At 67.3% G+C, this 107,217-nt stretch carries 113 protein-coding genes (2 of these 113 only partly in view); 62 read left to right on the plus strand and 51 right to left on the minus strand.

The window, feature by feature from the left end; translation table 11 throughout:
• Nucleotides 1-422 carry the final stretch of a glycerol-3-phosphate dehydrogenase/oxidase gene (locus ACM1PE_RS13125; RefSeq protein WP_419343503.1) on the plus strand. Its footprint begins 1,177 nt before the window's first position, so the window shows 422 of its 1,599 coding nt (coding positions 1,178-1,599); the start codon falls outside the window, past its left edge; it ends in the stop codon at nt 420-422.
• A 49-nt stretch (nt 423-471) separates the two neighbouring features.
• On the opposite strand, the gene ACM1PE_RS13130 is transcribed toward ACM1PE_RS13125, so the two are convergent.
• The 3 genes from ACM1PE_RS13130 to ACM1PE_RS13140 all read right to left on the minus strand — a co-directional run bounded on the left by ACM1PE_RS13130 (nt 472) and on the right by ACM1PE_RS13140 (nt 2,964).
• Complete coding sequence (locus ACM1PE_RS13130; RefSeq protein ID WP_059380037.1) at nt 472-1,071, minus strand: HD-GYP domain-containing protein; 600 nt, start codon at nt 1,069-1,071, stop codon at nt 472-474.
• 166 nt (nt 1,072-1,237) lie between these two features.
• Nucleotides 1,238-1,918 carry a type 1 glutamine amidotransferase domain-containing protein gene (locus tag ACM1PE_RS13135; protein WP_059380036.1) on the minus strand — a complete coding sequence of 227 codons (681 nt, stop codon included), beginning with the start codon at nt 1,916-1,918 and terminating at the stop codon, nt 1,238-1,240.
• Nucleotides 1,915-2,964 carry an NADP-dependent oxidoreductase gene (locus ACM1PE_RS13140; protein ID WP_419343504.1) on the minus strand — a complete coding sequence of 350 codons (1,050 nt, stop codon included), beginning with the start codon at nt 2,962-2,964 and terminating at the stop codon, nt 1,915-1,917. The genes ACM1PE_RS13135 and ACM1PE_RS13140 overlap by 4 nt, the downstream gene beginning before the upstream one ends.
• Before the next feature lie 165 nt (nt 2,965-3,129).
• Here ACM1PE_RS13140 and ACM1PE_RS13145 point away from each other — a divergent pair, with 165 nt between their 5' ends.
• The 11 genes from ACM1PE_RS13145 to ACM1PE_RS13195 all read left to right on the plus strand — a co-directional run bounded on the left by ACM1PE_RS13145 (nt 3,130) and on the right by ACM1PE_RS13195 (nt 13,214).
• Nucleotides 3,130-3,846 (plus strand): TetR/AcrR family transcriptional regulator, encoded by a 717-nt coding sequence (locus tag ACM1PE_RS13145; RefSeq protein ID WP_419343505.1) that lies wholly within the window; start codon nt 3,130-3,132, stop codon nt 3,844-3,846.
• Between the two features lie 2 nt (nt 3,847-3,848).
• A complete protein-coding gene (locus ACM1PE_RS13150) occupies nt 3,849-4,817 on the plus strand; it encodes an HlyD family secretion protein (RefSeq protein ID WP_059380034.1) in 969 nt (322 codons plus the stop codon).
• Complete coding sequence (locus tag ACM1PE_RS13155; protein ID WP_118932074.1) at nt 4,814-5,779, plus strand: ABC transporter ATP-binding protein; 966 nt, start codon at nt 4,814-4,816, stop codon at nt 5,777-5,779. The genes ACM1PE_RS13150 and ACM1PE_RS13155 overlap by 4 nt, the downstream gene beginning before the upstream one ends.
• Nucleotides 5,776-6,921 carry an ABC transporter permease gene (locus ACM1PE_RS13160; protein ID WP_059380032.1) on the plus strand — a complete coding sequence of 382 codons (1,146 nt, stop codon included), beginning with the start codon at nt 5,776-5,778 and terminating at the stop codon, nt 6,919-6,921. Before ACM1PE_RS13155 ends, ACM1PE_RS13160 begins: the two co-directional genes overlap by 4 nt.
• A 6-nt stretch (nt 6,922-6,927) precedes the next feature.
• Nucleotides 6,928-8,409, plus strand: a complete 1,482-nt coding sequence (locus ACM1PE_RS13165) for an efflux transporter outer membrane subunit (protein WP_419343507.1) — start codon at nt 6,928-6,930, stop codon at nt 8,407-8,409.
• Nucleotides 8,410-8,540: 131 nt separating this feature from the next.
• Complete coding sequence (locus tag ACM1PE_RS13170; protein ID WP_419343509.1) at nt 8,541-9,263, plus strand: DNA-binding response regulator; 723 nt, start codon at nt 8,541-8,543, stop codon at nt 9,261-9,263.
• Nucleotides 9,264-9,381: 118 nt separating this feature from the next.
• A complete protein-coding gene (locus ACM1PE_RS13175; RefSeq protein ID WP_059380030.1) occupies nt 9,382-9,864 on the plus strand; it encodes a YbaK/prolyl-tRNA synthetase associated domain-containing protein in 483 nt (160 codons plus the stop codon).
• Nucleotides 9,865-9,889: 25 nt separating this feature from the next.
• Nucleotides 9,890-10,636, plus strand: coding sequence for a hypothetical protein (locus ACM1PE_RS13180; protein WP_419343510.1), 747 nt, complete (start codon nt 9,890-9,892; stop codon nt 10,634-10,636).
• Nucleotides 10,637-10,698: 62 nt separating this feature from the next.
• Complete coding sequence (locus ACM1PE_RS13185; protein WP_419343511.1) at nt 10,699-11,868, plus strand: FUSC family protein; 1,170 nt, start codon at nt 10,699-10,701, stop codon at nt 11,866-11,868.
• Between the two features lie 3 nt (nt 11,869-11,871).
• A complete protein-coding gene (locus tag ACM1PE_RS13190; protein ID WP_419343512.1) occupies nt 11,872-12,660 on the plus strand; it encodes an NRDE family protein in 789 nt (262 codons plus the stop codon).
• Between the two features lie 119 nt (nt 12,661-12,779).
• A complete protein-coding gene (locus ACM1PE_RS13195; RefSeq protein WP_059380027.1) occupies nt 12,780-13,214 on the plus strand; it encodes a carboxypeptidase-like regulatory domain-containing protein in 435 nt (144 codons plus the stop codon).
• A 6-nt stretch (nt 13,215-13,220) separates the two neighbouring features.
• On the opposite strand, the gene ACM1PE_RS13200 is transcribed toward ACM1PE_RS13195, so the two are convergent.
• Both ACM1PE_RS13200 and ACM1PE_RS13205 read right to left on the minus strand, forming a co-directional pair.
• Nucleotides 13,221-14,198, minus strand: coding sequence for a glycerophosphodiester phosphodiesterase family protein (locus ACM1PE_RS13200; protein WP_419343513.1), 978 nt, complete (start codon nt 14,196-14,198; stop codon nt 13,221-13,223).
• An 11-nt stretch (nt 14,199-14,209) separates the two neighbouring features.
• Entirely contained in the window at nt 14,210-14,584 is a 375-nt protein-coding gene (locus ACM1PE_RS13205; RefSeq protein WP_054453844.1) for an MAPEG family protein, read from the minus strand.
• Between the two features lie 195 nt (nt 14,585-14,779).
• Between ACM1PE_RS13205 and ACM1PE_RS13210 the strand changes: the two genes are divergently transcribed.
• Nucleotides 14,780-15,583: a CPBP family intramembrane glutamic endopeptidase gene (locus tag ACM1PE_RS13210; RefSeq protein ID WP_419343837.1), complete on the plus strand. Its 804-nt coding sequence runs from the start codon at nt 14,780-14,782 to the stop codon at nt 15,581-15,583.
• A 16-nt stretch (nt 15,584-15,599) separates the two neighbouring features.
• Here the strand turns inward: ACM1PE_RS13210 and ACM1PE_RS13215 are convergent, their stop codons facing one another.
• The 4 genes from ACM1PE_RS13215 to ACM1PE_RS13230 all read right to left on the minus strand — a co-directional run bounded on the left by ACM1PE_RS13215 (nt 15,600) and on the right by ACM1PE_RS13230 (nt 19,662).
• A complete protein-coding gene (locus ACM1PE_RS13215; RefSeq protein WP_059380023.1) occupies nt 15,600-16,652 on the minus strand; it encodes an alkene reductase in 1,053 nt (350 codons plus the stop codon).
• Nucleotides 16,653-16,701: 49 nt separating this feature from the next.
• Nucleotides 16,702-17,049, minus strand: a complete 348-nt coding sequence (locus tag ACM1PE_RS13220) for an ArsR/SmtB family transcription factor (protein WP_059380022.1) — start codon at nt 17,047-17,049, stop codon at nt 16,702-16,704.
• A 163-nt stretch (nt 17,050-17,212) separates the two neighbouring features.
• Nucleotides 17,213-18,622, minus strand: coding sequence for an amidase family protein (locus ACM1PE_RS13225; protein ID WP_419343515.1), 1,410 nt, complete (start codon nt 18,620-18,622; stop codon nt 17,213-17,215).
• Between the two features lie 53 nt (nt 18,623-18,675).
• Nucleotides 18,676-19,662 (minus strand): Bug family tripartite tricarboxylate transporter substrate binding protein, encoded by a 987-nt coding sequence (locus ACM1PE_RS13230; RefSeq protein WP_059380020.1) that lies wholly within the window; start codon nt 19,660-19,662, stop codon nt 18,676-18,678.
• A 127-nt stretch (nt 19,663-19,789) separates the two neighbouring features.
• Between ACM1PE_RS13230 and ACM1PE_RS13235 the strand changes: the two genes are divergently transcribed.
• Complete coding sequence (locus ACM1PE_RS13235) at nt 19,790-20,758, plus strand: LysR substrate-binding domain-containing protein (protein WP_419343517.1); 969 nt, start codon at nt 19,790-19,792, stop codon at nt 20,756-20,758.
• On the opposite strand, the gene arfB is transcribed toward ACM1PE_RS13235, so the two are convergent.
• A complete protein-coding gene (gene arfB / locus ACM1PE_RS13240) occupies nt 20,724-21,140 on the minus strand; it encodes an alternative ribosome rescue aminoacyl-tRNA hydrolase ArfB (RefSeq protein WP_059380019.1) in 417 nt (138 codons plus the stop codon). The two genes, ACM1PE_RS13235 and arfB, sit on opposite strands and share 35 nt — an antisense overlap.
• 93 nt (nt 21,141-21,233) lie before the next feature.
• Between arfB and queE the strand changes: the two genes are divergently transcribed.
• The 7 genes from queE to ACM1PE_RS13275 all read left to right on the plus strand — a co-directional run bounded on the left by queE (nt 21,234) and on the right by ACM1PE_RS13275 (nt 27,649).
• A complete protein-coding gene (gene queE / locus ACM1PE_RS13245) occupies nt 21,234-21,866 on the plus strand; it encodes a 7-carboxy-7-deazaguanine synthase (protein ID WP_059380018.1) in 633 nt (210 codons plus the stop codon).
• 28 nt (nt 21,867-21,894) lie between these two features.
• The gene (queD, locus tag ACM1PE_RS13250) at nt 21,895-22,338 is read left to right on the plus strand and encodes a 6-carboxytetrahydropterin synthase QueD (protein WP_013394146.1); all 444 of its coding nucleotides are present in this window, start codon (nt 21,895-21,897) and stop codon (nt 22,336-22,338) included.
• Between the two features lie 186 nt (nt 22,339-22,524).
• Nucleotides 22,525-23,001 carry a MarR family winged helix-turn-helix transcriptional regulator gene (locus ACM1PE_RS13255; protein ID WP_059380017.1) on the plus strand — a complete coding sequence of 159 codons (477 nt, stop codon included), beginning with the start codon at nt 22,525-22,527 and terminating at the stop codon, nt 22,999-23,001.
• A complete protein-coding gene (locus tag ACM1PE_RS13260; protein WP_059380016.1) occupies nt 22,998-25,049 on the plus strand; it encodes an FUSC family protein in 2,052 nt (683 codons plus the stop codon). The genes ACM1PE_RS13255 and ACM1PE_RS13260 overlap by 4 nt, the downstream gene beginning before the upstream one ends.
• Nucleotides 25,046-25,258 (plus strand): DUF1656 domain-containing protein, encoded by a 213-nt coding sequence (locus tag ACM1PE_RS13265; protein ID WP_419343521.1) that lies wholly within the window; start codon nt 25,046-25,048, stop codon nt 25,256-25,258. Before ACM1PE_RS13260 ends, ACM1PE_RS13265 begins: the two co-directional genes overlap by 4 nt.
• A 2-nt stretch (nt 25,259-25,260) precedes the next feature.
• Nucleotides 25,261-26,175, plus strand: coding sequence for an efflux RND transporter periplasmic adaptor subunit (locus ACM1PE_RS13270; RefSeq protein ID WP_419343523.1), 915 nt, complete (start codon nt 25,261-25,263; stop codon nt 26,173-26,175).
• Between the two features lie 52 nt (nt 26,176-26,227).
• Nucleotides 26,228-27,649 (plus strand): efflux transporter outer membrane subunit, encoded by a 1,422-nt coding sequence (locus tag ACM1PE_RS13275; RefSeq protein ID WP_059380014.1) that lies wholly within the window; start codon nt 26,228-26,230, stop codon nt 27,647-27,649.
• Here ACM1PE_RS13275 and ypfH read toward each other — a convergent pair whose 3' ends face one another.
• On the minus strand, nt 27,650-28,354 hold the full coding sequence (gene ypfH, locus ACM1PE_RS13280) for an esterase (RefSeq protein ID WP_118932087.1): 705 nt from the start codon (nt 28,352-28,354) through the stop codon (nt 27,650-27,652).
• A 185-nt stretch (nt 28,355-28,539) separates the two neighbouring features.
• Between ypfH and ACM1PE_RS13285 the strand changes: the two genes are divergently transcribed.
• The 4 genes from ACM1PE_RS13285 to ACM1PE_RS13300 all read left to right on the plus strand — a co-directional run bounded on the left by ACM1PE_RS13285 (nt 28,540) and on the right by ACM1PE_RS13300 (nt 35,626).
• Entirely contained in the window at nt 28,540-30,075 is a 1,536-nt protein-coding gene (locus ACM1PE_RS13285; protein ID WP_118932088.1) for an amino acid permease, read from the plus strand.
• A 216-nt stretch (nt 30,076-30,291) separates the two neighbouring features.
• Nucleotides 30,292-30,996: a translesion DNA synthesis-associated protein ImuA gene (gene imuA, locus ACM1PE_RS13290; RefSeq protein WP_059380011.1), complete on the plus strand. Its 705-nt coding sequence runs from the start codon at nt 30,292-30,294 to the stop codon at nt 30,994-30,996.
• Nucleotides 30,926-32,395, plus strand: coding sequence for a DNA polymerase Y family protein (locus tag ACM1PE_RS13295; protein ID WP_419343525.1), 1,470 nt, complete (start codon nt 30,926-30,928; stop codon nt 32,393-32,395). The genes imuA and ACM1PE_RS13295 overlap by 71 nt, the downstream gene beginning before the upstream one ends.
• A 6-nt stretch (nt 32,396-32,401) precedes the next feature.
• On the plus strand, nt 32,402-35,626 hold the full coding sequence (locus ACM1PE_RS13300) for an error-prone DNA polymerase (protein WP_419343527.1): 3,225 nt from the start codon (nt 32,402-32,404) through the stop codon (nt 35,624-35,626).
• A gap of 16 nt (nt 35,627-35,642) precedes the next feature.
• Here ACM1PE_RS13300 and ACM1PE_RS13305 read toward each other — a convergent pair whose 3' ends face one another.
• Nucleotides 35,643-36,929 carry an SGNH/GDSL hydrolase family protein gene (locus ACM1PE_RS13305; RefSeq protein ID WP_419343529.1) on the minus strand — a complete coding sequence of 429 codons (1,287 nt, stop codon included), beginning with the start codon at nt 36,927-36,929 and terminating at the stop codon, nt 35,643-35,645.
• Nucleotides 36,930-37,030: 101 nt separating this feature from the next.
• Between ACM1PE_RS13305 and ACM1PE_RS13310 the strand changes: the two genes are divergently transcribed.
• Nucleotides 37,031-37,936 carry a LysR family transcriptional regulator gene (locus ACM1PE_RS13310; RefSeq protein ID WP_280016684.1) on the plus strand — a complete coding sequence of 302 codons (906 nt, stop codon included), beginning with the start codon at nt 37,031-37,033 and terminating at the stop codon, nt 37,934-37,936.
• On the opposite strand, the gene ACM1PE_RS13315 is transcribed toward ACM1PE_RS13310, so the two are convergent.
• The 6 genes from ACM1PE_RS13315 to ACM1PE_RS13340 form a co-directional block, all read right to left on the minus strand.
• Complete coding sequence (locus ACM1PE_RS13315) at nt 37,933-39,081, minus strand: YgeY family selenium metabolism-linked hydrolase (RefSeq protein ID WP_419343531.1); 1,149 nt, start codon at nt 39,079-39,081, stop codon at nt 37,933-37,935. The two genes, ACM1PE_RS13310 and ACM1PE_RS13315, sit on opposite strands and share 4 nt — an antisense overlap.
• Before the next feature lie 51 nt (nt 39,082-39,132).
• Nucleotides 39,133-40,464 carry an MFS transporter gene (locus ACM1PE_RS13320; RefSeq protein ID WP_088140813.1) on the minus strand — a complete coding sequence of 444 codons (1,332 nt, stop codon included), beginning with the start codon at nt 40,462-40,464 and terminating at the stop codon, nt 39,133-39,135.
• Between the two features lie 147 nt (nt 40,465-40,611).
• Entirely contained in the window at nt 40,612-41,565 is a 954-nt protein-coding gene (locus ACM1PE_RS13325; protein WP_059380387.1) for an N-carbamoyl-D-amino-acid hydrolase, read from the minus strand.
• A gap of 18 nt (nt 41,566-41,583) precedes the next feature.
• Nucleotides 41,584-42,840, minus strand: coding sequence for a M20 family metallo-hydrolase (locus ACM1PE_RS13330; RefSeq protein WP_419343534.1), 1,257 nt, complete (start codon nt 42,838-42,840; stop codon nt 41,584-41,586).
• Nucleotides 42,837-44,084: a diaminopropionate ammonia-lyase gene (locus ACM1PE_RS13335; protein ID WP_419343536.1), complete on the minus strand. Its 1,248-nt coding sequence runs from the start codon at nt 44,082-44,084 to the stop codon at nt 42,837-42,839. The genes ACM1PE_RS13330 and ACM1PE_RS13335 overlap by 4 nt, the downstream gene beginning before the upstream one ends.
• Before the next feature lie 19 nt (nt 44,085-44,103).
• A complete protein-coding gene (locus tag ACM1PE_RS13340; protein ID WP_082400960.1) occupies nt 44,104-44,952 on the minus strand; it encodes a MurR/RpiR family transcriptional regulator in 849 nt (282 codons plus the stop codon).
• 188 nt (nt 44,953-45,140) lie between these two features.
• Here ACM1PE_RS13340 and ACM1PE_RS13345 point away from each other — a divergent pair, with 188 nt between their 5' ends.
• Nucleotides 45,141-45,527, plus strand: coding sequence for an I78 family peptidase inhibitor (locus ACM1PE_RS13345; protein WP_059380390.1), 387 nt, complete (start codon nt 45,141-45,143; stop codon nt 45,525-45,527).
• 62 nt (nt 45,528-45,589) lie between these two features.
• Here the strand turns inward: ACM1PE_RS13345 and ACM1PE_RS13350 are convergent, their stop codons facing one another.
• Entirely contained in the window at nt 45,590-46,378 is a 789-nt protein-coding gene (locus ACM1PE_RS13350; protein WP_419343539.1) for a phytanoyl-CoA dioxygenase family protein, read from the minus strand.
• 61 nt (nt 46,379-46,439) lie between these two features.
• Between ACM1PE_RS13350 and ACM1PE_RS13355 the strand changes: the two genes are divergently transcribed.
• The gene (locus ACM1PE_RS13355) at nt 46,440-46,730 is read left to right on the plus strand and encodes a hypothetical protein (RefSeq protein WP_419343541.1); all 291 of its coding nucleotides are present in this window, start codon (nt 46,440-46,442) and stop codon (nt 46,728-46,730) included.
• Between the two features lie 164 nt (nt 46,731-46,894).
• Here ACM1PE_RS13355 and cysS read toward each other — a convergent pair whose 3' ends face one another.
• Together cysS and ACM1PE_RS13365 are read right to left on the minus strand one after the other, a co-directional pair.
• Nucleotides 46,895-48,298, minus strand: coding sequence for a cysteine--tRNA ligase (cysS, locus tag ACM1PE_RS13360; RefSeq protein WP_419343838.1), 1,404 nt, complete (start codon nt 48,296-48,298; stop codon nt 46,895-46,897).
• Nucleotides 48,299-48,664: 366 nt separating this feature from the next.
• Nucleotides 48,665-49,867: a GGDEF domain-containing protein gene (locus ACM1PE_RS13365; RefSeq protein ID WP_419343543.1), complete on the minus strand. Its 1,203-nt coding sequence runs from the start codon at nt 49,865-49,867 to the stop codon at nt 48,665-48,667.
• 169 nt (nt 49,868-50,036) lie between these two features.
• On the opposite strand from ACM1PE_RS13365, the gene ACM1PE_RS13370 reads away from it, so the two are divergent.
• Nucleotides 50,037-51,092 carry an RNA methyltransferase gene (locus ACM1PE_RS13370; RefSeq protein WP_306637298.1) on the plus strand — a complete coding sequence of 352 codons (1,056 nt, stop codon included), beginning with the start codon at nt 50,037-50,039 and terminating at the stop codon, nt 51,090-51,092.
• A gap of 72 nt (nt 51,093-51,164) precedes the next feature.
• Here the strand turns inward: ACM1PE_RS13370 and ACM1PE_RS13375 are convergent, their stop codons facing one another.
• The 7 genes from ACM1PE_RS13375 to ACM1PE_RS13405 all read right to left on the minus strand — a co-directional run bounded on the left by ACM1PE_RS13375 (nt 51,165) and on the right by ACM1PE_RS13405 (nt 55,108).
• Nucleotides 51,165-51,938, minus strand: a complete 774-nt coding sequence (locus tag ACM1PE_RS13375; protein WP_306637297.1) for a M15 family metallopeptidase — start codon at nt 51,936-51,938, stop codon at nt 51,165-51,167.
• Between the two features lie 65 nt (nt 51,939-52,003).
• Nucleotides 52,004-52,183, minus strand: a complete 180-nt coding sequence (locus tag ACM1PE_RS13380; protein ID WP_251879848.1) for a hypothetical protein — start codon at nt 52,181-52,183, stop codon at nt 52,004-52,006.
• Nucleotides 52,167-52,550: a cytochrome c gene (locus ACM1PE_RS13385; RefSeq protein WP_306637296.1), complete on the minus strand. Its 384-nt coding sequence runs from the start codon at nt 52,548-52,550 to the stop codon at nt 52,167-52,169. Before ACM1PE_RS13385 ends, ACM1PE_RS13380 begins: the two co-directional genes overlap by 17 nt.
• A 179-nt stretch (nt 52,551-52,729) precedes the next feature.
• The gene (locus ACM1PE_RS13390) at nt 52,730-53,569 is read right to left on the minus strand and encodes a hypothetical protein (protein WP_059380397.1); all 840 of its coding nucleotides are present in this window, start codon (nt 53,567-53,569) and stop codon (nt 52,730-52,732) included.
• Nucleotides 53,570-53,629: 60 nt separating this feature from the next.
• Nucleotides 53,630-54,241, minus strand: coding sequence for an LON peptidase substrate-binding domain-containing protein (locus ACM1PE_RS13395; protein ID WP_419343544.1), 612 nt, complete (start codon nt 54,239-54,241; stop codon nt 53,630-53,632).
• A 9-nt stretch (nt 54,242-54,250) separates the two neighbouring features.
• Nucleotides 54,251-54,658, minus strand: coding sequence for a carboxymuconolactone decarboxylase family protein (locus ACM1PE_RS13400; RefSeq protein ID WP_059380399.1), 408 nt, complete (start codon nt 54,656-54,658; stop codon nt 54,251-54,253).
• 105 nt (nt 54,659-54,763) lie between these two features.
• Entirely contained in the window at nt 54,764-55,108 is a 345-nt protein-coding gene (locus ACM1PE_RS13405) for a GFA family protein (RefSeq protein WP_419343545.1), read from the minus strand.
• 89 nt (nt 55,109-55,197) lie between these two features.
• Between ACM1PE_RS13405 and ACM1PE_RS13410 the strand changes: the two genes are divergently transcribed.
• Both ACM1PE_RS13410 and ACM1PE_RS13415 read left to right on the plus strand, forming a co-directional pair.
• Nucleotides 55,198-55,626: a VOC family protein gene (locus ACM1PE_RS13410; RefSeq protein ID WP_059380401.1), complete on the plus strand. Its 429-nt coding sequence runs from the start codon at nt 55,198-55,200 to the stop codon at nt 55,624-55,626.
• A 54-nt stretch (nt 55,627-55,680) separates the two neighbouring features.
• Nucleotides 55,681-57,120 (plus strand): MFS transporter, encoded by a 1,440-nt coding sequence (locus ACM1PE_RS13415; protein WP_419343546.1) that lies wholly within the window; start codon nt 55,681-55,683, stop codon nt 57,118-57,120.
• Between the two features lie 51 nt (nt 57,121-57,171).
• On the opposite strand, the gene ACM1PE_RS13420 is transcribed toward ACM1PE_RS13415, so the two are convergent.
• Entirely contained in the window at nt 57,172-58,362 is a 1,191-nt protein-coding gene (locus ACM1PE_RS13420) for a M20 aminoacylase family protein (RefSeq protein ID WP_419343547.1), read from the minus strand.
• 57 nt (nt 58,363-58,419) lie between these two features.
• Nucleotides 58,420-59,478, minus strand: a complete 1,059-nt coding sequence (locus tag ACM1PE_RS13425; RefSeq protein ID WP_419343548.1) for a Bug family tripartite tricarboxylate transporter substrate binding protein — start codon at nt 59,476-59,478, stop codon at nt 58,420-58,422.
• Nucleotides 59,479-59,619: 141 nt separating this feature from the next.
• Here ACM1PE_RS13425 and ACM1PE_RS13430 point away from each other — a divergent pair, with 141 nt between their 5' ends.
• Nucleotides 59,620-60,333 (plus strand): GntR family transcriptional regulator, encoded by a 714-nt coding sequence (locus ACM1PE_RS13430; RefSeq protein ID WP_419343549.1) that lies wholly within the window; start codon nt 59,620-59,622, stop codon nt 60,331-60,333.
• A gap of 26 nt (nt 60,334-60,359) precedes the next feature.
• Here the strand turns inward: ACM1PE_RS13430 and ACM1PE_RS13435 are convergent, their stop codons facing one another.
• Complete coding sequence (locus ACM1PE_RS13435) at nt 60,360-61,193, minus strand: IclR family transcriptional regulator (protein WP_419343551.1); 834 nt, start codon at nt 61,191-61,193, stop codon at nt 60,360-60,362.
• Between the two features lie 192 nt (nt 61,194-61,385).
• Here ACM1PE_RS13435 and ACM1PE_RS13440 point away from each other — a divergent pair, with 192 nt between their 5' ends.
• Both ACM1PE_RS13440 and ACM1PE_RS13445 read left to right on the plus strand, forming a co-directional pair.
• Entirely contained in the window at nt 61,386-63,023 is a 1,638-nt protein-coding gene (locus ACM1PE_RS13440) for a GMC family oxidoreductase (protein WP_419343553.1), read from the plus strand.
• Between the two features lie 86 nt (nt 63,024-63,109).
• On the plus strand, nt 63,110-64,450 hold the full coding sequence (locus tag ACM1PE_RS13445; RefSeq protein ID WP_059380578.1) for an MFS transporter: 1,341 nt from the start codon (nt 63,110-63,112) through the stop codon (nt 64,448-64,450).
• A 56-nt stretch (nt 64,451-64,506) separates the two neighbouring features.
• Here the strand turns inward: ACM1PE_RS13445 and ACM1PE_RS13450 are convergent, their stop codons facing one another.
• The 3 genes from ACM1PE_RS13450 to ACM1PE_RS13460 all read right to left on the minus strand — a co-directional run bounded on the left by ACM1PE_RS13450 (nt 64,507) and on the right by ACM1PE_RS13460 (nt 68,198).
• Entirely contained in the window at nt 64,507-65,517 is a 1,011-nt protein-coding gene (locus ACM1PE_RS13450) for an aldo/keto reductase (RefSeq protein WP_059380577.1), read from the minus strand.
• 407 nt (nt 65,518-65,924) lie between these two features.
• Complete coding sequence (locus tag ACM1PE_RS13455; RefSeq protein ID WP_419343556.1) at nt 65,925-66,977, minus strand: serine hydrolase domain-containing protein; 1,053 nt, start codon at nt 66,975-66,977, stop codon at nt 65,925-65,927.
• Nucleotides 66,978-67,001: 24 nt separating this feature from the next.
• A complete protein-coding gene (locus ACM1PE_RS13460; protein ID WP_059380104.1) occupies nt 67,002-68,198 on the minus strand; it encodes an aminotransferase class V-fold PLP-dependent enzyme in 1,197 nt (398 codons plus the stop codon).
• A gap of 222 nt (nt 68,199-68,420) precedes the next feature.
• Between ACM1PE_RS13460 and ACM1PE_RS13465 the strand changes: the two genes are divergently transcribed.
• The 7 genes from ACM1PE_RS13465 (at nt 68,421) to ACM1PE_RS13495 (ending at nt 76,047) form a co-directional block, all read left to right on the plus strand.
• Nucleotides 68,421-69,155 carry a GntR family transcriptional regulator gene (locus ACM1PE_RS13465; protein ID WP_373429148.1) on the plus strand — a complete coding sequence of 245 codons (735 nt, stop codon included), beginning with the start codon at nt 68,421-68,423 and terminating at the stop codon, nt 69,153-69,155.
• Between the two features lie 76 nt (nt 69,156-69,231).
• The gene (locus ACM1PE_RS13470) at nt 69,232-70,803 is read left to right on the plus strand and encodes an ABC transporter substrate-binding protein (protein ID WP_059380105.1); all 1,572 of its coding nucleotides are present in this window, start codon (nt 69,232-69,234) and stop codon (nt 70,801-70,803) included.
• A 65-nt stretch (nt 70,804-70,868) separates the two neighbouring features.
• Nucleotides 70,869-71,786, plus strand: coding sequence for an ABC transporter permease (locus tag ACM1PE_RS13475; protein ID WP_054456461.1), 918 nt, complete (start codon nt 70,869-70,871; stop codon nt 71,784-71,786).
• 1 nt (nt 71,787) lies between these two features.
• The gene (locus ACM1PE_RS13480; RefSeq protein ID WP_419343558.1) at nt 71,788-72,696 is read left to right on the plus strand and encodes an ABC transporter permease; all 909 of its coding nucleotides are present in this window, start codon (nt 71,788-71,790) and stop codon (nt 72,694-72,696) included.
• 2 nt (nt 72,697-72,698) lie between these two features.
• Nucleotides 72,699-73,688: an ABC transporter ATP-binding protein gene (locus ACM1PE_RS13485; RefSeq protein ID WP_419343560.1), complete on the plus strand. Its 990-nt coding sequence runs from the start codon at nt 72,699-72,701 to the stop codon at nt 73,686-73,688.
• Nucleotides 73,685-74,656 (plus strand): ABC transporter ATP-binding protein, encoded by a 972-nt coding sequence (locus ACM1PE_RS13490; protein WP_419343561.1) that lies wholly within the window; start codon nt 73,685-73,687, stop codon nt 74,654-74,656. Before ACM1PE_RS13485 ends, ACM1PE_RS13490 begins: the two co-directional genes overlap by 4 nt.
• On the plus strand, nt 74,653-76,047 hold the full coding sequence (locus ACM1PE_RS13495; protein WP_118933933.1) for a M20 family metallopeptidase: 1,395 nt from the start codon (nt 74,653-74,655) through the stop codon (nt 76,045-76,047). The genes ACM1PE_RS13490 and ACM1PE_RS13495 overlap by 4 nt, the downstream gene beginning before the upstream one ends.
• A gap of 47 nt (nt 76,048-76,094) precedes the next feature.
• On the opposite strand, the gene ACM1PE_RS13500 is transcribed toward ACM1PE_RS13495, so the two are convergent.
• On the minus strand, nt 76,095-76,991 hold the full coding sequence (locus ACM1PE_RS13500) for a LysR family transcriptional regulator (protein ID WP_419343562.1): 897 nt from the start codon (nt 76,989-76,991) through the stop codon (nt 76,095-76,097).
• 112 nt (nt 76,992-77,103) lie between these two features.
• Here ACM1PE_RS13500 and ACM1PE_RS13505 point away from each other — a divergent pair, with 112 nt between their 5' ends.
• On the plus strand, nt 77,104-77,499 hold the full coding sequence (locus ACM1PE_RS13505) for a hypothetical protein (protein ID WP_118933935.1): 396 nt from the start codon (nt 77,104-77,106) through the stop codon (nt 77,497-77,499).
• A 70-nt stretch (nt 77,500-77,569) separates the two neighbouring features.
• Here ACM1PE_RS13505 and ACM1PE_RS13510 read toward each other — a convergent pair whose 3' ends face one another.
• Nucleotides 77,570-78,115, minus strand: coding sequence for a TetR/AcrR family transcriptional regulator (locus ACM1PE_RS13510; protein ID WP_251879824.1), 546 nt, complete (start codon nt 78,113-78,115; stop codon nt 77,570-77,572).
• 152 nt (nt 78,116-78,267) lie between these two features.
• On the opposite strand from ACM1PE_RS13510, the gene ACM1PE_RS13515 reads away from it, so the two are divergent.
• From ACM1PE_RS13515 to ACM1PE_RS13525, 3 genes are all read left to right on the plus strand, one after another.
• Nucleotides 78,268-78,726: a hypothetical protein gene (locus ACM1PE_RS13515; protein WP_059380112.1), complete on the plus strand. Its 459-nt coding sequence runs from the start codon at nt 78,268-78,270 to the stop codon at nt 78,724-78,726.
• 119 nt (nt 78,727-78,845) lie between these two features.
• Nucleotides 78,846-79,421 (plus strand): hypothetical protein, encoded by a 576-nt coding sequence (locus ACM1PE_RS13520; RefSeq protein WP_059380113.1) that lies wholly within the window; start codon nt 78,846-78,848, stop codon nt 79,419-79,421.
• Between the two features lie 129 nt (nt 79,422-79,550).
• Nucleotides 79,551-80,528: a tripartite tricarboxylate transporter substrate binding protein gene (locus ACM1PE_RS13525; protein ID WP_059380114.1), complete on the plus strand. Its 978-nt coding sequence runs from the start codon at nt 79,551-79,553 to the stop codon at nt 80,526-80,528.
• A gap of 28 nt (nt 80,529-80,556) precedes the next feature.
• Here ACM1PE_RS13525 and ACM1PE_RS13530 read toward each other — a convergent pair whose 3' ends face one another.
• The 3 genes from ACM1PE_RS13530 to ACM1PE_RS13540 all read right to left on the minus strand — a co-directional run bounded on the left by ACM1PE_RS13530 (nt 80,557) and on the right by ACM1PE_RS13540 (nt 81,752).
• Nucleotides 80,557-80,874: a hypothetical protein gene (locus tag ACM1PE_RS13530; RefSeq protein WP_059380115.1), complete on the minus strand. Its 318-nt coding sequence runs from the start codon at nt 80,872-80,874 to the stop codon at nt 80,557-80,559.
• Nucleotides 80,864-81,382 (minus strand): DUF523 domain-containing protein, encoded by a 519-nt coding sequence (locus tag ACM1PE_RS13535; protein WP_419343564.1) that lies wholly within the window; start codon nt 81,380-81,382, stop codon nt 80,864-80,866. The genes ACM1PE_RS13530 and ACM1PE_RS13535 overlap by 11 nt, the downstream gene beginning before the upstream one ends.
• Before the next feature lie 103 nt (nt 81,383-81,485).
• Nucleotides 81,486-81,752: a hypothetical protein gene (locus ACM1PE_RS13540; protein ID WP_419343566.1), complete on the minus strand. Its 267-nt coding sequence runs from the start codon at nt 81,750-81,752 to the stop codon at nt 81,486-81,488.
• Nucleotides 81,753-81,849: 97 nt separating this feature from the next.
• Between ACM1PE_RS13540 and ACM1PE_RS13545 the strand changes: the two genes are divergently transcribed.
• A complete protein-coding gene (locus ACM1PE_RS13545; protein WP_419343567.1) occupies nt 81,850-82,644 on the plus strand; it encodes an AraC family transcriptional regulator in 795 nt (264 codons plus the stop codon).
• A 26-nt stretch (nt 82,645-82,670) separates the two neighbouring features.
• On the opposite strand, the gene ACM1PE_RS13550 is transcribed toward ACM1PE_RS13545, so the two are convergent.
• Complete coding sequence (locus tag ACM1PE_RS13550) at nt 82,671-84,413, minus strand: NYN domain-containing protein (protein WP_419343568.1); 1,743 nt, start codon at nt 84,411-84,413, stop codon at nt 82,671-82,673.
• Nucleotides 84,414-84,514: 101 nt separating this feature from the next.
• Between ACM1PE_RS13550 and ACM1PE_RS13555 the strand changes: the two genes are divergently transcribed.
• The 3 genes from ACM1PE_RS13555 (at nt 84,515) to ACM1PE_RS13565 (ending at nt 87,158) form a co-directional block, all read left to right on the plus strand.
• Nucleotides 84,515-85,084: a GNAT family N-acetyltransferase gene (locus ACM1PE_RS13555; RefSeq protein WP_419343569.1), complete on the plus strand. Its 570-nt coding sequence runs from the start codon at nt 84,515-84,517 to the stop codon at nt 85,082-85,084.
• A gap of 221 nt (nt 85,085-85,305) precedes the next feature.
• Nucleotides 85,306-86,196, plus strand: coding sequence for a motility protein A (locus ACM1PE_RS13560; RefSeq protein ID WP_059380121.1), 891 nt, complete (start codon nt 85,306-85,308; stop codon nt 86,194-86,196).
• Nucleotides 86,193-87,158: an OmpA/MotB family protein gene (locus tag ACM1PE_RS13565; protein ID WP_419343571.1), complete on the plus strand. Its 966-nt coding sequence runs from the start codon at nt 86,193-86,195 to the stop codon at nt 87,156-87,158. The genes ACM1PE_RS13560 and ACM1PE_RS13565 overlap by 4 nt, the downstream gene beginning before the upstream one ends.
• Before the next feature lie 46 nt (nt 87,159-87,204).
• Here ACM1PE_RS13565 and ACM1PE_RS13570 read toward each other — a convergent pair whose 3' ends face one another.
• Nucleotides 87,205-87,657 (minus strand): Lrp/AsnC family transcriptional regulator, encoded by a 453-nt coding sequence (locus tag ACM1PE_RS13570; protein ID WP_059380123.1) that lies wholly within the window; start codon nt 87,655-87,657, stop codon nt 87,205-87,207.
• 100 nt (nt 87,658-87,757) lie between these two features.
• Between ACM1PE_RS13570 and ACM1PE_RS13575 the strand changes: the two genes are divergently transcribed.
• A complete protein-coding gene (locus tag ACM1PE_RS13575) occupies nt 87,758-88,390 on the plus strand; it encodes a LysE family translocator (protein WP_306637270.1) in 633 nt (210 codons plus the stop codon).
• 17 nt (nt 88,391-88,407) lie between these two features.
• Here ACM1PE_RS13575 and ACM1PE_RS13580 read toward each other — a convergent pair whose 3' ends face one another.
• Complete coding sequence (locus ACM1PE_RS13580; RefSeq protein ID WP_059380124.1) at nt 88,408-90,144, minus strand: SulP family inorganic anion transporter; 1,737 nt, start codon at nt 90,142-90,144, stop codon at nt 88,408-88,410.
• A gap of 158 nt (nt 90,145-90,302) precedes the next feature.
• On the opposite strand from ACM1PE_RS13580, the gene ACM1PE_RS13585 reads away from it, so the two are divergent.
• Nucleotides 90,303-90,731, plus strand: a complete 429-nt coding sequence (locus tag ACM1PE_RS13585; RefSeq protein WP_059380125.1) for an SgcJ/EcaC family oxidoreductase — start codon at nt 90,303-90,305, stop codon at nt 90,729-90,731.
• 115 nt (nt 90,732-90,846) lie between these two features.
• Nucleotides 90,847-91,200, plus strand: coding sequence for a YciI family protein (locus tag ACM1PE_RS13590; RefSeq protein WP_059380126.1), 354 nt, complete (start codon nt 90,847-90,849; stop codon nt 91,198-91,200).
• A 49-nt stretch (nt 91,201-91,249) separates the two neighbouring features.
• On the opposite strand, the gene ACM1PE_RS13595 is transcribed toward ACM1PE_RS13590, so the two are convergent.
• Complete coding sequence (locus tag ACM1PE_RS13595) at nt 91,250-91,402, minus strand: hypothetical protein (RefSeq protein WP_165867926.1); 153 nt, start codon at nt 91,400-91,402, stop codon at nt 91,250-91,252.
• A gap of 202 nt (nt 91,403-91,604) precedes the next feature.
• Here ACM1PE_RS13595 and ACM1PE_RS13600 point away from each other — a divergent pair, with 202 nt between their 5' ends.
• From ACM1PE_RS13600 to ACM1PE_RS13625, 6 genes are all read left to right on the plus strand, one after another.
• Nucleotides 91,605-92,015 (plus strand): YciI family protein, encoded by a 411-nt coding sequence (locus ACM1PE_RS13600; RefSeq protein WP_059380127.1) that lies wholly within the window; start codon nt 91,605-91,607, stop codon nt 92,013-92,015.
• 37 nt (nt 92,016-92,052) lie between these two features.
• Complete coding sequence (locus ACM1PE_RS13605; protein WP_059380128.1) at nt 92,053-92,592, plus strand: SRPBCC family protein; 540 nt, start codon at nt 92,053-92,055, stop codon at nt 92,590-92,592.
• Between the two features lie 18 nt (nt 92,593-92,610).
• A complete protein-coding gene (locus ACM1PE_RS13610) occupies nt 92,611-93,018 on the plus strand; it encodes a VOC family protein (protein WP_059380129.1) in 408 nt (135 codons plus the stop codon).
• Nucleotides 93,015-94,292 (plus strand): RNA polymerase sigma factor, encoded by a 1,278-nt coding sequence (locus ACM1PE_RS13615; protein WP_059380130.1) that lies wholly within the window; start codon nt 93,015-93,017, stop codon nt 94,290-94,292. The genes ACM1PE_RS13610 and ACM1PE_RS13615 overlap by 4 nt, the downstream gene beginning before the upstream one ends.
• A 50-nt stretch (nt 94,293-94,342) precedes the next feature.
• On the plus strand, nt 94,343-95,212 hold the full coding sequence (locus ACM1PE_RS13620; protein WP_419343573.1) for an AraC family ligand binding domain-containing protein: 870 nt from the start codon (nt 94,343-94,345) through the stop codon (nt 95,210-95,212).
• A gap of 82 nt (nt 95,213-95,294) precedes the next feature.
• Nucleotides 95,295-96,254, plus strand: coding sequence for a DMT family transporter (locus ACM1PE_RS13625; protein WP_059380131.1), 960 nt, complete (start codon nt 95,295-95,297; stop codon nt 96,252-96,254).
• A gap of 11 nt (nt 96,255-96,265) precedes the next feature.
• On the opposite strand, the gene ACM1PE_RS13630 is transcribed toward ACM1PE_RS13625, so the two are convergent.
• The gene (locus ACM1PE_RS13630) at nt 96,266-96,940 is read right to left on the minus strand and encodes an HAD family hydrolase (RefSeq protein WP_059380132.1); all 675 of its coding nucleotides are present in this window, start codon (nt 96,938-96,940) and stop codon (nt 96,266-96,268) included.
• Nucleotides 96,941-97,010: 70 nt separating this feature from the next.
• Nucleotides 97,011-98,189, minus strand: coding sequence for an MFS transporter (locus ACM1PE_RS13635; RefSeq protein WP_059380133.1), 1,179 nt, complete (start codon nt 98,187-98,189; stop codon nt 97,011-97,013).
• Between the two features lie 107 nt (nt 98,190-98,296).
• Here ACM1PE_RS13635 and ACM1PE_RS13640 point away from each other — a divergent pair, with 107 nt between their 5' ends.
• A complete protein-coding gene (locus tag ACM1PE_RS13640; RefSeq protein WP_419343575.1) occupies nt 98,297-99,235 on the plus strand; it encodes a LysR family transcriptional regulator in 939 nt (312 codons plus the stop codon).
• On the opposite strand, the gene ACM1PE_RS13645 is transcribed toward ACM1PE_RS13640, so the two are convergent.
• Entirely contained in the window at nt 99,202-99,993 is a 792-nt protein-coding gene (locus tag ACM1PE_RS13645) for a DUF169 domain-containing protein (protein ID WP_059380135.1), read from the minus strand. The two genes, ACM1PE_RS13640 and ACM1PE_RS13645, sit on opposite strands and share 34 nt — an antisense overlap.
• Nucleotides 99,994-100,168: 175 nt before the next feature.
• Here ACM1PE_RS13645 and ACM1PE_RS13650 point away from each other — a divergent pair, with 175 nt between their 5' ends.
• The gene (locus ACM1PE_RS13650; RefSeq protein ID WP_054456432.1) at nt 100,169-100,918 is read left to right on the plus strand and encodes an SDR family oxidoreductase; all 750 of its coding nucleotides are present in this window, start codon (nt 100,169-100,171) and stop codon (nt 100,916-100,918) included.
• A gap of 48 nt (nt 100,919-100,966) precedes the next feature.
• Here ACM1PE_RS13650 and ACM1PE_RS13655 read toward each other — a convergent pair whose 3' ends face one another.
• Both ACM1PE_RS13655 and ACM1PE_RS13660 read right to left on the minus strand, forming a co-directional pair.
• Complete coding sequence (locus ACM1PE_RS13655) at nt 100,967-101,746, minus strand: DNA alkylation repair protein (RefSeq protein ID WP_419343578.1); 780 nt, start codon at nt 101,744-101,746, stop codon at nt 100,967-100,969.
• A complete protein-coding gene (locus ACM1PE_RS13660; protein WP_419343579.1) occupies nt 101,743-102,273 on the minus strand; it encodes a MarR family winged helix-turn-helix transcriptional regulator in 531 nt (176 codons plus the stop codon). The genes ACM1PE_RS13655 and ACM1PE_RS13660 overlap by 4 nt, the downstream gene beginning before the upstream one ends.
• A 126-nt stretch (nt 102,274-102,399) precedes the next feature.
• Between ACM1PE_RS13660 and ACM1PE_RS13665 the strand changes: the two genes are divergently transcribed.
• Entirely contained in the window at nt 102,400-102,915 is a 516-nt protein-coding gene (locus tag ACM1PE_RS13665) for a GNAT family N-acetyltransferase (RefSeq protein WP_059380138.1), read from the plus strand.
• Nucleotides 102,916-102,954: 39 nt separating this feature from the next.
• A complete protein-coding gene (locus ACM1PE_RS13670) occupies nt 102,955-103,413 on the plus strand; it encodes a bleomycin resistance protein (RefSeq protein WP_059380139.1) in 459 nt (152 codons plus the stop codon).
• Between the two features lie 43 nt (nt 103,414-103,456).
• Here ACM1PE_RS13670 and ACM1PE_RS13675 read toward each other — a convergent pair whose 3' ends face one another.
• The 3 genes from ACM1PE_RS13675 to ACM1PE_RS13685 all read right to left on the minus strand — a co-directional run.
• Entirely contained in the window at nt 103,457-105,439 is a 1,983-nt protein-coding gene (locus ACM1PE_RS13675) for a TRAP transporter large permease (protein ID WP_419343581.1), read from the minus strand.
• Entirely contained in the window at nt 105,436-106,059 is a 624-nt protein-coding gene (locus ACM1PE_RS13680) for a TRAP transporter small permease subunit (RefSeq protein ID WP_059380141.1), read from the minus strand. Before ACM1PE_RS13680 ends, ACM1PE_RS13675 begins: the two co-directional genes overlap by 4 nt.
• An 80-nt stretch (nt 106,060-106,139) precedes the next feature.
• On the minus strand, nt 106,140-107,217 hold the 3' portion of the coding sequence (locus tag ACM1PE_RS13685; RefSeq protein ID WP_059380142.1) for a TRAP transporter substrate-binding protein. It continues 47 nt past the right edge of the window; only the last 1,078 of its 1,125 coding nucleotides appear in the window; its start codon lies beyond the right edge, outside the window; its stop codon occupies nt 106,140-106,142.

Here is a 107,217-nt window from a genome sequence, read left to right on the forward strand (position 1 = left end):
TGGTCGACACGGCCATCCAGCATCAGTTGCTGACGCAGGCCACCTGCCGCACCGAATCGCTGCCTCTGCATGGCGCGGCGGGCCTGGCTCCGTCGCAGGAACATGCCGGCACGCCGGACAGCTACTACGGCAGCGACCTGCCGGCTTTGAAGGCGCTGCCCGGCGCCGACCGCATGCTGGTCAAGAGCAGCGGCTTGTCGGAAGCGCACGTGCGTTTCGCTGCGCGGTACGAACTGGCGCGCAGCGCCGAGGATGTGCTGGCGCGACGCAACCGCGCCTTGTTCCTGGACAGCGAGGCCGCGATGCTGGCGGCGCCCGAAGTGGCGCGCATCCTGGCCGAAGAGCTGGGGCATGATGCCGCGTGGCAGCAGCGCACGCTGCAGGAATTGGCGTTGGTGGCGGCGAATTACCGCTTGAAGTGACCCGCCGCCCGACTTGCGCAACCCGCCGGCGGAGCTGGCGGGGTCTGTGCTACGGAACCCTTAGCGGGCTCTTCGCGATCATCGATTCGAATGTGCGCAACAGCGCCGGGTCGCATTTGGCGCCGGCTTCCTGGTGCAGGATGCGCATGATCTCCGCGTGCGTGCGCGCGGGGTGATAGGGACGCGCATCGCCCAGGGCATCGTAGGAATCGGCCAGGGAAATGATGCGCGAATGCAGCGGGATGTTCTCGCCGCGCAGGCCTGCGGGATAGCCTGATCCGTCAAAATGCTCGTGGTGATGGCGCACCGCCCGCGCGATCAGCTCGCGTTGCGGGATGTCGCTGTGCATGATGATGTCGGCGCCCACCGCGGCGTGCGCCTTCATGATTGCCCAATCGTCCGGGTCCAGCCGCTTGGGCGAATACAGCACTCGGTCCGGCGTGCCGATCTTGCCGATGTCATGCAGGCGGGCAGCGACCGCGACCACCTCCTGCTCGGATTCCGGCAGGCCGCAGGCCCGGGCCAGCGCCACGCTCAGCGCAACAACTCTTTCAGAATGGCGGCCGGTGGCCGGGTCGCGCGCCCGCATGGCGGCAAACAAGGCCGCCACGCAGGAGCCTGCGGGATATTCGGGTACGTCTGGAGGCATCGGTCATCGCGCGCAAGTGGGTCGTGCCGCATTGCGCTGTAGCAAAAGGTCGCGATTCTGACACATTGCGCAGCAATCCTTGCCGATCAGATGCCGCGCCCCGGGGCAAAGCAGTGCCGGTCCCGTCCCGCGCATGCCGCAGGATCCGGGTCCGGCACGCCAGGACTCAATCCTTCAACCGGTCCAGCAGCGCCTGCGCCACGCCCACGGAAGACGCTGGATTCTGGCCCGTGACCAGCAGGCCGTCGCCGACCACGTGCGGCTGCCAGTCCGGGCCGCTGGTGTACTGCCCGCCCAACTGCTTCAGTTCATCCTCGACCAGGAAGGGCACCACGTCGCTCAATTGCACAGCCGCCTCTTCGGCATTGGAAAAGCCGGTGACCTGCCTGCCCTGCACCAGCGGCTTGCCGTCGGCCGTCTTGGCGTGGCGCAACACGCCGGGCGCATGGCAGACGGCCGCGACGGGCTTGCCCGCCGCCAGCATGGTTTCGATCAGCGCAACCGAATTGGAATCTTCCGCCAGGTCCCACAAGGGGCCGTGGCCGCCAGGGTAGAACACGGCGTCGTAGTCGGCCGCCTGCACCTGCGCCAGCCGCAAGGTGGCGGCCAGTTGCCGCTGCGCGTCCGCATCCTGGCGAAAGCGCCGCGTGTCGTCGGTCTGGGCGTCGGGGTCGTCGCTCTTGGGGTCCAGCGGCGGCTGGCCGCCCGCGGGCGAAGCCAGCGTGACCTTGGCGCCGGCGTCGACGAAGGCGTAGTACGGCGCAGCGAACTCCTCCAGCCAGAAGCCGGTCTTGCGGCCGGTGTTGCCCAGCGTGTCGTGGGAAGTCAGCACGATCAGGATGTTCATGTGGCGCTCCTTTCGTCCGGGCCGACGCGCACGATGCGCTTGCCGGCGTTTTCACCCCTGAGCAGCCCGATCAGGCCGCGCGGCGCGTTCTCCAGTTCATCGACCACATCCTCGCGGTACTTGATGCGGCCTTGCTTGATCAAGTCTTCCATCGCCTCGCGGAATTCGCCGTAGCGGTGCGCGTATTCGTTGAAGATGATGAAGCCCTGCATCTTGAGGCGCTTGGTGAGGATGGTGCGCATCAGCAGGCCCAGGCGGTCCGGCCCTTGCGGCTGGCTGGTGGCGTTGTAGGCCGAAATCAGGCCGCAGACCGGTATCCGCGCGCGCGGGTTCAAGAGCGGCAGCACCGCGTCGAAGACCGCGCCGCCGACGTTCTCGAAATACACGTCGATGCCCTGCGGCACGGCGCGCGCCAGGCGGCCCGGCAGATCGGGCGCCTTGTGGTCCAGGCAGTCGTCAAAGCCCAGCTCCTGGACCACGTAGCGGCACTTGTCCGCGCCGCCCGCGATGCCGATCACCTTGCAGCCATGGATCTTGGCGATCTGGCCGACCACTGCCCCGACCGCGCCGCTGGCCGCGGCCACCACCACGGTTTCGCCCGCCTTGGGCTGGCCGATGTCCAGCAAGCCCATGTAGCCGGTAAACCCAGGCATGCCCAGCACGCCCAGCGAGTAGGACGGATGTTCGGGATTGGGCCCCAGCCGCAGCAGGCCGGCGCCATCCGACAAGGCGTAATCCTGCCAGCCGGATTGCGCCAGCACCCACTCCCCCGGACGGTAGTCGGGATGATTCGAGGCTTCGACCCGCGTGACCGTGCCGCCGACCATGACGGCGCCGACCTGCACCGGTTCGGCATAGGACGGCGCGTCGCTCATGCGGCCGCGCATGTAGGGATCGAGCGACAGGTACACGGTGCGCAGCAGCACCTGGCCGGGGCCGGGTTGCGGCACCTCGCCGGTTTCCAGGCGGAAGTCGCTGTCCGCCGGCTCGCCCTGCGGGCGTGCGGCGAGCACGATGCGGCGGTTGATGGAAGACGATTGCGGCATGACGGTCCAGCCTCCTGCAAGTAAGCCGCCCGGGCCTGGCGCACACGACCCGGGTGGCGGGATGGGGTACCGATCCATTACACCATCGAAGCCCGCGCATCCGGCGCGTAACCCTGAAGAGCGCCCCTCTTTTAATTAATTAATAATTTAATTAACATACGCCGCATGCGTTCCGCTCCCTCTGCCCCCTCCCGCCGGCCCGGCCGTCCGCCGCGTCCCGACAATGCCGCCGCCCGCGCCAACCTGCTGGACACCGCCACCGGCCTGTTCGCGGCCCAGGGCGTCGCCGCCACCACGCTCACGCACATCGCGCAACGCACCGGCGTCACCACGGCGATGGTGCATTACTACTTCAAGAGCCGCGACCAGCTGATCGACGCGGTGGTGCAAGAGCGGATCGTGCCGGTCATCGGCTACGTCTGGTCGCCGCTGCCGCAGGCGCAGACACCCGCGTCCGATCCCGCCGCAGCCGCGCGCGCCTTCATCGCAGAGGTCGTGGGCCGGCTGGTGCAGAGCGCGGTCGAACGGCCCTGGCTGCCGGCCCTTTGGCTGCACGAGGTCGTGAATGAAGGCGGTCAGCTGCGCGAACGCGTGCTGCGCCATCTGCCCGCCGAACGTCTGCAGACCTTCATCGGCCTCATCACCGAATGCCAGCTTGCGGGCGCCATCACCCCCGGCGTGGAGCCGCGGCTGGTCTTTCTTTCCGTCCTGGGACTGACCCTGCTGCCGCTGGCCACCTCCGGCCTGTGGCAGCGCGTCCTGCAGGACGCCGCGCAACCGCAAGCCATAGACACCCGCGCGATCGCGGCCCACGCCATCGCCATGCTCACCGGCGGCCTGTTCTCGCCGTCCGCCCCGACTCCCGCCATTCCAGGACGCTGACCATGCGCATCCCTCCCGTCTTGCGCCGCCCCCTGCCCGCCTCGGCGCTGGCCTTGCTTGCCCTGGGCGGCTGCGGCAAGGACAGCGGCGCCTTCTTCCAGGGCTACGCCGAAGGCGAATATGTCTACGTGGCGTCGTCCGAGGCCGGCCGGCTGGCCGAGCTGCCGGTGCGGCGCGGCCAACAGGTGGAAGCCGACGCGCCGCTCTTCGCGCTGGAGGCCACGCGCGAAACCGCGGCTCGCGACCAGGCCAGCGCGCAGCTGGCCGCCGCCGTGGCCCAGGAAGAAGACATCGCCACCGGCAAGCGTCCGCCCGAAGTGGACGTCAGCCGCGCCCAGCTGGCGCAGGCCGAGGCGGCCAGCCGCCGCTCGGCGGCGCAACTGCGGCGCGATACCGACCAGTTCCGCATCGGCGGCATCGCGCGCGCGCAGCTGGACGACAGCCGCGAACAGGCGCAATCGGATGCGGCGCGGGTGCGCGAATTGCAGGCCCAGCTGGAAGTGGCCCGCCTGCCCGGCCGCGACGACCAGCGGCGCGCCCAGGCCGCCCAGGTCGACGCGGCCCGCGCCGCGCTGGCCCAGGCGGAATGGACATTGGCGCAGAAGCGCCTGGCGGCGCCGGCCGCCGGGCTGGTGTTCGACACGCTCTACCGCGTGGGCGAATGGGTGCCTGCCGGCAGTCCGGTGGTGAGCCTGCTGCCGCCGGGCAATATCAAGGTGCGCTTCTTCGTTCCGGAAACGGCGCTGGGCGCGCTGAAGGTGGGGCAACAGGCGACGGTGCGCTGCGACGGCTGCGGCGATCCCATCCCTGTCCGCATCGATTACATATCGGCTCAGGCCGAATACACGCCGCCGGTGATCTACAGCCGCGAAAGCCGCAGCAAACTGGTCTACATGGTACAGGCGCGGCCAGCGCCCGAAGCCGCCACGCGACTGCACCCGGGGCAGCCGGTGGAGGCGGTGCTGCAATGAGCGCGCCCGCCGCCACGCAGGAAGCGTCCGCCGGCCAGTACGTCATCGACGTGCACGGGCTGAACAAACGCTTTGGCAACAAGCACGTCGTCAACGACGTGTCGCTGCAGGTGCGCGAAGGCGAGATCTTCGGCTTCCTCGGCCCCAACGGCAGCGGCAAGACCACCTGCATCCGCCTGATGTGCGGCCTCTTGACGCCGGACTCGGGCAGCGGCACCTGCCTGGGCTACGACATCCTGCGCGACAGCGCGCAGATCAAGCGGCACGTCGGCTACATGACGCAGAAGTTCTCGTACTGGGACGACCTGACCATCCGCGAGAACCTGGACTTCGTGGCGCGCATGTACGGCATGCCCGAGCGCAAGGCAACGGTGGAGCGAGCGCTGGAAGACCTGGGCCTGCAAAGCCGCGCCAAGCAATTGACGGGTTCCTTGTCCGGCGGCTGGAAGCAGCGCCTGGCATTGGCGGCCTGCCTGCTGCACCAGCCCAAGCTGCTGCTGCTGGACGAACCCACGGCGGGCGTGGACCCGACCGCGCGGCGCGACTTCTGGGAGCAACTGCATGAGCTGGCGGCGCGCGGCATCTCGGTGCTGGTCAGCACGCACTACATGGACGAAGCCGAGCGCTGCCACAAGCTCGCCTACATTTCCTACGGCCGCCTGCTGACGCAGGGCACGGCCGAGGACGTCATCGCCGAGCAGCACCTGACCACCTGGGCCATCCATGGGCACAACCTGGTGCCGCTGGCGCAGCGCCTGCGCGACGCGCCGGGCGTGGACCAGACCGTGGCCTTCGGTTCCGCGCTGCACATCAGCGGCCGCGACGCGGCCTTGCTGGAACGCACGCTCAGGGACGCCATCGCCGGCCAGGACCTGAGCCTGGAGCCCATCGACACCAGCCTGGAGGACGTCTTCATCTATCTGATGAAGCGCTCCACCGACAACTTCGCGAGCCCGCCATGATGCGCCATCTGCAAGGCTTTTCCTGGTCGCGCTGGTGGAGCATGGTGCTCAAGGAGTTCCTGCAGCTGCGCCGCGACCGCATCACCTTCGGCATGATCGTGGGCCTGCCCATCATGCAGCTGGCGCTGTTCGGCTACGCCATCAACACGAACCCGAAACAGATGCCCACCGCGGTCATCACCGCGGACCACAGTCCGTTCACGCGCAGCTTCGTCGCGGCGATGAAATCGTCGGACTACTTTCACATCATCGAGGAACTGGACAACGAAGAAGCCGGACGCACGGCGCTGGCCCAGGGCCGCGTGCTGTTCGTCCTGACCATCCCGCCGGACTTCAGCCGCAAGCTGCTGCGCGGCGAGCGCCCCGCGCTGCTGATCGAGGCCGACGCCACCGATCCCATGGCGACCGGATTGGCCATAGGCGCGGCCACGCAGTTGTCGCAGGCCGTGGCGCAGAAGGACTTGACCGGACCGCTGGCCAGCCTGGCGGGCGGCCAGCCGCCCTTCGACGTGCTGGTGCACCAGCTCTACAACGAAGAGCAGATCTCGCAATACAACACGGTGCCGGGCCTGATGGGCGTGATCCTGACCATGACCCTGGTGATGATGACCGGCCTGGCCATGACGCGCGAACGCGAACGCGGCACGATGGAAAACCTGCTGGCGATGCCGGTACGGCCCCTCGAAGTGATGACGGGCAAGATCGTGCCGTACATCGCGATAGGCCTGATCCAATCCAGCATCATCCTGCTGGCCGCGCACTTTGTTTTCCACGTGCCGTTCCTTGGGTCGCTGCTGGCCGTGTACCTGTCGGCGCTGGTGTTCGTGGCCGCCAACCTGACGGTGGGCATCACCCTGTCGTCGTTGGCGCAGAACCAGTTGCAGGCCATGCAGCTGACCATGTTCTATTTCCTGCCCAACATGCTGCTGTCCGGTTTCATGTTCCCGTTCCAGGGCATGCCGATGTGGGCGCAGTACCTGGGCAACCTGCTGCCGCTGACGCATTTCAACCGCCTGATCCGCGGCATCCTGCTCAAAGGCAACGGCTGGTGGGACTTGTGGCCCAGCATCTGGCCGCTACTGGTGTTTACCGTCGTCGTCATGACCGCCGCCGTGAAGTTCTACCGCCGCACCCTGGATTGAACCGCCATGTCCCGCTCCACGCCTTTGCCCCTCCCGCCCACTGCGCCGCCGCGCCCGGCCGCGCTGGTCCTGTGCGCGCTGCTCGCGGGCTGCGCCGTGGGGCCGGACTTCGAGCGCCCGGCGCCGCCGCAGGTCGACGCCTATGCCGCGCCCCGCGATGCTTCTGCGCCCATCGGCGCGCAACGCCTGCAAGAAGGCGCCGACATCCCTGCGCAATGGTGGCAGCTGTTCCGCTCCGAAGCGCTCGACCAGCTGGTGCGGCAGGCCCTGCAGGCCAGTCCCACGTTGGAGCAGGCGCGCGCCCGCTTGCGTCAGGCAAACGAAGACCTGAACGCCGAAACCGGCGGCCGCATGCTGCCCCAGGTCAATGGCAACCTGTCGGCAACGCGGCAGAAGGTGGACCCCGCGGCCTTCGGCGTGCCGGTGGCCGAACAGCCCCCGCCCTTCACGCTCTACAACGCGTCCATCGACGTGTCCTACACGCTGGACGTATTCGGCGGCAACCGCCGCGCGCTGGAAGGCCTGGGCGCGCAGGCGGACTACCAGGCGCATGAGCTGCAGGCCGCGCGCATGTCGTTGGCCGCCAACGTGGTCACCGCCGCCATCCGCCAGGCCGACCTGAGCGAACGCCTGACCGACACGCGGGCGCTGCTTGCGGCGCAGGAGCGGCAGCAGGACATCATGCGCCAGCGCCAACAGGCGGGCGGCGTGTCCGAGGCCGATCTGCGCAATCAGGAGCTGCTGGTCGCGCAGACCCGGGCCACGCTGCCGCCGCTGGAATACCAACTGGCGCAGGCCACGCATCAACTGGCCGCTTACCTGGGCCTGGCGCCGGCCGAACTGCGATCCGCGCCCCTGCGGCTGGCCGACCTGACGCTGCCCGCCGACGTGCCCACCGGCGTGCCGTCGGCCCTGACCCGCCAGCGGCCCGACATCCTGGCCGCGGAAGCGCTCTGGCATCAGGCCTCGGCCAATGTCGGCGTGGCCGTCGCCAACCAGTATCCCCAGTTCACCCTGACCGCCAGCTTCGGCTCGCAACGCACCCGCGTGGGCGACCTGTCCAATGGCCTGAACGTCTGGAGCCTGGGCCTGGGACTGGTCCAGCCGCTGTTCCACGGCGGCGAGCTGCGCGCGCGCACGCGCTCGGCCGAGGCCGCCTACGATGCGGCCGCGGCCGGCTACCGTCGAACAGTGTTGGAGGGCTTCCGGCAGGTCGCCGACGCCTTGCGCGCCGTACAGACCGACGGCGACGCCTACCTGGCCAGCGACGAGGCATGGCGCCGCGCCGATGAAGCCGAACGCATCGCGCAAGGCCGCTATCAGGCCGGCGGCATCAGCCACCTGAGCCTGCTGGACAGCCAGCGCCAACTGTTGCAGACACGCATTGCGCGCACCGCGGCGGACGCGGCGCGCCACGCCGACACCGCTGCCTTGCTGCAGGCGCTGGGCGGCGGCTGGTGGAACGAAACGCCCGCCGACGCACCATAACGGTGCTGCGACACGCCCCCCGTAACCATGCCCGAGAATTCGGGTCATAAAGTGGCGTTGTGCGAGGTTTAGGAAATCGCTGTATCCGATGCATCATGCATGCGCCCATGCTGCACAGATCACAACGATTCATGAATGACCTACTAGACCTGATCGTCTTCTCGCCCGATCCCGGCGTGCGCGCGCACCGCGGCGCCGCGCTGACGGAAATGGGTTTCTCGCCCCGGCTGTGCGAAGACTCCAACAGCCTGTTCCGCCTGTTTCAGGCCCGCCGCACCCCTTTGCTGGTGATGGAAACCGAACTTTCCGATCTCTGCATGGCCGTGGCCGGCCTGCGCGCCCTGGACACCACCGCGGGCATCGTCGCCATATCCAACTTCGACTCCCCTGAAAGCCGCATACTCGGGCTGCATTGCGGCGCCGACGTCTGCCTGCCGCCAGACGCGGGCGCAACGGAAATCGCCGCCGCGCTGCAGGCGCTGGTGCGGCGCATACCGGCGGCCGGCCGGCGCGCCGCAGATGCCGAACCGCGCCCGGCGCAACCGGCGCCGGCAGGCGAAGCGATGGCCAAATGGCAATTCCACGACGCGGCCTGGACGCTGGTCAGCCCGCAAGGCAAACGCCTGGCCCTGACGCTGGCCGAGCGCGAATTCCTGCTCAAGCTGACGGCTTCCGCCGACAAGCGCCTGCCGCGCGCCGACGCAGCCTTCACGGACTCGCATGGCGGCCACGAATCGATGCGCCGCACCGACGTGCTGGTCAGCCGCCTGCGTCGCAAGGCCCAGGACCTGAACCTGGAGCTCCCGATCCGCACCGTCTGGGGCTGGGGTTACGCCTTTACCGGAGAAATCTGAGGCGGCTGGCCGCGATCGGCCCACGCGCCGCCGCGGCGTTGCGCGGCGGGCGTATCATGCGGCGTACGAGGCCGACTCCCGGCCTGCGCCCGCCACAACCCGATCTACACGCCCCGACATGGAAGTCTTCGAACGCCTGCAAGCCCTGCTTGCCCAGAACCAGGCCCGCTACCGCCTGATTGAACACGCCGCAGCCGGCCGCTCCGTCGAAGTCGCGGCGATCCGCGGCACCGAGGTCAGCCAGGGCGCCAAGGCGCTGGTCTGCCGCGTCAAGATATCCTCCAACCAGCGCCGCAATGTGCTGGCCGTGTTCCCGGCCGACAAGCAGGCCGACCTGGACGCAATCGCCCGCGCGGCCGGCGGCAAAAAGGCGTCGCTGGCGTCGCAGGACCTTGCGCGCGAACTCACCGGCTGCGAGATCGGCGCCATCCCGCCCTTCACTTTCAATCCCGACCTGCACCTGCTGGTGGATCCCAGCCTGCGCCAGCGCCACGATGAAATCGTGTTCAACGCCGGCCGCCTGGACGCCTCCATCCTCCTGAACACGGAAGATTACTTCCGGCTGGCCGCGCCCGACGAGGCGCCGCTGATCAAGGCCTGACTCCGGGCCGCGCCACGAGGCTGCCGTGTTCCGTTCCTCGCTGAAACATGCCGCGCGCAACGCCAACATGCGTTGGCTGATGAGCCTGGCACACATGGAGCCTTCGCCCGTCAGCCGCTGGGTGGCGCTGCGTGCCGCCCTGGCCATCGGCTTGCCTTCGGCGGTCGGACTCGCGCTGGACCAGAGCGCGGCGGCGGCCCTGGTCGCGCTGGGCGCGCTGCCCGCCATCACCGGCGACAATGGCGGCCCTTACCGCAACCGCGCGCTGTCCATCGGCGCCACCGTGTTCGGCGGCGCGTTTGGGTACTTCCTCGGCACGATGATTGCCGGACACGGGCTATGGACCTCCGCGGCCATGACGCTGCTGGTGCTGGCGGCCAGCCTGGTCGGCACCTTCAACAACATCGCCGCCGTTTCCACGCTGCAATTCGCCACCTACGTCATCGTCGGCGCCAGCCTGACTTCCAACCTGCCGTCCTGGCTGCCTTCCGTGCTGGTGGGAGCCGGCGGCCTGTTCGGGCTGGCGCTGACGCTGACGGGCTGGGTGGTCAACCCGATAGCGCCCGAACGCGCCGCCGTCGCCATGGCCTACCGCAAGCTGGCCGCCATGTTCGCCGCCATCGGCACCTCGCACACCATGAGCGCGCGGCGCGACATGGAAGCGGCCATGACCACCGCCTACGACACCGTGCTGGCTGCCCGCCGCGGCGCGGCCGGCCCCTCCCCCGGCTGGCGCGGCTGGCGGCGCAGCTGCAAGCCTGTACGCCGCTGACCAATACCGCGCTGGAGCTGGCCCGCGCCGGCCGGGTGCTGCCGCACGATTGCGCACGCGTCATGAACCGGTTGGCCGACCGCGTGGAGAACGATGCGACGCCGGACCCGCGCGAGGACATCGCGGCCTTGCGCCAGGCGGACATGGCACCCTTGGCCGACGCGCTGGCCCAGGTGCAGCCCCTGCTGGACGGCGCCACGCTATCCGAGGCCGACGCCTTTGCCGGCCTGCCCCCCGCGCGGCCGCGCACGCCCTGGCGCGTGCTGGCGCGCACCTACCGGCCGGGGCCGACTACCGTGCGCTATCTGGTGCGGCTGGGGCTGTGCCTGATCGCCGCCGAGGCCGTGTCCATGGCGTTCTCGCTGCCGCGCTCCTACTGGGTGCCGCTGATCGTGGTGGTGGTGTTCAAACCCAACTTCGGCTCGGTGTTCGCGCGGGCGCTGCAAAGCTGCGCGGGCAGCGTGGTCGGCGTGGCGATCAGCGCGACCGTGCTGGCGCTGGACCGCAACGGCATCGTCAGCCTGCTCACGGTGGCCGGGCTGGCGTCCCTGCTGCCCTGGTCGGTGCGGCGCAACTACGGCTTGTTCTCGGCCATCCTGCTGCCCATCCTGATGCTGCTGATCGGCGCGCTGCAACCAGGCAGCTGGCCCATCGCGCTGGCGCGCCTGATCGATGTGGCCGTGGCCGCGGGCATCGTGCTGCTGGTGGGCTACCTGCCGTGGATACGGATCGAGCGCAGCAACCTGGACCACACCGTCGCCGCCGCCATGGACACGCTGGCCGCCTACCTGAACACCGTGTTCCAGGCCGATCCCACCAGCCGCCACGACCTGCGCGCCAGCGCCTACGCGCGCCTGTCCGACTTGCGCATCGCCTTGCAGCGCGGGCTGTCGGAACCGCGCCTGGTCAGCCGCCGCGCGCTGGCCTGGTGGCCGGTGGAGGTCGCGCTGGAGCGCGTGGCCAATGCCATTTCCGACACCGCCTGGTCGCTGCCAGCCGACCAGCCGGCGCCCAGCGCCGCAGAACTGGCGCAACTGGCGGCCAGCCTGCACCAGATGAGCGCCGCTGTTGCGCAAGGCGCGGCCATGCCGGCCGCCGCCATCGCGTCGCCCGCGCCGGCGCTGCGCGACGTGGCCGCCCAGATCGAAGCCTTGCGCGCCGCGCTGGCCGGCCCGGATTTCGCGGCTGCGCCAGGCAAAGCCATTCCCGACAAACCCGCCAACCAGGTCTGAACCATGTGTCTTGCCGTACTGGCCCTGCACGCCCTGCCGGGCATCCCCGTCCTGATCGCCGCCAACCGCGATGAATTCCACCAACGCCCCACCTTGCCCGCCGCGCAATGGCCCGATGCGCCCGAGGTCTACGCCGGCCGCGACGGCCTGGCCGGCGGCAGCTGGATGGGCGCGACGACCGGCGGACGCCATGCGCTGGTCACCAACTTCCGCGAACCGGGCCGGATCATCGAGAACGCGCCTTCGCGCGGCGCGCTGGTCGAAGACTATCTGCGCGGCACGGCCTCCGCGGCCGACTACCTGGCGCAAGTGCATGCCAAGGGCCAGGCCTACAACGGCTTCAACCTGATCGTGGGCGATGCGCGCGAAGCCTGGTATCTCAGCAACCGCGATGGCGGCCCGCGCCGCCTGGCTCCAGGCGTCTACGCCCTGTCCAACCATCTGCTGGACACGCCCTGGCCCAAGCTGGCGCGCACCAAGGCGGCTTTCGAAGCCGTGCTGCGCAGCGGGCCGCAGCCGGACCTGCCCGCGCTGATGGCCGCGCTGGCCGACCGCCAGCCCGCCGACGACGCCGACCTGCCCGCCACCGGTCTGCCGCTGGATCGCGAAAGGCTATTGAGCAGCCCGTTTATCGTCAGTCCGAACTATGGCACCCGCAGTTCCAGCGTACTGGCGCTGCGCGCCGGTGGCGCCGGACAGCTGGATGAAAGGCGCTTCGCCCCGGACGGCTCGGTCAGCGGCGAAAGCCGGCTGACATTTTCCTGGCGCGCGGCACGCAGTACGCTTACCTAGGCTGCGGAAACAATCGGTTGATATCGGAGACCCGCCGGCGCGAACTCCGCGCCGGCATGCGGGTCGAAATGTTCATGCGCGTACAAAATCGCGCAGATCGTCCTATCCAGGAGAGTCTCATGAACAAGCGTATAGAACGCTGCACCATGGCCGCCGCGATGGCGCTGGGCAGCATGGCCTTTGCCGGCATCCTGTCCACCGCCCAGGCGGGCATGCCGCCGGTGCAGCAGCAGGGTTCGGTGCAGTATGTCAGCGGCGGCATCGGGCTGGACGAATCCGAAGCCATGAAGGCCGCAGCCAAGGACTATCCGCTGGCGCTGACGTTCGCGGCGCAACGCGACGGCCAGGCGGACTACGTTGCAAATGTCTCCGTCACCATCAGCGATGCGCATGGCAAGTCCGTGCTGCAAACCACTGCCGAAGGCCCGTACATGCTGGTCAAGCTGCCGGCCGGCAACTACAAGATCTCGGCCACCTACAATGGCCAGGCGCAGAACCGCAACGTCGCGGTGCAAAACACCGGTACCGCGCGCGCCGTGTTCGAATGGAAGTAGCGGCTTTCATGGCCCGCCCTTGAACGCGCGCGCCACGGCTTCGATTTCGTTGGTCCAGATCCCGCCCGCGTATCCCGCCGGCACGCGGCGTATGTCCTCGGGCGTGTCGATGCCCGTGGAATGGCCATCGCCGGCGTAAGGACCGAGCAGGAACACGCTGCTGCCCGCCGCCTCCATGCGGTCCAGGAAGCGGCCGGGCCAGCCCCACAGCCAGGGCGCGACATTCACCGGCACTGTCAGCGCCCTGCCGCGGCAGACTTGCGGCACATGGCCGGTCCAGCCCGCCGCCGCATAACGCAACAGGCAGGATTTCAGATCCGCGCGCGTCAGCGTGCGCACGCCCGGCGCCAACTCGCGCAGCCGGCCTACCGGCTCCTCGCCTCCGTACACCATGAAATCGGCGCGCCTGGCCGGCGGCAAGCCGTTGAGCACCGCCGCCAACGCCGCGCCTTCCTCCGCGTCGCGGCTCTTGACGTTGATGAGAAAGCGCTGGCGCGGAAACGCCTGCAGCACTTCGGACAGCGTAGGCATCAGGCCCACGCCGCGCCCGCGGAACGGAAAGGTCTTGCCGCCATCCGCGGTGTAACCATAGCCGATGTCCAGCGCCTTGAGTTCGGCCATCGTGTGCTCGCGCGTCGCGCCGCGGCCCTCGGTGCGGCAATCGACCGTCCAGTCGTGGAACACGGCGAACTGGCCGTCGGTGGTGGGATGGACGTCGATTTCGACGATGTCCGCGCCGGCCTCGAAGCTGGCGCGCATGGAGGCGATGGTGTTTTCCAGATAGCCGTGCGTGGGTTCGACGATGCGGGTCGCGGTGCAGGTGTCCCGCTCCATGCCCGCCGTGTCGTAGCGTTGCGCGATGCCGCGATGCGCGAGCAGCGTCGCCCGCGCGCCGGGATCGGACACCGACCAGTCAGCGTTGTTGACGTAGATGAAGCCCGGCAGCGCAATGGCCGCCAGCGCCGCGACACGCCACTTGCGCATGGCGCCGCCCGTTAAACGCCTGCGAACAGGATCGCAATGATGAAGCCCACGCTGATCGCCCACACCAGCGAACGCAGCGCGCCCCAGCCCGCCAGGTACATGGCCAGATAGCCCAGCCGCACGCCCAGCCAGCAGGCCATCAGCGTGGCCACGTGCGCGGGCGGCGCCTGGGTATACAACGCGAACAGCACCGCCGCGTAGAAGAACGGCAGCGATTCGAAGGTATTGGTCTGCGCCGCATTGGCGCGCGCCCGCCAGCCCTCCTGCCGCGCCAGCCAGGCGCGCGGATCGTTGTTGTCGAATTTCTTTCCGCCCGCCTTGGCGACGATCGCCGACACGAAAGGCAGCACGGCCGCCGCCAACATCAACCACGCGATCATTTTCATAGTCTGGCTCCCAGGTATCCGGCAGGCGCCAGGATACCTGGGTTCGCCGCGCGGCGTCAGCACACGCGCTCAGCGGCCCGGCGCGCATGCCGTGCGGCTTGCACAGAGCGGCGCGTTTACACTCAGCGCTTTCAACGCCCGTCCACGCCCGTGCCCCTGCTCAGCCCCTGGTCCGCACTGTTCATCGCCGCCGCCATGCTGTGGCCGCCCGCCACGCGCCGCTGGGCGCTGGCGCCGCTTGCCGCCGCCTACGCCTGGGCCTGGACCGATGGCACGATAAACGCCGTGGCGCTGGTCTGGCCGACGTTGCTGATCGCGGCGGCCGTGCTGGTCCAGCCCGCATCGGGCGCAATGGCGCGCACCGCCGGCCATGCGCTCTTCATCGCACTGGCCGCGCTGCTGTTCCTGCACTGGCTGCCGGGCTTCCACAACCCGCAAGTCATCGCGCCGGCGCCCCTGAGTCCGGACGCCGTGCCTTTCGGCATGTACCTGAACCTGGACAAGCCGCTGGTGGCGTTCTGGGTGGTGCTGGCGCTGGCGCCGCCGATGGCGGGGCCGACCCCGCGCGCCACGCTGTCGGCCGCGTTCCTGGCCTGCGCGGGCGCGCTGGCCCTGTGCCTGGGCTGCGCGCTGGCGCTGGGCGTGGTCGGCTGGACGCCCAAGTGGCCGCAATCGGGCTGGATCTGGCTGATCAACAATGCCTTGCTGGTGACCTTGGCCGAGGAGGCGCTGTTCCGCGGCTACCTGCAGCAGCGGCTGACGGACCTGTGGCGCGGCCGCGCCTGGGGTTCGTGGGCGGCCTTGATCATCGCGGCCGCGCTGTTCGGCCTGGCGCACTACGCAGGCGGCTGGCAATGGATGCTGCTGGCCGGCCTGGCGGGCGCGGCCTACGGCCTGGCCTACAAATACGGCGGCCTGGCCGCGGCGGTGCTGGCGCACCTGGGCCTGAACGCGGCGCACTTCGGCTTGTTCACCTATCCGATGCGCGCCGTGCTCTGAAGGCCGGACCAGCCGGTCAAGCCAGGGCCGGATAGTCGGTATAGCCGCCCGGGCCAGGCGCATAGAACGTGGCCGGGTTGGGCCGGTTCAGCGGCGCCTTGAGTTCGAAGCGGCGCGCCAGGTCCGGGTTGGCGATGTATTGCACGCCGAAGGCCACGGCATCGGCCCGGCCCGCGGCGATGGCGGCCTCGGCCGACTCGCGGCCGAATCCTTCGTTGGCGATGTACGTGCCGCCGAACTCGGCCTTGAGCATCGGGCCCAGGCTGTCGGCGGCTTCATACTCGCGCACGCACAGGAAGGCGATGCCGCGCTTGCCCAGTTCACGCGCCACGTAGCCGAAGGTGGCGGCCGGATTGGAATCGCCCATGGTGTGGATTTCCCCGCGCGGCGACAGATGCACGCCCACGCGGCCCGCGCCCCACACCGACACGCTGGCGTCCACCGCTTCCAGCAGCAGCCGCGCGCGGTTTTCGAGCGAACCGCCATAGGCGTCAGTGCGGTGGTTGGTGCTGTCCTGCAGGAACTGGTCCAGCAGATAGCCGTTGGCGGCATGCACTTCCACGCCGTCGAAACCGGCCTCCATCGCCATCCGCGCGCCGTGGCGGTAAGCCTCGACCACGCCCGGAATCTCGGCGGTTTCCAGCGCGCGCGGCGTGACGTAGGCGCGCTGCGGCCGCACATGGCTGACGTGGCCCTTGGCCGCAATGGCGCTGGGCGCCACGGGCAGTTCGCCATCCAGGAACATGGGATCGGAGATCCGGCCCACGTGCCAGAGCTGCGCCACGATCAGGCCGCCGGCCCGGTGCACCGCGGACGTGACCTTGCGCCAGCCCTGGACCTGTTCGGGGGTCCACAGGCCCGGCGTATCGGCATACCCCACGCCTTGCGGGGTGACCGCCGTGGCTTCGGTCAGGATCATGCCGGCGCCGGCGCGCTGGGTGTAGTACTCGACCATCAGGTCGTTGGGCACGCGGCCCGGGCTGGCGTGCATGCGCGTCAAGGGCGCCATCACGATGCGGTTGCGCAGCGTCAGATCGCCTGCGCGCAGGGGTTCGAAAAGTTGGCTCATGCGTAAATCCTTGGCCCCGGATGAAGGGGCCGCTGGCGGCGTAGCGAGGCTACATATCCTGGTTCAATTGCCGCAGGAACGCGGCAATGGCGGCTTCGTTGCGACGGTAAAAAATCCACTGCCCCACCTTGGTCGCCGAGATCAGGCCCGCGCGCTGCAGAACGGCCAGGTGCGAGGACACGGTGGACTGGGACAGTCCGCAGCGTTCATCGATGTGGCCCGCGCATACGCCATGCTCGAAGGTATGGCCCGGGCGTACCTCGAAGTACGCGTGCGGCGTCTTCAGCCAGGCAAGAATGTCGCGCCGCACCGGATTGGCCAGCGCCTTGAGGATGGCGTCGGCGTCGATGGCAGGTAGCGAGGCGGCAGGGTCGGGGCTGGAAGTTGAGACCGTCATATTGAAGTATCGCAATTTATCGAATCTTATATCGGAACTATTCGATATATAGTCATGCCCCTGCGCCGGACAGGGCTTTATGGCCGGGGCGGATAGCCGCGCGCGGCTATCCGCCCCGCCCCCCCCCATAGCCGCCCTTCCCCTTCCTTCCACCCCGCGCCGCTCAGGCCAAGAGCCTATCCTGCACCGACCACCCCGCGCGCGCCTCGATGGCTTCGCCCGCGGCCAGGCACAAGTCTTCCCGGAACCGCCCCGCCACCAGCTGGACGCCCATCGGCACGCCGTCCGCCAGGCCCACAGGGACCGACAGGCCGGGCAAGCCCAGTATCGCGGTCGAGACCAGCGGGCTCTGAGCGCGCAGCATGTCGCCCATGGCTGCGTCGCCTTGCTGATCCTGGTCAATGGCGAATGGAAGCTCGAACGACACCGGCATGAGCACGAGCGGATAGCGGTCGAAGAACCCGCCCCATTCCCGCAGTATCGTGGTGCGCAGCGCCAGCGCCTGGACCAGGCCGTCCTTGTCCAGCGGCGCGGTGTGCGCCAGCATGCTGCGATAGGCGCGCTGTATCGCAGCGTCGCCGGCGCGCTCGATTTCGCGGCCCATGGAGCCGGACGCTTCGTTCATCAATACGTTGCGCCATAGCTCGGCCGCTTCCTCGAAACGGGGCGGCGCTGCCGTTTCGATGATGTAGCCCGCGTCTTCCAGGTACTTTGCGGCGCGCAGCAAGGCGTCCAGCACGGCGGGATCGGGCTTGAAGGCCGAGGTGCCGCAGAACAGCGCCACCCGCCGGCAGTCCCCGGGCTGGCGCAGGTCCAGCGGCGCAGGCACCCACCACGGATCGCGGGAATCGCCCGCCGACATGGCCTCCAGCCCGAGTCTCAGGTCGGCGATGTTCCGTGCCAAGGGACCCTGGGTCGCGGCCAGTTGGGAAGCCACCGGGCGCTCCGACTTCTGGCTGGCGTTGTAGGCCGGCACCCGGCCTTGCGACGGCCGCAGCCCCGCCACGCCGCAGGCGTAGGCCGGGTAGCGGATCGATCCGCCCTGGTCGCTGCCGTGCGCCAGCGGCCCCATGCCCAGGGCTGCGGCGACGGCCGCGCCGCCGCTGGAGCCGCCCGGCGTGCGCGCGGCGTCGAACGGATTGACGGTGCGGCCATGCAGGTCGTTGTCCGAAAACCAGCGCCAGGAGAATGCCGGAACGTTGCTGCGGCCGATCACCACGGCGCCGGCCTTGAGCCAGTTGTCGACGGCGGGATTGTTCTCGCTTGCGATGAGGTCCCGATACGCGACGACGCCATTGGTGGTGGCCGACCCGGCCAGATCTGCATTGGCCTTGATCGTCACCGGCACGCCGTGCAGGATGCCTAGCGGCGCGCCCGCGCGCACCGCGGCGTCGGCGGCGTCGGCCGCCTGCAGGGCCTGGTCGGCGCAGATCTCGGTGAGCGGGTTGAAGATGGGGTTGAGCCGTTCCGCCCGTTGCAGGCAGTTCTGCACCGCTTCCCGGCTGGAAACTTCCCGCTTGCGGATGGCCCGGGCCAGGTCGACGGCGCTCCAGCGCCAGAGTTCGTTCGTCATGATGGCTCCCTATGGTGTTGAACGCGGGTGTTGAACGCGGGTGCTGAACGCGCTCAGTCGGCCGACGCGCCGGAGCGCTTGACCATCTCCCCCCAGCGCGGGATCTCGGTGGCGATGAGGTTGGCGAACTGTTCAGGCGTGGACGGCGTCGCGTCGACGGACAGCGTTTCGTTGAGCTTGAGCACCGCCGGGTCCTGCAGCGCCTTGGCGATGGCGCGATTGAGCTTGTCGATGATGGGCTTGGGCGTACCGGCGGGTGCGACGATGCCGCCCCAGGACACCACTTCGAAGCCCTTCAAGCCGGATTCGTCGAGGGTGGGCACGTCCGAGAGGACAGGCACGCGCGCCAGGCTGGTCGCCCCCAGCACCTTGACCTGGCCGGAGCGGATGAAGGGCAGCACGCCCGCGACGTTGTCGATCATCACGTCAAGCTGCCCGCCCACGATGTCGCCCACCGCCTGTTGGCCGCTCTTGTACGGGACGTGCAGCATGGTCGTGCCCGTCTCGCTCTTGAGCATTTCTCCGGCCAGATGGGCGCTCGATCCCACGCCCAACGAGCCGACGCTGACCTTGCCCGGATGCTGCCTGGCATAGTCGACCAGGCCCTGCACATTGCTTGCCGGGAAGTCGTTGCGGGCGATCAGCACCAGGGCATTGCTGATGGCCAGGCTGATGGGCGCAAGGCTGCGTTGCGGGTCGTAAGGCAGCTTCGAATACATGCTCTTGTTGATCGCCAGCGTGACCAGGTTGCCGAAGCCGATGGTGTAGCCGTCCGGCGCCGCCGCGGCCAGCGCCTGGGTGCCGACGATGCCGCCCGCCCCGCCGCGGTTGTCGACGATCACCGGCTGGCCGAGTTCGCGCCCCAGGGCGTCCGCGATCGGGCGCAGCACCACGTCCGGACCGGACCCCGCCACATACGGCACGATGAGCTTGACCGGCCGTTGGGGCCAATCCGCCTGGGCCGCGCCGGCGCCTGCCGCGCCCAGCAAGGCAAAACACAGTGAAAGGGTCTGGCGTACACGACGGGGAAAGATCTGCATGGCTTGCTCCTGAAGTACGGGACTGCATGGTCTGGTCGTCGTGAAGCTTAGAGATCGCCCGCGCTGCGCATAAGGCTATTTCTTTGTTAAGGTGACAACTAGCAGTTGTCGCCACCGGGGGAAGCATATGAAAGACCACCATCTGCGGGCCTGGCTGAAGGTCGCCGAATTGCGCAGCATCCGGGCTGCGGCGCGCAGCCTGCACCTGAGCCAGGCCGCCGTGACCAAGGCCATCAAGGAACTGGAAACGGAACTGGAAGCGCCGCTGCTCACGCGCAGTCCCCAGGGCATCGAGGTCACCGCGTGCGGCGTACACCTGACGGTGCGGGCGCAGCTTGCCCAGGCCCAGCTCTCGTTGGCGCGCCAGGACATCCGCCAACTGCTCAGCGGCGCCCAGGCGCGGGTGGCGGTGGGCGTGACGCCCATGGTGATGCTGAGCGTGCTGCCCGACGTGCTGAACGATTTCAAGCAGAGCATGCCCGCGGCCAAGCTCAAGGTCTCGGAAGGCCTGCTGGCCGCCGTGCTGCCGGCATTGCGCAACGGCTCATTGGATTTCGCGTTGGCATCCGGCATGGCGGACAACCATGGCGGGCAGGAATTCGATTTCGAGGAACTGCGGCCGCTGGAATTCATGGTCGCCTGCCGCCGCGGTCATCCGCTGGCGGGCGCCACGCGTTGGCAAGACATCGCGGGCTGCGAATGGCTGCTCAACACCTCGGGCGGCAGCCACACCGACGCTTTTCTGCAAGGCTTGCGCGCAAACGGCCTGCAACCGCCCGAACGCGTCATCGATTGCGATACGTTCGGCGTGATGTGGAACCTGATGGTCCGCAGCGACGCGTTGATCGTCTGCCCCGCGGGCATGCTCGAGATCCCGCCCTACGGCGCCGAAGCCAGCCAGATCCGCACGGAGGCGCCCATGCCGGTCGCCAGCATCGGCATCATGACGCTGCGGGGAACGCCACTGTCGCTGGCGGCGGCCACCATGGCGGACCTGTTCCGGCAGCGCCTGCACAGCCGCGCCCAGGCCGGGCCGCGGGCCGCCCTCACGCGGGCCGCCCTCAATCCCCCTGGACCCGCCCCCGCAGGCGCTTGACTTCGCCGTGCAGCACCTTGCGCTGCACGCGCCGGCGTTGCGAGGCGCGGGTGGGCTTGGTCGGGCGGCGCGGCTTGTCGGTGCGCGCCGCCGCGCGCACCATGGCGATCAGGCGCTCGATGGCTTCGGCGCGGTTCTTTTCCTGGCTGCGGAACGTCTGCGACTTGATGACGATGACCCCGTCCTTGGAGACGCGGTGATCGCTAAGGGCGCATAGCGCTTCCTTGATTTCCTCGGGCAGGCTGGAGGCTCGCACGTCGAAACGCAGGTGCACGGCGCTGGACACCTTGTTGACGTTCTGGCCGCCCGCGCCCTGGGCGCGGATCATGGTGAACGCGAGATCGCGTTCATCCAGGTAGATGGAATCTTGGACGTGAAACATAGCCCGCAAGTATAGATGCGCCGCGCAAAGTAAAATAATGCGCTTTTGCCTGATTTATCCGGGGTCCGGCCTTATCCGACCGCCGGCACCACCATGACTTACTCCGCCAAAGAAATCTTCAAGACACTGCAGGGCGAAGGCGCCCACGCAGGCCGTGCGGCGGTCTTCTGCCGCTTTGCCGGCTGCAACCTCTGGACCGGCCGCGAAAGCGACCGCGCCAGCGCCGCCTGCACCTTCTGCGACACCGACTTCATCGGCACCGACGGCGACGGCGGCGGCAAGTTCGCCACGCCCGAACTGCTGGCCGACGCCATCGCCGCGGCCTGGGGCCCCGGCGCCAACGACCGCTACGTGGTCTTCACCGGCGGCGAACCGCTGCTGCAACTGGACGCGCCGCTCTTGACCGCGGTGCACGCGCGCGGCTTCACGGTGGCCATCGAAACCAACGGCACCATCAAGCCGCCGGCCGGCATCGACTGGATCTGCGTCAGCCCCAAGGGCACCGCGCCCGTGGTCCTGGAGCGCGGCGACGAGCTCAAGCTGGTCTATCCGCAAGCCAACGCGCAGCCCGAAGCCTTCGCGCACCTGGACTTCGACCACTTCTTCCTGCAACCCATGGACGGCCCCGCACGCGCGGCCAACACCGAACAGGCCGTCCAGTACTGTATGCAGCATCCGCAATGGCGGCTCAGCCTGCAGACCCACAAATACATAGGCATTCCATGATTCACCCTAGCCCCCTGCGGAGCGCGCCATGATTTCCGTGACCCGCAGGCTGGAATTCGACGCCGGCCACCGCATTCCCGACCACCGCAGCCAGTGCCGCAACCTGCACGGCCACCGCTACGTGCTGGAGATCACCCTGACCGGCGACGTGGTGCAGGCGCCCGGCGAATCCGACAACGGCATGCTGATGGATTTCTCCGAGATCAAGCACATCGCCAAGACCCACATCGTGGACGTCTGGGACCATGCCTTCCTGGTGTACGAGGGCGACGCCGCCGTGCGCGGCTTCCTGGACAGCCTGCCCGGCCACAAGACCGTGGTGCTGGACCGCATCCCGACGGCCGAAAACCTGGCCGCCATCGTCTTCCAGACCCTGGCCCCGCACTATCACGGCCACTATGGCGCCGAACTGCGCCTGACCCGCGTGCGCCTGTACGAAACGCCCAACTGCTGGGCGGACTGCAACGGCTGAACGCCGGGGCGCGGCCGCCGCCGCCGCGCCCGCGTCGCTCCCCGCGACGCCGAAAATCCCAGAACGCTGTCCCTGGTTTTCCATAGCTGGAACAACCGTCCTCTATTTTCCCGATTGAGAAAATCCATGGAGATAATCGCCATTTTCAATTATTAGTAAGCTAATAGATAGGATACAATCTATTCCATGAACACGCCCACCGACTCCCAGCTCATGGCCACCACCTCCGCCCTGATGGTCCTGTCGCGCGCCTATCGCGGCGCCGCCGACAAGGCCTTGGCCGACTACGGCCTGTCCCAGGCCACCGCCTGGCCCGTGATCCTGGCCGGCCGCCTGGGAGACGGCGTGCGCCAAGGCGCGCTGGCCGAGGCGCTGGGCGTGGAAGGCCCCTCGCTGGTGCGGGTGCTGGACCACCTGGTCGCCGCAGGCCTGATGGAACGCCGCGAAGACCCGCACGACCGCCGCGCCAAGACCCTGCACCTGACCGACGCCGGCCAGGCGCTGCGCGCCAAGGTCGAGGATGTGCTGGTCGATTTGCGCCGCCGCCTGTTCCGGGGCGTGAGCGAAGCCGACCTGCAAGCCTGCCTGCGGGTCTTCGACAGCCTGAAAGTCACCCTGGGCCGCGGCGGCGCCGGCACCCAGCCACAGGACGAACAAGCGTGAAACTCCCCAACGTCCGCGAATCCATCTTCTCGCTCAAGAGCTACCTGAGCGCCATCATGGCGCTCTACCTGGCCTACAGCATGGGGTTGCCGCGTCCGTTCTGGGCCATGACCACGGCCTACGTCGTGGCCCAACCCTGGTCGGGCGCGGTGCGCTCCAAGGCGCTGTACCGCCTGGCCGGCACCTTCTTCGGCTCGGCCGCCACCGTCTACCTGGTGCCGCGGCTATCGAATTCCCCGGTGGTCATGACCGCCGCCATGGTGCTGTGGGTGGGCGCCTGCCTGTACCTGTCGGTGCTGGACCGCACGCCGCGTTCGTACCTCTTCATGCTGGCGGGCTATACCGCCGCCATGATCGGCTTTCCCAGCGTGACCGCCCCCGCCCAGGTGTTCGACACCGCCCTCGCCCGCGTCGAGGAAATCAGCCTGGGCATCGTCTGCGCCACCTTGATCCACAGCATCGTGCTGCCGCGCGGCCTGGCCCCGGCCCTGACGCTGATGCTGGACAAGGCCGTGCGCGACGCCCGCAACTGGATGCACGACACGCTCAGCGGCCAGGCCACCGAACAGAAGGACCGCGACCGCCGCGTGCTGGCCAACGACATCACGCAGCTGCGCCTGATGTCCACCCACGTGCCTTTCGACACCAGCAACCTGCGCTGGACCTCGGGCGCGGTGCGCGCCATGCAGGACCAGATCGCAGCGCTGACGCCCACCGTGTCCGCCGTGGAAGACCGCATGCGCGCCCTGCAGGCCGGCGGCCAGCCACTGCCGGAAGCCGTCACGGCCTTGCTCGCCGACATCTCCGAATGGATCAACGCCGGCGCCCAGGCCACCCACGAGACAGCGGTCCAACTGCGCGCCGCCGCCACCCGCCTCACGCCCGACATCGACAGCCGCTCCAGCTGGCGCGAGGTGCTGCTGGCCAGCCTGATGACGCGCTTGCGCGAACTGGTCGACACCTATGACGAATGCCTGGCGCTGCGCCGCGAGATCCGCGCGGGCCTGGCGGGCGCGCCGCTGCGCGCGCCGCGCTCCAATCCCGCGCCCAACACCGCGCTGCACCGCGACCGCGGCATGGCGCTGCTATCGGCCCTGGCCGCCGGCGTGGCCATTTCGGTCTGCTGCGCCTTCTGGATCGGCACGGCCTGGAGCAACGGCGCCACCGCCGCCCTCATGGCCGCCATCTTCAGCTGCTTCTTCGCGTCGCAGGACAATCCGGTCCCCGGCATCATGCAGTTCCTGACCTACACGGTGTATTCGATTCCGCTGTCGGCGCTGTACCTGCTGGGCATCATGCCCGCCCTGCATTCGTTCGAGATGCTGGCCCTGGCCATGCTGCCCACGACCTTCGTGCTGGGCATCTTCATTGCCCGGCCCGCCACCGCCGGCAAGGCCATGGCGATGCTGTTCGGCTTCCTGGGCACCATGGCGCTGCAGGACACCAACACCGCCGACATCGTGTCCTTCATCGACACGCAGGTCGCGCAGTGCATGGGCGTTGCCACCGCGGCCATCATCGCCGCCATCTTCCGCACCGTCAGCGCCGACTGGAGCGCACGCCGCATCCAGGCCGCCAACTGGAAGGAACTGGAAACCCTGGCAAGCTCGCCGCGCGCGCCTTCGCGCCACACCTACGCCGCCCGCATGCTGGACCGCATCGGCCTGTTGCAGCCGCGTCTGGCGCTGGCCCAGCGGCCCGACGACCTGGTCGCCGCCGACGCGTTGAAAGACCTGCGCGTGGGCCGCGACATCACCGAACTGCAGCGCGCCCGGCGTCACCTGCCCATGGCGGAACCCGCCATCCAGCCAGTGCTGGACGGACTGGCGAAATTCTTCCACGCGCGCTCGGCCTGGCAGGTCGGCGAAAAGACGCCCGAGTTCCTGGCGCAGATCGACCGTGCGCTGGCCAGCGTGACGGCCACACCCCCGGGCGCCGCCGCCCGCGACCGCGCCGTGGTCGCGCTGGTGGGCCTGCGCCGCGCCTTCTTCCCCGACGCGCCCGACTACCAACCCGCCCATCCCACCCTGGAGGGCCAAGCATCATGATCGGCGAATTCAATTTCTACGGCGTCTATTTCCCCTGGCTGCTGGTGCTCGGCGTGGTGACCCTGGGCGTGGCCTGGGCAGTGCGCCGCGTGCTGGCCCGCGCCGGGCTGTACCGCCTGGTGTGGCACCCCGCGCTGTTCGACCTGGCGCTGTTCGTGGTGCTGCTGTACGGCGTATCCCTCATTTCCCCCTATTTACTCCAGAGATAAGCATGAAACTCCCCAACGCCCTGCGCCCCGCAGCCATCGGCAAGTTCGCGGTGACCGCCGTCGTCGTCGCCGCGGCCGCCTACGCCGGCTGGCAGCTCTGGGTGCACTATGAAGTCGAACCCTGGACCCGCGACGGCCGCGTCAAGGCCTACGTGGTGCAGGTCGCGCCCGATGTCTCCGGCCTGGTGACCAGCGTGCCGGTGCACGACAACCAGGACGTCAAGGCCGGCGACGTGCTGTTCGAAATCGACCGCGCGCGCTTCCAGCTGGCCTACGACCAGGCCCAGGCCTCGGTGCGTTCCGCGCAAGTGGCGCGCGACCAGGCCGTGCGCGACGCCAAGCGCAACCGCTCTTTGGGCCAACTGGTGGCCGCCGAGGCGCTGGAACAAAGCCAGACCAAGCTGCAGCAGACCGAAGCCGCGCTGGCCCAGGCCGAAGTGCAGCTCAATACCGCGCGCCTGAACCTGGAACGCAGCCGCGTGCTGGCGGTGAATGACGGCCGCATCACCAACCTGGACCTGCGCGCGGGTTCCTACGCCACCGCTGGCCGCGGCGTGATGGCGCTGGTGGATTCCAGTTCGTTCTACGTCGAAGGCTATTTCGAGGAAACCAAGCTGCCTGGCATCCACGAAGGCGACGCCGTCACCGTGACGCTGATGGGCGACTCGCACCATATCCGCGGCCACGTGGAGAGCATTGCCATGGGCATCGCCGACCGCGACCGCAGCACCGGCGCCAACCTGCTGCCCAACGTCAATCCCACGTTCAACTGGGTCCGCCTGGCGCAGCGCATCCCGGTGCGCGTGAAGATCGACGACGTGCCCGCAGGCGTGCGCCTGGTGGCGGGACAAACCGCCACCGTGTCGGTGGATTCCGGCCCGGCCCAGTCGCAGGCCGAGGCGCGCCAGCCGTCCTGATCGTTCCTTTCTTCCACCCCTACTCTCTTATCGACGCACAGCCGTAACCGCCATGAACACCAGATACCTCCTGCCTCTTACGCTGGCCCTTGCGCTGGCCGGATGCGCCGCCGTGGGCCCGGACTACCAGGTGCCCGCCGGATCGGCGGCCGAGCGGCAGAGCGCGCAGGCGCCCTTCACGCAGGCGCGCGAGGCGGCGTTCCGGCAGGATGCGGTGCCTGGCCACTGGTGGCGCCTGTACGACGATCCCGTGCTGGATGGTCTGGTGGAAAAAGCCCTGGCCGCCAACACCGACCTGCGCGTGGCCAGCGCCAACCTGGAACGCGCCCAGGCCGCCGTGCGCGAAGCGCAGGCGCAGCAGCAGCCGTCCATCGGCGTCAATGCCTCGCCCACTTTCGGCCACGTGTCCGGCCTGCAGGAACTGCAGCCCGGCATCGATCCGCCCAACCGCTGGTCCTACTCCATGGGCGCCAGCGTGGCATACCAGCTGGACCTGTTCGGCCAGATCCGCCGCGCCGTGGAAGCGGCCAGCGGCGACGAGCAGGCCGCGCAGGCCGCCTATGACGCCACCCGCGTCACCGTGGCCGCCGAGACCGCCCGGGCCTACGCCAATATGTGCGCGGCCGGCATGCAGCTGGCTTCGGCCCAGCATTCGGTGCAGGTGCAGAAGCAATCGCTGGACGCGGTGGACCGGCTGCAACGCGCCGGCCGCGGCACCACGCTGGACGTGACCCGCGCCCGCAGCCAGCTTGAACAGCTGCAGGCCAACCTGCCGCCGTTCCAGGCCCAGCAGCGCACCGCGCTGTACCGCCTGGCGGCGCTGACCGGCCAGACGCCGGGCGAAATCCCGCCCGCGCTGCTGCAATGCGCCCAGGCTCCGCGCCTGACCGAAACCATCCCCGTGGGCGACGGCGCCGAACTGCTGCGCCGCCGTCCCGACATCCGCCAGGCCGAACGCACCCTGGCCGCAGCCACCGCGCGCATCGGCGTGGCTACTGCGGACCTGTATCCGAAGATCTCGCTGGGCTTGTCGGCGGCCTCGGGCGGCCCGGCCGCCATGTTCGGCGACCGCGGCACCTTCAGCTGGAGCGTCGGTCCGCTGATCTCCTGGACCATACCCAACACCGGCGCCGCGCAGGCCCGCATCGCCGAGGCGCAGGCCAGCACCAAGGCCGCGGCGGCGCGTTTCGACGCCACCGTGCTGAATGCCCTGCGGGAAACGGAGAGCGCGCTGGTGGTCTACGCGCGCCAACTGGATCGCGACACCGCCTTGCGCGCCGCGCGCGACCAGAGCGCCGAGGCCGCCTCGCAGGCAAGCCGCCTGTTCCAGTACGGCAAGACCGACTACCTGACCGTGCTGGATGCCGAGCGCACGCTGGCCAGCAACGAAAGCGCGCTGGCGGCTTCGCAGGCCGACCTCAGCAGCGACCAGATCGCGCTGTTCCTGGCGCTGGGCGGCGGCTGGGAAAAATGATCAATGCACCGGGGTGCCGTCGGGCGGCGTCTGGTTAAGACCCAGCGCGGCCTCCCAGCTGCGCAACGGCACGCAGGTCTTCAAGCGCACGATGGCGCGCTCGATCAGCGCCGGGTGCAATGCGTGCCCCACCTGGGTCGCGATGTCGATGGTCGAGTCGCCGTGCAGCTCGGTCAGGCGCGCCTGGGCGGCCTGGATGAGCTCCACGTTCATGATCGGATCGGCGGCGCCGTGCAGCAGGTGCAGCGTGGTGAACTGCGGCGCGAGCTTGGGCATCTGGGCGTAGCGGCCCGAGAAGGCGATGACGCGGCCGGCGATGCCGTCGTGCGCCTGCACCAGTTCCAGCGCCATGATGGCGCCCTGCGAAAAGCCCGCCAGCGCCGTGTCCGACTGCAGCAGGCCGAAACGCGCCTGCGCCTCGCGCACATAGTTTTCCAGGGGCGGCAAGGCCCGCGCCACGCGTTCCGGGCGGTTTTCCTCGGTCACGCCGCGCACCGAGAACCACTGCCGGCCGTCGCCGCCGCCGTCGTAGGGCTCGAACCCCTGGGGCACCAGCACCGCCGCGCTGGGGAACGCCGCGCGCACCGCTTTTGCCAACGGCTCCATGTCGTCGGGGGTGCCGCCCACGCCGTGCAGCAGGATAAACAGCTGGCGCACGTCGACGCCGGCGTTGGGAAGAAACTCGATAGAAGTGGAAGACGCCATGAAACTGCTCCGTGCTGGCTGGGGCCGCCGAACGGCCCCGGAATAGCCGCATTGTAAAATGCGCGCCTTGAAGCAACCTTTGCCGCACCGCCACGGACCGGCTGGCTTGCGCGGCATTGCCTGGCGGGCAGGCCCGCACGCCCGTGCCTGATGGTCCGCCGCCGCGGCAACTTCCTACCCCAGTAATGCAAACTCCGACAACAGAATCCGGCGCCACGCCTGCCGGCCAGAACCAGCTGCATCGCGTGCTCAAGGCGCGCCACCTCACGATGATAGCGTTGGGCGGGGCCATCGGCACCGGCCTGTTCGTGGCCTCCGGCGCCGCCATCGCCCAGGCCGGCCCGGGCGGCGCGCTGCTGGTCTACCTGGCCATCGGCCTGATGGTCTACTTCATCATGACCAGCCTGGGCGAACTGGCCACCTTCATGCCGGTATCGGGTTCCTTCTGCACCTATGCCTCGCGCTACGTCGACGGCGGCTTCGGCTTCGCGCTGGGCTGGAACTTCTGGATCAGCTGGGCCACGGTGGTGGCGGTGGACGTGGTGGCCGCGCAACTGGTCATGGCCTATTGGTTCCCCGATACGCCCGGCTGGATATGGAGCGTGGCCTTCCTGGCCCTGACCTTCGGGCTGAATGCCTTCTCGGCGCGCAGCTTCGGCGAAGCCGAGTACTGGTTCGCCATCATCAAGGTCGTGGCCGTGCTGTGCTTCATCGGCGTCGGGCTGGCGATGCTGGTGGGCATCATCCACAGCGGCACGCCCGTGGGCCTGGTCAACTGGTCGGTCGGCGACGCGCCCTTCGTGGGCAATGCGGCCACCTGGGTGGGCGTGGCGATGGTGGTGGCCTATTCGTTCCAGGGCACCGAACTGGTGGCCGTGGCCGCCGGCGAATCCGAGAATCCCCGCCGCAACGTGCCGCGCGCGATCAACCACGTGTTCTGGCGCATCCTGCTGTTCTACGTGCTGGCCATCCTGATCATCGGCCTGCTGCTGCCCTATACCGACCCGCAGCTGCTGCGCAACGAAGTGGAAGACATCGCGGTCAGCCCCTTCACGCTGGTGTTCCAGCACGCGGGGCTGCTGTCGGCGGCTACCGTGATGAACGCCGTGATCCTGACCTCGGTGCTGTCGGCCGGCAATTCCGGCATGTACGCGGCGACGCGGATGCTGTTCAACATGGCGGTGGAGGGCCAGGCGCCCGCCCTGTTCCGGCGCGTCACCCGCGGCGGCGTGCCGCTGTACGCGCTGATGGCCACCGCGCTGCTGGCCTGCCTGTGCCTGTTCAGCCTGGTGTACAGCCCCAAGGCCGTCTACATCTGGCTGCTGAACTTCGCCGGCATGACCGAATTCATCGTCTGGCTGAGCATCGCGGTCAGCCATTACCGCTTCCGCCAGGGCTATGTGAAGCACGGCTACGACACCGCCGACCTGCCCTACAAGGCCGGCCTGTTCCCCTTCGGCCCGCTGCTGGCCTTCGTCCTGTGCCTGGCGGTCACGCTGGGCCAGAACTACCAGGCCTTCCTGCAAGACCGCATCGACTGGATCGGCGTGATCTCCACCTACCTGGCGATCCCGCTGTTCCTGGCCTTGTGGATCGGCCACCGGCTGGTGCGCAAGTCGCACTGGATCCGGTACGAGGATATGCGGTTTTATGGGTTGGATCTGGATCGCACGGCGGGTGTGGAGGCCTCGGTATCTACTGCGCAGAACGCCCGCGCTTGATTGCGATCCGCCTGCCTGAAGCGGCTAAAATCGCGTTCAACACGGCCCGCTCCTCTGCATCGAAAGGTGTACGGGCGGGTTTTCTTTTGGGCTGCCGCGTTACCGGCGCAAAACTATTCGCGGCGCGCTCTGCCCCTTTTAAATACTGTATATATATACAGCTATAATGACGCATCGGCCACTACCCCGGGTCCCCGCAAGCCGGAACCGATCGCCATGCAGTCCCCAGAACGTATCCATCCCGCGTTGTGGCGCGCCACCCAGTTGGCTCAAGGCGCCGCCCGCACCCTGCCCACCGGGCATGCCGCGCTTTCGCCCGAGCTGCCGGACGGCGGCTGGCCGCTGGGTTCGCTGACCGAACTGCTGGTGCCGCACCCCGGCATCGGCGAAATCCGCCTGCTGCGTCCGGCGCTGGCCCAGCTGGAAACCCGCCGCGCCATCGCGCTGGTGCAGCCGCCGCACGCGCCCCACATCGCCAGCTGGATGAGCTGGCGGCTGGATCCGCGCCAATTGCTCTGGGTGGCGCCGGAAAAACCCGTGGACGCGCTCTGGGCCGCCGAACAGATCCTGAAGAACGGCAGCTGCGGCGCCCTGATCTGCTGGCTGCCCCATGTGCGCCCCGAATCCCTGCGCCGCCTGCACCTGGCCGCCCAGGCCAGCGACCTGCTGTTCATCGCGGTGCGCCCCAGCAGCGCGGCGCAAAACGCCACGCCCGCGCCCTTGCGGCTGGCGCTCGCGCCGGCCGCGGGCGGCTTGTCCGTCCACATCCTGAAGCGCCGCGGGCCCGCCTGCGATACGCCGCTATACGTGGGCCTGGAACCGGGCGCCACCACACCTGTTTCTCCCCGCCATGCGCCTCTGGATCGCCGCCTTCCTGCGCTGCCTGCCGCTGGACGCACTGCGCCCGCACTGGCCGCTTGAGGGGCAGGCGTTCGCGGTCCTGGAACAGGAACGCGTCGCCGCCCTGACGCCCGCCGCCCGCCGCGCCGGCGTCAAGCCGGGCATGCGCCGCGCGGGCGCGGCCGCCATCGCCCCCGAGGTCGAGCTGCTGCCCCGCGATGTCCTGGCCGAGTCCGAAGCCTTGCAGGGCGCGGCGCTGGCGCTGCTGCAATACACGCCCGAAATCGCCCTGGCCGACGGCGACACGTTGCTGCTGAACGTAAGCGCCAGCCTGATGCTCTTCCGCGGTCCGAAGGCGCTGCACCGGCGGGTCGCCGCCACCTTGCGCGCCCTGGACCTGCGCGTCTCGCTAGGCATGGCGCCGACCGCCGCCGGCGCCTGGCTGCTGGCGCGCAGCCCCGGCCGGCGCACACCCCGGCGCACCCTGACGCTGCCCACGCTGACCCGGCGGCTGGACGCACTGCCGCTGGCCCTGCTGCCGCAGGCGCAGGCCCGCCGCGACTGGCTCGACGACATCGGCTGCCATACCCTGGCGGACCTGCGCGCCCTGCCGCGCGCGGGCCTGCAGCGGCGCAGCGCGCCCGAACTGCTGCAGGCCCTGGACGCCGCCTACGGCCTGGCGCCCGAGCTCCACCGCTGGATCGAGCCGCCGCACCAATTCTCGCGCCGCATCGAACTCACCGACTACGTCGAACACACCGACGCGGTGCTGGCGGTGGCGCGCCGGCTGGCCGAACAGCTGGGCGGCTGGCTCAGCGCCCGGCAACTGGCGGTGCGCCGCGTGGTGCTCAGCATGGAACACGAACGCGGCCGCCACGCCCGGCCACCCACCGAACTGGAACTGGCCCTGGCCCAGCCGGTCTGGCAGGCGCCGCAGATCCTCCACCTGCTGCGGGAAAAGCTGGCCCGCTTCACGCTGGAAGCGCCCGTGATCGCCGTGGCGCTGTTGGCGCCCGACACGGTGGAACAGCCCGCCGCCAGCACCACCCTGTTCCCCGAGCCCGGCGGCACGCCCGCCGACCATGCCCGGCTGCTGGACCTGCTGGTGGCCCGGCTGGGCCGCGACCAGGTGCGCCACGCCCACCCGGTTCCCGACCACCGCCCCGAGGCCGCCAACGCCTGGGGCGACGCGCTGTCGCCGCCCCAACGTCCCGCGCCCCTGCCCGCCCTGCTGGACCGCCCCTTCTGGCTGCTGGACCCGCCGCTCCCCTTGAAGCTTTCCGGCCACCGGCCGCAATACGGCGGCCAGGCGCTGCGCCTGATGCGCGGCCCCGAACGCATCGAAAGCGGCTGGTGGGACCCGGCCCTGACGGTGCGCGACTACTTCGTCGCCGAGGACGCCGCCGCCGCGCGCTACTGGATCTACCGCGAGCGCGACGACGAGCACGCCCGCTGGTTCCTGCATGGGCTCTACGCCTGAAGCGTCATGCGCATGGACGACGACGACACCCCCCGCCTCCTGGCGCAGTTGCCCGGCTACGCCGAGCTGCAATGCCAGTCCAATTTCTCTTTCCTGCAGGGCGCTTCGCACCCCGAGGAACTGGTCGAGCGCGCCGCCGAGCTGGGCTACGCCGCGCTCGCCATCACCGACGAATGCTCGCTGGCGGGCGTGGTCCGCGCCCACGTGGAAGCCAAGACCCGCAAGCTGCCGCTCATCATCGGCGCCACCTTCCAGCTGCGCGCCGCGCCCGACGCCGCGCCGCTGGGCCTGACCCTGCTGGCGCAGACGCGCGAGGGCTACGGCAACCTGTCCGAACTGATCACCCTGGCCCGCACCCGCGCCCCCAAGGGCGAATACCAGCTGGCGCCCGAAGACCTTACCCACCCGCCCGCGGGCCACGCCCATCTGCGCCACCTGCCCGAATGCCTGGCCATCCTGAGCCCCGCCTACGGCACCGACGCCGACCGCATGGCCGAGCAGGCGCGCTGGCTGGCGCGCGTCTTCCCCCACCGCGCCTGGGTCGGACTGACCCTGCTGCACCGCTCGCGCGACGACCTGCACCGCGCCGCGGTCGAACACGCCGCGCAGGCCGCGGAACTGCCCATCGTGGCGCTGGGCCAGGTGCAGATGCACCTGCGCTCGCGCAAACCGCTGCACGACACGCTGACCGGCATCCGCACCCGCCAGCCCGTATCGCAGTGCGGCTACGAACTGTCCGGCAACGCCGAACAGCACCTGCGCACGCGCATGCGCCTGGCCAACCTGTACCCGCCGCAAGCGCTGGCCCAGACGCTGGCCATAGCCCGCCGCTGCGCCTTCTCATTGGACGAGCTGCGCTACGAATACCCGGACGAGATCATTCCGCGCGGCCACACGCCGGCCACCTATCTGCGCCAGGAAACCCTGGCCGGGGCCGCCCGCCGCTTTCCGTCCGGCACGCCGGACAGCGTCACCACGCAGATCGAAAAAGAGCTGGCCCTGATCACCGACCTGCACTACGAAGCCTATTTCCTCACGGTCTACGACATCGTCCAGTACGCCCGCGGCGAAGGCATTCTGTGCCAGGGCCGCGGGTCCGCCGCCAACTCCGCGGTCTGCTACTGCCTGGGCATCACCGAAGTGGATCCGGTGCGCGGCAACAACCTGTTCGAACGCTTCATCAGCAAGGAACGCAACGAGCCGCCCGACATCGACGTGGACTTCGAGCACCAGCGCCGCGAAGAAGTCATCCAGTACATCTACCGCAAATACGGCCGCGAACGCGCCGCGCTCACCGCCGTGGTCATTTCCTACCGGCCGCGCAGCGTGCTGCGCGATACCGGCTGCGCGCTGGGCGTGGACGCGGGCGTCATCGACGCCGTGGCGCGCGCCCACCAATGGTGGGACGGCAAGAAAGAAATGCTGCGCACGCTGGGCGCCTGCGGACTGGACCCCGAATCGCAGGTGGCGCGGCAGTGGGCGGCGCTGGCGCAGACCCTGATGGGCTTTCCGCGCCACCTGTCGCAGCATCCCGGCGGCTTCGTGATTTCACGCGGCAAGCTGTCGCGCCTGGTGCCCATCGAAAACGCCGCCATGGCGGACCGCAGCGTCGTGCAATGGGACAAGGACGACCTGGACGCGCTGGGCCTGCTGAAAGTGGACGTGCTGGCGCTGGGCATGCTGTCGGCACTGCGTCGCACGCTGGAACTGGCCGGCCAGCGCCGCGGCCAGCCCTTGCGGCTGCAGGACATTCCCCCCAGCGACGCGCCCACCTACGACATGATCTGCGACGCCGACACCGTAGGCGTGTTCCAGATCGAATCCCGCGCCCAGATGACCATGCTGCCGCGCCTGCGTCCGCGCGAATACTACGACCTGGTGGTGCAGGTGGCCATCGTGCGCCCAGGCCCGATCCAGGGCGGCATGGTCCATCCCTACCTGCGCCGCCGCCAGGGCAAGGAGCCCGAAACCTATCCCAGCGAAAAAGTGCGCGGCGTGCTCAGCCGCACCATGGGCGTGCCCATCTTCCAGGAACAGGTCATGCAGATCGCCGTGGTGGCCGCGGGCTTCACACCGGGCGAATCCGACCAGTTGCGCCGCTCCATGGCAGCCTGGAAGCGCAAGGGCGGCGTGGACAAGTACCGTACCAAGCTGGTCGGCGGCCTGCTGGCCCACGGCTACAAACTGGATTTCGCCGAGGCGCTGTTCCGCCAGATCGAAGGCTTCGGCGAATACGGTTTCCCCGAAAGCCATGCCGCCAGCTTCGCGCTGCTGGCGTACGCCAGTTCGTGGCTCAAGCGGCACGAGCCCGAAGCCTTCCTGGCCGCCCTGCTCAACTCCCAGCCCATGGGCTTCTACGCCCCCGCGCAACTGGTGCAGGACGCCCGCCGCCACGGCGTTTGCGTGCTGCCGCCGGACGTGACGGTCAGCGGCTGGGACTCGGCCCTGGAAACCCTGCCCGAGGGCCACCCCGGCGCCCGCCGGACCGCGCATCCGCACGCGCCCGCCACCGACGGCTCCCGCCCCGCCGTCAGGCTGGGGCTGAGCCTGATCCAGGGCATGCGCGAGGACGCCGCCCGGCGCATCGAAGACGCGCGCGCCGCCGCGCCCTTTGCCGACACCGGCGACCTGGCCCGCCGCGCCGCGCTCACCCGCCATGACCTCAACGCGCTGGCGGCCGGCGACGCCCTGCGCACCCTGGCCGGCCATCGCCGCCAGGCCAGCTGGGAAGCCGCCGCCAGCGTGCAGAGCCGCGACCTGCTGCGCGACGCCGCCATCCAGGAAACCCAGGCGCCGCAATTGTCCGCCCCTTCCGAAGGCCAGACCGTGGCGGCCGACTACCGCAGCGTGGGCCTGACGCTGCGCAGCCACCCCGTGGCCTTGCTGCGCCCCCAGCTCGCGGCGCGCAACTTCCAGCCCGCCTCGGTGCTCAACGGCTACCCCGACAAGCGCGTCGCGCGCGCCTGCGGCATCGTCACCGTGCGCCAGCGCCCGCAGACTGCCAAGGGGGTGATCTTCGTCACGCTGGAAGACGAGACCGGTCCCGTCAACGTGGTCGTGCGCACGGAACTCATCGAACGCCAGCGCCGCGAATTGCTGGGGGCCTCGCTGCTGGGCGTCTACGGGTCCTGGCAAAGCGTGGACGGCGTGCGCCACCTGATCGCGCAACGGCTGGTGGACCTGTCCGAGCTGCTGGGCGACTTGAACACCCAGAGCCGCAATTTCCACTAACCGTCCCGGACGCTTCTCAATCGCCGAACAGCGTGGCCATATCCAAGGCCTGCGCCATGGCCTGGTAGCCGGCATCGTTGGGATGCAGGTTGTCGCCCGAGTCATACGCGGGCAGCAGCCGCGCCGGATGCGCCGGATCGCGCAGCACCGCGTCAAAATCCACCACCGCGTCGAACACGCCGCTTTCGCGGATCCAGCGGTTCACCTCCCGCCGCACCACGTCCTTGGCCGGGTTGTAGTGGCCCGACAACGGCGTGCCATGCAGCGAACCTTCATACGGCGCAATGGTGCCGCCCACGATGCGCACGCCGCGCAGGCGGGCAGCCTCCGCCAGCTGCCGGTAGCCCTCGGTCAATCTGGCTGCCGTCATGGGCGCGTCGTCCGGCGCGAAGCCGCTGTCCGGCCAGCCGATGTCATTGATGCCCATCATCATCACCACCGTGCGCACGCCCGGCTGCGACAGCACGTCGGCATCGAAACGCGCCATCGCGTTCACCCCCATCTTGTCGCCCCAGACCCGCGCGCCCGAAATGCCCGCATTGGCCACGCCCATGCCCTGCGGGGCCAGGCGGCGCGCCAGGAAATCCGGCCAGCGGCGGTTGGCCCCCGGCGTCGAGCCGTTGCCATCGGTCAGGGAATCCCCAAACGCCACCACCACCGGCGCGCGCGACGGGCTTTCGACCCAGATCCCAGCCAGGAAGGCCCGGCCTTGCAGTGCCTGCGCATCAGGCAGCTCCGCCGCCGCCGTGGCATCGCCCCGGACCAGGGCGCCGGTCTGCTGCGCGCCCCAATGGAAGGTGGTCACCGGCGTCGCCTGGGGGAAGTAAAGGCTGACGGCCAGTTCCGCCAGCGCGGATACCGGCAGGTCCACCGGATCGCTGACCACTTGCGCCCCCGGCGCCACCGTCACGCTCGGCCGCCCGCCAAAGGCCAGCCCGCGGCTGGATGCCGGACGGATCTTGGACTGGCCCGAGGCCAGCGCCACGCTGGCCGCCCCGATCTCCAGGGGCTGCGTGCCATAGCGGTTGGACAACACCACCCGCAAGCGCGGTCCGCCCACGCTGAGCATCAAGGTCTGGCGCAGAGTCTGGCCGCGCAATTCGGCCGGCATTTCCGTGGGCAGCACGAAGGAATCCTCCCACAGCGGTTGCGGGCTGGCGAACCAGGAACCGACCCAGTTGGAACGCGCGGCATCGGCTTGAACAGAAGGCCGCGCCGCGATGGCGGCGGACGGGGCCAGGACCGCAAGGCCGCCGGCCAACGCAACGGCCGAAACCAGGGAATGAAGATTGAAGCGATTCATGACGACTCCAGAAAAAGAGAAAGTGACGTCACGATAGGTTCTTCCCAATTCCACCGGTAGAACCCTAAACTGCATACCACTTCTTCCAAAAAGGAATGACTATGGACACCCTGCGCGCCATGCGGGCCTTCGTCCGCGCCGTGGAGCTGGGCACCCTGTCGGCCGTCGCCCGCGAACAAGCGCTGAGCCAGCCTGCCCTGAGCAAGATCGTCGCCGCGCTGGAAAAGGACCTGAACGTGCGGCTGCTGGAACGCAGCACCACGCGCGTCGTGCCCACCGAACAAGGCAAACGCTTCTACGAACGCGCCACCCGCGTGCTGGAGGAATACTCCGAGGCCGTCGCCGACGCCCGCGGCCAGACCGAAAAGCCCGCCGGTTTCCTGCGCATCAACGCGCCCGTGGCGCTGGGCCAGTTCCGTCTGAACGCGCTGGTGCGCGAATTCCTGGACGAATATCCCGACATCCAGGTGGAACTGATCCTGAACGACCGGTTCGTGGACCTGGTGGAAGAAGGCGTGGACGTGGCGCTGCGCCTGGGCGGCAACCTGCCGCCCAACGCCATCGCCCGCAAGGCGGCCATGTCGCCGCGCTACCTGGTGGCCGCCCCCTCCTACCTGGCACAGCGCGGCAAGCCCCGCGCGCCCCGCGATCTGGCCGCGCACGAGTACGTGCGCTTTGCCTGGCTGGCTGCCGGCGACACCCTGGAACTGCACCAGGGCGCCACCCTCGCCACGGTCCAGACCCAAGGGCGCTTCCGTGTCAACAACGCCCTGGCCATCCGCGAAAGCCTGGCCATGGGCGCCGGCATCGGACTCTGCCCTGCGTGGCTGGTGCAGGACCTGATCGCCAGCGGTGAACTGCTGCGCGTCCTGCCCAAATGGAGCGCCACGCCGCAGGAGGCTTTCCTCATCTACCCGTCGCGCCGCTACCAGTCGCTGCGGGCACGGCTATTGATCGACTTCCTCAATGACCGGCTGGCGCGCCTGCCCGGCATGCAAACGCCCTAACCGCAGACGGCGCGCACCAGATTCCGGTAGATGTCGCGCGCGCCTTCCAGCTGCTCCAACGCGATGGACTCGTCGATCGTGTGCGCGTCTTCCTCGTTGCCCGGCCCCAACCCTATCGTCGGAATGCCGCGACGTCCCGCCGATTCCGAGCCATTGGTGCAGAACGCCCAACTGCCCACCACCGGATCCCGGCCGCTGGCGCTGACGGCCGCGCGCGCAGCCTGCAATAACCCGGCCTCCGCATCGCAACGCCAACCCGGCAACCAGCGCGGCGGCGTGGCGTGCTGCCCGGTATAGGTCGCCACTTGATCCTCGCTGACCTGCAGGGTGAAATCGGACAAGCCATGGGCCGCCAGATGCGCGCGGATCTGCGCCAGCACATCCTCCAGGCGTTCGCCCGACACGGTACGCCGGTCAAAGCGTATCGTCGTCGAAATCGGAATCATGGAGATCGACGGATAGGGATGCGACACGATGTCCGTCGGCACCAGCAGCGCCTGGCCCAGCACCTCGTCATGCGGCAGCGACAGGCTCTCCAGCGCGTTCAGCGCCCGGGCCGCCGCATGCAGGGGATTGACACCGATATGCGGTGTCGCCGCGTGCGCCGGCTTGCCGTGGAAAGTCAGCAGCAGTTCCACCCGCCCCTTCTGGCCGGCCTTGATCTGCAGCTTGGAGGGCTCGCAGATGACGACCGCCTGCGGCGTGCAGATGTCCAGCACCGAAGCCAGCGCATGCCCTTCGATGACTTCCTCCAGCACGCTGGCCGACACCGCCACGCGGCGCTTCAAGCCGTCCCGCGCCGCCTCCGCCACGCCGCAGATCGCCGCGGCGATGCCGCCCTTCATGTCGGTGCTGCCGCGCCCATACAGCCGGCCATCCCGGATCTCGGCGCCGAACGGATCGAAGCGCCAGTCGCCCGCCACCGGCACCACGTCCATGTGTCCGTCGAACAGCAAGGCCACGTCCGCGTCCGCGGGGCCGATCAGGCCCAGCACCGAGCCATTGCCATCGGTCGTGACCGAACTGAAACCCGCCTCGCGCATCGTCGCGGCCATCAGCGCCGCCATCTCGCCTTCCTTGCCGGAAAGGCTGGGAATACGCACCATGGCCTGGGTCAACGCAACTACGTCCAGAGTCATCATCATTCCTGTCTGAAAGTGGCGGGCGCGGCGCGCCCGCCGATGTAGAGAAGCCGCCTAGCGGTTGACCAGGCTCTTCGGCACGCGGTACACCAGCACCGCCCCGATCAGCGTGAAGCTGGCCAGGAAGTACATGCCCCAATCCGTCGAGCCTGTCAGGTCCTTGATCCAGCCGATCGCATACGGGCTGACAAAGGCCGCCAAGCCGGCGAAGGAATTGATCCCGGCTATGCCCGCCGCCGCGCTCTTGCCTTCCAGGAACGCCGTCGGCAGGCTCCAGAACAAGGGCGAGCACACCATGCAGCCGGCGGCCGCCACCGACAGCATGGCCACGGCCAGCATCGGGTTATGGCTGAACAGCGTGCTCAGCGCCAGGCCCGTCCCGCCCACCAGAAACGGCACGATCATGTGCCAGCGGCGCTCCCGCACCGCGTCCGAATGGCGGCACACCAGCACCATCGAGATCACCGCGCAGACGTTCGGCACCGCCGTCAACAGGCCGATGTCCAGCAGCGACACCACGCCGGTCGAACGGATCACCGACGGAATCCAGAACGCCAGGCCCGACAAGCTGGACACCGTGCAATAGCAGATCAGCGCCATATGCACGACGCGCCTGTCCTTGAGCAAGGTCAGCATGGACACGTGCTCGGTCTTGGCGGTCTTCTCGCTCTGCAGGTTCTGGCCCAGCCGCGACTTCTCCGCGGGCGACAGCCAGCGCGCGTCGTCGATACGGTCATCCAGGTACCAGAACACCGCCAGGCCCAGCAGCACCGAAGGAATCGCCTCGATGATGAACATCCACTGCCAGCCGGCCATGCCGTGCGTGTCATGGAACGCCTCCATCACCCAGCCCGACAGCGGCCCGCCCAGGATGCCGGCAAACGGCACCGCCGTCATGAACACCGCCACGATCTGCCCGCGCCGGTTCGACGGAAACCAATAGGTCAGGTACAGGATGATGCCGGGATAGAACCCGGCCTCGGCCGCCCCCAGCAAGAAGCGCAGGATGTAGAACTGCGTCGGCGTCTGCGTCAGGGCCATGGCGGCCGAGATGATGCCCCACAGAATCATGATGCGCGCCAGCGTCTTCTTCGCGCCGATGCGGTGCATCAGCACATTGCTCGGCACCTCGAACAGGAAATAGCCGATGAAGAAAATGCCCGCGCCCAGGCCGTACACGGTTTCGCTGAACTTCAGATCGTCCAGCATCTGCAGCTTGGCAAAGCCGACGTTCACGCGGTCCAGGAACGCCGCGATGTAGCACACCATCAAGAACGGCAGCAGCCGCCACGCCACCTTCCGATACAGCGCATCATCCCGCGCCGCCAGGGGATCCTTGTCTGCGGCAACCGGAGGCGCCGCAATGCTCTCGACTGACTGGTCCATATTTTCACCTTGGGGTCTGTGTTTTTTTAGGCCGAACGCTCCCCTGCAGGCGCTCGGGGCGCCCGCATGCTGTTTTTTATGGGAAGGGAACGTCCGGGCCGGTTATGCGGACGGTCTATCGACCGTCCGCGCTGGCCGCGCCGCAGGTCAGGCGGTTACCGCCGCCTCCGGCGCAGGTTCCACCGCGCCTCTGCGTTCCGTGATCAGGCCGTAAGCCTCGGGACGCCGGTGGCGGTCGAAATTGAAAGTCGTGCTCTTGTAGGACAGGCACAGGTCCAGGTCGCAGCGCGCGATCGCCAACTCATCGCCCTTGGTCGAGCAGGCGGCGACGATCTCGCCCGACGGCGCGATGATGCAGCTGCCGCCTATCATCTCGCAGCCCTCTTCCTTGCCGGCCTTGGCCACGCCCACCACCCAGGTACCGTTCTGATAGGCGCCCGCCTGCATCACCAGATGGTTGTGGAACATGGACAGGTCGTCGTGCTCGGGCGCCGGCGGGTTGTGCACCGGCGTGTTGTAGCCCAGCAGGATCATTTCCGCGCCTTGCAAGCCCATGACCCGATAGGTCTCGGACCAGCGGCGGTCATTGCACAGGGCCATGCCCATCACGCCGCCAAAGCCGCGCCAGACGTCGAACGAGTCGCCCGGCTCGAAGTAGTGCTTTTCCAGGTGCTGGAAAGCGCGCCACGGCTCGTGCTCGGCATGCCCGGGCAAATGCACCTTGCGGTACTTGCCGATGATGTCGCCGTTCTGGTTCACCAGGATCGACGTGTTGAAGCGGCGCTTGACGCCCTGCTCCACCGCCAGCTCCGCATAGCCCAGGTAAAAGCCTATGCCAAGCTTGCGCGCGGTCTCGAACAGCACCCGGGTCTGCGGACCGGGCATCTCGCTTTCATAGAACGCGTCGATCTCGGCCGGATCTTCCATGTACCAGCGCGGAAAGAAAGTCGTCAGCGCCAGCTCCGGGAAAACCACCAGCTGGCAGCCCATGGCATGGGCCTGGCGCAGATGCGCGAGCAGGCGCTCGACGACGTCGCGACGCGTGTCGCTGCGCTGGATCGGCCCCAACTGCGCGGCCGCGACATTGATGATGCGTGACATGTTCAGTCTCCTACGGTTTCATTGTTCTGCGAGTTCGAGCATCAGTTCCAGCAACACGCCGGCGCCCGCCTCGATATCCTGGTCCTGCGTGAATTCGGCGACGTTGTGCGACAGCCCGCCCACGCTGGGCACGAACACCATGCCCGTCGGGCACATGCGCGCCAGCATCTGGGCATCGTGCCCGGCGCCGCTGGGCAGCCGCCGCACGCGGTGCCCGCGGCTGCGCGCGATGTCCTCGACCCGGCCGACGATGGCCTCGTCGAACGCCACCGGCGCAAAATCGGCCAGCACCCGATGGCTCAGCTCCACCCCTTCATCCGCGGCAACCTGCGCCGCATACGTCATGCAGCGTGCAATCGCCTCCTGCAAGGCCGCGCCGTCGGTGTTGCGCAGGTCCAGCGTGAAGGTCGCGCGGTTGGGGATGACGTTGATCAGGTTGGGAAACAGATTCACCTGCCCCACAGTCGCCAACTGGCCCGCCCCCAACTCGACGGTCAGATCCCGCGCAAAGCACGCGATGCGCGCCGCCACGATGCCGGCGTCATGGCGCAACGCCATCGGCGTGGTGCCGGCATGGTTGGACACCCCGCGCACGGTGAACTCGATCCAGTGGATGCCCTGCACGCCCGTCACCGCGCCGATGGTGTAGCCCTCATGTTCCAGCACCGGCCCCTGCTCCACATGCAGTTCGACAAAGGCATGCACCTGGTTATTGCCTACCGGGGCCGTCCCGGCATAGCCGATGCGGGCCAGGTTCTCACCCACCGAGGTGCCGTCTATGCCGACCGTGGCCAGCGCGTCCTCCAGCGCCAGGTCGCCCTGGAACACCAGGCTGCCCATCATGTCCGGCGCAAAGCGCGCGCCTTCCTCGTTGGTGAAGAACGCCACCGCTATCGGCCTTTCAGTGACCACGCCCGCGTCGTTCAACGCCGCCACCACTTCCAGCCCCGCCAGCACCCCCAGGTTGCCGTCATAGCGGCCGCCGGTGCGCACCGTGTCGATGTGCGACCCCGTCATCACGGGCGGACCGGCCTTGCGCCCGGCCCGCAGGCCCACCACATTGCCGATGCCGTCCACCGTCACGGTCAGGCCCAGTTCGCGCATCCACTGCACCACCAGGTCGCGTCCCTGCCGGTCCGCGTCCGTCAGCGCCAGGCGGCACACGCCGCCGCCCTCGATGGCGCCGACCTGCGCCAGATCGGCAATGCGGCGCAATAGGCGGGCGCCATCGATCCGTACGGCCTCGCGGCCGGCCTCAAGCCTGACGCCAGTCATGCCATGCCCTCGGCTTCGACTTCGGCGGCGCTCCGGCCGACGATGCGTTGATACAGTTCCGGGTCGGTCGCCCCTTCGCTGCCGAACACCAGCACGCGGCTGTCAGCGTCCAGGCCCAGCGCATCGCGCACCGCCGGATCGGCCAGCGCCGCCAGGCAGCCGGTCAGCCCCGCCACGGCCGACTCGCCCGCGACGATGGGCGCGTCGCCATACTTGCCGCTTGCCAGCAAACGCACCGTCTCCAGCGCCGCCTCGTCGTCAACCGTCAGGAAAGCCTGCGCACCGGGATGCAGCACCTCCCACGCCAGCAGCGACACTTCCCCGCAGGCCAGCCCGGCCATTACGGTATCCAGATCGCCGTGCACCGCCACCGGCTTGCCGGCGCGGGCGCTCTCGTACAGGCAGGCCGCCTTGTCCGGCTCAACCACGATGAAACGCGGACGGCGCTCGCCCAATTGCTCCCAGAAATGCGCGCAGACCGCGGCGGCCAGCCCGCCCACGCCGCCCTGCAGGAACACGTGCGTCGGCAATTCGCCGTCGCCCGCCTCGCGCAACTGGCGCAAGGCCTCGTCCGCCATCACGGCGTACCCCTGCATCACGTCCTTGGGCACCTCCATATAGCCGGGATACGACGTATCCGAGACCACATATCGCCCCAGCCGCGCCGCGTCTTGCGCCGCCTGGCGCACCGAGTCGTCGTAGTTCCCCGGCGTACGCACGACCTGCGCGCCGTATTGCTCGATCGCCCGCTTGCGGCCTTCGCTGACCGTCGCGTGGATGTAGATCACGCACTGGCAACCGAAGCGTTGCGCGCCCCAGGCCACCGAACGTCCGTGGTTGCCGTCCGTCGCGCAGGTCACCGTCATGGCCTGCGTCAGCTCCCGGTAGCGGCCGGACAGCAAGTCGTCCACCGACAGATCGTCGCGCCCCAGCTTGACCGCCAATTCCCGCAGCAATTGGCGGCTGACGGCATAGGCGCCGCCCAGGGCCTTGAAGCTGCCCAGCCCGAAGCGGCCGCCCTCGTCCTTGTACCGGATGCCCGCCACGCCCACGGCGCGCGCCAGGCCCGACAGATCGCGCAACGGCGTGGGCTGATAGCCCGGCCAGCGGCGGATCTGCGCCTCGGCCTGCGCATAGGCCTTACCGCCCAGCACGTCCAGCTGCCGTTGGCCGTAAGGCGCGGCGGGTTCGAAGGCCGGATTGGGCGCGTACTGCAGCCGGACGTTCGGAATGGGATGGTTCAAGTCAGTCTCCTCTTGGAATTCAGCGATGCAAGTCGCCGTAGTGTTCGTGCAGGCGTTCTATGTTCTGCAGACGTTCGCGCGCGGCCGCCCCGAGTTTTCGGGCCAGGGCCGAGCACAGATGATTGATGACGCTGGTGGCCGCGACGTAGGAATCGAACACGGCCGCGCCGCTGTTCACGCATCGCAACACCAGGTCCGAGCGCGCGGGCAATTCGGTGGCGGTGGGATCGGTCAACACCACGACCTTCGCGCCCACCCGGTTCGCATGTTCGACAATGGGCTTGAGCAGCGTGACGCGACGCCGGAAATCCATCACCAGCAGCACGTCGTCAGGCCCCAGATCAGCCAGATCCTCCGCCAGGTTCAAACCCGCGCCCGGCACCAGCGCGACCCCGTCGCGCAGCTGCGTCAGCAAGGCCCAGGCGTACTGCGCCAGCACCCGCCCATTGCGAAAGCCCGCAATGCAGATGCGGCGAGCGCCAGCGAACAGCTCGATGGCCCGCTCCACGTCGCGGCTGTCCAGGCGCTCGAAGGTCTGCGCCAGGTTCTGCAAGTCCGTGGCCAGATGCTCCGCCAACGCATCCCCCGTCGCGTCCGGCGGACGCACGCCCGCCATCTCGTACAGCGGAGACCCACGGTCGGCCTCGTCGCGCGCCTGCGCCCGCACCTCGTTGAAGTTCTCGTAGCCCAGACGCCGGAAGAACCGCCCCGCCGTCGCCTTGGACACGCCCGCCTTCTGCGCCAGCTCGGCGCCCGAATAGGCCGCGATATTGCCCAGGCACTCCAGGGTCACGCTGGCCAACCGCTGCTCGCTGTCCGTGAAGCTGTCCTGCAGCGCGAGGATGCGCTCCTGCAACACCGAAGTCATGATGATCCCGCCTATGAAACTATGGTTTCAGAAATATATTCCCATGAAACTTTAGTGTCAATGCAAAATTTGGATCATCGAAGCCGCGCTCAGGAATGGCGCTTGCGGCCCTGCCCGGCGTCGGTCACAGCGCGCCCGCGCTGGTCTATCATGGCTTTTTTCAGACGTGTTGTTGTAAGGAGCGTTACATGATCCGAAAGCTGATCCCTTTCCTGCTGGTCGCCAGCCTGACCGCGTGCGCCAACACCGGCGCCCCGCGCTCATCCAGCGCGCCGGCAGCGTCCAGCTCCTCCAGCTCCTCGTCCGCTGCTGACGCCGGAACCAGCTATGGCGGGTCGTCCTACGGTTCTTCGTCATCCATGGGCGGCGGCAAGACCTGCGACGCATCTTCGCTGCAATCCCAGATCGGCCAGAAAGCCACTGCGTCCGTGATGGAAGACCTGCGTACCCGCAGCGGCAGCAGCACTGCGCGCATGCTGCGCCCGGGACAATTGGTCACGATGGAGTACAACGCTACGCGCTTGAATTTGATCGTGGATGATAAGGACGTCATGACCGCGATTCGCTGCGGTTGATCGCGGGCTTGGCCGGCGCAAAAGACGAGCGGTTGAATCCGCAACTCCCAGCAGATCCGGCCCTATCTGCTTGTGCGCAGACCGAAACGCGTCGTGGCCATCATCCTGATACGGCTGGACGAATTGACGGATGGGGTGTGCAGCACGCGCATATCCATCAAGAAAACATCGCCAGCCCGTCCCGACATCTCGATGATCTTGGTGTCGGACGTGCTGAGAACAGCTTCGAGATCCCCTGGCGATTTCAACGATCCACGAAGCCGCCCAGCCGCTACACCCGCCACGCGATGAGAACGGGCCAGCGCTAAAGTTGCGCCCCCGTGTTCAACAACGTCGTCGATCAGATAGAACACCTGGATGCCGGGGATCTCAGCGCCGGATTTCGCAGCCAGGTCAACGTGCCAGTTCAGGCTGCCCAGAGACCATGGTCCTTGATGAGGCAGCGACAGCAAGGGCTGCGTGCCTTGGCCAGATTGCGGAGATCTGCCGGTAAGGTCAGCGATTGCGTTGCGCATTTCCGCCGTGTTCAGTGTTTGATCCAGATCCGCTATCTTCACCATCGAGGATAGCTTTGCGATCTGCTGAAACGGCGACAAATTGTTCAGTGAACTGCCAAGACTTTTTCCGCCGGCCCAGACCTTGAGCCGCGATAGCTCTCGCAGAATGCGCTCCCGAAGCGGCGTCAGACAGCGCTTGGAATGTGCACCGCTCAATCGCAAGTACCCTTCGTTATGGAAGAAGTCGAGCTCTGATTGATTGAGAGTTCTGCCTGTCATGTTCGAGATTTTCGTGTAACGGCTTCTGTCTGGAAAGTCATAAACGTCATTTCCAAACTCGGTTTCGGGAGCCATCGTGGCGACTGACACGGAGCAACGTAAAATGTCAGGTCTCCAGCCTCCACTTGCTTCCCTTATGAACCTTGAACGACTGCGCCGCGAATTTCCCGACTTCGACATCGCAACCCTGCCGCCCCTGCCCGAAGGGTATTTCGATACATCGAGCTACATCGACGCTGCTCCCTCATTCGAGAACGAGGAGCGCAGCTTGAAAGTCTATGTCGACTACGCCAACTACGCCGACCGCGAATCCGGCAGAAGCCAGCGCTTCTGCGTTTCGCGCTACGACGAAGAAGCTGGCGACTACGAAGACGTCGCCCTGTCGACGAACGATTGGTCCGAAGTCTTGCGCTTCCTGACCGCCTGAACGCCCTCGCCGGGGGTGATCGGTTTCCGCTCCGATCGTCGGATGATCGCCCCCGCAGCCGCTTGCGTTTCCGTGGCCTTTCTTGATTTCGGCGGCTGCGGTCGAACCTCGATGAGAATTGTAGTCTGACACCCATTTAAGTACGCGAGGCCATGCTGTTACCGCTAGCTTGCGATATCGGTGAGGGGCGTGGCGATTTCAGTCAGGCGTTGCCCGTCGTTGCCATCCTCAACTCTCCAGCCTTGGGTGTTTAACACCTTCCGTATCTCATCGGCTTTGGCCCAGTTCTTTGCCTCTCGGGCTTGAGCGCGTTCACTGAGCAGCGCCCGGATACTTTCCGGAATGTCAGACGCTACTGGCCTCCAATCGCGTAGCCCGAGGCCCAGTACCAAATCAAAGCTGTCCACAGTCGCTTTCAAGGTGGCAGGCGGGAGCTCGCTCTTGACGAGTTCCCATAGCACGGCCAATGCCCTCGGCAGATTCAGGTCATCATTCAATTCGGCGTTGAAGCGCGCGGCGAAATCCGGATCGATGCCGCCACCGTCCGACCAACCGGAATAGAGCTGCCGAAGCCGGTTCAACGCGGTCTGCGCTGCACCAAGAGACGCCCAACTGAAATGCAGCTTGCTCCGGTAATGCGCTGTCATGCACAGGTAACGGTAGGCAAGCGGATCGATGTTCCGACTGCGCAAGGTCTGCAAGCGCACAAAATCCCCGCTCGACTTCGACATCTTGCTGTCGGCATTGAGCGTCAGAAAATGTCCGTGTATCCAGAAGTTCGCAAGGCGAGTGCCGTAAGCTGCCTGTGTTTGCGCAATTTCGTTGCTGTGATGCACGGCGATATGGTCTTCTCCGCCACAGTGGATGTCGAACCAGATGCCGAGGTGTTTCGCCGACATAGCCGAGCACTCAATATGCCAGCCCGGAAATCCATGCCCCCATGGGCTATCCCATTCCATCTGCCGCGCTACGCCCTCCGGGCTGAACTTCCATAACGCAAAATCCGTGATGTTCCGCTTCGCGCCAAGTGCTACGCGCTTGCCCGCCTGCAGGCCGGCACGGTCGAGCCGGGCCAGAAAACCGTAGTCATCCTGCTTGCTTGTGTCGAAATAAAGACCGTCGTCGGTCCTATACACGTAGCCGGACCGATCCAACTCGCCGATAAACGCGATCTGTTCGGCGATGTGATCGGTCGCGCGGCACCATACCGTCGGCTCCAGCAAGTTGAGGGCATGCCAATCCGCGACGAAGGCCTCGGTGTAGCGCTGAGCAATAGCATAGGCGGACTCCCCGGTCCGCCTGCTACCTTTTTCCATCTTGTCTTCGCCTTCGTCGGCATCCGAAGTCAGATGACCGACGTCGGTGATATTAACGACATGACGGACCTCGTAGCCGTTGCGTATGAGTACCCGGCGCAGAATGTCTTCAAACACATAAGTTCTTAGATTGCCAATATGCGCGTGGTCGTAGACGGTGGGTCCGCAGCAATACATGCCGACGTGGCCAGCGTGGATAGTCGTGAACGGGCGCACGGTACGCGACCAGGTGTCATACAACGCAAGTGGCATCAACTCTCTCCGTATCGAAGGGTGCAGGCAAAAAACAAAAAAGCCGCCGGTTTTGCAACGGGCGGCCAGAGGCGATTGATTCAACGTATAGCTAATTGCTAGGCGCAGTTCCCCCCGGGCACGTTCTGACAACATGCACGGACCAGCGAAAAGAGGGATTTGGAGCGAGTAGCCATGTCTGCAATCCTAGCGGCTTTGGGTTATGCAGGTCAACACAGGGGAATGACCGGCTTCCGCGATATCTTCCGAATGACCGTTCGTGGCCGAAAACAGACATTTGTAAGCGATCCGACTAAACGCATCGACAATCCATACATGTACATTCTTTCCCACAATTCGTGGCTTGCTCAGGCGGTAATCTGTATTTCACGCAATCGCTGTTTCAGGGTCGTCAAGCGGAGTATTGGCAAAGACGTCGGTCGATTCGATTCGATTGCGTCCCGCCGTTTTTCCCCTATACAGAGCGACATCCGCCTGCCGAAGCGCATCCTCCAACTCATCCACACCATGAAACGGTGGTGAAACTCCAATGGTGACCGTGCAGCGCAGCACATCGTCGGAACCCGTCACTTTGATTGCCTGATTCTCAACGCTGGCACGCAGACGTTCCGCCAAGTGGATTACACGGTCCCCATCAGCTTCCAGAAAAACAGCCACAAACTCTTCCCCGCCAATACGCCCCGTCAAGTCGCCGTTGCGAACCGTGGAACGAAGTATGTCCGCGACTTGGCAGATCACTTCATCGCCAGCTTGATGCCCATAGGTGTCATTGATACGCTTGAAATGGTCGACATCCAACAGCAGCAATCGAGCCGCCCCGGCATTCCGAGAATTAAAAGACCGGGTCAGCGCCTCCTGGAGTCCTCGGCGATTGAGGAGATCCGTCATGGGATCGCGCGCCGCCATATTGCGCAGGCTATCCGTCAGCCGCCGCAGTACCAGCCAGACAATGGAAGGTGGGACTATGGTCGCCAGGGTCGACATGTAGATGTAGAAGATCATCTGAAATCGACTATCCATATGCAGCGCATCCAGGCCGCCATCTACGATTTTCAAGAACTTCAGCGCATTCAGAATGCAGATTCCGCCTATCAGGAACGCGAAGAAGAACATCTCCCCGTACAGATCTTTCGCGAAAGTGCGAACGCCATAGATCACGGTTATGGTCATTGCAAAGAAGAGCACGCTCGCCATCGCCGCAAGCATTGCGTAACGCGCGGTGGGTCCTGCGCCCCATTGCACCAGGCATTGCGCAATGCCATAGACCACGGAAAAAATGATCAACGTGCGCCACAATCGGACCTGACGCCCAAAGAAGCGCATGGCGCCTAGCCAGTAGGCGATCGGGGCAGCCAGCGTGAGGGTGTGATTAACGACGCTCATCACACTCCAGGCGGGTCCGCCTTCAACCAGTTGCAGGATATAGGCCAACGCCAGCAGGAGATTGCCCGCGGCGAAAAAGTCCATTCCCATCCTGTTGCCGGGCAAGCGGCGGCTAATCAGCAAAAACATGCCCGAAAAGCACAATAGATGTGCACACAGCATGGCAACGAGAGTGGATGCAACCATAACCTTGACGTGGAGAGACGGAAAAACCCCTGCGCTGGAGCCGCTAAATCGTACGCAGCGACATTAACCAGGGAAACTCGGACCGGGTCAAGTGCAACGGCAGTAGTCACCAACGAGACCACCTACCCTACGACAGCTCGTTCCAGCGGCAGGGTAAAATGCGCCCCCCATGCGCTACTCCGACTTCGACCAACGCCTCGCCGCTCTCGGCGCCCTGCCCGTCCACCGTGGCCGCCTCGTGCGCGTCTGGCTGCAAGGGCAAGCGCTCGACACCGGCACGCGACGCCGGAGCGCCGAGCACTTTCTGCCTCTCGCGCTACGTGACGCCGTCCCGGCTTTGACGGCGGAGCTGGACGCCCTCGCCCGCGTCCGCTCCGAACACGCAGGCAACGACGGCTCGCGCTTGCTGGTCGAACTCGCCGACGGGCAGATGGTGGAAAGCGTGCTGTTGCCGCGCGACGGACTCTGCGTCTCCACCCAGGTCGGTTGCGCGGTCGGCTGCCGCTTCTGTATGACCGGCAAGAGCGGCCTGATCCGCCAGGTCACGAGCATGGAAATCCTGGCCCAGGTCGTGCTGGCGCGGCGTCAGCGCGTAGTGAAAAAAGTCGTCTTCATGGGCATGGGTGAACCGGCGCACAACCTCGACAACGTGCTCGAAGCCATCGACCTGCTCGGCACCGAGGGCAATATCGGCCACAAGAATCTCGTGTTCTCAACCGTGGGCGACCTGCGGGTGTTCGAAGCCCTGCCGCAACAACGCGTCAAGCCCGCGCTGGCGCTGTCGCTGCATACGACCAAGGCCGAACTGCGCGCACACCTGCTGCCGCGCGCGCCGAAAATTGCGCCGGAAGAACTGATCGAACTGGGCGAGAAATACGCTCGCGACACCGACTATCCGATCCAGTATCAGTGGACGCTGCTCAAGGGCATCAACGACGGCGACGACGAACTCGATGCGGTCGTGCGTCTGCTGAAGGGCAAATATGGGGTACTCAACGTCATTCCCTTTAACAGCCTTGAAGGGGATGACTACCAGCGCCCCGAAACCGAGCGCATCCACGAGATCGTCCGCTCCCTGCAAAGCCGTGGCGTGCTGACCAAGGTGAGAAATAGCGCTGGGCAGGATGTGGATGGGGGCTGTGGGCAGTTGCGGGCTCGGGCTGTAGGCGCGGAACAGGTGGTTGAGCTGCGACGCAAGCGCACTGCAAAGCTGGAAGCTACCTAGGACGGGACCGCCCGTAGTTTGAACCTTTCTGTGCTTACGGCTTCACGGGCAGTTCCAAAGAGATTCGCCCTGTCAGCCAGTCACAGATGGAATTTTGTAGGTCCCATTTTGAACCGCCTGCTGAGCGCGTATGGGATCGTGTTCCCAATGCCATGGCTCACCGCTGACAGTGCGAACGAACCCAAAGCGAGGCGCGTTTTGTTTTAGCCACTCATAGACCTCGTTGCCGTCCGCGCCCGCGACAGCGATATCGATGGCGATCCCGTTCTGGTGGTTCGAGTTGCCGGGCTTCGCAGCCAAATTGAATCCGGGAAGACGCTTGACATACCCATCCCATAGCATCTTCTGCTCCGGATAGGATCGGAACCCGCTATTGATGGTGAGGTTTACACCTGACGACTTCGCCTTCCCTACCATTTCCAGATATGGCGTAACGGTAGCAATAGAAAGACGCTCAATTTCCGTTGTCGAATCGACTATTTCGACGAGGTCGATCTGGCCAATGTAGGCGCCGCGCGACCACGCTGCGTTAGGACCGAACTTTCCGCTTCCAGCCCCGGGTTTGAGCAGATCAAGGGTCTCATTGATAAACGAGCCTTCGAAGTTCTTTGTCGAGGTCCAGCCAAGTGGCTCGCCGTTTTCTCGGACGGCATGCGCAAACAGTGCGACCTTCTTTGCTCCCGTCTGCAAGCGCTGAATCGCGTCAACACGTATGACGATCCCTTGCGGTATTTTTTGAATCTCTCCATTGGCCGTTTCGAACGCCATGAGATTGTCTTCCCGCCTCAGCCGCGCGTCCGGATCCGAGACGGTGTAGCGGTTGCTGAGATAGCTACGTTCAAGCATAGACCCTCCCTTTAGACGCTTGCCTAAAATCGGATCTAGGTTATTCGTGATCGCTTGGTAAGTAACTAGCCCGGAAGTAGCAATCCGATCCTGCCAAGCGATACGACGGCGTAGCGGTAGCCTCCATCCCGCTGCAATTCATCCAGTCCGTCGAATCTGATACTGACCGTCTTGTTCGCTTTGATCCGGATCGCGAAGTTGCCGCGCAGCCAGCCGGCCAACGCGCCCTCATCGGCTTTTTGCAATCACATCGCTCATGTATTTGTTCAAATCACGAAAATCCTGAACGGTCCAAGAGTGCGGCGCCAGCTTTACGCCGTTCTCCCTCAACGTTCTCGGAATCAGGTCTCCGTTCGGACGAAGGATTACCGATGAGACGATGACGCCCGGATAGTCATTGAGCCGCTTCTTGAACGCAGCAGTTGTGAGATCGGGCGTGGGAGGATTGCTTTTCTTGGCCAAAGGCCCCGTACCCTTGATATCTGCGCCGTGGCACATCGCGCATCTCTGCGTGTAGAGATTCTTCCCGTTGATGCTTTGTGCGAAGGATGGCGATGGTTGACTCAACACCAACGCTCCCAGCGTAGCGATGAGCAATTCTCTTGCTTTCATTTGGCCTTGTCGTATCACGCAAATTGGCGGGTGCCGAGTATAGACCCGCAAGCGTGAAATCGCCGCTCTTGGCGAAAAGCAGAAATTTCGCAAGGTTGGAGCAAGTCCATCAACGGCTTACATCGCCAGGTTGCCAGACCACACGAAGCAACGCCCGCGCTTGGCAATTGCTCCTGCCTTCAATCATCCCCTCCCCCAGACGCATTCCTAGCCTCGGCCAGCGCCACCGTCAAATGCATCACCTTCTTCTTCAACTGATCCCTTTCATCCGTCAGCCGAGTCAGCAACTCCCGTAACCGCGCCACCTCAGCCGGCAAATCCGCAATATTCTCAATAGGAATATCCGGCACAGCCTCCCGAGGCGGCGGCGCCTTGGCCTGGCGGACTTCCCGGGCAGCCTGCTGCAATTCCTTCCTGCCGCCGGCCACAGCCGCAGCCTGCCGCTCGGGCGGCAACGTCGCCACCGCCGCCGCAGCGTTGATGGAGATAGCCCCATCCTTGACCGCCCGCACCAATTCCGGCGCCGCAGCCTTCTGTATCTTCTCGATCTGCCCCAAGGTATTGCTGCTGATACGCGCAGCCCGAGCCAGGGCCTGCCGGCTCAGCGCCTGCGACACGACTGCGGCAGGCAATGGCGGCGGTTCGCCGGAGTCTTCATCCCAGGGTGGATCGTCAGGCGCGGGCGCCGAGGCGGTGCGCGCCTGCAGGATTTCCTTCTTGCGCAACGCCAGCACCCCACGCTGGAAATCCGACACGCTGCGCCGGCCCAGGTGGTTTTCGATCATCCAGAGGTGCACGTCCTCGATGGATTTGAATGAGGTGTTCTGGCGGGTCTCGAAGGGGATGCCGTGCTTCATGCAAAGGGCATGGCGGTTGTGGCCGTCGACCAGCAGGTCGCCCCATAGCACCAGGGCGTCGCGGCAACCTTCGGCGAGCAGGCTGCGTTCCAGCGCTTCGCGCTCGTCGTCGGTCAAGGGGTCTATGTAGGCGCGCAGGCCCTCGTCTATCCTGATTTCCATGGTGTCCAAATACGGTTACGCCCAGGCCTTGTAAACAACTTGCGGCCCCTGGCATCTGTCCTAAGCCAACCCCTGCCCCCGCAGCACGTCCTGAATCGCCGCCAGGCGCGCCACGGGATCGGTCATGGCGAGCAAGGCGGCTTTGTCGTCGGGCGGCAGCGGCAGCAGTTCGCACCAGCGGTCGGCGACCCAGCCGCTGTCATCCAGCCGGAACGGCGGGCCCAGGGGCATTCTTTCGGGGGACACGCCATCTTGCTGCCATTGGGCCACCAGGCGTCCCAGCGCGTCGGCGCTGGGCTGCATGGCGGCCGGCAGGGGCGCGGGCGGGTCATCGGGGATGGGCTCGGCCTGGCCCATCCAAAGGCCGTATTTTGCCACCTCGCTGGAAAGCAGCCGGAAGCGGCTGGTGCCGACGCAGCGCAGCTCCAGCAGGGCCGGCATGGGCGCGTCCCAGTCTGCGATGCGCGCCATGGTGCCGACGGGAGCCAGGGTCTCCACGCCTTCGGGGGTGCGGACCTCCTGGCCCGACAACAGGCCGACCACGCCGAATTCGCTGCCGTCCGCGATGCAGCGGCGGATCATGTCCAGGTAGCGCACCTCGAAGATGCGCAGGTGCAGCACGCCTGCGGGGAACAGCGCGTTGGATAGCGGAAACAGCGGGATCAGAGACATGGCGGCCTCCTATTTCACGATGAATGCCTCGTCGACGGGTACCTGCATGGCGGTGACCATGGCGTTGGTTTGCGCGGCCATGCCGATCACGCCCAGCAGTTCGGCATGCTGGCCGTCGGTCATGCCCTTGGCGCGGGCGGCGGCGGTATGGGAATGGATGCAGTAGGAGCAGCCGTTGGCGGTGGACACGGCGATGTAGATCATTTCGCGCACCAGCGGCGAGAGTTCGCCGTCGGCCATCATGACCTGCTTGAGCTGGCCCCAGACCCGTTCCAGCTGCGGCGGATCGTTGGCCAGGGCGCGCCAGAAGTTGTTGACGAAGTCCGACTTGCGCGTGGCGCGGATGTCTTGGAACACGGCCCAGGCTTGCGGGTTTTGGCGGACTTCCTCGTCGGACAGCAGTTTTACGGTGCTCATGCGGCGCTTCCCTGAAACTAGTTCAAATCGATGAAAAGACATGTCACGCACTCGCCATATCGCGCGGCGCGGCCTTGCCCTATGATGTAGCGCGGTCCGCGGCGCTCAGACGCTGCGGCCGTCGTACGGGATGCGGGGCCAGGCGTTCAGATCCACGTTTTCCAGGCAGCGCACGTTCACCGCTGCTGTCTCTTCGCCCTTGGCGCCCACGCCGAAACCGAATGGCGCGCAGCCGCAATTGGCGCAGAAGTGGTGTGAAACCACGTGCTTGTTGAACCGGTAGGTCGACATGCCGCTGGCGGGCGTGGCAAGGCGCACGCTGGCGCGGGGCACGAACCACAGCAGATAGCCTTTGCGGCTGCAGTGCGAGCAATTGCATTCCAGTACCTGGGACGGTTCGCCATCGACTTCGAACGCGATCTGTCCGCAATGGCAGCTTCCTTTCAGCATGGCCGGGCTCCTTTGTACGTGGGGTCAGGCTTCCATCATAGAGCGGCGCCGCCCTCCTGGCACTGTCCGCCCGTCACCCTGGAGACATCATGCCCCAACTATCCGCCTACCTCAGCTTTGACGGCAATTGCGCCGAGGCCATGCACTTCTACGAGCGCGTGCTGGGCGGACGGATGGAGGCCATGATCCGCTATGCTGACGCCCCGCCCGACGCCGCCATGCCGGTCTTGTCGGACGAGGACGCGGGCCGTATCATGCACGCCCGCCTGGGCCTGGACGAGCAGACCCTGATGGGCAGCGACGCCACCGCCGGGCATCCCTATCCCGGCAAGCAGGGCGTGGCGCTGTCCCTGGCCTATCCCACGGTCTCGGACGCGCAACGCGTCTTCGACCTGCTGGCCGAAGGCGGCAGCATCACCATGCCCTTGCAGAAGACTTTCTGGGTAGAGGCTTATGGCGCGCTGATAGACCGCTATGGCACGCGCTGGATGGTCAGCGGCGGGCGTGTTTCGCACTAAGAACCTGGAACAAGGCGGCGCACCCGACTGCCGCCATTCACGGAGCAAGACTCGATGACGCACGGAATACATGGCAAGCAACGCTGGTGGGCGCTGATGGTGCTTTGCCTGGGCGTGTTGATGATCGTGCTGGACACCACCATCGTGAACGTCGCCCTGCCCTCCATCCGCGAAGACCTGCATTTCACCGAGACCTCGCTGGTCTGGGTGGTGAATGCCTACATGCTGACCTTCGGCGGCTTCCTGCTGCTGGGTGGCAGGCTGGGCGACTTGTTCGGCCACCGCCGCATGTTCCTGGCGGGCCTGGTGGTCTTCACGGTGGCGTCGCTGGCCTGCGGGCTGGCCCAGGGCCAGACCCTGCTGATCGCCGCGCGCGCCGCGCAGGGCCTGGGCGGCGCGGTGGTGTCGGCGGTGTCGCTGTCGCTCATCATGAACCTGTTCACCGAAACCGGCGAACGGGCGCGCGCCATGGGCGTGTATGGCTTTGTCTGCGCGGGCGGCGGCAGCATCGGCGTGCTGTTGGGCGGGCTGCTGACCAGCGCGCTGTCCTGGCACTGGATCTTCCTGGTCAACCTGCCCATCGGCGTGGTGGTCTATGCGCTGTGCCTGCGGCTGATTCCGGCCGCGCCGCCTGCCGCCGCGGGCGCCCGGCTGGACGTGGCCGGCGCGCTGAGCGTCACCGCCTCGCTGATGCTGGCGGTGTATGCCGTGGTCAATGGCAACGAGGCCGGCTGGACGTCGACCCAATCGCTGACCCTGCTGGGCGCGGCGGCCGCGCTGATGGTGCTGTTCCTGACCATCGAGGCGCGCGTCGAATCGCCGCTGATGCCGCTGGGGCTGTTCCGCCTGCGCAATGTGGCCACGGCCAACATCGTTGGCGTGCTATGGGCCGCGGCAATGTTTGCGTGGTTTTTCGTGTCGGCGCTGTACATGCAGCTGGTGCTGGGCTACAGCCCCATGGAAGTCGGCTTGGCCTTCTTGCCGGCCAACCTCATCATGGCGGCGTTCTCGCTGGGACTGTCGGCCAAGCTGGTGATGCGCTTTGGCATCCGCGGGCCGCTGGCCATAGGCCTGTTCATTGCCGCGCTGGGGCTGGCGTTGTTCGCGCGCGCGCCGGCGGACGGCAGCTTTGCCGCCGACGTTCTGCCCGCCATGCTGTTGCTGGGACTGGGCGCGGGCGTGGCCTTCAATCCGATGCTGCTGGCCGCGATGAGCGATGTGGAACCCAGCCAGTCCGGCCTGGCCTCGGGCGTAGTGAACACGGCTTTCATGATGGGCGGCGCCCTGGGGCTGGCGGTGCTGGCCAGCCTGGCCGCAGCGCGCAGCGCCGGGTTGGCGGCAGCTGGCGCGGCGCCGACCCTGGCGCTGAATGGCGGCTATCAGCTGACCTTCCTGGCGGGCGCCCTGATCGCGGGGCTGGCCGCTGCGCTCAGCGCGCTGCTGGTGCGCACACGCAACCACGAACTATCGGTCCAGGCCGATTCCGGCCACTGAAGCTGATGGCCGCATGGCCCCGGCGCGACCGCCGCCGGGGCTGTAGCGCCGCTACTTGCGCGGCATCCAGTTCTCAGCCAGCTTCACGAAGGCGCTCGCGCCGATCGGCAGCAGCGCGTCGTTGAAGTCGTAGCTGGTGTTGTGGACCAGGCACGGGCCTTCGCCATGGCCGGGTTCGCGGTGGTCGCCTTCGCCGTTGCCGATGAAGCAATAGCTGCCCGGCACCTCTTCCAGCATGAAAGAGAAGTCCTCGGCCGCCATGATGGGCGCCTGCACCAGCACGCGCTCCTGCCCCACCACCTGCGTCAGCGCGTTGCGCATGAAGGCGGTCTCGGCCTCGTGGTTGATGGTCGAGGGATAGTGCCGCGTGAAGACGAATTCGCATTGCGCGCCGAACATGCCGGCCACGTGCTCGGCGATCTCGCCCATGCGGCGCTCGATCAGGTCCAGGGTTTCGCGGGTGTAGGCGCGCACGGTGCCGCGCAGTTCGCAGGTGTCGGGGATGACGTTGACCACCCCGCCCGCCTGCACCGTGGTCACGGAGATGACTGCCGTCTCCAGCGGTTTCTTGTTGCGGCTGATGATGGTCTGGAAGGCCTCGATCATCTGCGCCGCCGCGGGAATGGGATCGATGGACAGGTGCGGCATGGCCGCGTGGCCGCCCTTGCCGCGCACGGTCACATGGAATTCGCTGTTGGACGCCAGCACCGGCCCCGCGGACGAGGCGAAGCAGCCCACCGGTATGCCGGGCATGTTGTGCATGCCGAACACGGCTTCCATGGGGAATTTCTCGAACAAGCCGTCGCGCATCATCTCGCGCGCGCCGCCGCCGCGCTCTTCGGCGGGCTGGAAGATCAGGTAGACGGTGCCGTCGAAGTTGCGATGGTGCGCCAGGTGCTGGGCCGCGCCCAGCAGCATGGCGGTATGGCCATCGTGGCCGCAGGCGTGCATCACGCCAGGATGCTTGCTGGCGTGGCTGAACTGGTTGACCTCGTGCATCGGCAGCGCGTCCATGTCGGCGCGCAGTCCCAGCGTGCGCCCGGATTCGCCGTTGCGGATCACGCCCACCAGGCCGGTCTTGCCGAAGCCGCGATGCACCGGGATGCCCCAGCTTTCCAGCAGCTGCGCCACCAGGTCGGAGGTGCGGTTCTCTTCGAACGCCAGTTCCGGATGCGCATGGATGTCCCTGCGGATGTCGCGGATGGACGGGGAGTTTTCAACAATCTCTTCGATCAGGTTCATAAGCTGCTGCGGGCCCCGCAAGCGGAGCCCCGAATACCAGGGTTGGAAGTAGGAGGTTCAATCGGGCTTGATGCCCAGCTTGCGCAGCACGGGACCGGAAGTGTCCCGCTCGGCCGCGACGCGCTGGGCGAAGGCCGCCGCCGTCAGATGGTACGGCAAGGAGCCGTGGCTGGCGTACATCTGCTTGAGCGCGCCGTCCTGCTGCGCGCGGCCGATTTCTTCGTTGAGCCGCTGCACGATGGCGTCCGGCGTGCCGGCGCGCGCAGCCACGCCCAGCCACACCGCGCCTTCGAAGCCGCGGAAGTTGCTGGCGGCCAGCGTGGGAGTCTTGCCGAAGGCGGCGTCGGGCACGGTCTCGCTCATCGCCAGCGCGCGCAAGCGGCCGTCCTTGACCATGGGCTCGACCAGCGCGGTGCCGGCGAAATAGATTTCGGTATCGCCCGCCAGCACCGAATTCAGCGCGGCGGTGCCGGTCTTGAACGGGACGTGCAGGATGTCGACGCCGGCCTGTTCACGCAGCATCTCGAACAGCACGTGGGGCGGGCTGCCGTTGCCCGAGGACGCGTAGTTCAGGCGGCCGGGCTTCTGGCGCGCCAGCGCCAGCAGCTGGTCCAGGGACTGGGCTTGCAGCTTGTCGTTGACCGTCAGCGCCATGGGAATGACCGCCAGCGGACTGACGGGCTGCAGGTCGCGCGCCGGATCGTAGGTCAGGGCCGGGAAGATGTAGGGATTCCACACCAGGTGGGCATTGGTGACCAGGGCCAGCGTGTGGCCGTCGGCCGGCGCGGATTTGAGCTGCTGCATTGCCAGCATGCCGCCAGCGCCCGGCTTGTTTTCGACCACGACGGGCTGGCCCAGGGAGCGGTGCAGGCGTTCGGCCAAGGGCCGCGCGAACAGGTCCGGCAGGCTGCCTGGGCCGCCATTGACCAGCAGCGTCACCGGCCGCGCCGGCCAGGTTTCCGCGCTGGCCGCAGGACTCGCGGCCAGTGCGGCCACCGCCGCCACGCAAGCCGCAATATGGCTCAGAACCGGACGCAACAAGGGCCGTCGGGCAGACATTTCGGGCAGGTTGCCGGTGCGCGGGCCGGTACGCCGGACGTCGTGTAGCCGTATCACTGTGCTTGTCTCCTGGGTGCGCCAGCCGCCGGCTCGGTGCCGGTCGTGGTCTCGACGCTTTTTTTCTACGATAAGCAGCATAAATCTCGGCGTCAATAATTTTTATCGAGATTTTTTGAACGCAGTGATAAAGTAGCTCCCATGTCAGACGGCGCCACCCTCCCCCCGCTCGCCCATTCCGCCTCGGCCAACACCCTGGTCGGCGCGGCCTATGTCAACCTGCGCCGCGACATCATCCAGGGCGTGCATCCGCCGGGTTCCCGCCTGCGCGTCGAACACCTGAAGGACGATTACGGCGTGGGCGCAGGCACGCTGCGCGAAGCGCTGGCGCTGCTGGTGTCGGACGCGCTGGTCATCGCGCAAGGACAGCGCGGCTTCCACGTCACGCCGATTTCGCTGGAAGACTTCCGCGACATCACCGAGAACCGCGTGCTGCTTGAAACCCAGGCCCTGCGCCAGTCCATCGCGCTGGGCGACGACGACTGGGAAAGCGCGGTGCTGGCCGCCTTCCACCGGCTGAGCAAGGCCGAGCAGCGCCTGGCCGCCGACCCCGACACCCGCTTTGAAGAATGGGAGCAGCGCAACCGCGAATTCCACCGCGAACTGATCCGCGCCTGTCCGTCGCGCTGGCTGCACCATTTCCTAGGCATCCTGTACCAGCAGGCCGAGCGCTACCGCCGCCTGACCGTCACGCGCAAACCCATCGCGCGCGACCTGGACGATGAGCACAAGGGCATCCTGGACGCCACGCTGGCGCGCGATGCCGACCACGCCTGTGACCTGCTGGCCGCCCACATCCGCCTGACCTACGACGCCGTGGCGCGCCTGCCGCCGGACCTGTTCACGCCCGATTGAAAACCCGCAGGCCCGAGGCCGCGCCGTTACGTCGCGCCGGTTCGGTGCTGCTCGAGTACGTCGTGCATGGCCCGCGCGGCGCGTTCCAGCACCGGCACCGCGCGCAGCAGGTCGTCCAGCATCACGCGCGCCGTCGGCGCATGGCAGGCCACCGCCGCCACCACGCGGTCATCGGCGTCGCGCACCGGCACCGCCACGGCGCTCATGCCGCGCACGAATTCCTCGTTATCGATGCCGATGCCGCGCGCGCCCAATCTTTCGAGTTCTTCTTCCAGCCTGGCAGGGTCCGTCAGCGTGCGCGGCGTGTTGCGTGTCAACGGCAGGCGCGCCAGCACCCGCCCGCGCTCCAAGCGGTTCATGGACGCCAGGAACAGCTTGCCGCTGGCGGTGCAATGCATGGGTACGTGGCTGCCCACCGCGAAGAACAGGCGCAGCGGCTCGGCGGTTTCCACGCGTTCCATGTAGACCACGCGGTCGCCGTCTGGCGCGGTCAGGTTGCAGGTTTCGCCCAGGGTGCCGACCAGCTGGGCCAGCACCGCGCGGCAGGCGCGCGTGAAGGCGGAGGCACGCAAGGTGGCCAGCGCCAGGGTGGCTGCCTGCGGCCCCGGCACGAAGCCGTTCTCGGTGGGCGTGGCGGCCACGAAGCCGGCGCGCTGCATGGCCGCCAGCAGGCGCATCAAGGTGGTCTTGGGCATGTCCAGCCGCTGCGCCAGTTGCGCCAGCGTGGGCGGATGCTGGGCGCGCGCCAGGTGGTCCAGCACCACCAGCGCCCGCAGCGAACGCGCGGCCTCTTGATGGCTGGCGGCGTCGTCGGCCTGCTGCGCCGATGTTGCACCGCGATTTTGAAACTGAATCTGCATATTCTGTTCCACTTTTCCGCCCCTGCGCCTGTTGTGCTTTGCTCTGCGCGCGCGCTTCCTAGAATCGCCTCAAATGCCGCAGCGCCCAGGCGCCGGCATCGATCCAGTATATAAGTGCGCCCCACAACGACAAGCAGGGTTAACGCGCCATAGGCTTGGCGCGGCGCCCTGCTGCAGGGAGAGCTTGCGGACATGTCCGATACCGTGGATTACATCGTGGTTGGCGCCGGCTCGGCCGGATGCGTGATGGCCAACCGGCTGAGCGCCAGCGGCGCGCACAGCGTCTGCCTGCTGGAAGCCGGCCCCAAGGACAGCAACCCGTGGATACACATCCCCATCGGCTACGGCAAGACGATGTTCCACAAGGTCTTGAACTGGGGCTATTACACCGACCCCGACCCCGGCATGCTGGACCGGCGCATCTACTGGCCGCGCGGCCGCACGCTGGGCGGCTCCAGCTCCATCAACGGCCTGATCTACATCCGCGGCCAGCGGCAGGACTACGACGCCTGGGCCGCCGCCGGCAATCCGGGCTGGAGCTGGGACGAATGCCTGCCCTATTTCCGCAAGCTGGAGAACAATGACCTCGGTCCCGGCCCCACGCGCGGCACCGAAGGCATGCTCAACGCCACCTCCATCAAGACGGCGCATCCGCTGGTGGAAGCGCTGATCGGCGCCGCGCAAAAGCTGGGCTTGCCGCATGTGCAGGACTTCAATACCGGCGACCAGGAGGGCGTGGGCTACTACCAGCTCACCACGCGCAACGGCCGCCGCTGCTCCACCGCCGTGGCCTACCTGCGCCCGGCGCAGGACCGCAGCAATCTGCGCGTGGAAACCGACGCCCACGCCATGGCCGTGCTGTTCGAGGGCCGCCGCGCCTGCGGCGTGCGCTACCGGCGCGACGGCCAGGTGCACACCGTGCGCGCCCGCCGCGAAGTGGTGCTGTGCGCGGGCGCCCTGCAATCGCCGCAGCTGCTGCAACTGTCCGGCGTCGGCCCCGCGGCCCTGCTGCGCCAGTTCGGCATTGGCGTGGTGCGCGACCTGCCGGGCGTGGGCGAGAACCTGCAGGACCATTTGCAGATCCGGCTGATCTACGAGACCACCCGCCCCATCACCACCAACGACCAGTTGCGCAGCCTGACGGGCCGCGCCCGCATGGGCCTGGAATGGCTGCTATTCCGCGGCGGGCCGCTGGCGGTGGGCATCAACCAGGGCGGCGTGTTCTGCCGCGTGGACCCTGCCAGCCGCACGCCCGACACGCAGTTCCATTTCGCCACGCTGTCGGCCGACATGGCGGGCGGCAAGGTGCATCCGTTCTCGGGCTGCACCTATTCGGTGTGCCAGCTGCGGCCCACGTCGCGCGGCCGGGTCCAACTGCGCAGCGCGGACCCGTTCGAAGCGCCGTCCATGCAACCCAATTACCTGTCCACCGAACTGGACCCCAAGATGGCGGTCGCCGCGGTGAAATATGCGCGCAGGCTCGCCGCCACCGAACCGCTGGCCGGCCTGATGAAACGCGAGTTCCGCCCCGGGCCGGACGTGCGCACGGACGACGAGATCCTGCACTTCTGCCGCGAATACGGCGCCACGATCTTCCACCCGTCCGGCACCGCCAAGATGGGGCCGTCCAGCGACCCGATGGCCGTGGTGGACGAGCGCCTGCGCGTGCACGGCGTGGCCGGGCTGCGGGTGGTGGACTGCTCCATCATGCCGACGCTGGTGTCGGGCAACACCAACGTGCCGGTGGTGATGCTGGCCGAACGCGCGGCCGAATTCATGTTGCAGGACCTCAGGCAAGCGCAGCCGCAGGCGCTGCGCGTCGCCGCCTGAATTGGAGATGACGGACCCCGGATAGCAGAACCCCAAGGCGCAGGACAACGCAGATTGCCCGACCGCCCCACCAAAGGAGACTAGACATGGCCAAGCAAAACGAAGCCGCGGTGCGCAAAGTCGTCGCCGCGTCGCTGATCGGCGCCACCATCGAGTGGTACGACTTTTTCCTGTATGGCGTCGTCGCGGGCATCGTGTTCAACAAGCTGTACTTCCCCACTGGCGACCCGGTGGTCTCGACCATGCTGGCCTACACCACCTTTGCCGTCGGTTTCGTCACGCGGCCGCTGGGCGGCCTGATCTTCGGTCACTTCGGCGACCGCATCGGCAGAAAGAGCATGCTGGTGATGACGCTGATGATCATGGGCATCGCCACCTTCCTGATCGGGCTGGTGCCAACCTACGACAGCATCGGCATCTGGGCGCCGATCCTGCTGCTTTTGCTGCGCGTATTCCAGGGCATAGGGCTGGGTGGCGAATGGGGCGGCGCGGTGCTGATGGCATACGAATACGCGCCACCGGGCAAGAAAGGCTTTTATGCCTCGCTGCCGCAGATCGGGCTGGCCATCGGGCTGTGCCTGGCCTCGGGCACGGTGGCGCTGCTGTCCACGCTGCTGACGGATGCGCAGTTCATGGCCTGGGGCTGGCGCATCGCCTTCCTGGCGTCGGCCGCCATGGTGCTGGTGGGCATGTACATCCGCCTGAACATCAAGGAGACGCCCGAGTTCGCGGCGGTCAAGGCCAACAACGCCGAGAGCCGCATTCCGTTCTTCGACATGCTCAAGCGCTATCCGGGCAATGTCTTCAAGGGCATGGGCGCGCGCTATATCGACGGCGTGTTCTTCAACGTGTTCGGCGTGTTCTCGATCTCGTACCTGACGCAGACGGTGCAGATCAGCCGGACCGAAGCGCTGATCGGGGTGATGGCCGCGGCCCTGGTGATGTGCTTCTTCATCCCTTTCTTCGGCCGGCTGTCCGACAGAATCGGCCGCACCCGGGTCTATTTCTGGGGATCGCTCATCACTGCGGCGGCGTCCTTCCCCGGATTCTGGCTGATGCTCAACAGCCAGGGCAGCGTGATGCTGATCTGGCTCGCGATCATTATTCCGTTCGGCATCCTTTACGCCGCGGTGTACGGGCCGGAGGCGGCGCTGTTCTGCGAGCTGTTCGACGCCAAGGTGCGCTACACGGGGATTTCCTTCGTCTATCAGTTCTCGGGGATCTTCGCCTCGGGCATCACGCCCATCATCGCAACGGCGCTGCTGAAGACGGGCGGCGGCCAGCCTTGGCTGATCTGCCTGTACGTGCTGTTCGCGGGGGTGGTATCGGCGATCTGCGCCATGCTGATCGGGCGCGGCGTGCAGCCGGCTGAATTGGAAGCGGCCGCGCCGCCTGCCATGCCGCGCGGGGGATTGGGCAAGGCTTGAACGTGAAAGCGCCGGCCATGCGGGCCGGCGCTTCTTACCCTTGGACTATGCCCGTATCAGGCCGCCGCTACCGGGCGGCCGTAGAACGGGTAGTTTGGGTCGTTGTAGCCGTGGCTCGAAGCATGGCCCGGCGTCACCCAGTCATTGACGACGGCCTCGTCCTCGGCCGTTATCTTCACGTCCAGGGCCGCGTAGTAGTCCTCCATCTGCGCCAGGGTACGCGGGCCGGCGATGACCGCGGTGATGACGGGATTGGCCAGCACCCAGGCAGTGGCGAAATGGCCCGCCTGCGTGCCGCGCGCGGCGGCGTGCGCGACCAGCTTCTGCGCGATTTCCAGGGACTCTTCGCGGAACTCGGTCGCCAGGATGCGGCGGTCGCCGCGTCCGGCGCGGGTATCGGCCGCGGGCGCCTGGCCCGGCAGATACTTGCCGGTAAGCACGCCGCGCGCGATCGGGCTGTAGGGCACGACGCCCAGGCCGTAGTGCTTGCAGGCGGGCAGGATCTCGACTTCGGGGCCGCGGTTGAGCATGTTGTAGTAAGGCTGGCACACCACGGGTTGCGGCACGCCCATTTTTTCGCAAAGGCGCATGACTTCGGCGATGCGCCAGCCGCGGAAGTTGGACAGGCCGAAGCTGCGCAGCTTGCCGGCGCGGATCAGGTCGCCCAGGGCCCACAGCGCTTCTTCGAGGTTTTCCTCGTGGTAGTCGCGGTGCAGGTAGAGGATGTCCATGAAGTCGGTGCCCAGGCGCGTGAGGCTTTCCTCGACGCCGCGCATGAGCCACTGGCGCGAATAGTGGGCCTGGTTCGGGCCTACACCGACCGCGTTGCCGATCTTGCTGGCGAGCACCCAGTCGTGGCGCTGGCCTTTCAGCAGCTTGCCGACCACTTCTTCGGAGCGGCCGCCGTTGTAGACGTCGGCGGTGTCGATGAAGTTCAAACCATGGTCACGCGCGGACGCGACGATGCGGGCGGCTTCGTCGTCGGGGGTCTGCTCGCCGAACATCATGGTGCCCAGGCAGAGCGGAGAGACGCGGAGATTGCTGCGGCCGAGGCGGCGGTAGTTCATGGTTGGCTTCCTCTCATTCACGGAAATGGATTAGGCGGGAGCATGCAACGTTAAGCCCGCGCCAGTCAAATTCGCATCCGGGGCATTCTTGGGTGGAGTGTTGACGTTTGGTTTTGTAAGGCTGGGGTTCTTGAGCCGCCGGCGTCCGGGCTGCGGGATTCCGATGCTCGCCCCGGTGGGGCTGCGCTTCGGATCCCTCCGCCCGGCCACCGGCTCAGGGCATCCGCCCATGAACGGGGAACAACCATCGCATCGGGCGAGAGTCAGCCGAGGCTGCCCGGAGCCATCCGAAGCGCAGCCCCACTGGGGCGAGCATCGGAATGGCGCAGGGTGGCCTCGGCGGTTCAGAACCCCGACATCCGCATGCTCGAAGCCCCTCGATATCCTCAAGCCAAGCCAACAACGATCTAAACCCCAGCGTCCACAGCCTCCAGGATCTTGCCGAACAGCGCGTCGGCGTGGGCCGAGTTCAGCCAGCGCACAATCACCACCATCTGCCGTTCCGGCTCCACCCAGGTAAACGAGCTGCCCGCCCCCACGCCAAAGAAGCTGGAAGCCGGCACGCTGGGGAACACGCGGCCTTCATGGTTCAGCCAGATCAGATAGCCGTAATACGGCGCGATCGCGCATGGCGTGCGCATGTCCCGGATCCACTCGCTGGACAGGATGCGGCGTCCGTTGGCCATGCCGTCGTTCAGCAGCATCTGGCCGATCAGCGCCTGATCGCGGGCGCTGATGGACATGCCGCCGCCCCAGTGCGAACCGCCAGGCACGGACGGCATGCGCTGGCCGTCGATCTCGACCCAGGCGTTGTCGTAGCCCACCCATTGCCAGTCTTCGCTGGCGCCGATGGGCCGCGTGACGGCCTCGCGGAAGACCTCGGGCAAGGGTTTGCGGAACAGGTGCAGCAGCGCATACGACAGCTGGTTGATGCGCACGTCGTTGTATTCCCAGTACGTGCCGGGACGCTGCAGAGGCCGAGCCTCGCCCTTTTTGCCGTCCGGCGGCACGCCGAAGGTGACAGCGCGGTAGCGGTCGGCCTGGTCCGATACGCCGAAGCGTTCGCCCTCCCATTCGCTGGTCTGCTGCAGCAGATGGCGCCAGGTGATGTCGGCGTTCTGCCCTTCATCGAAGCCGATGCCCGGCACCCGCTTGCCCACCGGTTCATCCACGTCCGGCAGCAGGCCCCGGTCATGGGCCACGCCGGCCAGGATCGCCAGGTACAGCTTGGCCACGCTGAAGGTCAGGTCGGCGCGTTCGGGCTCGCCCCAGGACGCGATGGTCTCGCCGCGCACGGAGACCACGCCAGACACGGGGCCGCGGTCGTGGATCGGGCCGAGCAGGCGGTTCCAGGGCGGCGGATCGTTCAGGTGCACGCCGAAGTTGCCCTTGACGCTGCGGTCCCAGGCGGATTCGTGGTCGTTGGCGAACTGGATCGCCTGCTGCATGAGTGTGTTCATTGTTTCCCTCGTTATGTGTGTGTCTCAGGCCGCCACGCTTGCGCGCGCCCCGGCCAGGAATTCCATTGCCGCCTGCACGCCGCCCGCACGATGCGGCACGCCTGCCGCGGCCAGGCCCATTTCCACGCCGGCCAGCGTGCCGCAAAGCGTCAGGTCGTTGAAGTGGCCCAGATGACCGATGCGGAACACGCGGTCGGACAGTTTGCCCAGGCCCTGCCCCAGCGACATGTCGAAGCGTTCCAGCACCAGCTTGCGGAAGGCGTCGGCCCCATGGCCTTGCGGCATGATCACCGCGGTCAGCGCCGGGCTGTGCGCGGCCGGATCCAGGCTCAGCAGCTCCAGCCCCCAACCGGCCAGGGCCAGGCGCGTGGCCTGGGCGTGGCGCTGGTGGCGCGCGAAGACTTGCGGCAAGCCTTCTTCGCGCAGCATGGCCAGGGCTTCATGCAGGCCGTAAAGCAGATTGGTCGACGGCGTGTACGGAAAGTAGCCGCGGGCGTTGGCGGTGAGCATCTCGCGCCAGTCCCAGTAAGAGCGCGGCAGCCGCGCCTCGTCGGCCGCGGCCAGGGCGCGCGCGCTGACGGCGTTGAAGGCCAGGCCTGGCGGCAGCATCAGCCCTTTCTGCGAGCCGGCCACGGTCACGTCCACGCCCCATTCGTCGTGGCGGTAGTCGATGGAGCCCAGCGACGAAATCGTGTCCACCATCAGCAGCGCTGGATGCGCGGCGCCGTCGATCGCGGCGCGCACGGCCGCAATGTCGCTGGTCACGCCGGTGGAGGTTTCGTTGTGCACCACGCACACGGCCTTGATCTTGCGCCCCTGGTCGTCGGCCAGGCGGGCGGCGATGGCGGCCGCGTCCACCGGGTGGCGCCAGTCGCCTTCCAGGAAGTCCACCTCCAGGCCCAGCCGCCCTGCCAGCTTGCGCCACAGGCTGGCGAAATGGCCGGTCTCGACCATCAGCACGCGGTCGCCGGGCGACAAGGTGTTGACCAGCGCGGCTTCCCAGGCGCCGGTGCCGGACGACGGAAAGATCACCACCGGCGACTGCGTCTGGAACACCTGCTTGACGCCTTCCAGCACCGCCAGGCCCAACGCCCCGAACTCGGGTCCGCGATGGTCGATGGTGGGCTGGTCGATGGCGCGCAGCACGCGGTCGGGCACGTTGGTCGGCCCCGGAATCTGCAGGAAATGCCGGCCGGACGGATGACTGTTCAGGGTAAGCATGCGTAGTCCCAAAGTGGAATATTTTTGTATACCAATGAAAGGCGCAGGGCAGACAAGCAGGACTTGCCCAACGCGCGGACTTGCGGCATGCGTCACTCTATCCCATTGTTTTTGCGTTAATAACCTAGGGTATACACCCATCAGGCGATACCGAAAGACGGGTTTATAGTCTCGCAAAACACGGGGAATTTTTGTATACCAATGAGCAGCGTTTCCAGCCTGATGCCTGATTCCGGCGCCGCCAGCGTGGCCGCCGAAACCGCCCCGCCGTCCGCGGCCCGCGGCATGGGCAACGGCCGCACGCTGCCGGCCACGGTGGCCGGGCAACTGCGCGAACGCATCATCCAGGGCGAATTTCCGCCCGGCACGCGGCTGAACGAACGCACCCTGTGCGACCTGCTGGGCGTGTCCCGCACGCCCTTGCGCGAAGCCTTCCGCGTGCTGGCCGCCGAAGGCCTGGTACAGATCGAGCCGAACCGCGGCGCGCAAGTGGTGGCGCTGTCGGAGGCCAACATCCGCGAAGCCTTTGAGGTCATCGGCGGGCTGGAGGCCATGTCCTGCCGGCTGGCCTGCGAACGGGCCACGGCCACCGAGATCGCCGAGATCCGCGCGCTGACCTACGAAATGATGGCCAGCCACGCGCGCCACGACCTGCCCACCTATTTCCGCACCAATCGCGAGATCCACGAACGCATCAGCCTGGCCGCGCACAACAGCCTGCTCAAGCAGCTGTACGACGCGCAGAACGCGCGCATCCAGAACCTGCGTTTCGTCTCGAACGAAAACCGCCAGAAATGGGATCTGGCGATGCGCGAGCACATCGAGATGGCCGAGGCCCTGGACGCGCGCGACGCGGACCGGCTGGCCGGCATCATGCGCCAGCACTTGCAGCGCAAGTGCGAGGCCGCGTTGAAAACCCTTACCCAGCCGCCCGCGGCGGCGGCCGATTCCGGCTGACCCGCAGCGGGCCGCGCCGCCCGCGACAAGATGGCAGATAAGCAGTACGTGCAGTGACTTCCACAGGAGCCTCACCATGACTGATTTCCGCGTCACCCCCGCAGCATCCGCGCCGACCTGGCGCAGCCCTCTCCCCCTCAAGGCCCTGGCTGCCGCCCTGCTGGCCTGCGCCACGCTGGCGGCCCAGCCGGCGCTGGCCGGCAAGAAGGACGACACCTTGCGCATGGCCTACGACCAGGCGCCGGAAAGCGTGGACCCCTATTACAACAACGTGCGGATCGGCGTCATCATCGCCGCCAACGTCTGGGACACCCTGCTCTACCGCGACCCGGTCACCAACGAGTACAAGGGGCAGCTCGCCAAGAGCTGGAAGCAGGTCGACGACAAGACCATGGAATTCGAACTGCGCGAAGGCGTCAAATTCCATAACGGCGAGGAGTTCGATGCGGACTCGGTGGTTTACACGCTGAACTATGTGGCGGATCCGAAGAACAAGGCCGTGACGCAGCAGAACGTGGCCTGGATCGACAAGGTCGAGAAGATCGACAAATACAAGGTGCGCCTGATCACCAAGGAACCCTTCCCCGGCGCCAAGGAATACCTGTCCACCACCGCCGCCATCCATCCGGCCAAGTACTACCAGGAAGTCGGCCCCAAGGGCATGAACGCCAAGCCGGTGGGCTCCGGTCCCTACAAGGTGGTGGATTACCAGCCGGGCAAGTCCATCACGCTGGAACGCAATGCTGATTACTTCAAGGATTCGCCCAAGGCCCAGCCCAAGATCGGCAAGGTGGTGATCCGCTTCATCCCCGACCGCCAGACGCAGATGGCCGAGGTCATCTCGGGCGGCGAGGACCTGATCATGAGCGTGCCCAAGGACCAGGCCGAGCAGCTGGGCGGCATGCCCTCGCTGCAGATGGTCACCGGCAACACCATGCGCATCGTGTTCATGCAGATGAACATCCAGGAAGGCACGCCGGCCCCGCAGCTCAAGGACGAACGCGTACGCCGCGCCATCATCCACGCCATCGACCGCGAATCCATGTTGAAGAACATCGTGGGCGAAGGCGGCGGCCTCATCAACACCATCTGCACGCCTTCGCAGACGGGCTGCACGCAGGAAGGCGCGCCGGTCTACAAGTACGATCCGGCCCAGGCCAAGAAGCTGCTGGCGGAAGCCGGCTACCCCAATGGCTTCGACATCGACCTGGTGGCCTACCGCGAGCGTAACCAGACCGAAGCCATCATCAACTACCTGCAGGCGGTCGGCATCCGCGCCAAGCTCAACTTCCTGCAGTACGCCGCCATGCGCGACATGATCCGCGCCAACAAGGCCTCGCTCACGCACCAGACCTGGGGCTCCAACCTGGTCAACGACGTGTCCGCGTCCACGCCGGTGTACTTCGCCTTCGGCAACGACGACGTCACCCGCGACGCGCAGGTGCGCGACCTGCTCACCAAGGGCGACCGCACCATCGACAGCGCCGCGCGCAACGCCGCCTACAAGCAGGCGCTGGACCTGATCGCGCAGAAGGCCTACGCGGTGCCGCTGTGGACCCTGCCCGCCTACTACGTGGCCACCAAGGACGTGAACTTCAAGCCCTATTCGGATGAACTGGTGCGCTTCTGGGACATGAGCTGGAAGTAAGGCACGGCCCCGCGCCGGCCCGGCATCGCGCCGGGCCGGCGTGAGTCCAACGAAGAGGAAGCCCTATGCTGTATTTCACGATCAGGCGCCTGGGCCTGGCGGTGCTGGTGGCGCTGACGGTTTCGATCCTGGCGTTCCTGCTGCTGCACCTGTCCGGCGACCCGGCGCTGGCCCTGGCCGGCGAAGGCGCGCGCCAGGCCGACATCGACATGATCCGCAAGACCTACGGCCTGGATCGGCCGCTGGCGGTGCAGTACGCGGACTGGCTCTGGCATATCCTGCAGGGCGACTTCGGCACCTCGGTGTATTTCAAGACCGAGGCCGGGCCGCTGATCCTCTCCAAGCTCAAGACCACCTTGCTGCTGGGCCTGGGCGCGCTGGCCTTCGCGCTCCTGATCTCGATTCCGCTGGGCGTGCTGGCGGCGCTGTACAAGGGCAGCCTGATCGACCGCATCTGCCTGGCCATCGCCGTGCTGGGACAGGCGCTGCCCAACTTCTTCTTCGCGCTGATCCTGATCATGCTGTTCTCGATCTCGCTGCGCATCCTGCCGGTGTCGGGCAGCGGCAGCTGGCAGCATTTCGTGATGCCGGCGATCGCGCTGGGGTACTACGTGGCCCCTGCCTTCATGCGCCTGATCCGCGCCGGCATGATCGAAGTCCTGGCCGCCGACTACATCCGCACCGCCCGCGCCAAGGGTCTGCCGGCGCGCAAGATCGTCTTCAAGCATGCGCTGCGCAACGCCATCGTGCCGGTGGTGGCGCTGGCCGCGGTGCAGCTGGGCTACCTGCTGGGCGGCTCGGTCGTCATCGAGACCATTTTCGCGCTGGACGGGCTGGGCTACCTGGCCTACCAGAGCATCACCTACAAGGACTATCCCGTGATGCAGCTCATCGTGCTGCTGCTGTCGGTGCTGTACGTGCTGCTGACCCTGGCCGCCGATATCGCCAACGCGTGGCTGGACCCGCGCATCCGGGTGTCCTGACATGAACACGCCTACCCTTACCCCCGCTACCGGCGCCCCCGCGCCGCTGGAACTGACCGCGTCCGCCCTGCGCTGGCGGCGGCTGCGGCGCAACAAGGCGCTGCTGGCCGGCGGCGGCATCCTGCTCGTCATCGTATTGATCGCGTTGTTCGCGCCCTGGATCTCGCCGCATGATCCCTATTATCAGGACCTGGCCTACCGCACCGCGCCGCCGGTCTGGTACGCCAAGGGCACCTGGCTGCATCCGCTGGGCACCGACCAGCTGGGCCGCGACTATATGTCGCGCCTGTTCTACGGCGCCCGCATCTCGCTCTTGATCGGCATCAGCGTGGCGCTGATCTCGGGCCTGATCGGCACGGCCATGGGCATGGCGGCCGGCTACTTCGGCGGCAAGGTCGACATGGCGGTGTCGTTCCTCATCACCACCCGTTTGTCCATGCCCGTGATCCTGGTGGCGCTGGCCACCGTCGCCATCGTCGGCGGCTCGCTCTGGGTGGTGATCCTGGTACTGGGGCTGCTCAAGTGGGACCGCTACGCGGTGGTGATGCGCAGCGCCACCCAGCAGGTGCGCTCGCTGGAATACGTGGCCGCGGCGCAGGCGGCGGGCGCGTCCACCTGGCGCATCGTCTGGGGCGAAGTGTTGCCCAACGTGGTGCCGCAGCTGATCGTGATCGCCACGCTAGAAGCCGCCAGCGCCATCCTGCTGGAAGCCTCCCTGTCCTTCCTGGGCCTGGGCGTGCAGCCGCCGCTGCCGTCATGGGGCCTGATGATCTCGGAGGCCAAGGCCTATATGTTCTTCTCGTTCTGGCTGATCGCCATTCCCGGGTCGGCGCTGGCCTTGCTGATCTTCGCGATCAACCTGGCCGGCGACGGGCTGCATCAACTCCTGACGCCTGAAGAGAGGGCCTGAGCATGAGCGACACCGACATCGTGCTGGATGTGCAGGGCCTGACCGTCGACATCGCCACGCCGCGCGGCCCGCTGCATGCGGTGCGCGACGTGTCCTTCCAGGTCCGGCGCGGCGAAACGCTGTGCCTGGTGGGGGAATCCGGCTGCGGCAAGTCCATGACCTCGCTGGCCATCATGGGGCTCTTGCCCAAGGCTGCCCGCCGCAGCACGCGCCGGCTGGCCGTGCTGGGCGAAGACCTCTCGGCCGCGCGCGGCGGCCGCATCAACGCCTTGCGCGGCAGCAAGATGGCGATGATCTTCCAGGAACCCATGACGGCGCTGAATCCCGCCTACGCCATCGGCGAGCAGCTGACCGAGCATTACATCCACCACTGCAAGGCCGGCGCGCGCCAGGCGCGCGACCGCGCGGTGGAACTGCTGGAGAAGGTCGGCATCGCCTCGGCGGCGCAGCGCCTGTCGCAGTATCCGCACCAGTTGTCGGGCGGCCTGCGCCAACGCGTGATGATCGCCATGGCGCTGATGTGCGGACCGGAACTGCTGATCGCCGACGAGCCCAGCACCGCGCTGGACGTCACCATCCAGGCGCAGATCCTGCGCCTGCTGGCCGACCTGCAGGCCGAGCTGGGCATCGCCATGGTGCTGATCACCCACGACCTGGGCGTAGTGGCGCGCATCGCGCGCCAGGTGGCGGTGATGTACGCGGGCCAGATCGTGGAAGAAGGACCGGTGGCGGAACTGTTCGCCTCGCCGCGTCATCCCTACACCCAGGGGCTCCTGGGCTGTATCCCCGTACCTGGACGCACGCCGCCCGGCGAGGCGCTGGGCACCATACCCGGCGTCGTGCCCGCGCTGGTGGGCGAGCTGCAAGGCTGCGCCTTCCGCGACCGCTGCCCGCACGCCCAGCCGCAATGCCGCCATGAGGTGCCCGTGCATGGCGCCGCCTCGGGCCAGCAATGGCGCTGCATCCTCGAATCCGAAGGAGTCCCGGCATGAGCCCCTTGCTGCAAGCCGAGGCCGTCAGCAGGCAATTCTCGATCCGGTCGGGCCTGTTCCGGCCGCGCAGCACGCTGCACGCCGTCAACGGCGTGGACCTGGCGGTGGAGCGCGGCGCGGTGCTGGGCATCGTGGGCGAATCCGGCTGCGGCAAATCCACGCTGGCGCGCATGCTGCTGGGGCTGACGCCGCCCACCGAGGGCGCGATCCGGCTCGACGGCCAGGACATCCGCAGCCTGGGCCGGCGCGCGCTCGCCCGCCGCGTCCAGCCTATCTTCCAGGATCCGTATTCTTCGCTCAATCCGCGCCGCTCCATCGCTTCCATCGTGTCGCTGCCGCTGGAAGTGCACGGCATCGCCAATCCGAGGCAACACAAGGCCATCGAAATGCTGGAGCGCGTGGGCCTGCCGCCGCGGCTGGCCCACAACACGCCGGGCCAGTTGTCCGGCGGGCAGCGCCAGCGCGTGGCGATTGCGCGGGCGCTGGTGATGCATCCCGAGATCGTCATCTGCGACGAGCCGACCTCGGCGCTGGACGTGTCGGTGCAGGCGCAGATCATGAACCTGCTGATGGACCTGCGGCGCGAGTTCAATCTGACCTATGTCTTCATCAGCCACAACCTGGCGGTGGTGGAGCACATCGCCACCCAGGTGGCGGTGATGTACCTGGGCCGGGTGGTGGAATCCGCCGCCACCGCGCAGCTGTTCCATGATCCGCGCCATCCCTACACGCAGGCGCTGCTGGCCTCGGTGCTGACGCCCGAACCCGGCCTGGGCATACCCGACATGGGCCTGGGCCTGTCGTTCCCGGACCCGCTGCGTCCGCCCCCGGGCTGCCCGTTCCATCCGCGCTGCCAGCAAGCCATGGCGCAATGCAAGACCGAGCGCCCGGCATTGGTCCGGCGCGAACAATCCGTGGTGGCCTGCCACCTCTATCCCCCTACCTCCAACGGAGCCCAGCCATCATGACCCGCGCACAAGCCATCGCCCAGGCGGAACAGTGTTTTGATTCCGGCGCCTTCCGCGCGCTCTTGGCTCGCCGCCTGGCCCAGCCCACCGAGAGCCAGAACCCCGCGCGCGCGCCCGAACTCGCCGCCTACCTGGAAGCCGAGATCCGGCCCGCCTTCGAGGCCCTGGGCTTCACCTGCCGCACGCTGACGCACCCCAAGGCGCTGGCGCCGTTCCTGTATGCCGAGCGCATCGAGGACCCCGCCCTGCCCACCGTATTAGGCTATGGCCATGGGGACGTCATCCGCGGCCTGGAAAAGGAATGGAAGGAAGGCCTGTCGCCCTGGGCGCTGACCGAGTCCGAGGGCCGCTGGTATGGCCGCGGCATCGCCGACAACAAGGGCCAGCACAGCATCAACATGGAGGCGCTGCGCCTGGTGCTGGAAACGCGCGGCAAGCTGGGCTTCAACGCCAAGTACCTGATCGAGATGGGTGAGGAAACCGGCTCCATGGGCCTGCGCGACCTGTGCGAGGAGCATCGCGCAATGCTGGCGGCGGACCTGCTCATCGCCTCCGACGGCCCGCGGCTGAGCGCCGAACGCCCAACCATCTTCCTCGGCGCGCGCGGCAGCCTGAACTTCGACCTGAGCATCGAGGCCCGCGCGGGCGGACATCATTCGGGCAACTGGGGCGGCCTGATCTCCAACCCGGGCATCCAGCTGGCCCATGCCATCTCCTCCCTGGTTTCGCCCTCCGGCCAGATCCGCATCCCGGAATGGGTGCCGCGTGAACTGCCCGACGCCGTGCGGCGCGCCCTGGCCGATTGCCAGGTGGACGGCGGCGCCGACGGCCCGGAGATCGAGCCCTGGTGGGGCGAGCCGGGCCTGTCGCCGGCCGAACGCGTGTTCGGCTGGTGCTCGTTCGAGGTGCTGGCGTACAAGACCGGCAATCCCGACACGCCCGTCAACGCCATTCCGCCGCGCGCCTGGGCGCGCTGCCAATTGCGCTTCGTGGTGGGCGTGGATCCGGACGACCTGGTCCCCGCCCTACGCCGCCACCTGGACCGCCAGGGCTTTCCCATGGTCCAGATCACGCTGACGCGCGAGAACATGTTCCGCGCCACCCGCATCGACCCCGACGACGCCTGGGTGCGCTGGGCGGTGGATTCGCTGGAGCGCACCTCCGGCGCCAAGACCGCCGTGCTGCCCAACCTGGGCGGTTCCCTGCCCAACGACATCTTCACCGACGTGTTGGGCCTGCGCACGATCTGGGTGCCGCACTCCTATCCAGGCTGTTCCCAGCACGCGCCGAATGAACACTTGCCGCCGGCTTTGCTGCGGCAGGCGTTGAGCCTGATGACGGGACTGTATTGGGACTTGGGCGCGGGCGGCACGCCGGCATTGGAGCGCTGAGACGCGAGGCCACGGCCCGTTCGCATTCAAAGGACCATGCGCCGGCCTTAAGCCTTGCCGGACGGCCCCAGCCGCTCCCGCAGGAAATCGATGAAGCGCCGAACCTTGGCGCTGACGTGGCGAGTGTCGGGATAGACCGCGTAGACCTCCAGGCGCGGCAGCGCATACGAAGGCAGCAGGCGTTGCAGCGAGCCGCGCGCCAAAGGCTCTTCCAGCAGCCATTCCGGCAACGCGGCCACGCCGCATCCGGCCTCGGCGAACGCCAGCAGCGCCGAGGCCGTGTCGGCCTGCGCCACCGGCGCCACGCGCAGCTCGTGCTCGCGGCCCTTGCTGTCCGTCAGCCGCCAGCGATCGCTGCGGCCAGGGCGGTTGGCCAGCCAGGGCAACGCCGCCAGCGCCTGCGGCGTGCGCGGCGCGCCGTGCTGCGCCAACAGGTCCGGACTGGCCACGATCCACAGCTTGAACTGGCCGATGCGCGTGGCGCGGTAGCTGGAATCCTCCAACATCCCCACCCGTATGGCCAGGTCCAGACGCTCGGCGATCAGGTCCGCATGCGCCGACCCGGCGCGGTAGCCCACCCGCAAGGCGGGATGCGCGCGCGCGAATGCCGCCAGCGCCGGCGCCACCACCCGGTTGCCGTAGTCCACCGACGCCGTCACCCGCAGGCTGCCCGACAAGGCCGCCTGGCCGGAACGCGCCTCGTCCACCGCCGCCTCGGCGTCGCGCAGCAGGCGCGCGCAGTGGCCGTAGAAGCCTTCGCCCGCTTCGGTCAACGCCAGCCGCCGGGTGCTGCGCGTCAGCAACGCCACGCCCAGTTCCTGTTCCAACTGCTTGACGTTGAAGCTGACCACCGCCTTGGTCGTGCCCAGCGCCTCGGCCGCCGCCGTAAAAGAACCGGCCTCGGCTACCGCCGCATACATTGCCAGACGATTCAGATTGATCATGGAAGGCCTGGATAGATTGTCAAAAAAACACGAACAGTATATCCATCGACAGGTCGTTTTTCGGGAACAACACGGCTCCTAGAATGGCGCACCCTTTCCATGGATCCTTCCCATGTCAGATCTTTCTTCCCATTGCCTGCGCCTGACTCTCGACGTCCATTCCCGTATCGAACAGTGGATAGGCTCGCCCGATGCTCCCGACGCGCAGTTGGCCAGCCTGCTCGAGGACTTTGCGCCCGGCTTCAGCATGATCGCGGCCGACGGCCAGCGCCTGCCCGCGGAGGCTTTGCCGGCCTTGTTCGGCAGGTTGCGAGGCGCCCGCCCCGGTCTGAAGATCGACATCGACGAGCTGGCCGTGCTGCACGCCGGCGCGGATTCGGTTTTGCTGAGCTACCGTGAACGCCACGCCTGGAGCGCGGGCGCGACCCAGCGGCGGGCGACGGCGCTGTTTGCCGTCCAGCCCGGCGGCCAGCCGCAATGGATGTATCTGCAAGAAACCTGGGCTTGAGAGCCGGACGGGCGCGCCCGCGATTCAGGCCCGGACCGCAACCAGAGTCCGGCCAAAAAAAAGCCTCCGGCTAGGAGGCTTGTCGGAGTGGCTTTCGTATCCCGTCCAGCAGCAGGCTGGTGATGACTTCCGCCAGGGCCTGCTGCCCGGCCGCATCCGGCTCCTGCCGCGTGAACCGTTCGATGATGCCCATCATGGATTGGGCGTACCAGTCGGCCGGAATGTCCTCGCGGAGCAGGCCCACCTGCTGCTCGGCCCTCACGTTGTCGGCGATCATCGCCGCCAGCTCGTTCTTGAGCGCCTCGGCCTCGGCGGCCTGGAAGAAACCGATGCGCGTCAGGTTCGGATCTTCCTGCAGAATGGCGAGCAGGCCGCTCACGCCCAGGCGGACGCGGCTGTCCAATCCGGCGTCTTGCAGGCCGTCCGGCATGCGCGCCTGGCCGATGGCCTGGCGCAGGCGCTGCGCGAACAGGCCCACGAGTTCGTCGTAGGCCGCCTGTTTGCCGGCGAAGTATTGATAGAAGACAGGCTGGGTCACGCCGGCCCGGGCGACGATGTCGCTGATCCGGGTATGCTGAAATCCGCGTTCCGCGAATTCCGCCGCCGCGACCTCCAGAAGTTGAGCCCGTGTACGTTCACCCTTGGTGAGACGCTTGTCTTGCGGTAAAGAAGAGGGTCGTGCCGTAATCATCGCGAGAAAATACTACCCTTCCGCGCTTTTAGCCACTGGTTTTACCCACGGTTCCCACAACGGATACAACCATTGCAATGTCCTTCCCAAAGTGCTTGCCAACTATTGCGATCCTGGCGCTCGCCAGCCTGCTTTCGGGTTGCGTGCCCTACCCCGTGTACAAGACCATGCAGCCCGATGCCCGCGCCACCGTGCTGGACGAAAACTCCCAGCCTCTGGCCGATGCGCGGGTGGTGTTGATCAGCAGCACCTTTCCCTATGGCCGAGAGCAGTTCCGCAATGAAACCCGCAGCGCGTCCGACGGCAGCGCCGCGTTCGAGGCCCTGAAGGAATGGCGCGCCGAATCGATGATGATCCACGGAGCGCAGGTGTACTTCTGGAACTGGTGCGTGGAGAAGACGGGCTACGAAACCTACATGACGCTGGACCGCGACGCGGCGTATTTCAACGACAAACCGCAGATCACGCTGCGCCCCGGCGAGTCGCGTTCCTGCAACAACTGGCCCGACCGCCAGGACCCGTCAGCCTCCCGCTGAAATCAGTTGAAATCTCCGTAGCGCTTGAGACACTTTATGGAAGCGGCCAGGCGGTAAAGTGGCAATATCGGTCCGAGTCCGGCGTTACGCTGGGCCCGAGGCGGATCAGGAGCAAGATCATGAAGCGGTTTTCTGGCCGGATGGCCATCGTCGCGGCGCTGGCATTGGCCGTGGCAAGCGCGCCTGCCATGGCTGGCGGACGTGGCGGCGGCTATTGGGGCGGCGGCCACGGCGGATATCACGGTGGCGGATACCACGGCGGATATCACAATTACCATGGCGGCGGCGGCAGTTCCGATGGCTGGTGGATAGGCGGCGCGTTCGCCCTGGCCACCATAGGCCTGCTGCTGGCGGCCGATTCCGGACCCTCGTACACCCAGGCCGGCGTCTATTCGTCGGGCGTGGGCTACACCAGCCCGCCGGTCTACGCGGCCCCCGTCTACAACGCGCCGGTGTACGAAGCGCAGCCCGTGTACAGCGCGCCCCAGCCCCAGTACGAGCCGGTGCAGTACGAATCCGTGCCGCCCGTCAACAGCGCGCAGGCCAGCGCCACCCTGGACTGCCAGCGCTGGGCCATGAACCAGAGCGGCTACGACCCGGCCACCATCACGCAATGGACCACCCAGGTCATGGTGGACTCCTACAACCGGGCGCTCGATTCCTGCATGACCAGCCGCGGCTACCGCGCGCACTGATACGGCATTCCGGGTATTCCCGCTTGTCCCGCCGCGCCGGCCTGCCCACACTGCATGCCGGCGCGCCTCATTGAAGGACCGTCGCCGCGTCCCGGCGGACAGGCCGCCGGGCATAGACAAGGGGAAAGCATGTTGGATTTCAAGCGGATCGCGGGGCTGTGCGCCATCGGCGCAGCCTGCGCGTTCTCTACCGCCGCGCACGCGCAGGCCGACGCCCGGGCCCAGGCCATGACCATCGTCGTGCCCTATGGCGCGGGCGGCATCGTCGACAACACCGCGCGCGCCTTCGCGCAGAAGCTGGCGGCGGAACTGGCCCGGCCCGTGGTGGTCGAGAACCGCGGCGGCGCGGGCGGCATGATAGGCATGAACACGGTGGCGCGGGCGCACGACGAGAACACCTTGGCCTTTACCGCCGTCAGCCCCGTCACGCTGTCGCCGCATGTGATGAAGACGCTGTACGACCCCTTGAAGGATCTGGCGCCGGTGGCGTCCGTGATGTATTCGCCGGTCTATCTGGTGGGCGGCCCGAAGTTCACGGGCAAGACCTTCCAGGACATGCTGGCCCAGGCCAAGGCCGATCCCGGCGGCCTGTCGCTGGCGACGGCCGGCGTGGGGTCGCTGGGGCATTTGATGCTGGAGCAGATCAATGGCCAGACGGGCGTACGCATCACGCACGTGCCGTACAAGGGCATGGCGCAGATGGTGCCCGACGCTCTCGGCGGCCAGTTCACGCTGATGCTGGTGAATGCCTCAGGTCCGGTCAATGCGCTGATCGACGAAGGCAAGCTCACGCTGCTGGCGGTGGGTTCGCCCGCCCGGCTGCCGGGACGGCCCGGCACGCCCACGCTGGCCGAACTGGGCTACCCCATGGCCAACATGACATCCACTTTCGGGTTTTTCGCGCCGGCCAGCACCAGTCCGGATTTCCGTCAGCGCATGAACGGCCTGATCAACCGCATCGCCGCCATGCCGGACATCAACAAGCCGCTGACGGACGCGCTGAACATCATGTCGCCCGGCACGGTGGAGCAGTTCACGGCCCAGGTGCAGAAGGAATATGCCGATAACGGCCAGATCGTGAAGCAGGCCAACATCCGCAGCGAATGAGCGCGAGGGACAGGAAGCGGCTGGCGGCTCAGCGGCGCCAGCCGCGCCAGGCGCACAGCAGGCCGATGGCCAGCATCACGCCGGCGGGCAGGATCCAGACGAATCCCGAATCCGTGTAGACCACCTGCTCGACCGGGTCGTAGTAGCGGCCCAGCTCGTTGAAATCCCACTTCAGGTATTGCGCGTACCAGGCGTAGAAAAAGAGCGCGGACAGGGCCAGGCTTATGCCGGCGGCCGCACGCAGCAGGCCTTTGCTGCGGCCGGTGCGCACGGCCGCCTTCCAGGCCAGGACCGCGCAGCCTGCCACGGCCAGCAGCACCAGCAGGTCGCCCACGTCAGCGCCCATCCCAACGCCCATCCGCCGCCTCCAGGCCGGCCAGACAGGCCTGGGCCTCATCCCATTGCTTTTCACTGAAGACGCGCAGGCCGGCCCGGGCCAGCAGCTCGGCCGTCACGCCCACGCCGGGCTGCTTGCGGCCGGCGAAATGGCCGTCGTACACGTAGCCGCTGCCGCAAGAAGGACTGCCCTCCTTCAGTACCGCGATGCCGATGCCATGCTTGCGCGCGGCTTCCAGCGCCGCTTGCGCGCCGTGCACGAAGGGGGCGGTGACGTCCTCGCCCGACACCGCCATCACCCGGGCGCGGCCAGCCAACACGGCGGCGGCGTCCGAGTCCGGCTCGATCTCGGCGGGCGGGCGCGGAACCGGCATGCCGCCCGCCATTTCCGGACAGACCGCCACCACCCGGCCCTCGTCCCGCCAGCGGGCCAGCACGGCGTTGTCATTGGACACGCCGCGTCCGTCGTAGCGCACGGGGTTGCCCAGCAGACAGGAACTGACCAGAACGTATTGCATGCGTAATCCGAGGCAATGAGCCGCTGCGCAGCGCGCGGCCCGTATCCAAAGCATGCATGATAGAGCACCGGACCTGGCTGCCGGTCGTCCGCATAGCCTGGGCTCAGCCTGCCGCCGCGCCCATTTCAAGCAACCACGCGCGCAGCGCAGGATCTCGCACTTGCAGCACCTCGAACAGTCCCAGCGCATTCAACGCCGGCAAGGCCTCCAGGATGTCCCTGCGCGCATCGGCCACGGCCTGGGCCGGCGCCTGCGGATCGAGGCAGACGCGGGCGTTGGCGAGAAAAGCCCCCACCGTTCCCTTGCGAACGGCCACGCCGTTGAACTGGCCCAGATCCCTGCCGTCGGGCAGGACGTCGCTTGCTTTCATGTTGTGCTCCTGTAGGTGTTCGAGACAGGAGTTACGATAGATGCGCCCGCGTGGCAAGTCTGCGCGGTTTGAGCCATTCAATACGGTGTTTCTGCCAATGGCACTGCCTGCTCCAAACGCTCCCCTGCTCGACCCCGGACGCACCCGCGCCGGCGGCGGCCCCAGGCTGATCGCCGTGCGCAGCCAGGACGGCGCGCTGCGCCATACCGCCATGCATCAGCACGCGCGGGGGCAGCTGTTGGGCGCCTATCAAGGCCTGCTGACGGTCTATGCGGGAGACCATCAATGGGTGGTGGCATCCCGACAGGCGGTCTGGATACCCCCCGACGTGCCGCACGGGCTGTACTCGCATGGTCCGTATGCCGGCTACAGCGCGTACTTGAGCCCGGCGGCGTGCGCGGGGCTGCCCGCCGCGCCCTGTGTGCTGCACGCCTCGGACTTGCTGCGGGCCGCCGTGGACCGCGCCGCATCCTGGAGCGACAGCGCGATCGACCCGGCGCGCAGCCGCCTGATCGAGGTGATCCGGGATGAGATCAGAACCCTGCCGCATGCCGGCCGGCCCCTGCTCCTGCCGCGCGACGCGCGGCTGCAGCGCTTGGCGCTTGCGCTATCGGACCAGCCTTCGGACCCCCGGACACAGGAAGAATGGGCCGCCGCCATCGGCATGGCGCCGCGCACGCTGGCGCGCCGTTACCTGGCGGAAACCGGTCTGACCCTGGGCGCCTGGCGGCAGCGCGCCCGCCTGATGCGGGCGCAGGAGATGCTGGCCGAAGGCGCGGCCGTGACCACTGTGGCCTTGGAGCTGGGCTATGACAACGTCAGCGCCTTCATTGCCATGTTCAAGCGCGAACTGGGCGCCACGCCGGGCCGTTACGGCGGCCCGGGCGGTTAAGCGCTGTCAGCCCTGAGGCCCGGGCTTCAGGATTCCTCGGCCGTCTTGCTGGCCCGGCGCGCGCGGGGAGCCGCCTTGCTGGCGGTCTTGGCGGCGCTCTTGCGGGCAGGCTTGGCGGGCGCTTCGGATGCCGCCGCCGCTGGCTCGGCCGCCGCCGCTGGCGCGGTCTTGGCAGAGGTCTTGGCAGCGGTCTTCTTGGCAGCGGGACCGCTGCGGGTCGTGGCCCGCTTCGCAGCGGGCTTGTCGGCTGCGGGTTCTGCCGCCGCAGGCGTATCCGCGACCGGCTTGCCGGCCTTGGCCTCGTCCCTTGCGGCAATCCTGGTCATGCCGCCCTCGAACGGGTCGGACATCTTGGCAGGCGTCTTGCTCGCGGGCTGGCTGCGGTTTTCCGCGGCAGGCTGGGCAAAGGTCCATTCAGCGATGTTCACCGCCGGCAGCGGCTGACGCGCCTGCGGCAAGGGCTTGGGCATGGGCGGCAGGCGCGAGGGTTGGACGGGTTTCGATTCCTGCGCCCGAGCCAGGGCGTCGGCCCGCATGGCATCCAGCTTGGCGGCGTCCGCTTGTTCGCCGGCCTGCCTGGCGGCATCGGCCTGCGCGGTCGCCGGCGCCGTGGCGGACGATTGCGCGGCTGGCGCGCTTGGAGCCGGCGCCTTGGCCGGCGCTTCGGCCGAGGGTTGGGCAGCAGACCCCATGGGCGAAACTTCGGAGGCTGCGGCAGCGCTCTCACCGCCGGCTTCCTGCTCGGCGACCTGGCCGGTTCCCCTGCCCTCGCCGCCCGACTTGCGCCCGCCGCGCGATTTGCGGCCGGAGCGGGAACGGGATTCTTCCTGAGCCGCTCCGACTGGCGCGTCGCCGGTCTCAGCCGCTGCCGGCAGACGAGTCGAGGCAGAACGGGCTCCGCCATCGACGGGGGCTCGGTTCACTGCCGGCGCGCCGCCCGCGCTGTCGCGGTACACATAGGTGCCCGCGTTTTCCTCGCGCCCGACTTCCAGCAGGCCGCGCGACTGCGCCTCGTCCAGCAGGTTGCCGAAGGCGCGAAAGCCGTAGTAGGACTCGTTGAAATCCGGGCGGCGGCGCTTGAGGGCGTCCTTCAGGGCGGACGCCCAGATCTTGCCGCTGTCGCCGCGTTCGGCCATGAGCGCCTCGAAGGTTTCCGCGACCATTTCCACGGCCTGGGTCTTGCGGGCCTCCAGCTCTTCCTTGCGGCGGCGTTCCTCGTCGGGCGTGCGGCGCTGCTGGCCCACGGCGGCGCCGCCACGGTTGTCGCGGCGCGCGTCCGCCGCGCGCTGGCCTTCGCGCGCCAGGTCGTCATAGAAGATGAATTCATCGCAGTTGGCGATGAGCAAGTCCGAGGTGGACTGCTTCACGCCCACGCCGATCACTTTCTTGTTGTTCTCGCGCAGCTTGGACACCAGGGGCGAAAAATCGGAATCGCCGCTGATGATCACGAAAGTATTGACGTGCGACTTGGTGTAGCAGAAGTCCAGCGCGTCGACCACCAACCGGATGTCGGCGGAATTCTTGCCCGACTGGCGCACGTGCGGGATCTCGATAAGTTCGAAATTGGCCTCGTGCATGGGGGCCTTGAATTCCTTGTACCGCTCCCAGTCGCAATAGGCCTTCTTGACCACGATGCTGCCCTTGAGCAGCAGCCGTTCCAGCACCGGCCGGATATCGAACTTCTGGTACTTGGTGTCGCGTACGCCCAGCGCCACGTTCTCGAAATCACAGAAAAGCGCCATGCTGACGTTTTCGTTGGGGGTATTCATGTTTTTGCTCCAATGCTGCGGCGGCGCCGGGCGAGACGCCGCCAGATGACGCTCATGATATACATATATGCCGCCGGTACGCGGCGCCCACCCCAGCAGCCATGCCTGAAGCTCCGTTGTTTCCCCCTCTTGCCACCGACCGCCTGGTCCTGCAGCCCTTGGAAATCGGCGACGCCGAGGCCATCCAGCGCCTGTTTCCGCAGTGGGAAGTGGTGCGCTACCTGGTCGACCAGGTGCCATGGCCCTACCCGCCCGACGGCGCTCGCAACTATCTGGAGCAAGTGGCGATCCCTGCGATGCGCCAGGGCAAGGAGTGGCATTGGTCCATCCGCACCCGTGAGAGCCCCGGCAACCTGATCGGCATCGTCAGCCTGATGGACGACGATTCCTGGAACAACCGCGGTTTTTGGCTGGACCCCGCCCATCACGGCCTGGGCTACATGACCGAGGCCAGCGAAGCCGCCACCGCCTACTGGTTCGAGGTGCTGGGCAAGCCGCTGCTGCGCGCGCCCAAGGCCTCCGTCAACGCGGCTTCGCGCCGCATCTCGGAGCGCGGCGGCATGCGCCTGGTCGCCACCGAAGAGCGCGGTTATGTCAGCGGACGGCTGCCCACGGAAATCTGGGAGATCACGCGCGAGGAATGGTTCGCCCGCAAGCCTCGCCAGGGCTGATGCCGGACCCGCGGCATGCCGGCGCCAGACGCCGGACGATCCCGCGTCTTATCCGCCCCCATTATTTCCGGGACGACGCGCGCCGCCCGCCCGGTCCAAGCCGCCGCTTACCGCCCTTTTCGCCCCGTTTTCCGGCCGATTGACTCGGACCTGCCCTGGCTAGAATTCCCCGAAATCCGGCATTCCGCGTACGGGATGCCTATGTTTATCGGGCAAGATCCATGAATCCGTCTACCGTCATCGGCGCCGCCGTCGGCCTGCTTACCCTGGTTATCGTCGTGGCCCTGGCCGCCACCGACCCCGGCATGTACATCAACCTGCCAGGCCTGGCCATCGTGCTGGGCGGCACCGCGGCCGCCGTGTTCATCGCCTATCCGCTGCCGGAAGTGCTGCGCGTCTTCAAGCTGGTGCGCACCGTCTTTCGCAACGACCAGCACGACCAGCAGCGCGACATCGAGGAACTGGTGTCCATGGCCCAGCTGTGGATGAACACCGACGTCCGCAAGGTCGAGCAGGAACTCAAGAAGGTCAGCAACCCCTTCCTGCGCACCGGCGTGCAGCTGATCATCGACAACACACCCGAAGACCAGATCATCGAGCTGCTGCAATGGCGCGTGGCGCGGCTGCGCGCCCGCGAGCAGGCCGAGGCGCAGATGTTCCGCGTCATGGCCACCTTCGCCCCGGCCTTCGGCATGCTGGGCACGCTGGTGGGCCTGATCAACCTGATGTCGGTGCTGGGCGACGGCAGCATGCAGATGATCGGCCAGCAGCTGGCCATCGGCCTGATGACCACCTTCTACGGCATCCTGCTGGCCAACCTGGTCTGCAAGCCCATCGCGCTCAAGCTGGAACGCCGCACCGCAAGGCGCGTCGAATCCATGAACATGGTGCTGCAAGGCATCGCCATGATGTGCGAGAAGCGCGGCCCCGCGGTAGTGCGCGAAACCCTGAACTCCTTCGTCATGCACGTCGAGGACGAGATCTACGACGGCGGCGCGGACGCCAAGCCGCAGGCCGCGCAAGCCAAGGCGGAAGGTCAGATCAAACCCGCGGCCAAACCCGCCGCGGCCCAGCCCGTCTCCATCGCCCGTCCTGCCGCCGCGCGCCAATGAGCCTGATTTCCCCCACCCTGGCGCAGCGGATCGAGCAGGCCCGCCAGGCCCAGCTGCGCGCCGAGAAAGCGGCGGCCAACAGCGGCTGGCGTCCCAGCCAGAGCGACCGCAAGGACCGCTATGCCCGCTGGCACGTCGAGGAAACCGTCGAACAGGATTCCGAGAACTGGCTGCTCAGCTACCTGGACCTGATCACCCTGCTCCTGGCCATGCTGGTCGTGCTGCTGGCGCTCACGCGCCTGCATGGCGGCGCATTCGGCCAATCGGAACAGCCGGTGGAGCTGGTTGGCACGCTGGCGGCCAGCGGCCTGCCCACTTACGACGGCGAGTATTCCGAATTCGACGCCGTCCAGATTCCCGCAAGCTGGGCGCAGGCCGAGACGCCGGCGGCCGCCGCCGCGACCACGCCGGCGCAGCCGGCCCCGGAAGGCGAGATCGTCGCCGACGCCGCCCCGCCGCTGCGCGCGCCCTCCAAGGAATCACTGGGCCTGGGCGACCTGGGCAAATCGGTGGACGTGATCATCAACGAACAGTCGGTGAGCTTTCGCATCAGCAATGAACTGCTGTTTCCGTCCGGCCAGGCCACCCTCAGCCCCACCGGCCTGGACGTGATCAAGCGCCTGGCCGCCATCCTCAACAAGAACGAGTACCAGGTCTCGGTCGAGGGCCACAGCGACCCGGTGCCCATCCAGACCCGGCAATTCGCGTCCAACTGGGAACTGTCCAGCAGCCGCGCCACCAGCGTGCTGCGCGAACTGGTCCGCGACGGCGTATCGGCCCAGCGCCTGCGCGCCGTCGGCTACGCCGAGACCCGTCCCATCGAGTCCAACGACACCCCGGCGGGCCGCGCGGCCAACCGGCGCGTGGAACTCATCATGGACATTGCGCCCGCGCAAAAGGCGGCGCAGGGCGCGGCGCCTGGCGCCGCGGCGGCCGCTCCCGCCTCCGCCACAAAATCCTGATCCGGGTCCAGGCCGCGCAGCCGCGCGGCCTGTCTCTCCGTCCGCCTCAGAGCGGCACAGGCCGGTTCCTCAGCACGTTCTTCATCACCAGCGTCGACCTCAACCGCAGCACGCTGGGCAACGCCGACAGCACGCGGTCATAGAGCGCCTGGAACGCCGGCAAGTCCTGGGTGACGACGTGCAGCATGTAGTCCGGGTCGCCGAACAGCCGCTGCGCCTGCACCACCTCGGGAATATCGGCCAGGGCGGCCTCGAACGCCGACACCCGGTCGCTGCTGCCTTCGCGCATGGTGACGAAGACGATGGCCGAAAAGTTCAGCCCGACCGCGGCCAGATTGATGTTCGCGCCGTAGCCGCTGACGACGCCCGCCTCTTCCAGCGCCCGCAGCCGCCGATGACACGGAGACAGGCTCAAGCCGACCCGTTCCGCCAGGTCCGTGATGGAAATGCGGCCGTCTTCCTGTAGCTGCGCAAGAATTTTTCTATCTAGATCATCCATGAGGAAGATTCTACCCAGAACTTCAATTCTTGCGGTAGATGGAAGAAGCACTTCCCCCTGCTTCGCCGATAACATTCCCCGCCTGAGATTCATTTGGGGTATGCAGTTGGAAACCGGCAATCTGGTGGCGTTTTGGCTTGTTTCGCTTTCTTTGGTTGTCGTCCCGGGCGCGGATTGGGCCTATGCCATATCCGCCGGCTTGCGGGACAAGGCCGTCCTTCCCGCCGTGGCGGGGATGTTGACCGGCTATCTGATGATCACCATGGTGGTCGCGGCGGGCATAGGCGCCCTGGTGGCGAGCGAACCCGCGATCCTCACCGTCCTGACCCTGGTCGGCGCGGCGTATTTGCTTTGGCTGGGGGCCAACGTGCTGGCGCATCCTGCCGAGCCCAAGGCGGGCGATGCGCAGGCCGCGGGGCATTGGCTGGGCTGGGCCGCAAGAGGTTTCGCCGTCAGCGGCGTGAATCCCAAGGCCATCCTGCTGTTCCTGGCCCTGCTGCCGCAATTCACCAGCCGCGACGGCGCCTGGCCGATATCCACGCAGATCACGGCGTTGGGGATCCTGCAGATCCTCAATTGCGCCGTCATCTATACCCTGGTGGGCCTGGGGTCGAAGGCGGTACTGCAATCGCGCCCGGTCGCCGCGCGCAGGGTCAGCCAGTTCTCGGGCCTGGCCATGATCGTCATTGCGCTGATCCTGTTCGGCGAACAGGTCGCGGTGTTGATGGCCTGACCCAAGCGAGGCGGGCCTTAATCTCCGGGATGCCTGCCGCCCGCGCTTTCCAGGTAGCTGTCCACCGCGCTCCCCACCGTGGGATGGAAACGGTCGTCGCCGAACACCTCCGTCAGTTCGAAGCGCTTGAGCTTGTCGCGTACGGGATCCTTCATTTCCGCAAAATGCAGCGCCGCGCCTTGCTGGGCCAGGCTGCGGCTTAGTTCACGCAGCATGTCCGCCGACGTGACGTCTACGCTGGTGACCGGCTCTGCAGCCACCACCACCCAGCGCACCGGCGTGGGCGAGGCCTCCACGGCTTCCATCAGGCGCTGCTGGAAGAGTTCGGCATTGGCGAAGAATAGCGGCGCATCCCAGCGGAACAGCACCAGGCCGTCGATCAGCGCGGCATTGGGATAGCGCTTCATGTCATGGTAGCCGCGCAGGTTGGGCACGCGGCCGAGCACCGCGAAGTGCGGCCGCCAGCCGTCCCACAGGAATTCGATCACGGCGATGACCACGGCCAGGCAGATGCCCGGAATGGCGCCGAACACGGCCACGCCCGCAAAGCACGCCATCGACAGCCAGAATTCCCATTGCTGGATGCGGTAAATGCGGCGCAGGTCCTTGAATTCAAAGAGGCCGATGGCCGCCGCGATCACCACGGCCGCCAGCGCGCTGTTGGGCAGATAGCGCAGCAGATTGGGCGCCGCGACCAGCAGTACCGCGACTGCTATCGCCCCCACCACGCCTGTCAGCTGCGTGCGCGAACCCGCCGCCTCGGCCACCGGCGTGCGCGAAGCGCTGCTGCTGATCGGAAAGCCCTGGAAGAAGCCCGCCGCCAGGTTGGCCACGCCCAGGCCCACCATTTCCTGGTTCGGATCGACCCGGGTGTTGGTGCGCGCGGCATAGGTGCGCGACAGCACGCTGGTGTCCGCGAAGGCGATCAGCGCCACCGCGCAACCGCCCAGCGCGATCTTGATCAGGTCCGCATGGCTGAGCCAGGGCAAGACGAACTTGGGCAGACCTTGCGGGATTTCGCCCAGCACCTTCACGCCTTGCGAGTCCAGGTGGAACAGGCTGACGGCCAGCGTCGCCAGGATCACGGCGATCAGGATGCCCGGCACGCGATCGTAGCGCTTGAGCAGCAGGATCAGCGCCAGGGTCGCCGCTCCCACGGCGAAGGTAAACCAGTTGGCCTCGCCCATGAATACCGCCCGCCCCAGCCGCCACAATTCGGTCAAGGGGCCGGCATCGTCTATCGATACCGCGAACAGCTTGGGCAACTGGCTGACCAGCACCGTCAGCGCGATGCCGTTCATGTAGCCGTAGCGGATCGGCTTGGATAGCAGTTCGGTGATGAAGCCCAGCCGCAGCAGGCCCATCACGATGCAGAACACCCCGGCGACCAGGGCCATCAGGCTGGCCGCGGCCACCGCACGCATGGGGTCGCCTTCGGAAACGCTGAGCACCACCGCCAGGATGGGCGCGGCCAGGGCGGAGTCCGGACCCAGCACCAGGATACGGCTGGGGCCGAACAGCGCATAGGCCAATAGTGGAATGATGGTGGCATAAAGGCCGTAGACGCCTGGGACGCCGGACGCTTCGGCATAGGCGATGCCGACCGGTACCAGCATGGCCGTCAGCACCAGGCCGGCGGCCAGGTCCTTGGGCAGCCAGGCGGCCTGGTATGACCTGAGCACCGCCAGCCCGGGCAGCCAGCGCAGCCAGCCGGCGGCGGACACATCCTTGGAGGCGGGAGTATGGGATGCCATGGGACCTTCGCAATGTGAGCAGGCGCCGGCAGCGCGTATCAGGCTGCAAATCCGGTGGCGCCGATTCCATAGTCTGACGCATTATTCATGCTTGCGGCTATGCATGACGGCGCGAGGCACGGCGTCCTCTCTTTATACAGACACTGGCGACAACCCACATGACACAGATGCGGAATCCCGAGGACATTCCAGGCGCGTTCCAGGCGGCCTGGAACGACCACGACATGCAGGCGCTGGGCGCGCTGTTCCATGAGGACGCGACGTTTGTGAACCGGTTCGGCCACTATGTGCGAGGCGTCGAGGAAATCGTCAAGATGCATGCCCCCATCCACGCCACCATCTATAGCGATTCCACGCTGGCGAACGAACTCGTCGACGTGACGCCGGTAGGCGGCGATGCGGCGATCGTGCACTTCTGGAGCCGCCTCTCGGCCGGCGCTGCCCATCCGGCGGGCGTGCATGCCGTCGACACGATGATTCTTGCCGTGCTGACGCGGCAGGCCGGCGCCTGGCGCATCCAGGCGCTGGAGAACGTCACGCTGGTGAATCCCCGCACGGGAGCGGCAGTGCTGCGGGACGATGGATAAGCCCCGTCTACCTCTGCTTACAAAGAACGCTGGGGCGTGTATTGCAAGATGGCACCGGCGCAACAAATAGCGGTAATCTGGCGAACCTTATCGGCAGTCCGTACTGGAAGATCCCATGTCCTATCTGCTTTTCATCGTCGAACCGGTGGGCCAGCGCGCCCAGCGCACGCCCGAAGAGGGCCGCGAAGCCTATGCGCAAATGCTGCGCTATGCGGAAGACCTGAGTTCGCGCGGCCTGTTGGCGCGCGCGGAATCCTTGAAGTCCGAGTCGGAAGCCGTGCGCCTGCGCATCCGCGACGGCGAACGTTCCCTGGTGGATGGCCCCTATGCCGAGGCCAAGGAAATGATAGGCGGCTTCTTCCTGCTGAACTGCGATAGCCGGGAAGAAGCGCTGGCGCTGGCGGCCGAGTGCCCGGCCGCGCAATGGGCCACGGTGGAGGTCCGCGAACTGGGCCCGTGCTTCATGTAGGCACAGGGCCCATGCTGGACCGGCGGCTGGCGCGCGCCAGCCGCACGATTCAACAGTTCCCTTTCTTGGCCTGGCCCGGCGGACAGAAACCGCCACGGCCGCCGCCGTCGTGGGGATCGACGATGACCGCGCCGCTCGGGGTATAGACGGCACAGCCCGTCAGCAAGGAAGCCAGCAAGGCAAGACTGCACAGGATCTTCATATCGGTGTTCAAAGTTGTGGACGCTGCGAGTGTATGGAGGCGCGCTGCAACCAGGGCTGTACCTTTGTAACCGTGTGCGGACCCATTTTCCTGGTACTTACCCTAGGTTCATCATTTTTCTGTCGATTTCGCGTCTTGCCGTTCGTCGTGCCAGTACAAGCCCCCCTTCGGGCCTTGTTTACCGAATCCAGGAGTCACAGGAATGCGATACATGATCATCGTCCGCGCCACGGCGGACAGTGAAGCCGGCGTGATGCCGCAGGAAAGCCTGCTGGGCGCCATGGCGTCCTATCACGAGGCGCTGGCCAAGGCTGGCGTGCTGTTGGACGCCAATGGCTTGCACCCCTCCTCCAAGGGCTGGCGAGTGCAGTACGACAAGGATCAGCGCACGGTGGTCGACGGCCCGTTCGCCGAGACCAAGGAGTTGATCGCCGGCTACACCATGATCCAGGTGCGCTCGCGCGAGGAAGCCATGCAATGGGCGCTGCGCTTTCCCCAGCCTTTCCCCGGCCAGTCCTGCGCCGTCGAAGTGCGCCAGGTCTTCGAGCTGGACGACTTCGGCCCCAGCGAGGGCGTCGAACGCTTCCGGCAGATACCCGGCAACGGCCAATGAGCACGCTCGCCGCCTTCACCATCAACGGACCTGATTCATGCTGAAAACCTTGTTGCTCATCGTCCTGGCCGCCATCGCGCTGGTGCTGGCCTACGCGGCCACGCGCCCGGACACCTTCCGCGTCGAACGCAGCGCGCGCATCCAGGCGCCGCCGGCGCGCGTGTTCCCGCTGATCAATGACCTGCACGCGTTCAACACCTGGAATCCCTACGAAAAGAAAGATCCGGCGATCAAGGGCACCTATGGCGCCGTGACGGCGGGCCCGGGCGCAACCTACGCCTGGGAAAGCAAGGAAGTGGGCGTGGGTGAAATGCAGATCGAAACGGCAGTGCCGGATTCCTCCGTGGCCTTGCGGCTGACCTTCGTGAAGCCCTTCTCCGCCGTCAACCAGGTCAACTTCACCCTGACGCCGGCCGGCGACGGCACACAAGTCACCTGGGCCATGGAAGGCCGGCTGAACTACGTCGCCAAACTGATGCATCTCTTTTTCAACATGGACAGCATGGTCGGGAAGGACTTCGAAGACGGGCTGGCCAACCTCAAGACCCTGGCAGAAAGGCGCCAGGACTCACACTAAAAAGGAAGCGGGAACATCATGCACAACCAGATCTTCGTCAATCTCCCCATCAACGACATGCAGAAATCGCAGGCTTTCTTCAAGAGCCTGGGCTTCAGCTTCAATCCGCAGTTCACCAACGACCAGGGCGCCTGCATGGTCGTGAGCGACAGCATCTACGTCATGCTGCTTGTGAAGGACTTTTTCCAGACCTTCACCGGCAAGCCGGTGGCCGACGCCACCAAGACCACCGAGGTGCTGATCGCGCTGTCCTGCGACAGCCGCGCCGAAGTTGACGAACAGGTGAAGCGCGCGCTCGCCGCCGGTGGCACCGCTCCGCGCCAGCCGCAGGATCACGGCTTCATGTACGCCCATGGCTTCGAGGACCTGGACGGCCATGTATGGGAGCTGATTTACATGGTCCCCGGCGAAGTGCCCAACGCATGACGCGGGAGGCCGTGCATCGCGCCATCGAGGCGGTCTGGCGGATCGAGTCCGCCAGCGTCATCGCCGGCGTCGCGCGCTTGGTGCGCGACGTCGGACTGGCTGAAGAGCTGGCGCAGGATGCCTTGGTCGCCGCCCTGGAACGCTGGCCCGAAACCGGCGTGCCGGACAACCCGGGAGCGTGGCTGATGACTACCGCCAAGAATCGCGCGCGCGACCGCCTGCGGCTGGACGCGCTGCATACGCGCAAGCACGAGCAGATCGGGCACGAGCTGGAGGCCCTGCAGGCCGACGTCGAACCTGATTTCGTCGACGCGCTGGACGCCGCGCGCCAGGACGACATCGGCGACGACCTGCTGCGGCTGGTGTTCACCGCCTGCCATCCGCTGCTGTCCACCGAGGCGCGCGTGGCGCTCACCCTGCGCCTCTTGGGCGGGCTGACCACGGCCGAGATCGCGCGCGCCTTCCTGGCATCCGAATCCACCATCGCGCAGCGCATCGTGCGCGCCAAACGCAGCCTGTCCGCGGCCAACGTGCCGTTTGAAGTCCCGCGGGCCGAGGAGCGCGCGCCGCGCCTGGCGTCGGTGCTGGAAGTCATCTACCTGATATTCAACGAGGGCTATTCGGCCACTTCGGGCGATGACTGGATGCGCCCGGCGCTGTGCGACGAAGCGCTGCGCCTGGGCCGCATCCTGACCCAGCTGGCGCCGGGCGAAAGCGAAGTCCATGGACTGGCGGCGCTGATGGAATTGCAGGCCTCTCGCCTGCATGCCCGCACCGACGCGCAAGGCCGCCCCGTCCTGCTGATGGAGCAGGACCGCGGCCGCTGGGATCCCTTGCTGATCCGCCGCGGGCTGGCGGCGTTGGCGCTGTCGGACAGCCTGGGCGCGCCGCGCGGCCCTTATGCCTTGCAGGCCGAGCTGGCCGCCTGCCATGCTCGCGCGCGTACGCCCGAGGACACCGACTGGCCGCGCATCGTGGCCTTGTACGACGCGCTGGCGCAAGCCATGCCCTCGCCGGTGGTGGAGCTGAACCGCGCCGTGGCCGTGGGCATGGCGTTCGGCCCCCAGGCCGGGCTGGACCTGGCCGACCATTTGGCCGAGGAGCCCGCCCTGGCCAATTACCATTGGCTGCCCAGCGTGCGCGCGGACCTGCTGGCCAAGCTGGGGCGTCGCGCCGAAGCGCGCGCCGAGTTCGAACGCGCGGCCGGCATGACGCGCAATGCGCGCGAGCGGGAACTGCTGCTGGCGCGGGCGCGCGACATGTCCGACTCCTAGGCGCGCCGGTCCGGGCGCCGCGGACCCGGCCGGCATGCTTAAATCCCTCCATGCGCCCCGCCGATCATGTCCCGTCCGACCTGGCCGCGCCCGTCATGCCGGGCGTGCCGCAGGCGTTCGAGCATCCCGGCGACCGCGCCGAGTTCCGGCAGGCGGCGCACCTGCCCGGCGTGGAGCTGTACCGCGCGCACATCATCCGCTACGCCTTCGAACCTCACACCCATGAAGCCTACGGGCTGGGCGCGATCGAGTCCGGCGTCGAGCGCTTCCGTTACCGCGGCGCGGAGCATCTGGCGCCCTCGGGCTCGGTGGTGCTGATGAACCCCGATGAATTGCACACCGGCCGCGCCGAAACCGAGGGTGGCTGGCGCTACCGCATGGTCTACCTGGACCCGGACGTGGTGGCCCGCGTCACCGGCGAAAGCGGCTGGTGGTTCGATACGGCCGTCGGCCATGACCCGGCCGGCGCGCAGCGCGTCACCGCGCTGCTGGACACCTTGTGGCAGGCGCGCGAACCGCTGGCTTTCGATAGCGCCTTGTACGCGCTGCTGGCCGAATTCCGCCGCCACGCGCGCGTGCCGCGGGCGGCCCGTGACGAAGGCGCGCCGCGCTTCGCGCCCGTCATCGACTACCTGCGCGCCAATCTGGCCCACCGCCTGACGCTGGATGAACTCGCGGCCGTGGCCGGGCTCAGCTCTTTTCATTTTCTGCGCAGCTTCCAGGCGCAGTACCACGCCACGCCGCAGCAGATGCTGATGGCGCTGCGGCTGTTCGAGGCCAAGCGCCGGCTGGCCGCCGGCGAATCGCCGGCCCAGGTGGCGCTGGCCTCGGGGCTGACCGATCAGGCCCACCTGACCCGCGCCTTCTCGCGCCGCTACGGCGTCACACCCGCCCGTTATCAGAAGCAAGTCCGCGCCTGAACTCCGCACCGCAATCTGGTACAAGACGCGCCGCCCGGCCGCTGGCTAGACTGCCGCCATTCGTGACCTGGAGCGACGTCGTATGTGGGCTGGAACCCTTTATGCCCTGGCCGCCGGCCTGATGTGGGGGCTGGTGTTCGTTGGCCCCCTGTTGCTGCCGGAATACCCTGCCGCGCTGCAATCCGTGGCGCGCTACCTGGCGTTCGGCCTGATCGCCCTGCCGCTGGCCTGGCTGGACCGCCGCGGCCTGCGCCAGTTGCAGCGCGCCGACTGGATCGAGGCGCTGAAGCTCGCCGCCATCGGCAACCTGCTCTATTACCTGTGCCTGGCCAGCGCCATCCAGCGCGCGGGCGGCCCCTTGCCCACCATGATCATCGGTACGCTGCCGGTGGTCATCGCCATCAGCGCCAACCTGCGCAACGCGCGCCGCGACGGCCGGCTGCCCTGGAAGCGGCTGGCGCCCGCGCTGGCCTTGATCGCGCTGGGCATTGCCTGCGTCAATCAGGTCGAATTGCAGGCCTTGCGCCAGGATGCCGACGCCGACATGTCGCGCTACGCCATCGGCGCGCTGCTGGCGCTGGGCGCGGTGGCCTGCTGGACCTGGTATCCGCTGCGCAACGCGGACTGGCTGCGCGCTCATCCCGACCGCAGCCCGCGCACCTGGGCCACCGCCCAGGGTGTGGCGACGTTGCCGCTGGCGCTGGCGGGCTATGCGGTCCTATGGGCAGGCATGGCGGTGTCCGGCAGCGCCTTTCCCATGCCAGCCGGCCCCAGGCCCGAGGTCTTCCTGGCCTTGATGGCCATCATCGGCCTGTTCGCGTCCTGGCTGGGTACCTTGTGCTGGAACGAAGCCAGCCAGCGCCTGCCCACCGCGCTGGCGGGGCAATTGATCGTGTTCGAAACGTTGGCGGCGCTGGCCTATGCCTACATCCTGCGCGGACAGATGCCCCAGCCGCTGACGCTGATCGGCATCGCCTGCCTGATGGTGGGCGTGCTGCGCGCCGTGCGGGTCAAGCCGGAGCCCGTGCCTGCGGCGGCATAGGCGCGCGCACCCTAGTCCAACAGCAATTCCGGCAAGCGCCGCAGATCGTCGATGACGTCCGATGCGCCTTCGTCCAGCAAGCGCTGGCGCTGGTCCGGCCCGTTATGCGTAGCGCCCACGTAGCCGATGGCGCGCATGCGCGCGGCGCGGGCGGCGCGCACGCCGGGGACGCTGTCCTCCACCACCACGCAATCCAGGATTGCCGTGCGCATCTGCCGGGCGGCAAAGAGAAACACGTCCGGCGCCGGCTTGCCGTGCGCGACCTGCGCGGTGCTGAATATATTGGGCGTGAACTCGTCCCAAAGACCCACCAGCTTCAGGGCCGCCTCCAGCTTGGGCGGCGTGCTGCTGGAGGCCACGCAGACCTGCAGGCTGCGCTCGCGCAGCATGCGAACCGTCTGCAGCGCGCCGGGCAGCGCGCGCAATTCCTGGCGGAAGATGGCTTCCAGCCCGTCCGCGTATTCGCGCGCAAAGCCTTCGGGCAAGCTGCGGGCGTTTTCCTGTTGCAGGGTCCGCCACATGTCCGCATCGGGAATGCCGGCGAAGCGGCGCGCGGCGTCCTCGGGCGTGATGGCGATGCCATGCTCGGCCAGCGCCCGCGATTGGGCGCGCGCCGCGATGATCTCGCTATCGATCAGGACGCCGTCGCAGTCGAAGATGACCAGGCTGGGGGCAGGCGTATGCATGGTGGCTCCATTTCAGGACAAGTTCCCATGATATGCCTGGCTCGTGACACCACCGCGCGATCCGCGCCGCCTACATCCCCGGACCTTTGAGGCGCCGCAAGCGCCACGCCAGAAACACCCCGCCCAATCCGGCGGCCGCGACGATAAGCGACGCCACCGACCAGCCGTAGCGGTCGATCGCGCCGCCCACCGCCACCGGGCCGATCACCTGCCCCAGGCCGCTGCCCTGCATCACCAGCCCCACCGAAGCCGGCGTCAGCGCCGGCCGCGGCGCCAGCAACGGCGCCGTGCCCAGCAGCGTGGCCGGTATCAGTCCGCCCACGGCCGAGAACAGCACGCACAGCAGGAAGGTGGGCATGGCCGGCAGCACCGAGCGGAAGATCAGCAGCGCCACCGCGCCCATGACCAGGCTGGCGCAGGCGATCAGGGTGGAACGCCGCCAACCGCGCGCCAGCAGCACGCCCGCGCCCAGGTTGCCGACCACGTTGGCGGCGCTGGCGATGGCGCTGTACAGGCCGGCGGTCGCCAGCGGCAGGCCCAGCTGTTCGGTCAGCAGCACGGGCAAGAACGTGAACAGCGCGAAGAACATCAGGCTGTAAAGCGTGAACGACAGCGCCAGCAGGCGCGGACCGGGCGCGCCCATGGTATCGGCCGTGTCCTGCCGCAAGCCCCGCCACGACAGGCTGGCGCCGCCCGGCGTGGCCGGCGCCAGCGCCGCCACGCACACCATGGCCACCAGCACCGCCGCGCCCGCGCACCACCAATAGGCCTGCCAGCCGCTGAAGGCCTGCGAGGCCAGCATCGCAATCGCCATCCCGGCCGGCATGTAACAGCTCCACAGCGCGAAGGCGAAATCGCGGGTGGAGGCCGACACCATGCGTTGCAGGGCCGCGGGTCCGGCCACGGTAATCATCAGAAAGCCCAGCCCCTCCACCACCCGCGAGACCAGCAGGACGCTGTAGGCGGTCGCCATGGCGCCCATCACGGAGCCTACCGCCGTCGCCGCCAGGCCCGCCAGCAGCATGCGCCGCGCGCCGTAGCGGTTGATGACCCCGCCCGCGGCAATGCCGCCGACCAGGCCCAGGATCGAGAACACCGCGGCCAGCGCCCCGATGGAGGCCAGATCCAGCCCCATGTCCTTGCGCAGCAAGGGCGCGGCGATGATGACCTTGCCCACTTGCAGCGCCGCAACCACCCCAGCCCCCACGATGGCCAGCACCGCCGACCAGCGCGTTCCTTCCTTGCCCATCCTTGTCTCCCTTGTTCTACGACCCAGCCAGGATGCCAGCGCAAACCGATCCTGGTAAGTGATAATCTTTTGATGGAATTGATCGATTGGATAGATCAGCCGGCAGAATGATAGACGCCCTGACCCTGGACCAGTTGCGCGTATTCGCCGCCGTGGCCGACGCCGGCAGTTTCCGCGCGGCCGCGCGCCGCCTGGCGCGCGTGCAATCGGCCGTCAGCCACGCCATCGCCAACATGGAAGCGCAGCTGGGCGTGACCCTGTTCGACCGTAGCGGCCACCGGCCCGTGATGACGCCGCAAGGCGCGGCCCTGCTGGTCAACGCCCGCGACATCCTGCTGCGCGTGGACGCCATGCGCGCCCGCGCCCAGGGCCTGGGCGAAGGCGTGGAGCTGGAGCTGTCGCTGGCGGTGGACACGCTGTTTCCGATCGCAGACGTAGGCGCCGCCCTGAACGCCCTGCGCGCGGCCTACCCGTCCGTCGCCGTCCGCGTTTCCGTGCTGCCTCTGGGCGGTCCGGTGGAAGCCCTGCTGACGCGCAGCCATACGCTGGCCATCGTCGCGGGCGACCATTTTCGCCATCCGCGCGTCGTGATGCAGGCGCTGTCGTCCGTACAGATGGTGGCGGTGGTCGGCGCCGGGCATGCGCTGGCGCAGCGCGTCGCCGCCGACATGCCACTGGGCCCGGCCGAACTCGCCGACCATGTGCAGATCGTGCAGATGGACCCTTCCTCCCTGACCCAGGGCCGGGACTTCGCGGTGCTGTCGCCGCAGACTTGCCGCGTCAGCGGCCAGGACACCAAGCATGCGCTGATCCTGGCGGGCGTGGGCTGGGGCCGGCTGCCCTACTGGGAGGTGGAGCGCGACCTGGCCGAAGGCCGGTTGCTGCGCCTGCCGACCGACAGCCTGGGGCGCGGCAGCCAGGTGGTCAGCGAAACCTATCTGGCGCACCGCATCGACCAGCCGCTGGGACCGGCCGCCCGCGTGCTGGCGGGCGCCTTGCGCGCCGCCGTCCATCAGGGCTTGGACGACGCGGGCGCACGCGCGTAGCTGACGCCCATGCCGGCGCGCACGTCGTTCTGGATGCCGTAGGGCGGAATCGGGTAGCGCAGGCCATTCGCCGACAACGCCTTCATGCCCTCGATGGCGATGGGCAGGTAGCGCGGCGGCAAGGCCATCAGCATTTCCTCGTCGGGCACGCCGCCGTAGCGGCGCTCGGCGTAACAGGGCAAGGACAGGCTGGGCTCGCCGGTGGCGAGCGCGCGGCCCCAGGAGTCGGCACAGGCCGTTTCGCCAACCACGCTCCAGTCGAAGCGCCGGTAGTTCTTCCATTGCAGGCCATTGATGAGGATGATCATCTGGCCCGGCGTGGCGTAGATCAGGCAGATGTCCGGCGGGTCCAGCCGGCCCGCCGCCAGCGGCGACGCCACCAGCCCGCGGTACTTGCCCGCCGGCACACAGGACAGCGCCTCCTGGCGCGCCTGGGCGTCTTCCTGCGTGGCGTGCCAGACGCCCACGTAATCTTCGCCGCGCTTCCAGGCCTCGTCCTGCGGCCCCAGGCCGACCACGGCGCGGCATTGCGCGCCGACCAGGTCGTCGCCCGTGATCCCCACCGTCCAGCCCAGCCTGGCGGCCATGCCCACGATCTGGTCGGTGGTGTGCGTGGCTTGCGGACGCCGCAGGCCCTTGACCGCGGCCATGTCGTCTTCACGCTCGTAGAGCTTCATGCCGATGACCGTGGTCTTCAGGCGCAGCAGTTTGTTCAGGTCATCGACCAGCGATGCCCAGTTCAGTGTCGTCTCTTCCATGCCCGTCCCTTGGACTGTTTTGTGCGCGGACTTTGCCGCATTGCCGCAGATTGATCGCGGTCAGCAATGACTATAACGAATCGCCCGCCGGGCCCCTGATTGATCTATCGTGGATGGCGGCAAACCCGCCCGCCGCAAACGCGCAGGACACACCCCGGCTTCCAAGGAGCCCGACATGAACCGTTTCGAACAGAAGACCGTCCTGATCACCGGCGGCACCAGCGGCATCGGTCTGGCCGCCGCCCAGGCCTTCGCCGCCGAAGGCGCCCGTGTTGTCGTCACCGGCCGCGACGCCGCAGTGCTCAAGCAGGTGCGCGCCAGCCTGGGCTCGCATGCGCTGGCGCTGCGCAACGACGCCGGCGCCCCCGGCGCGCCCGCTGCGCTGGCGGCCGAACTGCGCCAGGCCGGCATCCGCCTGGACGCCGTCTTCATCAACGCCGGCGTGGCCCGCTTCGCGCCGCTGGCCGAAGCCACCGAAGCGCTCTGGGACCAGACCTTCTCGACCAACGTCAAGGGCGCCTTCTTCCAGTTGCAGGCGCTGGATCCGCTGCTCAACCCGGGCGCGTCCATCGTGCTCAACGGCTCGATCAACGCCCGCATCGGCATGCCCGCCTCGTCGATCTATGCCGCCAGCAAGGCCGCGCTGATTTCGCTGGCCAAGACCTTGTCGGCCGAACTGCTGCCGCGCGGCATACGCGTTAACGTCATCAGCCCCGGGCCGGTCGCCACGCCGATCTACGACAAGCTGGGTCTGGATGCGGCGGCGCTGGAGAAGACCGCCGCCAGCATCCGCGCCCAGGTGCCGCTGGGACGCTTCGGCACGCCGCAGGAAATCGCCTCCACCGTGCTGCACCTGGCCTCGCCCGAGTCCGCCTTCATCGTGGGCACGGAGATCATCGCGGACGGGGGCATGAGCCAGCTGTAGTCGCTGGCCGGCCAGGGTTGGCGCAAGCGCACCTGCCGATACCCGCGGCTAGGCGCCGATGGAACGCAGCGCGCGCTTGCAAATCCGCTGCGTCGCCTCGGCCGGCCTGCCCTTGGACCAGCGCGCGCAGACCTCCCGCACCCAGTCCGGCTGGTCCTTGCTGGCGTCGTTCAGCCAGTTCGCCACCGAGTCCTGCACATAGACGGCCGGATCGGCCCGCAGCGGCTCCAGCAGCGGCAACGCGCGGCCGGGATCGGCCTTCAAGGCCGCGATATGCGCGCACCAGACCCCACGCGGCCGCAGCGATTCACTGGCGAACCGGCGCACGCGTTCGGACGCATCCGCGGTCCAGGGCCGCAGCAGTTCCACTGCAGCGGTCAGTTCCGCCGCCAGTTGCGGACGCAGCGCCAACCAGGCCCATTCCCTTACGCCGAAATGCGCGTCATCGGCCAGCGGCCGGATCAACGCCAGCCGCTGCTCCAAGCTCAGGTCCGGCATTGCGCCGACCATGAAGCAGGCCCATCCCCGGATGGTATCCGAGCGGTGATCGCGCAGTTGCTCGAAAGCGTCCGCACCCAGGCCGTCCAGCAGCGTCCGCGCCGCCACGGCCATGCGCTTGGAGATTCCCGTCGCAGCCTGCGCGCGCAGAACGGCGATGGCTTCGGCGCCGACCTGCGGCGCGGCTGCCTGCATCAATTCGGCAAAGTCCACCGCCAGGCATTCGGTCAGGTTGCGCGCCGGCTCGCCCGCGTTCAACTGCGTCAGGCGTTCGGCGCTGATGTCCTTCACGCCCCGGCCCGTCGGCGCAGCAGCTGCTTTCTTGGTCATTGCGTGGTCTCCCTTCGCGCGGCCCGGCCCGCGTCGGTTCCCTGCCAGATCTTGCCCAGCAGCGCGCGCAAGCTGGCCCGGTCCGCCGGGCCCAAGCTCGCGAACAAGGCGCCTATCCAGTCCGTATGCGTCTTGAACAGCTGCGCGGCCTCGGCCCGCCCCTTGGCGCTCAGCTTCACCACGATCTTGCGCCGGTCGTCCTTGCCCGCGCGGCGCGAGACGAAACCATCGCGCTCCAGGCCGTCCAGCAGGCCGGTGACCGTGGCCCGCGTGACACCCGCGCCATCGGCCAGCTCGTGCGGCGACATGCCGTCGGCCTGCTCGTGCAGCAGGAACAGCAGCACGAACTTCCCCTCCGACAACTGGCGCGGCGCCAGCCGGGCAGCGCAATCGCGGTCGATGGCGTTAGCCAGCGACAGCAGCTGAAAGCAAAGGGCTATGCCGTCGGCCGACGCCAGGCCGCGCCTGGCGGCGACGTCAAGCAGCGCGCGGTGCTTGGGTTCAAGCATGTGTTGTGGGTCTTGCATGAGTAAACCAGCCCTGGTGATTCTCGATGTCATTATAGTAAGGCGCCTAACTATATCTACGCAAGACGGATCGATGGCTTCGAACCGCTATCATCCTGGCTATCTCAGCGATCAGTGACTGAATCCATGCCCTTGCCTTCCCGCGTGACCCTGCGCCGCATGCAGGAAGATGACATCCCCATGCTGCTAGCCATGGAGTCCGATCCCGAGGTCATGCGCTACAGCACCGGCGTCAAACCTGCAGACGAAGCGCGGCGGCAGGAGCTGCTGGCATGGCTGCGCGAACCGCTGACCAGGCTTGGCCACTGGGCAATCACAGTAGACGGCGCCGCCGTGGGCTGGGTGAGTCTGGTCCCTTTGGCTGGCACGGACAGCATCCAGCTTGCCTATCGGCTGCAACGCGCGGCTTGGGGAAAGGGATATGCGAGCCAGGCAGCGAAGCAGTTGTGCGAGTACGCCTGGCGCGAGACGGAAGTCTCCGAACTGGTCGCGGTGGTCTGGCCCGACAACCAAGCCTCCGTACGTGTCCTGGAAAAGCTCGGGTTTGCGTTCCGGTCGCGCGAATGCCACTACGACCGCGAAACCATCGTCTATACACTGCCGCGTCCTGCCGCTGGATCCGACCGATTCCCGCGGCCTTGATCCCCGCCCTCCTGCGCGCCATTCCTGCAGATATACGCCATGACCTATCCCGTCCTTCCCGCCTCCGAATTCTTCGCCGCCCGCGTCGTGCCCGAACTGCTGGTGTCGGACATCCACAAAAGCCTGCACTTCTGGTGCGGGCTTTGCGGGTTCTCGATAGCCTACGACCGCCCGGAAGACCGTTTCGCCTACCTGGACAAGAACGGCTCCCAGGTCATGCTTGAGGAATACGGCCACGGCAGGAACTGGATCACCGGCCCGCTGGAATCGCCCCTGGGACGCGGAATCAATCTGCAGATCGAGGTGCCCGCGATCATGCCGATCGTCGATGCCTTGCGCGTCGCCGGCTGGCCGCTGTACATGCAGCCCGAGGAAAAGTGGTATCGCGCCGGAACCACGGAGGTGGGCGTGCACCAGTTCCTGGTGCAGGATCCGGACGGTTATCTCATCCGCTATTCGGCGGGCCTGGGCCGGCGCGACATTCAGGCAGAGGGCTGAAGCAAGGCGGCACGGGAGGCGGCGCGCCGGCCGCCCCCGCCTTTTACCGGTATAGCACCGTCGGCAGCCACAGGCCGATGCCCGGGAACACGTACAGCAGGAAGATCGCCACCACCTGGATCCCCATGAACGGCATCATGCCCAGGAAGATCTGGTTCAGCGTCACGTGCGGCGGCGACACGCCCTTCAGGTAGAACGCCGACATGGCGACCGGGGGCGACAGGAAGGCCGTCTGCAGGTTCAGCGCGACCAACAGGCCGAAGAACAGCGGGTCGATGCCGAAGGTGTTGAGCAGCGGCACGAAGATGGGCATGAAGATCACGATGATCTCGGTCCACTCCAGCGGCCAGCCCAGCAGGAAGATGATGACCTGCGCCAGCAGCAGGAACTGCAGTTGCGACAATCCCAGCGACAGCACCCATTCCTCGATGATGCGCTGTCCGCCCAGCAGCGCGAACGCCGCCGAGAAGATCGATGAGCCGACGAACAGCCAGCACACCATGGCGCTGGTCTTGGCCGTCAGGTACACCGATTCGCGCAGCACCGGCAGGTTCAGCCGCCGGTACGCCAGCGCCAGCAGCGCGCCGCCCATGGCGCCCATGGCCGCGGCCTCGCTGGGCGTGGCCAGGCCGAAGGCGATGGAGCCCAGCACCGCCGCGATCATCACGGCCAGCGGAAAGAACGACGCCATCAGCATCTTGAAGATTTCCATGCGCGCCCAGGTCAGCATCGCATAGAACGCCACCAGGATGGCCGCGCATATGGCCGCGAAGATCCAGAAGCCCTGGGGCGCGGCGATACTCTCGTCGGCGGATGCCGACGCCTGCGCGGCGGCCGTCCCGGATGCGGCCGCTGGCGCCGCGGCGGGCGTGCCCGGCGGCTCGGCCAGGCCGCCGGCCGCGGGCGGCTCGTTCGAAGGCGGCTCCGCCAACTCGTTCGCAGGCGGTTCGGCCAATTCGTTCGAAGGCGGTTCGGCCAATTCGTTCGAAGGCGGCTCGCTCAGGCCCGAATCGAATCCCCCCGACCCAAGCTGCAATTCGGCGGGGATCTCGTATACCACCGCCGGCCGCGTCGTCGCCTGGTAGACCACGGCCACCAGCAGCACCGTAACCGCCAGCGGCGCAATCGCCAGCGCCATGTTGCGCATCAGGAAGCCCAGCGGCACGTCCTTGTTGCGGCGTCCCTTGAACAAGGCCGCCAGCATGCCGGACACGGCGCGCGTGTAGCCTCCGGAGGCCAGCGCCGCGGATTCCGGGGACAACGGCACGCCGCGCTCTTCCTTGGGCAGGGGCGGCGCCATGTCGGGGCGCAGCTTGGCCACGATGATCACGTAGATCATGTACAGCACCGCCAGCATGATGCCCGGGAACAGCGCGCCGGCATACAGCTGCACCACCGACACGCCGGTGGTCGCGCCGTACACGATCAGCATCACGGAAGGCGGCAGCAGGATGCCCAGGCAGCCGCCCGCCGTAATCGACCCGGCTGTCAGGCGCACGCTGTAGCCGGCCTTCAGCATGGCCGGCATCGCCAGCAAGCCCATCAACGTGACCACGGCGCCCACGATGCCCGTGGCGGTGGCGAAGATGGCGCAGGTCGCCAGCGTGGCCACCGCCAGCGCGCCCGGCAGGCGCGCCAGCGCCAGGTGCATGGAGCGGAACAGCTTTTCGATCAGGTTGGCGCGTTCGACCAGATAGCCCATGAACACGAACAGCGGGATCGAAATCAGCGAGTCGTTGGTCATCGTGGCGTAGGTCCGCTGCACCATCAGGTCCAGCGTCTGCCCGACCGAACGCGCCGCGTCCGAACTCTGCATGTAGTACGCCAGGAAGGTGAACAACACCCCCATGCCCATCAGCGTGAACGCCGTCGGAAAGCCCAGCATGATGGCGACCACGATAAGCGCCAGCATCAAGAGGCCGATATGCCCCGTGGTCAGATGGTCCCAGGGCGTCAGGAACACGATCATCAGCAGCACCAGGCCGATGCACGACAGGCCGAACCACAGCGCCTTGTGGATCTTCATGAGCGCGGCTCCCCGGTGGTGACGTAGCGGTCCAGCTTGGCGATGTCTTCGTCCTTCACATGCACCATCTTCTTGAGCTTGTCGACGTCCACTTCCTCGACGTCCTCCTCGCGCGAGGGCCAGGCGCCGCGCTTCAGGCACAGTACGCAGCGCAACACTTCCGCCACGCCCTGCACCAGCAGCACCGCGCCGGCTATCGGGATGAAGGCCTTGAAGGGATAGATGGGCGGCCCGTTGGCCATCAGCGACGAATGCTCGCGGATGGCGATGGAGTAGCCGGCGTAGTACCAGCCCGCCCACACCAGCGCGATCACGCCGGGGAAGAAGAACACGATGTACAGGATCAGGTCCAGCGCCGCCTGCACGCGCGGCGGCAGGAAGCCGTACAGGATGTCTCCGCGCACGTGTCCGTTCTTGGCCAGGGTATAGGCCCCCGCCATCATGAACAGGATGCCGTAATACATCATCTGCATGTCGAACGCCCAGGCGCTGGGCTGGTTCCACAGGTAGCGCGCGGCCACCTCCCAACACACATGCAAGGTCAGGACTACGATCAACCAGGCAAAGGCCTGCCCGACAAACGTGGAGATGCGGTCTATGAAACGTATGATTCGGATCATCTCGCTTCCAGGTCAAGACGCATGGCGTCCCGCCGCGCGCCGGGGTGCGGCGCGCGACGCGGAATACAGGTAGCGGCCCTTCAAGCCTGTTTGGTGGAGCGCGAGAAGTAGTGGTTGTAGGCCATGCGGAAGTTGACCGAGGTGTCCCCGTGCCAGCGCCCGACGCGCTCGGCGAAGGCCCGCTGCGATTCCAGCACCTTCTTGAACAAGGGGTTTTCGGCCGAGCGCTTGGCGATCATCTCGTCCCAGATCTTCAGCTGCTGCTGCAGGATGGCGTCGGGCGTCTTGTAGAACTTGACGTTGTGGTCCTTCTGCAGCTTGACGTAGTCCTGCGAATAGCGGTTTGCCGCCTTCCAGGACATGTCCGCGCTGGAGGCCTGCGCGGCATAGCTGAGGATGTGCTTCAGGTGCTCCGGCAGCGCGTCGTACTTGGCCTTGTTGAACAGGATTTCGAACTGCTCCGCGCTTTGGTGGAAGCTCTGCAGCATGCAGATCTTGGAGACGTCCTGGAAGCCCAGGGCCAGATCCGACGAAGCGTTGTTGAACTCCGCCCCGTCCAGCAGGCCGCGGTCCAGCGCGGGCACGATTTCCCCGCCGGGCAACGCGTTCACGGCGGCACCCATGGCCGTGTACATGTCGATGGCCAGGCCCACGGTGCGGAACTTGAGGCCCTTGACCTCCTCCATCTTTGTGATAGGACGTTTGAACCATCCGAAAGGCTGAGTCGGCATCGGCCCGTACATCAGCGACACCACGTTCACGCCCATGGCTTTCTGGATCTCGACCAGCAGCTCCTTGCCGCCGCCGTACTCGTGCCAGGCCAGCAGCATGTTGGCATCCATGCCGAAGGACGGCCCCGATCCCCACAGCGCCACCGCCGTGTTCTTGCCGTACCAGTAAGCGACCACCCCATGCCCGCCATCCAGCGTGCCGGCGGACACCGCGTCCAGCAGGTCGAAGGCCTTGACCACGGCGCCAGCCGGCAGGATCTCGATCTTCAACTGGCCGCCGGCCATGTCGTTGACCTTCTGCGCATAGTCGCGGGCGAACTCGTGGAAGATGTCGTTGGCGGGCCAGGTGCTCTGGAAGCGCAGGGAAACCGGGGCGTTCTGCGCGCGGGCCACTGCCGGAAATCCTAGTGCGGCGGCCCCGGCGACA

The sequence above is a fragment of the Achromobacter sp. PD1 genome (genome assembly GCF_048541815.1).
GTDB classification, from domain to species: Bacteria; Pseudomonadota; Gammaproteobacteria; order Burkholderiales; family Burkholderiaceae_B; genus Achromobacter; species Achromobacter bronchisepticus_A.

What these genes read in the sequence shown, in the direction of transcription:
- ACM1PE_RS13130 (WP_059380037.1), bottom strand. Translation starts at nt 1,071, where the DNA reads ATGCCTCCAGACGTACCCGAATATCCCGCAGGCTCCTGCGTGGCGGCC.
- ACM1PE_RS13135 (WP_059380036.1), bottom strand. Translation starts at nt 1,918, where the DNA reads ATGAACATCCTGATCGTGCTGACTTCCCACGACACGCTGGGCAACACC.
- ACM1PE_RS13140 (WP_419343504.1), bottom strand. Translation starts at nt 2,964, where the DNA reads ATGCCGCAATCGTCTTCCATCAACCGCCGCATCGTGCTCGCCGCACGC.
- ACM1PE_RS13145 (WP_419343505.1), top strand. Translation starts at nt 3,130, where the DNA reads ATGCGTTCCGCTCCCTCTGCCCCCTCCCGCCGGCCCGGCCGTCCGCCG.
- ACM1PE_RS13150 (WP_059380034.1), top strand. Translation starts at nt 3,849, where the DNA reads ATGCGCATCCCTCCCGTCTTGCGCCGCCCCCTGCCCGCCTCGGCGCTG.
- ACM1PE_RS13155 (WP_118932074.1), top strand. Translation starts at nt 4,814, where the DNA reads ATGAGCGCGCCCGCCGCCACGCAGGAAGCGTCCGCCGGCCAGTACGTC.
- ACM1PE_RS13160 (WP_059380032.1), top strand. Translation starts at nt 5,776, where the DNA reads ATGATGCGCCATCTGCAAGGCTTTTCCTGGTCGCGCTGGTGGAGCATG.
- ACM1PE_RS13165 (WP_419343507.1), top strand. Translation starts at nt 6,928, where the DNA reads ATGTCCCGCTCCACGCCTTTGCCCCTCCCGCCCACTGCGCCGCCGCGC.
- ACM1PE_RS13170 (WP_419343509.1), top strand. Translation starts at nt 8,541, where the DNA reads ATGAATGACCTACTAGACCTGATCGTCTTCTCGCCCGATCCCGGCGTG.
- ACM1PE_RS13175 (WP_059380030.1), top strand. Translation starts at nt 9,382, where the DNA reads ATGGAAGTCTTCGAACGCCTGCAAGCCCTGCTTGCCCAGAACCAGGCC.
- ACM1PE_RS13185 (WP_419343511.1), top strand. Translation starts at nt 10,699, where the DNA reads ATGAACCGGTTGGCCGACCGCGTGGAGAACGATGCGACGCCGGACCCG.
- ACM1PE_RS13190 (WP_419343512.1), top strand. Translation starts at nt 11,872, where the DNA reads ATGTGTCTTGCCGTACTGGCCCTGCACGCCCTGCCGGGCATCCCCGTC.
- ACM1PE_RS13195 (WP_059380027.1), top strand. Translation starts at nt 12,780, where the DNA reads ATGAACAAGCGTATAGAACGCTGCACCATGGCCGCCGCGATGGCGCTG.
- ACM1PE_RS13200 (WP_419343513.1), bottom strand. Translation starts at nt 14,198, where the DNA reads ATGCGCAAGTGGCGTGTCGCGGCGCTGGCGGCCATTGCGCTGCCGGGC.
- ACM1PE_RS13205 (WP_054453844.1), bottom strand. Translation starts at nt 14,584, where the DNA reads ATGAAAATGATCGCGTGGTTGATGTTGGCGGCGGCCGTGCTGCCTTTC.
- ACM1PE_RS13210 (WP_419343837.1), top strand. Translation starts at nt 14,780, where the DNA reads ATGCTGTGGCCGCCCGCCACGCGCCGCTGGGCGCTGGCGCCGCTTGCC.
- ACM1PE_RS13215 (WP_059380023.1), bottom strand. Translation starts at nt 16,652, where the DNA reads ATGAGCCAACTTTTCGAACCCCTGCGCGCAGGCGATCTGACGCTGCGC.
- ACM1PE_RS13220 (WP_059380022.1), bottom strand. Translation starts at nt 17,049, where the DNA reads ATGACGGTCTCAACTTCCAGCCCCGACCCTGCCGCCTCGCTACCTGCC.
- ACM1PE_RS13225 (WP_419343515.1), bottom strand. Translation starts at nt 18,622, where the DNA reads ATGACGAACGAACTCTGGCGCTGGAGCGCCGTCGACCTGGCCCGGGCC.
- ACM1PE_RS13230 (WP_059380020.1), bottom strand. Translation starts at nt 19,662, where the DNA reads ATGCAGATCTTTCCCCGTCGTGTACGCCAGACCCTTTCACTGTGTTTT.
- ACM1PE_RS13235 (WP_419343517.1), top strand. Translation starts at nt 19,790, where the DNA reads ATGAAAGACCACCATCTGCGGGCCTGGCTGAAGGTCGCCGAATTGCGC.
- arfB (WP_059380019.1), bottom strand. Translation starts at nt 21,140, where the DNA reads ATGTTTCACGTCCAAGATTCCATCTACCTGGATGAACGCGATCTCGCG.
- queE (WP_059380018.1), top strand. Translation starts at nt 21,234, where the DNA reads ATGACTTACTCCGCCAAAGAAATCTTCAAGACACTGCAGGGCGAAGGC.
- queD (WP_013394146.1), top strand. Translation starts at nt 21,895, where the DNA reads ATGATTTCCGTGACCCGCAGGCTGGAATTCGACGCCGGCCACCGCATT.
- ACM1PE_RS13255 (WP_059380017.1), top strand. Translation starts at nt 22,525, where the DNA reads ATGAACACGCCCACCGACTCCCAGCTCATGGCCACCACCTCCGCCCTG.
- ACM1PE_RS13265 (WP_419343521.1), top strand. Translation starts at nt 25,046, where the DNA reads ATGATCGGCGAATTCAATTTCTACGGCGTCTATTTCCCCTGGCTGCTG.
- ACM1PE_RS13270 (WP_419343523.1), top strand. Translation starts at nt 25,261, where the DNA reads ATGAAACTCCCCAACGCCCTGCGCCCCGCAGCCATCGGCAAGTTCGCG.
- ACM1PE_RS13275 (WP_059380014.1), top strand. Translation starts at nt 26,228, where the DNA reads ATGAACACCAGATACCTCCTGCCTCTTACGCTGGCCCTTGCGCTGGCC.
- ypfH (WP_118932087.1), bottom strand. Translation starts at nt 28,354, where the DNA reads ATGGCGTCTTCCACTTCTATCGAGTTTCTTCCCAACGCCGGCGTCGAC.
- ACM1PE_RS13285 (WP_118932088.1), top strand. Translation starts at nt 28,540, where the DNA reads ATGCAAACTCCGACAACAGAATCCGGCGCCACGCCTGCCGGCCAGAAC.
- imuA (WP_059380011.1), top strand. Translation starts at nt 30,292, where the DNA reads ATGCAGTCCCCAGAACGTATCCATCCCGCGTTGTGGCGCGCCACCCAG.
- ACM1PE_RS13295 (WP_419343525.1), top strand. Translation starts at nt 30,926, where the DNA reads ATGCGCCTCTGGATCGCCGCCTTCCTGCGCTGCCTGCCGCTGGACGCA.
- ACM1PE_RS13300 (WP_419343527.1), top strand. Translation starts at nt 32,402, where the DNA reads ATGCGCATGGACGACGACGACACCCCCCGCCTCCTGGCGCAGTTGCCC.
- ACM1PE_RS13305 (WP_419343529.1), bottom strand. Translation starts at nt 36,929, where the DNA reads ATGAATCGCTTCAATCTTCATTCCCTGGTTTCGGCCGTTGCGTTGGCC.
- ACM1PE_RS13310 (WP_280016684.1), top strand. Translation starts at nt 37,031, where the DNA reads ATGGACACCCTGCGCGCCATGCGGGCCTTCGTCCGCGCCGTGGAGCTG.
- ACM1PE_RS13315 (WP_419343531.1), bottom strand. Translation starts at nt 39,081, where the DNA reads ATGATGATGACTCTGGACGTAGTTGCGTTGACCCAGGCCATGGTGCGT.
- ACM1PE_RS13320 (WP_088140813.1), bottom strand. Translation starts at nt 40,464, where the DNA reads ATGGACCAGTCAGTCGAGAGCATTGCGGCGCCTCCGGTTGCCGCAGAC.
- ACM1PE_RS13325 (WP_059380387.1), bottom strand. Translation starts at nt 41,565, where the DNA reads ATGTCACGCATCATCAATGTCGCGGCCGCGCAGTTGGGGCCGATCCAG.
- ACM1PE_RS13330 (WP_419343534.1), bottom strand. Translation starts at nt 42,840, where the DNA reads ATGACTGGCGTCAGGCTTGAGGCCGGCCGCGAGGCCGTACGGATCGAT.
- ACM1PE_RS13340 (WP_082400960.1), bottom strand. Translation starts at nt 44,952, where the DNA reads ATGACTTCGGTGTTGCAGGAGCGCATCCTCGCGCTGCAGGACAGCTTC.
- ACM1PE_RS13345 (WP_059380390.1), top strand. Translation starts at nt 45,141, where the DNA reads ATGATCCGAAAGCTGATCCCTTTCCTGCTGGTCGCCAGCCTGACCGCG.
- ACM1PE_RS13350 (WP_419343539.1), bottom strand. Translation starts at nt 46,378, where the DNA reads ATGGCTCCCGAAACCGAGTTTGGAAATGACGTTTATGACTTTCCAGAC.
- ACM1PE_RS13355 (WP_419343541.1), top strand. Translation starts at nt 46,440, where the DNA reads ATGAACCTTGAACGACTGCGCCGCGAATTTCCCGACTTCGACATCGCA.
- cysS (WP_419343838.1), bottom strand. Translation starts at nt 48,298, where the DNA reads ATGCCACTTGCGTTGTATGACACCTGGTCGCGTACCGTGCGCCCGTTC.
- ACM1PE_RS13365 (WP_419343543.1), bottom strand. Translation starts at nt 49,867, where the DNA reads ATGGTTGCATCCACTCTCGTTGCCATGCTGTGTGCACATCTATTGTGC.
- ACM1PE_RS13370 (WP_306637298.1), top strand. Translation starts at nt 50,037, where the DNA reads ATGCGCTACTCCGACTTCGACCAACGCCTCGCCGCTCTCGGCGCCCTG.
- ACM1PE_RS13375 (WP_306637297.1), bottom strand. Translation starts at nt 51,938, where the DNA reads ATGCTTGAACGTAGCTATCTCAGCAACCGCTACACCGTCTCGGATCCG.
- ACM1PE_RS13385 (WP_306637296.1), bottom strand. Translation starts at nt 52,550, where the DNA reads ATGAAAGCAAGAGAATTGCTCATCGCTACGCTGGGAGCGTTGGTGTTG.
- ACM1PE_RS13390 (WP_059380397.1), bottom strand. Translation starts at nt 53,569, where the DNA reads ATGGAAATCAGGATAGACGAGGGCCTGCGCGCCTACATAGACCCCTTG.
- ACM1PE_RS13395 (WP_419343544.1), bottom strand. Translation starts at nt 54,241, where the DNA reads ATGTCTCTGATCCCGCTGTTTCCGCTATCCAACGCGCTGTTCCCCGCA.
- ACM1PE_RS13400 (WP_059380399.1), bottom strand. Translation starts at nt 54,658, where the DNA reads ATGAGCACCGTAAAACTGCTGTCCGACGAGGAAGTCCGCCAAAACCCG.
- ACM1PE_RS13405 (WP_419343545.1), bottom strand. Translation starts at nt 55,108, where the DNA reads ATGCTGAAAGGAAGCTGCCATTGCGGACAGATCGCGTTCGAAGTCGAT.
- ACM1PE_RS13410 (WP_059380401.1), top strand. Translation starts at nt 55,198, where the DNA reads ATGCCCCAACTATCCGCCTACCTCAGCTTTGACGGCAATTGCGCCGAG.
- ACM1PE_RS13415 (WP_419343546.1), top strand. Translation starts at nt 55,681, where the DNA reads ATGACGCACGGAATACATGGCAAGCAACGCTGGTGGGCGCTGATGGTG.
- ACM1PE_RS13420 (WP_419343547.1), bottom strand. Translation starts at nt 58,362, where the DNA reads ATGAACCTGATCGAAGAGATTGTTGAAAACTCCCCGTCCATCCGCGAC.
- ACM1PE_RS13430 (WP_419343549.1), top strand. Translation starts at nt 59,620, where the DNA reads ATGTCAGACGGCGCCACCCTCCCCCCGCTCGCCCATTCCGCCTCGGCC.
- ACM1PE_RS13435 (WP_419343551.1), bottom strand. Translation starts at nt 61,193, where the DNA reads ATGCAGATTCAGTTTCAAAATCGCGGTGCAACATCGGCGCAGCAGGCC.
- ACM1PE_RS13440 (WP_419343553.1), top strand. Translation starts at nt 61,386, where the DNA reads ATGTCCGATACCGTGGATTACATCGTGGTTGGCGCCGGCTCGGCCGGA.
- ACM1PE_RS13445 (WP_059380578.1), top strand. Translation starts at nt 63,110, where the DNA reads ATGGCCAAGCAAAACGAAGCCGCGGTGCGCAAAGTCGTCGCCGCGTCG.
- ACM1PE_RS13450 (WP_059380577.1), bottom strand. Translation starts at nt 65,517, where the DNA reads ATGAACTACCGCCGCCTCGGCCGCAGCAATCTCCGCGTCTCTCCGCTC.
- ACM1PE_RS13455 (WP_419343556.1), bottom strand. Translation starts at nt 66,977, where the DNA reads ATGAACACACTCATGCAGCAGGCGATCCAGTTCGCCAACGACCACGAA.
- ACM1PE_RS13460 (WP_059380104.1), bottom strand. Translation starts at nt 68,198, where the DNA reads ATGCTTACCCTGAACAGTCATCCGTCCGGCCGGCATTTCCTGCAGATT.
- ACM1PE_RS13465 (WP_373429148.1), top strand. Translation starts at nt 68,421, where the DNA reads ATGCCTGATTCCGGCGCCGCCAGCGTGGCCGCCGAAACCGCCCCGCCG.
- ACM1PE_RS13470 (WP_059380105.1), top strand. Translation starts at nt 69,232, where the DNA reads ATGACTGATTTCCGCGTCACCCCCGCAGCATCCGCGCCGACCTGGCGC.
- ACM1PE_RS13475 (WP_054456461.1), top strand. Translation starts at nt 70,869, where the DNA reads ATGCTGTATTTCACGATCAGGCGCCTGGGCCTGGCGGTGCTGGTGGCG.
- ACM1PE_RS13480 (WP_419343558.1), top strand. Translation starts at nt 71,788, where the DNA reads ATGAACACGCCTACCCTTACCCCCGCTACCGGCGCCCCCGCGCCGCTG.
- ACM1PE_RS13485 (WP_419343560.1), top strand. Translation starts at nt 72,699, where the DNA reads ATGAGCGACACCGACATCGTGCTGGATGTGCAGGGCCTGACCGTCGAC.
- ACM1PE_RS13490 (WP_419343561.1), top strand. Translation starts at nt 73,685, where the DNA reads ATGAGCCCCTTGCTGCAAGCCGAGGCCGTCAGCAGGCAATTCTCGATC.
- ACM1PE_RS13495 (WP_118933933.1), top strand. Translation starts at nt 74,653, where the DNA reads ATGACCCGCGCACAAGCCATCGCCCAGGCGGAACAGTGTTTTGATTCC.
- ACM1PE_RS13500 (WP_419343562.1), bottom strand. Translation starts at nt 76,991, where the DNA reads ATGATCAATCTGAATCGTCTGGCAATGTATGCGGCGGTAGCCGAGGCC.
- ACM1PE_RS13505 (WP_118933935.1), top strand. Translation starts at nt 77,104, where the DNA reads ATGTCAGATCTTTCTTCCCATTGCCTGCGCCTGACTCTCGACGTCCAT.
- ACM1PE_RS13515 (WP_059380112.1), top strand. Translation starts at nt 78,268, where the DNA reads ATGTCCTTCCCAAAGTGCTTGCCAACTATTGCGATCCTGGCGCTCGCC.
- ACM1PE_RS13520 (WP_059380113.1), top strand. Translation starts at nt 78,846, where the DNA reads ATGAAGCGGTTTTCTGGCCGGATGGCCATCGTCGCGGCGCTGGCATTG.
- ACM1PE_RS13525 (WP_059380114.1), top strand. Translation starts at nt 79,551, where the DNA reads ATGTTGGATTTCAAGCGGATCGCGGGGCTGTGCGCCATCGGCGCAGCC.
- ACM1PE_RS13530 (WP_059380115.1), bottom strand. Translation starts at nt 80,874, where the DNA reads ATGGGCGCTGACGTGGGCGACCTGCTGGTGCTGCTGGCCGTGGCAGGC.
- ACM1PE_RS13535 (WP_419343564.1), bottom strand. Translation starts at nt 81,382, where the DNA reads ATGCAATACGTTCTGGTCAGTTCCTGTCTGCTGGGCAACCCCGTGCGC.
- ACM1PE_RS13540 (WP_419343566.1), bottom strand. Translation starts at nt 81,752, where the DNA reads ATGAAAGCAAGCGACGTCCTGCCCGACGGCAGGGATCTGGGCCAGTTC.
- ACM1PE_RS13545 (WP_419343567.1), top strand. Translation starts at nt 81,850, where the DNA reads ATGGCACTGCCTGCTCCAAACGCTCCCCTGCTCGACCCCGGACGCACC.
- ACM1PE_RS13550 (WP_419343568.1), bottom strand. Translation starts at nt 84,413, where the DNA reads ATGAATACCCCCAACGAAAACGTCAGCATGGCGCTTTTCTGTGATTTC.
- ACM1PE_RS13555 (WP_419343569.1), top strand. Translation starts at nt 84,515, where the DNA reads ATGCCTGAAGCTCCGTTGTTTCCCCCTCTTGCCACCGACCGCCTGGTC.
- ACM1PE_RS13560 (WP_059380121.1), top strand. Translation starts at nt 85,306, where the DNA reads ATGAATCCGTCTACCGTCATCGGCGCCGCCGTCGGCCTGCTTACCCTG.
- ACM1PE_RS13565 (WP_419343571.1), top strand. Translation starts at nt 86,193, where the DNA reads ATGAGCCTGATTTCCCCCACCCTGGCGCAGCGGATCGAGCAGGCCCGC.
- ACM1PE_RS13570 (WP_059380123.1), bottom strand. Translation starts at nt 87,657, where the DNA reads ATGGATGATCTAGATAGAAAAATTCTTGCGCAGCTACAGGAAGACGGC.
- ACM1PE_RS13575 (WP_306637270.1), top strand. Translation starts at nt 87,758, where the DNA reads ATGCAGTTGGAAACCGGCAATCTGGTGGCGTTTTGGCTTGTTTCGCTT.
- ACM1PE_RS13580 (WP_059380124.1), bottom strand. Translation starts at nt 90,144, where the DNA reads ATGGCATCCCATACTCCCGCCTCCAAGGATGTGTCCGCCGCCGGCTGG.
- ACM1PE_RS13585 (WP_059380125.1), top strand. Translation starts at nt 90,303, where the DNA reads ATGACACAGATGCGGAATCCCGAGGACATTCCAGGCGCGTTCCAGGCG.
- ACM1PE_RS13590 (WP_059380126.1), top strand. Translation starts at nt 90,847, where the DNA reads ATGTCCTATCTGCTTTTCATCGTCGAACCGGTGGGCCAGCGCGCCCAG.
- ACM1PE_RS13595 (WP_165867926.1), bottom strand. Translation starts at nt 91,402, where the DNA reads ATGAAGATCCTGTGCAGTCTTGCCTTGCTGGCTTCCTTGCTGACGGGC.
- ACM1PE_RS13600 (WP_059380127.1), top strand. Translation starts at nt 91,605, where the DNA reads ATGCGATACATGATCATCGTCCGCGCCACGGCGGACAGTGAAGCCGGC.
- ACM1PE_RS13605 (WP_059380128.1), top strand. Translation starts at nt 92,053, where the DNA reads ATGCTGAAAACCTTGTTGCTCATCGTCCTGGCCGCCATCGCGCTGGTG.
- ACM1PE_RS13610 (WP_059380129.1), top strand. Translation starts at nt 92,611, where the DNA reads ATGCACAACCAGATCTTCGTCAATCTCCCCATCAACGACATGCAGAAA.
- ACM1PE_RS13615 (WP_059380130.1), top strand. Translation starts at nt 93,015, where the DNA reads ATGACGCGGGAGGCCGTGCATCGCGCCATCGAGGCGGTCTGGCGGATC.
- ACM1PE_RS13620 (WP_419343573.1), top strand. Translation starts at nt 94,343, where the DNA reads ATGCGCCCCGCCGATCATGTCCCGTCCGACCTGGCCGCGCCCGTCATG.
- ACM1PE_RS13625 (WP_059380131.1), top strand. Translation starts at nt 95,295, where the DNA reads ATGTGGGCTGGAACCCTTTATGCCCTGGCCGCCGGCCTGATGTGGGGG.
- ACM1PE_RS13630 (WP_059380132.1), bottom strand. Translation starts at nt 96,940, where the DNA reads ATGCATACGCCTGCCCCCAGCCTGGTCATCTTCGACTGCGACGGCGTC.
- ACM1PE_RS13635 (WP_059380133.1), bottom strand. Translation starts at nt 98,189, where the DNA reads ATGGGCAAGGAAGGAACGCGCTGGTCGGCGGTGCTGGCCATCGTGGGG.
- ACM1PE_RS13640 (WP_419343575.1), top strand. Translation starts at nt 98,297, where the DNA reads ATGATAGACGCCCTGACCCTGGACCAGTTGCGCGTATTCGCCGCCGTG.
- ACM1PE_RS13645 (WP_059380135.1), bottom strand. Translation starts at nt 99,993, where the DNA reads ATGGAAGAGACGACACTGAACTGGGCATCGCTGGTCGATGACCTGAAC.
- ACM1PE_RS13650 (WP_054456432.1), top strand. Translation starts at nt 100,169, where the DNA reads ATGAACCGTTTCGAACAGAAGACCGTCCTGATCACCGGCGGCACCAGC.
- ACM1PE_RS13655 (WP_419343578.1), bottom strand. Translation starts at nt 101,746, where the DNA reads ATGACCAAGAAAGCAGCTGCTGCGCCGACGGGCCGGGGCGTGAAGGAC.
- ACM1PE_RS13660 (WP_419343579.1), bottom strand. Translation starts at nt 102,273, where the DNA reads ATGCAAGACCCACAACACATGCTTGAACCCAAGCACCGCGCGCTGCTT.
- ACM1PE_RS13665 (WP_059380138.1), top strand. Translation starts at nt 102,400, where the DNA reads ATGCCCTTGCCTTCCCGCGTGACCCTGCGCCGCATGCAGGAAGATGAC.
- ACM1PE_RS13670 (WP_059380139.1), top strand. Translation starts at nt 102,955, where the DNA reads ATGACCTATCCCGTCCTTCCCGCCTCCGAATTCTTCGCCGCCCGCGTC.
- ACM1PE_RS13675 (WP_419343581.1), bottom strand. Translation starts at nt 105,439, where the DNA reads ATGAAGATCCACAAGGCGCTGTGGTTCGGCCTGTCGTGCATCGGCCTG.
- ACM1PE_RS13680 (WP_059380141.1), bottom strand. Translation starts at nt 106,059, where the DNA reads ATGATCCGAATCATACGTTTCATAGACCGCATCTCCACGTTTGTCGGG.